The 115,343-nt window shown below is 62.1% G+C and carries 90 protein-coding genes, 1 pseudogene and 2 riboswitches (1 of these 93 running past the window's edge); of the genes and pseudogenes, 39 read left to right on the top strand and 52 right to left on the bottom strand.

Annotated features, from left to right (window positions below; translation table 11 throughout):
• The 11 genes from LJ738_RS01785 to LJ738_RS01735 all read right to left on the bottom strand — a co-directional run.
• On the bottom strand, positions 1–153 hold the 5' portion of the coding sequence (locus tag LJ738_RS01785) for a YceI family protein (protein ID WP_227784617.1). It extends 423 nt beyond the left edge of the window; only the first 153 of its 576 coding nucleotides appear in the window; it begins with the start codon at positions 151–153; the stop codon falls past the left edge of the window.
• A gap of 12 nt (positions 154–165) precedes the next feature.
• Positions 166–546 (bottom strand): c-type cytochrome, encoded by a 381-nt coding sequence (locus tag LJ738_RS01780; RefSeq protein ID WP_227784616.1) that lies wholly within the window; start codon positions 544–546, stop codon positions 166–168.
• 86 nt (positions 547–632) lie between these two features.
• Positions 633–2,288, bottom strand: a complete 1,656-nt coding sequence (locus LJ738_RS01775) for a PorT family protein (protein WP_227784615.1) — start codon at positions 2,286–2,288, stop codon at positions 633–635.
• Positions 2,275–2,889: an RNA polymerase sigma factor gene (locus LJ738_RS01770; protein WP_227784614.1), complete on the bottom strand. Its 615-nt coding sequence runs from the start codon at positions 2,887–2,889 to the stop codon at positions 2,275–2,277. Before LJ738_RS01770 ends, LJ738_RS01775 begins: the two co-directional genes overlap by 14 nt.
• Positions 2,890–3,140: 251 nt before the next feature.
• Positions 3,141–6,137 (bottom strand): protein translocase subunit SecDF, encoded by a 2,997-nt coding sequence (gene secDF, locus LJ738_RS01765; RefSeq protein ID WP_227784613.1) that lies wholly within the window; start codon positions 6,135–6,137, stop codon positions 3,141–3,143.
• Positions 6,138–6,349: 212 nt separating this feature from the next.
• On the bottom strand, positions 6,350–6,721 hold the full coding sequence (locus tag LJ738_RS01760) for a hypothetical protein (protein ID WP_227784612.1): 372 nt from the start codon (positions 6,719–6,721) through the stop codon (positions 6,350–6,352).
• Between the two features lie 88 nt (positions 6,722–6,809).
• Positions 6,810–7,271, bottom strand: a complete 462-nt coding sequence (locus LJ738_RS01755) for a DUF4268 domain-containing protein (protein ID WP_227784611.1) — start codon at positions 7,269–7,271, stop codon at positions 6,810–6,812.
• Between the two features lie 130 nt (positions 7,272–7,401).
• Complete coding sequence (locus tag LJ738_RS01750) at positions 7,402–7,809, bottom strand: hypothetical protein (RefSeq protein WP_227784610.1); 408 nt, start codon at positions 7,807–7,809, stop codon at positions 7,402–7,404.
• Between the two features lie 200 nt (positions 7,810–8,009).
• The gene (locus LJ738_RS01745; RefSeq protein ID WP_227784609.1) at positions 8,010–8,636 is read right to left on the bottom strand and encodes a uridine kinase family protein; all 627 of its coding nucleotides are present in this window, start codon (positions 8,634–8,636) and stop codon (positions 8,010–8,012) included.
• A 208-nt stretch (positions 8,637–8,844) separates the two neighbouring features.
• Positions 8,845–9,453: an RdgB/HAM1 family non-canonical purine NTP pyrophosphatase gene (rdgB, locus tag LJ738_RS01740; protein WP_227784608.1), complete on the bottom strand. Its 609-nt coding sequence runs from the start codon at positions 9,451–9,453 to the stop codon at positions 8,845–8,847.
• 77 nt (positions 9,454–9,530) lie between these two features.
• Positions 9,531–10,025, bottom strand: a complete 495-nt coding sequence (locus LJ738_RS01735; protein ID WP_227784607.1) for a hypothetical protein — start codon at positions 10,023–10,025, stop codon at positions 9,531–9,533.
• A 153-nt stretch (positions 10,026–10,178) separates the two neighbouring features.
• Between LJ738_RS01735 and LJ738_RS01730 the strand changes: the two genes are divergently transcribed.
• From LJ738_RS01730 to LJ738_RS01700, 7 genes are all read left to right on the top strand, one after another.
• Positions 10,179–10,448 carry a type B 50S ribosomal protein L31 gene (locus LJ738_RS01730; protein ID WP_068191230.1) on the top strand — a complete coding sequence of 90 codons (270 nt, stop codon included), beginning with the start codon at positions 10,179–10,181 and terminating at the stop codon, positions 10,446–10,448.
• 171 nt (positions 10,449–10,619) lie between these two features.
• The gene (locus tag LJ738_RS01725; protein ID WP_227784606.1) at positions 10,620–11,828 is read left to right on the top strand and encodes a GlmU family protein; all 1,209 of its coding nucleotides are present in this window, start codon (positions 10,620–10,622) and stop codon (positions 11,826–11,828) included.
• A gap of 38 nt (positions 11,829–11,866) precedes the next feature.
• Positions 11,867–12,160, top strand: a complete 294-nt coding sequence (locus tag LJ738_RS01720) for a hypothetical protein (RefSeq protein WP_227784605.1) — start codon at positions 11,867–11,869, stop codon at positions 12,158–12,160.
• A complete protein-coding gene (locus LJ738_RS01715; protein ID WP_227784604.1) occupies positions 12,160–13,305 on the top strand; it encodes a DNA polymerase III subunit in 1,146 nt (381 codons plus the stop codon). Before LJ738_RS01720 ends, LJ738_RS01715 begins: the two co-directional genes overlap by 1 nt.
• 37 nt (positions 13,306–13,342) lie before the next feature.
• Entirely contained in the window at positions 13,343–14,275 is a 933-nt protein-coding gene (hemC, locus tag LJ738_RS01710) for a hydroxymethylbilane synthase (RefSeq protein WP_227784603.1), read from the top strand.
• A 45-nt stretch (positions 14,276–14,320) separates the two neighbouring features.
• A complete protein-coding gene (locus tag LJ738_RS01705) occupies positions 14,321–14,977 on the top strand; it encodes a peptidylprolyl isomerase (RefSeq protein ID WP_227784602.1) in 657 nt (218 codons plus the stop codon).
• Between the two features lie 67 nt (positions 14,978–15,044).
• Positions 15,045–15,953, top strand: coding sequence for an SDR family oxidoreductase (locus LJ738_RS01700; RefSeq protein WP_227784601.1), 909 nt, complete (start codon positions 15,045–15,047; stop codon positions 15,951–15,953).
• Between the two features lie 723 nt (positions 15,954–16,676).
• Here LJ738_RS01700 and LJ738_RS01695 read toward each other — a convergent pair.
• From LJ738_RS01695 to LJ738_RS01680, 4 genes are all read right to left on the bottom strand, one after another.
• The gene (locus LJ738_RS01695; protein WP_227784600.1) at positions 16,677–17,660 is read right to left on the bottom strand and encodes an ABC transporter permease; all 984 of its coding nucleotides are present in this window, start codon (positions 17,658–17,660) and stop codon (positions 16,677–16,679) included.
• Positions 17,648–18,712 carry an ABC transporter permease subunit gene (locus tag LJ738_RS01690; RefSeq protein WP_227784599.1) on the bottom strand — a complete coding sequence of 355 codons (1,065 nt, stop codon included), beginning with the start codon at positions 18,710–18,712 and terminating at the stop codon, positions 17,648–17,650. Before LJ738_RS01690 ends, LJ738_RS01695 begins: the two co-directional genes overlap by 13 nt.
• Before the next feature lie 3 nt (positions 18,713–18,715).
• A complete protein-coding gene (locus LJ738_RS01685) occupies positions 18,716–20,335 on the bottom strand; it encodes an ABC transporter substrate-binding protein (protein WP_227784598.1) in 1,620 nt (539 codons plus the stop codon).
• Between the two features lie 203 nt (positions 20,336–20,538).
• Positions 20,539–20,841, bottom strand: a complete 303-nt coding sequence (locus LJ738_RS01680; protein ID WP_227784597.1) for a hypothetical protein — start codon at positions 20,839–20,841, stop codon at positions 20,539–20,541.
• Positions 20,842–21,627: 786 nt separating this feature from the next.
• On the opposite strand from LJ738_RS01680, the gene LJ738_RS01675 reads away from it, so the two are divergent.
• Entirely contained in the window at positions 21,628–22,734 is a 1,107-nt protein-coding gene (locus LJ738_RS01675; RefSeq protein ID WP_227784596.1) for a hypothetical protein, read from the top strand.
• Between the two features lie 25 nt (positions 22,735–22,759).
• Here LJ738_RS01675 and LJ738_RS01670 read toward each other — a convergent pair whose 3' ends face one another.
• The 5 genes from LJ738_RS01670 to LJ738_RS01650 form a co-directional block, all read right to left on the bottom strand.
• A complete protein-coding gene (locus LJ738_RS01670) occupies positions 22,760–23,509 on the bottom strand; it encodes a LytR/AlgR family response regulator transcription factor (protein WP_227784595.1) in 750 nt (249 codons plus the stop codon).
• A 63-nt stretch (positions 23,510–23,572) separates the two neighbouring features.
• The gene (locus LJ738_RS01665) at positions 23,573–27,190 is read right to left on the bottom strand and encodes a hybrid sensor histidine kinase/response regulator (protein ID WP_227784594.1); all 3,618 of its coding nucleotides are present in this window, start codon (positions 27,188–27,190) and stop codon (positions 23,573–23,575) included.
• A gap of 135 nt (positions 27,191–27,325) precedes the next feature.
• Positions 27,326–29,401: an OmpA family protein gene (locus tag LJ738_RS01660; protein ID WP_227784593.1), complete on the bottom strand. Its 2,076-nt coding sequence runs from the start codon at positions 29,399–29,401 to the stop codon at positions 27,326–27,328.
• A 151-nt stretch (positions 29,402–29,552) separates the two neighbouring features.
• Complete coding sequence (locus LJ738_RS01655; protein WP_227784592.1) at positions 29,553–30,623, bottom strand: tetratricopeptide repeat protein; 1,071 nt, start codon at positions 30,621–30,623, stop codon at positions 29,553–29,555.
• Positions 30,624–30,944: 321 nt separating this feature from the next.
• On the bottom strand, positions 30,945–32,003 hold the full coding sequence (locus tag LJ738_RS01650; protein ID WP_227784591.1) for an acetamidase/formamidase family protein: 1,059 nt from the start codon (positions 32,001–32,003) through the stop codon (positions 30,945–30,947).
• A 95-nt stretch (positions 32,004–32,098) separates the two neighbouring features.
• A riboswitch (TPP riboswitch) is annotated at positions 32,099–32,195 on the top strand.
• Positions 32,196–32,264: 69 nt separating this feature from the next.
• Here LJ738_RS01650 and thiS point away from each other — a divergent pair.
• The 7 genes from thiS (at position 32,265) to moeB (ending at position 39,303) form a co-directional block, all read left to right on the top strand.
• Entirely contained in the window at positions 32,265–32,468 is a 204-nt protein-coding gene (gene thiS / locus LJ738_RS01645; RefSeq protein WP_227784590.1) for a sulfur carrier protein ThiS, read from the top strand.
• 157 nt (positions 32,469–32,625) lie between these two features.
• The gene (gene thiC / locus LJ738_RS01640) at positions 32,626–34,503 is read left to right on the top strand and encodes a phosphomethylpyrimidine synthase ThiC (RefSeq protein WP_227784589.1); all 1,878 of its coding nucleotides are present in this window, start codon (positions 32,626–32,628) and stop codon (positions 34,501–34,503) included.
• Positions 34,504–34,615: 112 nt separating this feature from the next.
• Positions 34,616–35,416: a bifunctional hydroxymethylpyrimidine kinase/phosphomethylpyrimidine kinase gene (gene thiD / locus LJ738_RS01635; RefSeq protein WP_227784588.1), complete on the top strand. Its 801-nt coding sequence runs from the start codon at positions 34,616–34,618 to the stop codon at positions 35,414–35,416.
• A 54-nt stretch (positions 35,417–35,470) separates the two neighbouring features.
• Positions 35,471–36,094, top strand: a complete 624-nt coding sequence (locus LJ738_RS01630; protein WP_227784587.1) for a thiamine phosphate synthase — start codon at positions 35,471–35,473, stop codon at positions 36,092–36,094.
• A gap of 5 nt (positions 36,095–36,099) precedes the next feature.
• The gene (locus tag LJ738_RS01625; protein ID WP_227784586.1) at positions 36,100–36,879 is read left to right on the top strand and encodes a thiazole synthase; all 780 of its coding nucleotides are present in this window, start codon (positions 36,100–36,102) and stop codon (positions 36,877–36,879) included.
• Positions 36,880–37,081: 202 nt separating this feature from the next.
• Positions 37,082–38,203, top strand: a complete 1,122-nt coding sequence (thiH, locus tag LJ738_RS01620) for a 2-iminoacetate synthase ThiH (RefSeq protein WP_227784585.1) — start codon at positions 37,082–37,084, stop codon at positions 38,201–38,203.
• The gene (gene moeB, locus LJ738_RS01615) at positions 38,200–39,303 is read left to right on the top strand and encodes a molybdopterin-synthase adenylyltransferase MoeB (protein ID WP_227784584.1); all 1,104 of its coding nucleotides are present in this window, start codon (positions 38,200–38,202) and stop codon (positions 39,301–39,303) included. The genes thiH and moeB overlap by 4 nt, the downstream gene beginning before the upstream one ends.
• Here moeB and LJ738_RS01610 read toward each other — a convergent pair.
• On the bottom strand, positions 39,274–39,897 hold the full coding sequence (locus LJ738_RS01610) for a thiamine phosphate synthase (protein WP_227784583.1): 624 nt from the start codon (positions 39,895–39,897) through the stop codon (positions 39,274–39,276). The genes moeB and LJ738_RS01610 overlap by 30 nt on opposite strands.
• An 8-nt stretch (positions 39,898–39,905) precedes the next feature.
• Positions 39,906–40,514, bottom strand: a complete 609-nt coding sequence (locus tag LJ738_RS01605) for an HD domain-containing protein (RefSeq protein WP_227784582.1) — start codon at positions 40,512–40,514, stop codon at positions 39,906–39,908.
• Positions 40,515–41,226: 712 nt separating this feature from the next.
• Here LJ738_RS01605 and LJ738_RS01600 point away from each other — a divergent pair.
• The 6 genes from LJ738_RS01600 to LJ738_RS01575 all read left to right on the top strand — a co-directional run bounded on the left by LJ738_RS01600 (position 41,227) and on the right by LJ738_RS01575 (position 51,256).
• On the top strand, positions 41,227–43,476 hold the full coding sequence (locus tag LJ738_RS01600) for a sensor histidine kinase (protein ID WP_227784581.1): 2,250 nt from the start codon (positions 41,227–41,229) through the stop codon (positions 43,474–43,476).
• Between the two features lie 143 nt (positions 43,477–43,619).
• A complete protein-coding gene (locus LJ738_RS01595) occupies positions 43,620–45,737 on the top strand; it encodes an ATP-binding protein (RefSeq protein WP_227784580.1) in 2,118 nt (705 codons plus the stop codon).
• A gap of 192 nt (positions 45,738–45,929) precedes the next feature.
• Positions 45,930–47,324 carry a sensor histidine kinase gene (locus LJ738_RS01590; RefSeq protein WP_227784579.1) on the top strand — a complete coding sequence of 465 codons (1,395 nt, stop codon included), beginning with the start codon at positions 45,930–45,932 and terminating at the stop codon, positions 47,322–47,324.
• A 362-nt stretch (positions 47,325–47,686) separates the two neighbouring features.
• Positions 47,687–49,672, top strand: coding sequence for a tetratricopeptide repeat-containing sensor histidine kinase (locus tag LJ738_RS01585; RefSeq protein WP_227784578.1), 1,986 nt, complete (start codon positions 47,687–47,689; stop codon positions 49,670–49,672).
• A gap of 51 nt (positions 49,673–49,723) precedes the next feature.
• Positions 49,724–50,101, top strand: a complete 378-nt coding sequence (locus tag LJ738_RS01580) for a response regulator (RefSeq protein ID WP_068191278.1) — start codon at positions 49,724–49,726, stop codon at positions 50,099–50,101.
• Positions 50,102–50,209: 108 nt separating this feature from the next.
• Positions 50,210–51,256, top strand: coding sequence for an adenylate/guanylate cyclase domain-containing protein (locus LJ738_RS01575; RefSeq protein ID WP_068191280.1), 1,047 nt, complete (start codon positions 50,210–50,212; stop codon positions 51,254–51,256).
• 116 nt (positions 51,257–51,372) lie between these two features.
• Here LJ738_RS01575 and LJ738_RS01570 read toward each other — a convergent pair whose 3' ends face one another.
• The 19 genes from LJ738_RS01570 to metH form a co-directional block, all read right to left on the bottom strand.
• Positions 51,373–54,663: a cyclic nucleotide-binding domain-containing protein gene (locus tag LJ738_RS01570; protein WP_227784577.1), complete on the bottom strand. Its 3,291-nt coding sequence runs from the start codon at positions 54,661–54,663 to the stop codon at positions 51,373–51,375.
• 272 nt (positions 54,664–54,935) lie between these two features.
• Positions 54,936–57,386, bottom strand: coding sequence for a glycoside hydrolase family 3 C-terminal domain-containing protein (locus LJ738_RS01565; protein WP_227784576.1), 2,451 nt, complete (start codon positions 57,384–57,386; stop codon positions 54,936–54,938).
• 288 nt (positions 57,387–57,674) lie between these two features.
• A complete protein-coding gene (locus LJ738_RS01560; protein WP_227784575.1) occupies positions 57,675–58,553 on the bottom strand; it encodes a glycoside hydrolase family 16 protein in 879 nt (292 codons plus the stop codon).
• Between the two features lie 49 nt (positions 58,554–58,602).
• Positions 58,603–59,478: a glycoside hydrolase family 16 protein gene (locus LJ738_RS01555; RefSeq protein WP_227784574.1), complete on the bottom strand. Its 876-nt coding sequence runs from the start codon at positions 59,476–59,478 to the stop codon at positions 58,603–58,605.
• A gap of 36 nt (positions 59,479–59,514) precedes the next feature.
• The gene (locus LJ738_RS01550; RefSeq protein ID WP_227784573.1) at positions 59,515–60,324 is read right to left on the bottom strand and encodes a PKD domain-containing protein; all 810 of its coding nucleotides are present in this window, start codon (positions 60,322–60,324) and stop codon (positions 59,515–59,517) included.
• 81 nt (positions 60,325–60,405) lie between these two features.
• Positions 60,406–61,899 carry a RagB/SusD family nutrient uptake outer membrane protein gene (locus LJ738_RS01545; protein WP_227784572.1) on the bottom strand — a complete coding sequence of 498 codons (1,494 nt, stop codon included), beginning with the start codon at positions 61,897–61,899 and terminating at the stop codon, positions 60,406–60,408.
• 27 nt (positions 61,900–61,926) lie between these two features.
• Entirely contained in the window at positions 61,927–65,076 is a 3,150-nt protein-coding gene (locus LJ738_RS01540) for a SusC/RagA family TonB-linked outer membrane protein (protein ID WP_227784571.1), read from the bottom strand.
• 1,037 nt (positions 65,077–66,113) lie between these two features.
• On the bottom strand, positions 66,114–68,159 hold the full coding sequence (locus LJ738_RS01535) for a 7TM diverse intracellular signaling domain-containing protein (protein WP_227784570.1): 2,046 nt from the start codon (positions 68,157–68,159) through the stop codon (positions 66,114–66,116).
• Between the two features lie 74 nt (positions 68,160–68,233).
• Positions 68,234–70,807 carry a DUF5686 and carboxypeptidase-like regulatory domain-containing protein gene (locus LJ738_RS01530; protein ID WP_227784569.1) on the bottom strand — a complete coding sequence of 858 codons (2,574 nt, stop codon included), beginning with the start codon at positions 70,805–70,807 and terminating at the stop codon, positions 68,234–68,236.
• Positions 70,808–70,995: 188 nt separating this feature from the next.
• Entirely contained in the window at positions 70,996–71,346 is a 351-nt protein-coding gene (locus tag LJ738_RS01525) for a hypothetical protein (protein WP_227784568.1), read from the bottom strand.
• Positions 71,347–71,495: 149 nt separating this feature from the next.
• Complete coding sequence (locus tag LJ738_RS01520; protein WP_227784567.1) at positions 71,496–73,019, bottom strand: M20/M25/M40 family metallo-hydrolase; 1,524 nt, start codon at positions 73,017–73,019, stop codon at positions 71,496–71,498.
• Between the two features lie 143 nt (positions 73,020–73,162).
• Positions 73,163–73,309 (bottom strand): MFS transporter small subunit, encoded by a 147-nt coding sequence (locus tag LJ738_RS01515; RefSeq protein ID WP_227784566.1) that lies wholly within the window; start codon positions 73,307–73,309, stop codon positions 73,163–73,165.
• A 35-nt stretch (positions 73,310–73,344) separates the two neighbouring features.
• The gene (locus LJ738_RS01510) at positions 73,345–74,754 is read right to left on the bottom strand and encodes an OFA family MFS transporter (RefSeq protein WP_227784565.1); all 1,410 of its coding nucleotides are present in this window, start codon (positions 74,752–74,754) and stop codon (positions 73,345–73,347) included.
• A 350-nt stretch (positions 74,755–75,104) separates the two neighbouring features.
• The gene (locus LJ738_RS01505; protein ID WP_227784564.1) at positions 75,105–76,268 is read right to left on the bottom strand and encodes a PA14 domain-containing protein; all 1,164 of its coding nucleotides are present in this window, start codon (positions 76,266–76,268) and stop codon (positions 75,105–75,107) included.
• 61 nt (positions 76,269–76,329) lie between these two features.
• Complete coding sequence (locus tag LJ738_RS01500) at positions 76,330–76,770, bottom strand: putative signal transducing protein (RefSeq protein ID WP_227784563.1); 441 nt, start codon at positions 76,768–76,770, stop codon at positions 76,330–76,332.
• Positions 76,771–76,800: 30 nt separating this feature from the next.
• On the bottom strand, positions 76,801–77,370 hold the full coding sequence (locus LJ738_RS01495; RefSeq protein ID WP_227784562.1) for a hypothetical protein: 570 nt from the start codon (positions 77,368–77,370) through the stop codon (positions 76,801–76,803).
• Positions 77,371–77,508: 138 nt separating this feature from the next.
• The gene (locus tag LJ738_RS01490; protein WP_227784561.1) at positions 77,509–77,991 is read right to left on the bottom strand and encodes a tetratricopeptide repeat protein; all 483 of its coding nucleotides are present in this window, start codon (positions 77,989–77,991) and stop codon (positions 77,509–77,511) included.
• A gap of 127 nt (positions 77,992–78,118) precedes the next feature.
• Positions 78,119–79,075: a methylenetetrahydrofolate reductase [NAD(P)H] gene (metF, locus tag LJ738_RS01485; RefSeq protein ID WP_227784560.1), complete on the bottom strand. Its 957-nt coding sequence runs from the start codon at positions 79,073–79,075 to the stop codon at positions 78,119–78,121.
• 86 nt (positions 79,076–79,161) lie between these two features.
• The gene (metH, locus tag LJ738_RS01480) at positions 79,162–82,866 is read right to left on the bottom strand and encodes a methionine synthase (protein ID WP_227784559.1); all 3,705 of its coding nucleotides are present in this window, start codon (positions 82,864–82,866) and stop codon (positions 79,162–79,164) included.
• Between the two features lie 72 nt (positions 82,867–82,938).
• A riboswitch (SAM riboswitch) is annotated at positions 82,939–83,048 on the bottom strand.
• Between the two features lie 106 nt (positions 83,049–83,154).
• Between metH and LJ738_RS01475 the strand changes: the two genes are divergently transcribed.
• Positions 83,155–84,105 (top strand): NADP-dependent oxidoreductase, encoded by a 951-nt coding sequence (locus LJ738_RS01475; RefSeq protein WP_227784558.1) that lies wholly within the window; start codon positions 83,155–83,157, stop codon positions 84,103–84,105.
• A gap of 194 nt (positions 84,106–84,299) precedes the next feature.
• On the opposite strand, the gene LJ738_RS01470 is transcribed toward LJ738_RS01475, so the two are convergent.
• Positions 84,300–85,523: a molybdopterin molybdotransferase MoeA gene (locus LJ738_RS01470; protein WP_227784557.1), complete on the bottom strand. Its 1,224-nt coding sequence runs from the start codon at positions 85,521–85,523 to the stop codon at positions 84,300–84,302.
• A 166-nt stretch (positions 85,524–85,689) separates the two neighbouring features.
• On the opposite strand from LJ738_RS01470, the gene moaC reads away from it, so the two are divergent.
• The 4 genes from moaC (at position 85,690) to LJ738_RS01450 (ending at position 90,639) form a co-directional block, all read left to right on the top strand.
• The gene (gene moaC / locus LJ738_RS01465; RefSeq protein ID WP_227784556.1) at positions 85,690–86,181 is read left to right on the top strand and encodes a cyclic pyranopterin monophosphate synthase MoaC; all 492 of its coding nucleotides are present in this window, start codon (positions 85,690–85,692) and stop codon (positions 86,179–86,181) included.
• Positions 86,182–86,189: 8 nt separating this feature from the next.
• A complete protein-coding gene (locus tag LJ738_RS01460) occupies positions 86,190–87,392 on the top strand; it encodes an NTP transferase domain-containing protein (RefSeq protein WP_227784555.1) in 1,203 nt (400 codons plus the stop codon).
• Positions 87,393–87,462: 70 nt separating this feature from the next.
• The gene (locus LJ738_RS01455) at positions 87,463–89,712 is read left to right on the top strand and encodes a S41 family peptidase (protein WP_227784554.1); all 2,250 of its coding nucleotides are present in this window, start codon (positions 87,463–87,465) and stop codon (positions 89,710–89,712) included.
• A gap of 222 nt (positions 89,713–89,934) precedes the next feature.
• Positions 89,935–90,639 carry a porin family protein gene (locus tag LJ738_RS01450; RefSeq protein WP_227784553.1) on the top strand — a complete coding sequence of 235 codons (705 nt, stop codon included), beginning with the start codon at positions 89,935–89,937 and terminating at the stop codon, positions 90,637–90,639.
• 185 nt (positions 90,640–90,824) lie between these two features.
• Here the strand turns inward: LJ738_RS01450 and LJ738_RS01445 are convergent, their stop codons facing one another.
• Positions 90,825–91,247 (bottom strand): molybdenum cofactor biosynthesis protein MoaE, encoded by a 423-nt coding sequence (locus LJ738_RS01445; RefSeq protein WP_227784552.1) that lies wholly within the window; start codon positions 91,245–91,247, stop codon positions 90,825–90,827.
• A gap of 86 nt (positions 91,248–91,333) precedes the next feature.
• Positions 91,334–91,576 carry a MoaD/ThiS family protein gene (locus LJ738_RS01440; protein WP_227784551.1) on the bottom strand — a complete coding sequence of 81 codons (243 nt, stop codon included), beginning with the start codon at positions 91,574–91,576 and terminating at the stop codon, positions 91,334–91,336.
• Positions 91,577–91,721: 145 nt separating this feature from the next.
• Here LJ738_RS01440 and moaA point away from each other — a divergent pair, with 145 nt between their 5' ends.
• Positions 91,722–92,759 (top strand): GTP 3',8-cyclase MoaA, encoded by a 1,038-nt coding sequence (gene moaA / locus LJ738_RS01435; RefSeq protein WP_227784550.1) that lies wholly within the window; start codon positions 91,722–91,724, stop codon positions 92,757–92,759.
• A 181-nt stretch (positions 92,760–92,940) separates the two neighbouring features.
• Here moaA and LJ738_RS01430 read toward each other — a convergent pair whose 3' ends face one another.
• A complete protein-coding gene (locus LJ738_RS01430; protein WP_227784549.1) occupies positions 92,941–93,324 on the bottom strand; it encodes a nuclear transport factor 2 family protein in 384 nt (127 codons plus the stop codon).
• 154 nt (positions 93,325–93,478) lie between these two features.
• Between LJ738_RS01430 and LJ738_RS01425 the strand changes: the two genes are divergently transcribed.
• The 4 genes from LJ738_RS01425 (at position 93,479) to LJ738_RS01410 (ending at position 97,741) form a co-directional block, all read left to right on the top strand.
• Positions 93,479–94,639 carry an MFS transporter gene (locus tag LJ738_RS01425; protein WP_227784548.1) on the top strand — a complete coding sequence of 387 codons (1,161 nt, stop codon included), beginning with the start codon at positions 93,479–93,481 and terminating at the stop codon, positions 94,637–94,639.
• Positions 94,640–94,818: 179 nt separating this feature from the next.
• Positions 94,819–95,196, top strand: coding sequence for a cupin domain-containing protein (locus LJ738_RS01420; RefSeq protein WP_227784547.1), 378 nt, complete (start codon positions 94,819–94,821; stop codon positions 95,194–95,196).
• A 4-nt stretch (positions 95,197–95,200) separates the two neighbouring features.
• Positions 95,201–95,992 carry an SDR family oxidoreductase gene (locus tag LJ738_RS01415; protein ID WP_227784546.1) on the top strand — a complete coding sequence of 264 codons (792 nt, stop codon included), beginning with the start codon at positions 95,201–95,203 and terminating at the stop codon, positions 95,990–95,992.
• 174 nt (positions 95,993–96,166) lie between these two features.
• Positions 96,167–97,741 (top strand): MDR family MFS transporter, encoded by a 1,575-nt coding sequence (locus tag LJ738_RS01410; RefSeq protein WP_227784545.1) that lies wholly within the window; start codon positions 96,167–96,169, stop codon positions 97,739–97,741.
• Between the two features lie 157 nt (positions 97,742–97,898).
• Here LJ738_RS01410 and LJ738_RS01405 read toward each other — a convergent pair whose 3' ends face one another.
• Both LJ738_RS01405 and LJ738_RS01400 read right to left on the bottom strand, forming a co-directional pair.
• Positions 97,899–99,083 (bottom strand): putative sulfate/molybdate transporter, encoded by a 1,185-nt coding sequence (locus LJ738_RS01405; RefSeq protein ID WP_227784544.1) that lies wholly within the window; start codon positions 99,081–99,083, stop codon positions 97,899–97,901.
• A gap of 73 nt (positions 99,084–99,156) precedes the next feature.
• A complete protein-coding gene (locus LJ738_RS01400) occupies positions 99,157–100,470 on the bottom strand; it encodes a cation:dicarboxylate symporter family transporter (protein ID WP_227784543.1) in 1,314 nt (437 codons plus the stop codon).
• Between the two features lie 203 nt (positions 100,471–100,673).
• On the opposite strand from LJ738_RS01400, the gene fdhD reads away from it, so the two are divergent.
• The 3 genes from fdhD (at position 100,674) to LJ738_RS01385 (ending at position 105,026) form a co-directional block, all read left to right on the top strand.
• The gene (fdhD, locus tag LJ738_RS01395; protein WP_227784542.1) at positions 100,674–101,567 is read left to right on the top strand and encodes a formate dehydrogenase accessory sulfurtransferase FdhD; all 894 of its coding nucleotides are present in this window, start codon (positions 100,674–100,676) and stop codon (positions 101,565–101,567) included.
• Positions 101,568–101,645: 78 nt separating this feature from the next.
• The gene (locus LJ738_RS01390; protein ID WP_227784541.1) at positions 101,646–101,969 is read left to right on the top strand and encodes a DUF7009 family protein; all 324 of its coding nucleotides are present in this window, start codon (positions 101,646–101,648) and stop codon (positions 101,967–101,969) included.
• 504 nt (positions 101,970–102,473) lie between these two features.
• The gene (locus LJ738_RS01385) at positions 102,474–105,026 is read left to right on the top strand and encodes an FdhF/YdeP family oxidoreductase (RefSeq protein WP_227784540.1); all 2,553 of its coding nucleotides are present in this window, start codon (positions 102,474–102,476) and stop codon (positions 105,024–105,026) included.
• A 187-nt stretch (positions 105,027–105,213) separates the two neighbouring features.
• Here LJ738_RS01385 and hemA read toward each other — a convergent pair whose 3' ends face one another.
• A complete protein-coding gene (gene hemA, locus LJ738_RS01380; RefSeq protein WP_227784539.1) occupies positions 105,214–106,485 on the bottom strand; it encodes a glutamyl-tRNA reductase in 1,272 nt (423 codons plus the stop codon).
• A 269-nt stretch (positions 106,486–106,754) separates the two neighbouring features.
• On the opposite strand from hemA, the gene LJ738_RS01375 reads away from it, so the two are divergent.
• Entirely contained in the window at positions 106,755–107,660 is a 906-nt protein-coding gene (locus tag LJ738_RS01375) for a DMT family transporter (RefSeq protein ID WP_227784538.1), read from the top strand.
• 62 nt (positions 107,661–107,722) lie between these two features.
• On the opposite strand, the gene LJ738_RS01370 is transcribed toward LJ738_RS01375, so the two are convergent.
• Positions 107,723–108,289 (bottom strand): transposase, encoded by a 567-nt coding sequence (locus tag LJ738_RS01370; RefSeq protein WP_227784537.1) that lies wholly within the window; start codon positions 108,287–108,289, stop codon positions 107,723–107,725.
• Between the two features lie 98 nt (positions 108,290–108,387).
• Between LJ738_RS01370 and LJ738_RS01365 the strand changes: the two genes are divergently transcribed.
• The 3 genes from LJ738_RS01365 (at position 108,388) to LJ738_RS01355 (ending at position 111,203) form a co-directional block, all read left to right on the top strand.
• Positions 108,388–109,041, top strand: a complete 654-nt coding sequence (locus LJ738_RS01365) for a VOC family protein (RefSeq protein ID WP_227784536.1) — start codon at positions 108,388–108,390, stop codon at positions 109,039–109,041.
• Positions 109,042–109,330: 289 nt separating this feature from the next.
• Positions 109,331–110,758 carry a PAS domain-containing protein gene (locus tag LJ738_RS01360; RefSeq protein ID WP_227784535.1) on the top strand — a complete coding sequence of 476 codons (1,428 nt, stop codon included), beginning with the start codon at positions 109,331–109,333 and terminating at the stop codon, positions 110,756–110,758.
• A gap of 7 nt (positions 110,759–110,765) precedes the next feature.
• Positions 110,766–111,203, top strand: a complete 438-nt coding sequence (locus LJ738_RS01355) for a response regulator (protein ID WP_227784534.1) — start codon at positions 110,766–110,768, stop codon at positions 111,201–111,203.
• On the opposite strand, the gene LJ738_RS01350 is transcribed toward LJ738_RS01355, so the two are convergent.
• The 3 genes from LJ738_RS01350 to LJ738_RS01340 all read right to left on the bottom strand — a co-directional run bounded on the left by LJ738_RS01350 (position 111,200) and on the right by LJ738_RS01340 (position 114,899).
• Positions 111,200–112,285, bottom strand: coding sequence for a sensor histidine kinase (locus LJ738_RS01350; protein WP_227784533.1), 1,086 nt, complete (start codon positions 112,283–112,285; stop codon positions 111,200–111,202). The two genes, LJ738_RS01355 and LJ738_RS01350, sit on opposite strands and share 4 nt — an antisense overlap.
• 253 nt (positions 112,286–112,538) lie before the next feature.
• Positions 112,539–114,314 carry an amino acid permease gene (locus LJ738_RS01345; RefSeq protein ID WP_227784532.1) on the bottom strand — a complete coding sequence of 592 codons (1,776 nt, stop codon included), beginning with the start codon at positions 114,312–114,314 and terminating at the stop codon, positions 112,539–112,541.
• A gap of 81 nt (positions 114,315–114,395) precedes the next feature.
• Positions 114,396–114,899, bottom strand: coding sequence for a hypothetical protein (locus LJ738_RS01340; RefSeq protein ID WP_227784531.1), 504 nt, complete (start codon positions 114,897–114,899; stop codon positions 114,396–114,398).
• Positions 114,900–115,071: 172 nt separating this feature from the next.
• Here LJ738_RS01340 and LJ738_RS01335 point away from each other — a divergent pair.
• Positions 115,072–115,343: pseudogene (locus LJ738_RS01335) on the top strand (carboxypeptidase-like regulatory domain-containing protein); the annotation flags it as partial.

Here is a 115,343-nt window from a genome sequence, read left to right as displayed (position 1 = left end):
CGCCGCTACCTGCTGGTTTTTGGCCTCAATATCCTCTAGCGGGCTGGACGAAAAAAAGGATACCCGCCCGTTCTTGGTCATGTACTTATTCTGCGCCTGGGCATGGCCCAAGGCCGTGAGCAGCAAAAAGAGAAGAAGCAAGGAGCGTTTCATGGTAGTGAGAAGTTAATTGTTGGGTTGGCCCGCGTCTATCCACGCCTTGATGCGCAGGATGTCGCATTCCGGAATTTTGGCCCGGCCCTTGGGCATCTCGTCGTAGCCGGGCGTGTGCTGAATGGAGTTCAGGATGCTGGCAGCCGGGTAGCGTTTGATGGTTTGGTAGCTCCCGAAGTCGTTGCCGCCGCCGAGCACGGACGCCACGTTGCTGCCGTGGCACTCCCGGCAGTGGGCGTCGAAAATGGGTGAAATGACTCCTGCGTAGGTCACCGATTGGGGCGAAGCGTCGCAGGGGATGGGTGTGGCATCTGGGTCGCCGTGCGAGTAGGTGCAGCCGGCGGCGAGGCTTAGCAGCAGGGTTGCGGCACCCGCCACAAGCTGGCGGGACAAGGTCCAGTATGAGTGTTGGCTCAACATCTCGGGCATAATATGAGGCTTGTAATAAAAGGCAGGTAGTTGCCGTGGCGGGGCCGGGACTAGAACCCGTATTTGGCGCCAAAGAAGATGCCGCCGCTCACCAGCTGCACCTTGCCCACGCCCACGCCGCCCAAGGGCAGCTTGAGGTAAGGTTCTGCCTGCAGGCTCCAGCGGGTGCTCAGGCTGCGCTCGTAGCCGAACGACAGGTTGACAATGCTGAACAGGTGGCGGTTGGCATTCACCACTTCCCATTCGGCGTAGCGCGCCATGTTCTGGTACACGTAGGGGTAAGAATACCGCTCGCGCTGCATGAAGAAGGAGGAAAGACCCAAGCTGCCAAATACCTTGTATTGGGGCTGCGTGAGTAAGTCGTAGCGCAGGTTCAGGGGCACGTCCAGTACCTGGCAAGTGCCTTCTACGTCCTTGAAGTCGTACATTGCTACCTGCGTAGAAAATGCGCCCCAGTCGTAGTCTTCACGGCGGGCCGTGTATTGCTTGGTGGAGCGCAACAGCCCCGTAGTCAGCCGCAAACGGTTGGTCAGGCGATACTCCAGCGTCACCCCGAAGTTGAGCAGCGGGCTTTGCACACTGGCAAATTTTACGGTTGTCACATCGGGCGCCCCCACCACGCCCACGTAAAAGCGGGGCTGCTGAACAGGCACGGGCAATGGCGCATCGTTGGGCACGCTCACCATCGCGCCAGCCCCCAGCAGAACCGGAAACTCCGGCGCCGCACCGACCTCCAACGGCACCGGCCGCAAAGCCAGCGCGGTCAGGGTTGCAGCTTCACTAGAGCTTGTAGCTTCTATGCCCGGGCCTTCTGATGCCGCGGCGCTGGTAGCTGCTTGGCCAGCTGCAGGCTCTTCTGTGGTCTTGACTGCCGGAGTCATATTGCGCGGCTGCTCCGAAGGAACACCGGCGCGCCGGTTCGCAGAATTAGATGGCGCAGAATAAATTGAGCTGGATTCCGAAGCTGCTAATCTGGTCTTGGCGGAAGTAGCCTCAGCAGAAGTAGCGGCGGCTACCGCTGTTTGAGAAGAGCTAACTGGCACCGCAGCTTTGCGTGGCGAATTGAGCTGAATTTCTTCAGCTTTAAGCAGTGTTTTTCGGGATGCAGAAGAGGCTGCAGTACCTACTGCTAGCCCATGGTGTATAGCCAGGCTTTCGGCCTGCGAAGGGGCTTTGTGAACTGGTCTGCGAGGTGCGTCGGGAGCAACGGCAGCAATAAGCTGCGATGAATTGGGCTGAACTACATGAGCCGATGGTGCGGCCGTAGTGGCCGCCGCAGTAGCGGCCGCGGTAGTGGAATGCACGCTCGCCGCAGCTGGTGCGGGGAGCGCGGGGGCTACCGCAGCCGGGGTAGTGGTCGAAAGCGCGGGTTGAGGCGCGGCCGCATGGCCCAGCCGCTTAGCAACACTGCCGGAAGGCAGTACACGGGTGGCTTCTTTCATGGCCGAAGTGGCGGCGATGGGGCCGGCTCCGGCCGGAGCGGCCGTGCCAGTAGGCCAGAGCAGCCAGCCGGCCGCCACCAGGGCCACAATGGCCACTTCGGCTGCGAAGTACTGCCACAGCTTCCGCCGTACTGCTTGCTCGATTACCGTCTTGTCTAGCTCCTTTTCAAGGCGCAGCCAGGCATCCAGTGGGAAGGAGGCGGGCTCGGGGTCCGGTGGGTCCAGGCGTTGGAACGCCTTATCAATATCGTTATCCGACCACATAGCGCGCTTTTTCAGAAGTAGTACACTGGGCCAGCATCGTCCGCAAGTGGGCTCGGGCCTTAAATAAGTTTGATTTGGAAGTGCCCACGGAAATGTGGAGCTGCTCGGCAATTTCTTCGTGGCCGAAGCCGTCTATCACCGCCAGGTTGAACACCGCCCGGTAAGCCGGGGGCAGGCGCTGCACCAGGGCCAGCAGCTCGTCGTAGCTCAACGCGTCGAGGGGCGTGGGGCCGCTGTCGGCGTGGTTCAGGGTCACGTCGTCGAGCTCCTGCTGGTGCTGGTGGCGTTCGTTGGCGCGGTAGTGGTCGATGGCGGTGTGAATCATTATGCGCTTGAGCCAGCCGCGGAACGAGCCCAGCACATCTTCGGGATGGCGGGCCGCATCGAAGCGGGACACGTCGCGGAATACTTTCAGAAACCCGTCGTTGGCCGCTTCCATGGCTTGGTCGCGGTTGCGGGCGTAGCGCAGGCAAATGCTCATCGCATAGCCGTAGAACTGGCCGTACAGGCGGCGTTGGGCTACCCGCTCTTGCAGCCGGCAGGCAGCCAGCAGCTCCGCCAGTGCCGGAGGGCCAGAATCAGATGGGACGACGTGCAGCATAATGCAGCGGTAGACAGGCTTGTTTAAACCACTCGGAAGTTAAGCAAAAAGGGTTGCCTTAGCACGCTTTTAGGCGCACTATTTTGAATATGTCGATTCTCAAGCTGAGCTGTTAATCTGCAGTTTATAGCACAAGAGACGGGCTTGCGCATAAAAAAAGCCGCCCAGTGGGCGGCTTTTTTACCTTGAATATCAAGTGCTGAATCGGCTGGAGAATGCCGGAATTCGGGATAATCCGACGCCGTCTGTCATTACACGTTGGCCGTGCTCAGCTTGGGGGCGTCGCCGGGGAGGCCGGTTACGTCTTCGCCCGCGGCGAGGCGCTCACGCTCCTCTTTCTTGCCGTAGGTGTCGAGGATAATCGGGGTGGCGATGAACAGCGACGAGTACGTGCCGAAGATGATGCCCACAATCATGGTGAAGGAGAACGAACGCAGGGTTTCGCCGCCGAAGATGTACAGCACCAGCACCACCAAAAACACCGTCGTGAACGTAATCATCGTCCGCGAGAAGGTAGAGTTCAGGGCTGGGTTCACTACTTGGGCGAAGGTCAGCTTGGGATTCTCGCGCAGGTACTCCCGGATACGGTCGTAGATAACCACTGTGTCGTTCATCGAGAAGCCGATGATGGCCAGCACGGCCGCCACGAAAATCTGGTCCATTTCATAGTTCACGCCGAAGGCCCGCGCAATGGGGAAGGCTGCAATCACGAGCAAGGCATCGTGAAACAGAGCGATAACGGCGGCCATCGAGTACTGCCACTTCTCGAAGCGGAACAATACATAAACGAAGATGCCCAGCAGCGTGAGGCCCAGCGAGAGCACTGAAGTGCGCTTGATGTCGTCGGCGATAGTCGCGCCCACTTTCGAAGCGGAAGGTACCTGCGGACTGGCCGAAGCAAACTTTTGCAGGCCCTGGTCCAGCGCGGCGCGTACCTGCTTGTCGGCGGTTACGCTTTCGTCGTCGGCCAGGTAGCCGGTGGTCACGCGCAAGCGGTTGGGGGCACCGTACTGCTTCACTTCCAGGCCTGCGCCTTTGAAGGCCGGCCGGAGTTGGTCGGCCACGTCGGAGGCCACCATGGTCTTGTTGAAATCAACCACGTAAGCGCGGCCGCCCTGGAAGTCAACGCCCAGGTTGGGGCCGCCCTGCAGGTACATCAGCACGAAGCCGATGACGATAACCGAAGCCGAGAAAGCATAGGCGATTTTGCGCTTACCCACGATGTCGAAGTTCAGGTTCTTGAACAGGTTGCGCGAAATCACCGTGCTGAAGGTCATCGGGTGGTTTTCGTTGCCCTTAATCAGCCACTCGATGATGAGGCGCGACACAAACACAGCCGACAGGAACGAGGTGAGCACGCCAATGCCGAGGGTGATGGCAAAGTTTTGCACCGGGCCCGTGCCGAAGAAGCCGAGGATAACGGCAATCAGCATCGTTGTTACGTTGGAGTCGAAGATGGCCGAGAAGGCACGCGAGTATCCTTTGTTCACGGCGTCGGACAGGCCCAGGCCGTGGTTCAATTCTTCCCGTACCCGTTCGAAAATCAGTACGTTGGCATCAACCGACGAGGCGATTACCAGAATCAGACCGGCGATGCCGGGCAGCGTAAGGGCCGTGCCGAACTGCGCCAGCACGCCCAAAATCAGGAACATGTTGAAGAGCAGGGCCACGTCGGCCACGATACCGGCGCGGCCGTAGTACAGCGCCATGAAAATCATGATAATCAGCAAGCCAGCCAGCGACGAGTACAGGCCTTGGTTGATGGCTTCCTTGCCGAGCGAAGGGCCTACTACGGCTTCTTCCACAATGCGGGTAGGAGCGGGCAGTTTACCAGCCTTCAGCTGGTTGGCCAAATCCTGGGTGTCTTCGATGGAGAAGCTGCCCATGATGCTGGTGCCGCCGCCCGTAATCTCGCTCTGCACCACCGGGGCCGAGCACACGTAGTCGTCGAGAACCATGGCAACCTGGCGGCCGATGTTGGCGCCGGTCATTTTAGCCCACTTGCGCGAGCCAGCGGGGCTCATGTTCATCAGCACCTCGGGCTGGCCGGTAGCACCAATGTCGGCCCGGGCGTCGCTGATTACTTCGCCGCTCAGCATGGGCACGCCGTCGCGGGTTTTGCGCACCGGAATCAGCTCCAGGTACTCCTGCTTGTCGATGGTGGTGGGCTTCAGGCTCCAGAGCAGGGCCAGGGTGGGGGGCAGCACGGCTTTGGCCTCCGGCGAACGCAGGATGCTGTTCATGCGGGCGGTGTCGCGCAGGTTCACGCCCAGGCGGCCGGGCATGGTAAACAGGCTGGCCAGCACACCGCCTTTGGTAGACGTAGCGGCCGAGTCAGCGGCATTCTTAGCCGATTTTTTGGCCAGTTGAGCGGCCAGGGAAGAAGAGTCGCCCGCGGCGGCTTTGTTGCCAGCCAGGGCTTTGGAGGTATCGGCAGCAGCGGTGGTGGCACCGGCTTTCTGCGCGGCGGCTTTGGTGGCCAGCTGCTGGTCGAGCTGCACGAGGTAAGGAGCCACTTCGTTCTGGTTCCATACTTCCCAGAACTCCAGCTTGGCCTGGCCTTGCAGCAGCTTGCGCACGCGGTCGGGGTTGTCGACGCCGGGCAGCTCAATCTGGAGGCGGCCGGTGCCTTTCACGCGCTGAATACTGGGCTGGTTCACGCCGAACTTGTCGACGCGGGTACGCAGGATGTTGAACGAGCGGTCGATAGCTTCTTCAACTTCCTTGTCGATGGCCCCAATCACCTTCTCGTTCGACGAGTTGATGTCGATATTGCGGCTCTTGTTGGTGGTGTTGGCGAAGATGGTAGCCAGCGGCTTGCCATTCGAGTTTTGCTGCCATGCCTGGGCAAACAGTGCCGTGAACGGCGTGCCCGAGTTGGTTTTCTGAGCCTGCTGGGCTTGCTCCAGCGATTTGTTGAACGCGGCGTCTTTGCTGTTGCCGCTCATGGCCCGCACGATTTCTACCGGCGAAACCTCGAGCGTTACGTGCATGCCGCCTTTCAGGTCGAGGCCCAGGCCGAGCTCGCTCTGGCGTACTTCCCGGTATGTGAAGGGCCCAAATACGGGCGCGCGCCACACTGAGTCGAGGTAGTGCTGGCGGGCGGTTTCGTTGAGCTTGCCGTCGCGGGTGGCGTAGGCAACGGCTTTCTGCTGCACTCCACGCGAGACGTAGGTGAAGAACAGGAAGTACGCGCACAGCGCCGTCACCACGACGGTCAGGGCGATGATTAATCCTTTATTACGCATTGGTTATGGTTGGTTGATTGTTGCTGAGAAGAGGGGCAAGGCCAGGCCGCTAGCGGAATAGCCACCGCTAGCCGTTGGGCTAGCTATAGGAGCCGAATGCAGCCGACTGGCTGCCAAAGGCTTGCCCAAAATGGTAATGTGCGAGACGGGCAGTCAGTGCCCGTGGGGCAGCTTTAGGAACCTGATGTCCAAAGCCTAGCGCCCAGCCCAAGCTAGGGTGCTTGCGGCGACAAGGCCACGGCCAGCAGCCGCGCCCGAAAAAACTCGCCGGCCCGCACGCCTGCATGGAGGCGTGGCACCGCCAGCGCCCGCCGCAAAGCGGGCAGCCACAGCGTGGGCACTGCCGCCGGCAACCAGGCCACCACGGGCGGCGCCACAAAGTGCTCCAGCGTCGCGGTTGCTTCCAGCAATACTTTCTGTTTCACCACCGTTGCTTTGGGTGGGGCAAAACGGGTTTCTCCCTTGCCCACCGGCAGGCGCAGTACGCTCACGGCGCGCTGGTTCAGGCCCAGCACTAGCAGCACCGTAGCGGCGAGCAGTGCAAAGCGCAGCGAAAACCAAAAACGAGTGAGCAGAGCCAGCATGGGTATAAACGGGGACTGCAAAGGTAATATTTTGGCGGGGATGTTGGCAAGCAGCACTATAAAGCGGCTTCACATAGCCGTCAGGGCGCTATTTCAGGGCTTCGAAGGTGTATTGCGCGTCGGCCCAGAACGCATCGAGCGCCATAATTCGGGGCTTAAAAAAGGAAATGAGCGCGGGCCAGTCTTCCCGATTAAACAGGTTGGCGGGGCTCAATTCGATATAAATGCGGCTGTAGGGTAGCCCCACGGCGTCGGTAGCTTCCGCTTCCCAGCTCCATTCCTCGCCCAGCGCTTCATGGAGCAAGGCCTTTAGTTCAACAAACTGCTCATAAAACAGCTCCCGGATGCCCGCATCCGGATGCGTCAGCTCGATGGCGATGGTGGCGCGCCGGTTGTCGGCCTGCATCCGGAAGTACACGTGCTTAATGCCCGTCTTATAGTTTATCCAGTTGGTCGAATCGCCTTCGGCCGATGGCACCGGGGCCATGTACTGCCCAAAGGCCGTCCAGAAAGCCTGGCGTAGCTGGGTTACTTCTGCTTTGCTATACATTGGAGGTGGGGACCGTAAGCAGGACCAAGGATGCCCGGCTTCTGCATAAGGGGCCTCAAAGAAAAGGCCCCGGCTGCTTATCCGAAGAGCAAGCGCTGGCTCCGTTGCGCCACAGCCGACCCAAATTGAGCTAAAGCGGCGTGGCCCACCAGCCGGTTTCGTTGGCTTGAATGGCCACGGCGCCGGCGTTTTGGTAGTACTCGTCCACGCATTCCCGAAACATGGAATTGTTGGTGCTGGAAAAGCACACGGCGTGGTCGGCGGGCGGCAGCGGCCCCGTGTGTACCCTGAAAACGCTGCCCCGCTCGGCCTTCGTAATTATAAGGTAAGTGGTGTCGCTGAGCGACGTGGTAGTGGCCTCAAACATGGGCCCGTAGGAAGTGTCGGGGGTGACGTCTCCCTGCAAGTTCTTATTGTGGGCCGGGTGTTGCAGAATGCCGACCTGACTGTTTTTGTCGCATCCCATCAGCACGGCCAAGCCCAACGAGGCCAAAACAGCTTTCCGGTGGAGTGTGACCTTGAAGAACGTACCGCTCATGTTCAAAGCAAAAATAATTATCTCAGTAAAGCCAGATGCCGCGCGAGGCATTGCGGTGCTACTCGCCCGGCTTTTATAGGTCCAAGATAATATTGTTTTGCTTATACAATATGGAGAGGATAAAAAATTGTACGTTCACCCCTGTGTGAAGCGTGTGTGCTGTTGATAAGTAGAATCAATTGCCCTGAAGGGCTACTCGCTTAGGCTTCGTTGACCACCTTGGTTTGCAGAAAGCCGACCAGCACTTCCAGGCCTTTCTCGAAGTGGCGGTTGTTCGGGATTACGATATCGGCGTAGTGCTTATAAGGCGCGATAAACTGCTCGTAAGTGGGGGCTACGTGGTGGGTATAGCGGTAGAGCACATCGGCCAAATCATAGCCCCGCTCGTCCCGGTCGCGGATAATGCGGCGGTGCAGTTTCACGTGCTCCTGGGCATCGATGTACACCTTGAGGTCGAGCAGCTTCGCGATTTCCTCGAAGTGGAAGACGAAGATGCCCTCCACTACCACAATGGGGGCGGGCCGAAACACCAGCTCCTTGGGCGTGGCGGACGCATTATTAAAGGTGTATTCCGTCCGCCGTACTTCGTGGCCCTGGCTGATGCGCAGCACGTCGGCCGCATAGGCCGCGGCATCGATGCTGGCGGGCAAGTCAAAGTTTTCGACCCCCTGGTCGTCGCGCATTTGCTTTTCGCGGGGGTGATAATAATTATCCTGCGAGATGAGACAAATCTGGTCTTCGGGAAAAGCCGCCAATAGCCGCCGCAGAAACGTGGTTTTGCCAGAGGCGCTGCCGCCGGTGATGCCAATAAGATAAGGGGTGTGCATAGCAGGCAAAGGTAGCTTTTGTATGGCAATGATGAGCTGCCGGAGCCAGCGAGGCGAGGCTGGCTTGCGCGGAGAAGCGCCCGGTTTTCTGGCGCGGAAAGGCTGGCGCGTCAGTCAGGCGCTTGCCGTGTTTTGCTTATTTCCCACCTGAAAATCAATTATCTGAAGCAAGCCTCAGCCCTGGTTGCCAGTTTGCTTGGGCTAATTCTCAGCCTTCGCGCAGAAACTCGACCAGCCCGGCCACTGCCCGCGCCCGGTGGCTGATGAGGTTTTTCTCGGCGCCGCTCATTTCGGCGAAGGTGCGCCCGTTACCTTCCTCCGGCACAAACACGGGGTCGTAGCCGAAGCCACCGGCCCCCCGCAGGTCTTCCGAAATATAGCCCGCCACTTCGCCCGCAAACTCATGCATGGAGCCGTCGGCGCCGGCCAGGGCCACCACCGTGCGGAAACGAGCCGAGCGGTCGGGCACGCCGGCCAGCTCCTGCAGCAGCTTGGCCACGTTGTCTTCGGCCCGGCGCTGGGGCCCGGCGTAGCGGGCCGAGTACACGCCCGGCTCCCCATTGAGGGCAGTTACTTCCAGGCCGGTATCGTCGGCAAAGCAGGCCACGCCGTAGTGCTGGCGCACGTATTCGGCTTTTTGGCGGGCATTGCCTTCCAGGGTGTCCTGGGTTTCGGGCAGTTCTTCGTGGCAGCCGATGTCGGCCAGGCTCAGCAGCTTGAGGCCCGGGGGCAGCAGCGGGCGGATTTCGTCGAGCTTGTGTGCGTTGTTGGAAGCAAAGCACAGCTGAGCGGGGAGGTTACGGGTTGGGGTTGACATGCAGCTGTTAACGGACGAGGCATAAAAAAAGCCGGCGGAAGCCGACTCAAAGTTGAACAGCAATCCCGGAAAATGCCTTACCGGAACATCGACTTTATGGTGCCCCAGGAACGCTGCACGGCGCTGGGCGTGCCCGCCAGCACCGTGAGGTAACTTTGGTCGCCGCTGGTGCTGCGCACCGTGAGCCGGTACGTGAAGGGGCCACCGGTCGCAGTACCGATGTTGCCCGCCGCGGTCCGGTACACGTTGGTGTCGAGAAACTGGTAGCGGCGCTGGCCGGTGGGCCTGAGGCTGCTCACGGCCCGGTAGCTGGTTTCGGTGGCGGCTTTGCGGGAAATCTCAAAGCCGGTGACGTTGGTTTCTGAGCTTACTTGCCAGTCAAGGCGCACATTGGGGCCGTCGTAGCCCGCGGTAAAAAGCGTGAGGGAAGCGGCCATGGCCAGGCCCACACTCCAGAGCACCAGCAGCAAGGTGGTGGGGCCGAAACGGCGAAACAGACGGCGGATGAGGTGGGATTTCAGCACGCGCGACAGCCCGGCCCCAAATAGGGACGGATTCAAATGTACACTCATATCGGAACGCCAACAAGCTCATCAACACCTACTGGCAGCGCTTATCTGCCGTAAAATATTGGGGGCAGAGTTGGGTATTTACGAGCTAAGCTGTACTTTTGCAGTCCCTTCCGCAAAATCGGCAGGGTTCAACTGGTAAAACTGGCCCCCGATATGAAAAAAGAGACCCACCCCGAGTATCAGGAAGTCGTGTTTCAGGACACTTCCTCGGATTTTAAGTTCATCACCCGCTCCACGATGAAGCCGACCGACACCATCACGATGGAAGACGGCAAAACGTATCCGCTGGTGAAAATCGAAGTGAGCAGCGCCTCGCATCCTTTCTACACCGGCAAGAACATGTTCATTGACACGGCCGGTCGTGTGGAGAAATTCCGCAGCCGCTACGCCAAGAAAGAGCAGAACAGCGCCAACAAAGAATAGCTGATTTTCGCTGTTGGCCCCACGCTGACAGCGATTAGCTTTTTGAAAACTCCTTTCGGGAATACCGGAAGGAGTTTTTTTTGGTCCTTTGCCAAACCGCCCGCCGTAAATTTGGGCCTCTATCCCACAGAAGCTAAAAGCTAGGCGCTCTTAGCCAATAGCTTAGAAAATATGCATGTACTGCTTTTCGACGACCCGGCCATCCGGCCGCACTTGCTGCCGTTCACCTTCACGCGCCCCGTGGCGGCGCTGCGCTGCGGCATTCTGACGCTGGCCGAAAAATGGCAGCACCGGCTTGGCGTGGCGTCGGTGGGCTACCTCACGCAGCCTTACCTGCAGGAGAAGTTTCCGGCCGGCGACGTAAGCGGGCCCGCCCTCATCATCAACGGCGCCGTGTGCCCCGACGACCTGCTCGTCCGCCAGGTGCAAGCCCTGCACCCAGGCCAGGCCCTGTATTGCGACGAGCGCCTGGTGGCCGCCCACGTGGCCGACGCCTCGCTCGTGGCCGAGCTCATTCAGGATGGCCTGCCCGAATCCCGCCAGGTAGCCGAGCCGGTAACGGTGGTGACCCGGCCCTGGCATTTGTTTCTCTTCAACGGCGCCGAAATCCGCCGCGACTTTGCCCTCCTCACCCAGGGCCGCACGTCGCAGCCCATCACCGACCCGCACACCATCGTGTACGGGGCCGAAAACATCTTCATTGAGGAAGGCGTGAAAATCCGCGCCGCGATTCTCAACGCCGAGGACGGCCCCATTTACCTGGGCAAGAACTCGCAGGTGCACGAGGGCGCCATCATCAAAGGCCCGCTGGCCTTGTGCGAAGGCTCGCACATCAACGCCGGCGCTAAGATGCGCGGTGACAACACCGTGGGCCCGTACTCCAAAGTGGGCGGCGAAGTGGGCAACAGCATCCTGTTGGGCTACGCCAACAAAGGCCACGACGGCTACCTGGGCAACTCGGTCATCGGCGAATGGTGCAACCTCGGGGCCGACACCAACACTAGCAACCTTAAGAACAACTACGCCTCCGTTAAAATCTGGAGCCACAAGGCCCACCGCTTCGTGGATACCGGCCAGACCTTCTGCGGCCTGATGATGGGCGACCACAGCAAGTGCGGCATCAACACCATGTTCAACACCGGCACGGTGGTGGGCGTAGGCGCCAATATTTTTGGGGCAGGCTTCCCGCGCACGTTTATTCCAAGCTTCAGCTGGGGCGGTGCCGCCGGGTTCGAGACTTTCAAGCTGCCCAAGGTGGACGAAGTAGCCGAGCGAGTAATGGCCCGCCGCGCGCTGCCCTACACCAAAGTTGAGCGGGATATTATGAAGGTGGTTTTTGAAGCGACGGAAGCGGACAGGGTTTGGGAAAAAGCTAAATAACCCACGCACCTAATCCAACACATTTAACCTCAACGAATATGCAGGCAGCCCAAGTCAAGCACGATAGCATGAGATACCTTCTGGGCGGCGTCGCTCTGCTGGGCGTATTAAATGTGGCCATACCCGTGCTGTGGAGCATGGAGACTTCGGTGTTTCGCATCGTGCTAATGGTGCTGCTACTGGTAGTGATAAGTGCCCTTTGGTGGGCATTATACCACTTTGCCGGCTTAGCCGAAAGAGTGGTAGCGGTGGCTAGTATCCTGCTGGGCGCGTACTGGCTATGGAATTTGTCAATGGTTTTGAATATGCTTGTGGCGGTTAAGATTTTTTAATGCAGTTCGACGAAATCCCCAGCCAAGTTGCTGTAAAGCAGCTACTACGCCAGTCGGTGCAGCGGCAGCATGTGGCGCATGCTCAATTGTTTCGGGGGCAGGAGGGTGGCGCGGCGCTGGCCCTCGCCTTGGCCTACGCGCAGTATTTGAACTGCGAAGCGCGCGCTGCTGATGCCGAGGACAGCTGCGGCCACTGCCCGGCCTGCACCAAAACGGCCAAGCTGGCCCACCCCGACCTGAACTTCATTGTGCCCGTGACCACCACCAAAACGGTGACCAAAGACGCCGTAAGCAACAAGTTCATGGCCGAGTGGCGCACCTTCGTGCTCGATAACCCCTACCAGGGCCTCAACGACTGGATGCAGCACATTGGGGCCGAAAACAAGCAGGGCAACATCTCCAAGGACGAAGCCGTGCAAATCCTGAAGCTGGTGAGCCTGAAGGCTTTTGAGGCGCGCTTCAAAATCGTTATTCTCTGGCTGCCCGAGCTGATGCACCCCGCCGCGGCCAACGCCGTGCTCAAGCTGCTGGAAGAGCCGCCGCCCGCCACCATCTTCCTGCTGGTGAGCCACGCCCCCGAGCAGCTGCTGCCCACCATCATCAGCCGGGTGCAGCCGGTGGTGGTGCGCCCGTTTTCGGAAGACGACATCACCGCCTTTCTCCAGGAGCGCCACCACGTGCCCGAGGCAAAGGCCCGCCAGGTAGCCCAACTGGCCAATGGCAGCCTGGGCGCCGCCCTAGCCAGCCGCGACACCAACGCCGACCACGACTATTTCGAGTTTTTCCGCGACTGGATGCGGCTGTGCTTCAACTTTGGCAGCAAAGCCGGGGATATTCTGAAGAAAAGCGAAGAGTTCCAGAAGCTGGGCCGTGAAAACCAAAAGGAGCTGCTTGCCTACTCGTTGGGCTTGGTGCGCAAGGTCTTGCTGTTCGGTATCGACCCCAAGTTCGTACCGCATCTGGCCGGGGGCGAGCAGCAGTTTGTCATCGGCTTCGCCAAGTTTGTGACGCCGCGCAATGCCGATTTGCTGGCCAAGGAACTCACCGACGCCCACTACCACATCGAGCGCAACGCCAATCCCCGCATGGTGTTCGTCGACAGCTCGCTTCGGCTGGGCGGGCAGCTGCGCCTGGCCCAAGGCTAGGGCCGCCGGGAGTTAAATGTTAAACGATAACTGTGAAATGACCAGTCCCATTCGCCTCGCTACCCGCGGCAGCCGCCTCGCCCTCTGGCAGGCCGAACACGTAGCCAACCTGCTCAATAATGCGGGTTTCGCCACCGAAATCGTGCCCATGCAAACCACCGGCGACGCCGTGCAGGACCGCTCATTGGCCAAAATTGGCTCGAAAGGGGTCTTTACCGAAGAGTTGGAAGAAAGCCTCCGCCGGGGCGAAACCCACTTGGCTGTGCACTCGGCCAAAGACGTGCAAAGCAGCATTCCGCGCGACTTGGAACTGCTGGCTTTCCTGGAGCGCGAACAGGTAAACGACGTGGTATTGAGTTTTAACGAGCATTTTGAGCTCAATAAGTCCGGCATCGTCTTGGGCACGAGCAGCACCCGCCGCAAAGCCCAGCTGCGCCGGTTTTACCCCGGCGCCACTACGGCCGAGGCCCGCGGCAACCTCCAAACCCGCATCCGCAAGCTGGAAGAAGGCCAATACGATGGGCTGGTGCTGGCCTACGCCGGTGTGCACCGCATGGGCTACGACCACCTGGTGCGCCACACCCTGCCCACCTCCCAGTTTGTGCCCGCCACGGGCCAGGGCAGCATCGCCATCGAATGCCTGGCCGGGCTAGCCCAAGACCTGAAAACCCAACTCAAAGCTGCCCTCGACCACCCGGCCACCCATACTTGCCTAGCGGCCGAGCGGGCCTTCCTGCATACCATGGAAGGCGGGTGCAGCATCCCCTCTTTCGCGCTGGCCACCCTGGAAGGCGACGGCACGGTGCGCCTGCACGGCGGCCTCATCAGCCTCGATGGTGAGGAGTACGTGGAGGAGATTCAGCGGGCCGACGTAGCCGATGCCCGCGCGCTGGGCGTATCGGTAGCCGATGCGGTGCTGGCCCGGGGCGGCCGCGAAATCCTGGCCAGCATCCGGGAGCACCGAGGCTAGGTGATAATTTTCCGTAGTTCTTCTCGTTTCCCTTCTTTGTTTTCTATGAAGCTCAACATCAATTGCCTGGCGTGGGCGCTGCTGGCCCTGCTGTGGGTAGCCAGCCCCGCTTTTGCCGTCGATAAACCGGGTAAGCACGCCAAGAAAAGCGGCAAGGACGAAGTAGTTACCATCAGCACGTCGCAGGGCACCATCCGCGTTATCCTGTTTGACGATACCCCGCTGCACAAGGCCAATTTTCTGCAGAAAGCGAAAAGCGGCTTCTACAACGGCACCACCTTCCACCGCATCATCCCCGACTTTATGATACAGGGCGGCGATACGAACTCCAAAGACGCCGACCCGAGCAATGACGGCCTGGGCCAGGCCAACGAAGGCACGGTACCCGCTGAGTTTGCCGCCGGCCACCAGCACAACTACGGTGCACTAGCCGCTGCCCGCCAGGGCGACTTTGCCAACCCGCAGCGCGCCAGCAGCATATCGCAGTTTTATCTGGTGGAAAACCACGAGGGCACCCATTTTCTCGACGGCCAGTACACCGTTTTTGGCCAGACCATCCAGGGACTGGACGTCATCGATAAAATAGCCAAAATGCCCCGCGATGGTCGCAACCGGCCTACCGCCGACATCAAGATGACCATGAAAGTGGAGAAGCTGAAGCGGAAGAAAATCGCCAAGCTCTACGGCTATACCTACCCGTAGGTGCCAGACCTGCTTGCTGCAAGCACGTCATCCGGGCTCACCGCATTGGCAGCCTAATATGCTGAATATGAAAGTCCTCATAACAGGTTCTAACGGCTTGCTGGGCCAAAAGCTGGTGGCTCTGCTGCGGCAGCAGACCGGGGTGGAACTGGTGGCAACCACGCGTGGCGCCAACAAACTGGCGGGCCTCTATCCCGACCTGCACTTTGTGCCGCTTGACGTGACCGATGCCGGGCAAGTGCGGCAAGTGCTAGCTCAGGAGCGGCCCACCCACCTCATTCACACCGCGGCCATGACCAATGTGGATGAGTGCGAGCTGAACCGCGACGCCTGCTGGCTGCAAAACGTGACGGCCGTCGAAAATCTGGTAGATGCCTGCGCCGAGCTGGACATTCACCTCACCCACCTGAGTACTGATTTTATTTTCAGTGGCGAAGTGGGGCCATTATCCGAGGAGGCCCAGCCCGCGCCGGTTAATTTCTATGGCGAAAGCAAGCTGGCGGCCGAGCTTTTGGTGCAGGCCAGTCCCGGCCGTTGGGCCATTGCCCGCACGGTGCTGGTGTACGGCGTGGCCCACGAATACGGCCGCACCAACATTGTAACCTGGGTGCGGGATTCCCTGCGGGCCGGCAAGGCCATCAAAGTAGTAGCCGACCAGTGGCGCACGCCCACCCTGGCCGAAGACCTGGCGCAGGGCTGCTGGCTGCTGGCCCGGCATTCGGCCCAGGGCATTTACCACATCAGCAGCGACGAACTGCTCACCCCGTATGCCATGGCCGTGCGGGTAGCCGAATATTTTGGCCTCGACAAAAGCCTAATGGAAAAGGTCGATGCCAGCACGTTTTCGCAGCCGGCGCGGCGCCCTGCTCGTACCGGGTTCATTATCGATAAAATTCGCCGCGAATTCGGCTTCCGGCCGCACACCTTCGCCGAAGGAATTGCGCTGGTCGGCGCTCAAAGCGAACGGGCCGGATAAAAAAAACCCGCCGGGGTAGACGGCGGGTTTAAGCTCAACTGGGGTAGCCGGTGAGCAGTAATAACAGAGTGTGGGTAGAAATAGAGTAGCGTGTTATGCCAAATAGGGCAGGGTAAGCGTGGGTTGGAAAATAGAGGAAGTCAGGAAGTAGAAGTCAGAAGTAGACGCGGAATTAAGATTGGGGCCACACTCCTACGAGGAGCCCGCCGACCAGTACGGCGGTGCGGCCTTCCAGTGCCGCCTCGCCCTGGGCGCGGGGCACGACCGTGCCGTCAGGAGTTACAAAATCGATGCCAACAGAAATAGGGCGGTTCGTACGGTTTGCCACTTTGGCGCGCCTGGAAGTACTTAATGTGGGGTAGATAAGTAGATGCATAGAAAATTGGGTAGAGGAGGGAGGATAAGTAATACCTTATCGATAACGTGAACCGTCCATAAGGCAATACAATGTTACAGGCTCCTTTAACCCAAAAAAAGGACACTAGCGCTAGCAATGAGACATGGGTATTTGCCGACTCCTAGTAAAAAAGCACAACTATTTACTCGAAAAATCTTCGCTGTAATTCACTTAATTTTTATTTTTAGAGGTTATAATAATGAAAACCAAATATTTAATGGTTTGGGAATTTGGCTCAACTAGGAGGTTTGCTTTCCTAAAAAAGTACCCATTTGCGACATTGGGAATGCTTTGATTCCTGAATGCCAATCTGTAGAAAATAGGTACTAGGATGAAGCGGCCGACGGCCGGTATTGGCTTATTGAGCTAAGGCTTATCATGCTAATTATTAAGCACATGGTGGGGAATAAAAAGGTCCACCAGGCGCCGGGTTCGCTCCGTACGGTTGCCATGAGCCGACCCCAACTGGCTACGTCCGGCGGCAAGCCGATGCCCAAAAACGACAAGGTACTTTCCAGGCCCAATAAGCCCGCTATACTAAGCGGCAAGGCCGTTCTTAGCGGTTGTAGTGCATGAGGCAACGCGTGGTGCAGCCAGACTTTATAAGCCGGCGCCCCAACGGCTTGGGCTGCTTCTACAAAGGGCAGCGTGCGCACGCGCAGCATCTGGGCCCGCACTAATCGGGCCGAGTGTGGCCACGACGTTAGCGTAAGCAGAACCAACAGGCCCGACACTGAAACACCGGTCCCGGCGGTCACAGCTACCACCAGCACCAGCCGCGGGATGGTGTCGAGCGTGGTAGCCGCCCCCATCACAACCGAGTTGACTGGGACCGGCCAGGAGGCCAACTCGCGCTTACGCCACCACGACGTAAATAGCCAGCCCAAGCTAATAGCCGCTACTGCCAGCCCAACCCCAACTCCGGGGAAGCGCACCGCCCACCATGCTCCAGCGCCGGCCAGCAACCAGTAAGGCACGGCTAGCCGTGCTTTATTCCCCCAAAAACCTGCTGCGCCGCCTGCCAGGGCTCCCAGCAGGGTTGATAATACGGCCGCCGGCAGGGTGAGCAACACGGCGGTGCGAGCGCCAAATACGAGCATGCTCAATACGTCGCGCCCCAATGCGTCGGTGCCCAGCCAGTGGGCGCCCGCTCCAAACGGAGGCTCGGCCACATGGGCCAAATCGGGTACCCCGGGAGCGTAGGGCAGGGGCAAGGCTGCAGCCAGCAGCGCCGTGAGCCCCACTAGGCCCAGCCACAGCATGGCCAGCTTTTGCGACCAGGAACTAGAGGTGGGAGCTAGGATTGCCAACGGATGCGAGGGTCGGCCCAGAAATAGAAAAGGTCGGCGAGGAGCAGGGCCAGGAGGCGGGCGGCGCCCGTGAGCAAGATGCCCCCCACGAGCACGGGGTAATCGCGGGCAGCGGCGGCTTCGGCCAGCAGGCGGCCCATGCCGGGCAGCGCGAACACCACTTCTACCACTACCGCTCCGGCAACCAGCGCGGGTAGCAGCTCGGCAATTTGGGTAAGGGTGGGGAGCAGGGCATTGCGCAGGGCGTGGTGCCGGATTACGGCACCCTCGTCCAAGCCCTTGGCGCGGGCCGTGGTAGCATAGTCGGCGTGCAGTTCCTGCGTGAGGGCGGCGTCAAGCTGCAGCGTTAGCTCGGGTATTGCCGTGATGGTGAGAGCCGAAACTGGCAGGGCCATGTGCATCAGGTAGGTGGCGATTTGGCTCCACGTGCCCGAGCCGACGTCTGCGGGTTGGTCGAGGCCATACGCTGGAAACCAGGCAAACGCATCCGGATTGGCAAAGGCCAGCAGCAATACCAGCGCTACCACAAACAGGGGCAGGGCGTGCACCGTTACCAGCAGTGTGCGCACGGGGCGCTGCCACCAAGGGCTGGCCGCCAAGCGTTGGGCTAACGCCAGGGCTGCCAGGATGGCCAGCACAGCCGCTGTGCCCGTAAGCGGCAACGTGAAAGATAAGGCCGCACCCAGGCGGCTGGCGACGGGCTGGCCATTACGGTACGAAGTACCTAAATCGCCGTGGAGCAGCCCGGTAGCCCACTGGTGGTACTGGTTATGCAAGCCATTCCACTGCCACGTCGGCTCTTGTTGATTGGAGCCCTGGCTTATATAAAAAAGCGGCATGTTGAGACCGAGCCGCTCGCGCACGGCGGCTTGGGCTGCCAGTCGTTCGGCAGAGGTCGTGGCCGTGCGGTCGGTTTGCACGTCCGAAACCTCGGCCAGTGCCTCTTGCACTGCCGCGCCAGCGTCGCGGTGGCTCAACAGAAACACCACCGATGCCAGGGTCCATATGGCCAGCCCAGCCCGGGCCAGGCGCCAGAATACCAACCGGCTCATGGGTTATGGAGCGGCTGATGGCTTCGGAACGCGCTCTATGGTGGTGGCCATAAAGCCGGGCTTGAGGCTGCCCACGTGCAAGTTGGTCAGCTGCCGACTGGCCACAATCCGGTTGGGCAGAAAGAACAGCGGGACGATAGGCGCTTCCTGCTGCAGCAAGGCCTGGAAGCGGCGCAGGAGCTGGGAGCGGTGCGTTTTGCTATCGGCCGCGGCAATGGCTTCGATAAGTTGGTCGCTGGCTGGGCTGCTAAAGCCCGTGGTGTTGCCAGCGTCAATGCCCAGGGAATGGAACACCGGCGTGAAGTTGAACATGAACGGGTTGCCCTTCCGCACCCCCACGTACACGTCAAAGTCGCCCGCTTTCAGCGAGGAGCTAAACGCGCCAGATTCGGTGGGCTGCAGCGTGACCGGAATGTCGAGCCCCGCCGCCGCTGCCTGAAACTGCAGCGCAACGGTGGAAAACAACGACCCCTCGGCACGGTATCGCATCGCGAGGCGTAGCTGCTGGAGATCCCCGTTGGCGGACTTTCGGGTCCAGCCGGTGCCCGGCGCGGGGCCGCGCTGCCAGCCCGCCTGGCGCAGCAAGGCGGTGGCGCCCGCGGGGTCGAAAGGGATTAGGGCCAGACTGTCGTTGTAGTTCTCTTTTTCAATGGGGCTGATGACGCCCACCGTGCGCTGCCCGTCCCCCAGCTGCGTGGCTTTCAACAGGCCGGCGGCATCAAAAAAACGGCTCAGGGCCTGGCGGGTTAGCGCATCGTTCAGGTGCGCGCGCCGGGTGTTAAAGCCGGCCATCACCACATCATAGGAGGTAGTGGAGTAAAAATTCAGGGCCGCCGCGGCAGGAGATGCACGCAGCCGGGCAAATTCGCGGGCCGGTATCTGCGGATACACGTCGATGTCGCCGCGCCGCAGCGCGAGCGTCGCGGTCGCCGCATCGGGGATGATGACATAATCCAACTGCTTTGGCCGCGCCTGCAGCGCAATCGGGACGGGCTGCAGGCGGTCGGCCCACCACTGCGGCTTACGGCGAAAGGTGAGGTACCGGTCTTTTTCCCACTTTACCAGTTGGTAGGGGCCGCAGCCCGGCACCTGACCGGGGTGGCCTGCTTCTGCCGCCTGGTAGCGTTGCGCCAGGGATTGCAGCGCCGAATCGGGGGGAGCGGTGGTGGCTCGCTTTTGCAAATCAACCAGCGAGAAGCGGCGGAGTTGGCCGCGGGGGTCGAACGCGGCTTCTGGCAGGATGAAGAAGTCGCCCGACGCTTCCACGTACTCGAGCGCCTGCCCCCGGCACACCAGGGTAAAATGCTGCGGCGCCTTGAGGTCGGTAAGCACCGCCCGGATAAAACGATACCGGTTCCTGGCCACCTCGTTGGGTAGGCCCGGGCAGAACATCAGCTTTAGCGTGAACTCGACATCGCGGGCGGTTACGGGCCGCCCATTATCCCAGGCGGCGGTAGGCCTTATATCGTAAGCAAGCTTGGAAAGGGAGTCGCCCACCAGCTCTACCGCGGGCAGGGACGTGGCTAAAGCCGGGCCATACTTGCGGTTGGCAATGTCAGGCTGAAGCAGGCAGACATGCAGCAAATTATTTGCGTCAATGGCGGCCTGGTTAGGCTGCAGCATTGGGTCTAATGTCTCGGGGTCTTGGGCCCAGTGGATTCGGATTGCCTCCGATTTGCCGTGGGGGTCTCCGCAACTGCTTAATAGCAGTATTGTTGCGCAGTAAAGGAGGATTCCAAGCGGTAAATTGTGCTTCACACGGTACACCTATGCATCATAGCCACGCTACCATGGGTGCCAATATAGGCACGAAACCTCCGCTGTTTCTAAGCGGCGATGTCGCCACCCCAGCCGCCTACCCCACCGAGGGAGGCCATATCGCCACCCCAGCCACCAACACCACCCAAGGAAGCAATATCGCCGCCCCAACCGCCCACGCCACCAAGTGCGGCAATGTCACCGCCCCAGCCGCCTACACCGCCCAGAGCGGCGATGTCGCCGCCCCAGCCACCCACGCCACCAAGTGCGCTAATGGCAGGCGTTGCCGTCGTGGATTGGGGCTGTGAAGCAGGAGCACCGGAAGCGAAGCTAGCGAATTGAAACAGGGCGATGGCAAGGAGATTCAACACGGCGATAAGTGCTTAGAGAGTGTGTCAGATGTTTGAATGACACAAAGTTGGCGTGCTCACTTGCGGCAGAAAAGGAAACTCTTTGCTCGAATAAGACTAAAATTATGTTTATAATAAATATAATTTATTTGATAAAATATATTTTAAACGTCCATTTTGTGTAATTAATGGACTTCTAAGTATTGATGTCTAAAAAAAAAGAGTCAATTTGTGACATCAAACCGCAAAACCTTCCATAGGTATTCACAATACAAAGGTTGGGAGACGATGTGCCATAAAAAAGGAAAGAATGCCCGGTTTTAAGACATCGTTTTTCAAGGCGTATTTCTCCATAAAAAGCTAAAAGCGCATCTGTAGGGCATTTTCTTTATGAATGAAATCGCAAATTTGGTGCGAATTGTGACATCGCGCAGCTTGGCAACATTGCCAGTGCTAGACCTGCGAAGCCGACAGGGGAATAAAGAAAACCAACTTGTAGCTGCCTTAGCCAAAACGCCGGAGACTACCCAGTTGCAGGTCGTAAAGTCGTTGTATGGCAAGGCAACCGCGGCTAACGTACGTGCCCTTCAAAAGCTACAAGGCCGGGTAAGAAATAAACTGCTCAACCAGCTTTACTTCCTCGACCATTCGGACACCCGGCTTTTGGTGTCGCGCCGGTATGAGCTGGAATGCCTGGATTTGCTGCATAAGGTGAGTATTCTGTACGCCGAACGGGAGTACAAACTCTCCGAACGGTTGCTGCAGCGCTGCCTTAAAGAAGCAGAAAAGGGTGAGTTTACGCAATATATGGTGCAAAGTGCCCGGATGCTGCGGAACCTGTACGCCGAACAGCAGCAGCGCATTGCGTTCAAGCAACTGTCGAAAGTGCTGCTGCGGGCCCAGCAACTCTTGGCATGGGAAGACGAAGCCGAGCAGCTCTACTCCGAAACACAAATGGCGCTGAATGGCACCGTGGCGGCTCGCCGCGCGGTACTGGCCCTGATGCCCGACCGCATGGCACAGCTAGAGGCATTGTACCGCCGGGCCCGCAGCTTCACGACCTATAATGTATGGTACCGGCTACGGGTAGCTTACGAAGAGCTGCAAGGAAACTACCAGGAAATCATTCGGGTAACGGCCGCGGCATCGCGGCGCCTGCGTGATGGCAAGCTCAACGCGCGCCGCTTTGACATCCGCTTCAACCATTTTATGAGCATTTACGCCTACTTGCGTAGCCGGCAGCCCACCCAGGGGTTGCGGCTGGCTGAGGATTATGCCCGCGACTTTCATCCTTCGTCCAGCAACTGGTTTTATTTCCAGGAGCAGCACGTGTTGCTTGCCCTGCACGCGCAACAATACGAGCGCGCCCAACTGCTGCTGAATGTGATAATAAAAAACCCGGCGTATCTGATTCAGCGCGAGGCGGCGCTGCAGCGGTGGGATTTATACAAGGCGTATATCGAATTTGTGCTGCCGCCCCCGCGCACCACGGCCCGGCAGCGGCAAATGGCCCAATGGGCCCTGCAGCTGCCGGAGTACAGCCGCGACAAGCGCGGCCACAACGTGGCCATTCTGGTGCTGCAGCTGCTGCACTTTTTGCGGGAGCGCAACCTGGAGGCGGTGCTGCTGCGGCTGGAGCGGCTGCGCAAGTACCAGCAGCGGCACTTGTACGAGCCCACCACCCTGCGGAGCCGGCTGTTTTTGCGGCTGCTACAGCTGATTGTGGAAAAGAACTTCAATGCGCCGCAAGCTGCGGAGCGGGGCACGGCCATGCTGCAGCAGCTGCGCGAAACCCCGCCGCCCGGCAATGCCTTCGCCGAAGTGGAGATTATTCCCTACGAGCACCTGTGGGAGCTGGTGCTGGGCCTGCTGCGCGAAGGGGCACCCGTGGCCAACGAGCCGGTAGCTCAATAACCAGGGGCCGTAAAAAGCTGCGGCGTTAGAACTTATTGAGCCGTTGCAGGACTTCGCGCAGGTACGTCTGGCCCACCGGAATGTGCTTGCCTTCCACAATCATGGCGTTGTCTTCCAGCACCTGAATGCGGTTGATGTTGACGATGAAGGAGCGGTGGATGCGCACAAACCGGTTGCTGGGGAATTTTTCCTCCACCGCTTTCATGGTGCTGTACACGATGAGCTTGCTCTGGCCCGTGACGATGTGGACGTAGTCGCCGAGAGCCTCGACGTAGTGCACGTCGTCGAAGGCGACGCGCACCAGTTTGTTGTCGACCTTGATAAAGGTGAAGTTGGCATTGAGCCCCGGGGTTTCGATGGCTTCGGCCTCGGGCGCGGGGGCTGGCGCGGGCTGGCGCTGGGCCTTGTCGCGGGCCTTTTGAGCGGCCTGCAAAAAGCGCGGGTAGCTCAGGGGCTTCACCAGATAGTCGAGCACGGCTTGCTCGAACGCCTCCACGGCGTATTCCTTGCTGCTGGTGATGAGCACCACCATGGGCGGGTTCTGCAGCGTCCGCAACAGGTCAATGCCAGACATCAGGGGCATTTCCACGTCCAGAAACAGCAAGTCGACCGGCGCGGTACGCAGGGCTTCGGCTGCTTCTATGGGGTTGGTATAGCTTCCGACGGCGGTCAGAAACGGCGTATTGGCAATGCAGTTCAGCACTACCTGCACCGAGAGCGGGTCGTCGTCGACGACTAAACAGCGCAGAGGAGCAGGAGAAGCAGCAGCGGACATGATGATGTATTGAAAACGGAATATCCCAACGAAAGTAAGTTATAAACTGGCCAATGGGTCCTTCTACGCTCTGGCCTCCAGTTGCGGATATAACTCGGCGAGCTGCTGGCGGATGGTTGCCAGCAGCAGCTCGCCGCAAGGGCAACCGGGCTGCCGGGCGGCGCGTTCCAATTCGTCGAGCTGCATGTGCAGCCCGGATACCCCAAAATAGGCCACCTGGCCTTTCAGCTTATGGGCCGTGCTGGCCAGGGTGGTGGGGTCGTGGGGGCAGGCGGTTGCCAGAAGGGCTTCCAGCGCGGGCGCTTCGGTGAGGAACGTGTGTACTATCTGGCGCAGAAAGTCTTCGTTGCCGCCGGCCAGCTCTTCCAGCAACTGCCAGTCGGGCCGAATTGAGCTGAAATGAGGCGGGCCGGAGGGCCGGGCCGCTTCGGTACCCGCCGCCGGCGCAGCGGAAGAAGTGCCGGGGCTGCGGCCGGTGAAATGCGCCAGCCGGGCGTAGAGTACCGCCGGCTCAAAAGGTTTCGCCAGGGTGTCGTTCATGCCCGCGGCCAGGGCCAGCACCCGGTCTTCGGGCAGCACCGAGGCGGTGAGGCCGATGATGGGCAGGCGGGTGGCATCGGGAAAGCGCCGGCGCAGCTGGCGGGAGGCCTCGTAGCCATCCATCTCAGGCATTTGCACGTCCATGAGCACGGCGTCGAACGGCGGCGTGGCCCTACTGGCAGCTTCCACGGCCAGGCGGCCGTTTTCGGCGATGACGACCTGCACGTTCCAGGCTTCGAGGGTTTTGCGTGCTACAAGCTGGTTGAGGGCATTGTCTTCGGCCACCAGCACGCGCAACGAGGGCTCGAAGGGCGCCAGCACGCCCCGGTGCACTTCGGGCTGGGTGGCGCTGGCATCAGCCGTTTCGTAGACGAGCTCAAAGAAAAACTCCGAGCCCTTGCCTTCTTCGCTGCTCACGCTTAGCTGGCCGCCGTGGAGCTGCACGAGGTTGCGCGCGATGCTCAGGCCCAGGCCGGTGCCGCCAAACTCGCGGGTGGTAGAAGCATTGGCCTGGGAAAAGTCTTCGAAAATGGCTCCCAGCTTATCGGCCGGAATGCCAATGCCGGTATCGCGCACCGCAAAGCGAAGGCACGCCTGCGTGGCGTGGCCGAGTGGCTGAATGGCGGAATCACTCGGGGAATCGGGCAGGGGCACTGCCTGCACGGTGACCGTGACGCCGCCCTGGCGGGTGAACTTAATGGCGTTGCCCACCAGGTTCACCAATATTTGGTTGAGCCGCACCGGGTCGCCGAGTACGGCCGCGGGCACATCCGGCGCCACATCTATGATGAGAAACAGCCCTTTGCTCTCGGTGGCAAACTTGAACATGGCGCCCAGCCGCAGCACCGCCTCGGGCAGCCGGAACGGCACCTGCTCCAGCGAGAGCTTGCCGGCTTCCATTTTGGAGCTGTCGAGAATGTCGTTGATGATAACCAGCAGGTTTTGCGACGACGACTCGATGGCCGTGAGGTACTCCGCCTGCTCGGGGGTGGGCTGGGTAGCGTGCAGCAGGTTGGTCAGGCCCACCACGGCATTCATCGGGGTGCGAATTTCGTGGCTCATGTTGGCCAGAAACTGGGCTTTGGCCTGCCGGGAAGCCTCGGCCGCATCGCGCGCCACCACCAAGTCGGCGTTGATGGTTTCTATCTGGGCTTTCTGCTGCCGTAGCTCGGCGGTGCGCTCTGCCACGGTGCGCTCCAGTACCTGCTGGGTGCGGCGCAAGGCGAGTTCCCGGCCCCGCACCACGCCAAATATGGTGCCGGCAGCACCCACCAAAACCAGCGCTGCAAACCACCACGTGCGCCAAAACGGCGTGGCAATGCGGAACGAGGCCGTGGATACGTCGCTCCACTGCCCGGTGGGGCCCCGCCGCGTACGCACCTCCAGCGTGTAGCGCCCAGCATCGAGGCCCGGGAACTGGGCTTCGGGCGAGGTGCTGGGCCGGCTCCAAGCATCGGACAGGCCCAGCAGGCGATATTGGTATTCCAGGGGCTCGGCGCTGGCCGCCAAACTCAGGCCTTCGAAGCCAAAGCTCAGCCGGTGCTTGGTGGCGGATAGCTCGCCTAGTTCGGCCACGGGCTGCGGGTCGCCGTCTACTTCGGCGGCCGTCAACAGCAGCTTGGGGGGCAGCTCCTGAGCCCGGGCGAGGGCTTCGCGCAGGTCGAGCCGCACGAGGCCGCCGCGGGTGGCCGCCCAGGCGGCCGGCGGCCCACCGGCCGCGGCCAGAGCCAGCGGCCCGCGGCTGTCGCGCACCAGGGTGTCGCTGGCCGCGGCCAAGGGCGTAAATCGGCCCGTGCTCGCATCAAACAGCGTGAGCCCCTGTAGGTGCGAGAGCAGCAGCCAGTTGCCGGCATCGGTAGGGCGGGTGAGCGCGGGCAGAGCCAGCAGGCCGTACACGTAATTGGTGGAAAGGCTGTGGTCGGCGGCGAAGCGGCGCCAGGTGCTGCCCGTGAGGCAGTACAGTCCCTGGCCCTCGGTGCCCACCCACACGCGGCCCAGGCCATCTTCGGCAAAGCTGCTGATAGATACCCCACTGGAGTTGAGCTGGTGGCGGATGAAGCGGTGGGTATTGGGGTTGTAAGCCGCCAGGTCGGTGCCGTGCGTGCCCACCCACACGCGGCCCGAGCGGTCGGCAAGCAGGGCGTAAATGTTGTTTTTGAGCAGCCCTTGGGCGGTGGTGAAATGGCGCACGGGCCGGGCCGAATCGGCCGGCACCAAGTACAGGCCATCCGCCGCGGTGCCTACCCACAAGCCAGTGCGCGGCGAGTACGTGAGGGCGGTAACGTCGAGCGTAGTGGGCAGGCCGGCTACCCGGCGCGGCGCGCGCGGCGGAGCGTAGTGCCAGAGGCCGTCGCCCGCCGTGCCAGCCCAATAGCCCCGGCCGGAGCCGGGCAGCGGCAACAGCACCCGCACCGGCATGGCCAGGCTGTTGAGCTGTTTGCCCAGCTTGCCGGTGGGGGTGGCGGTTTGCAGGCCGGCGGCGGTGCCCAGCAGCAGCGAGCCCTGCGGCCCGGGGCACAAGGCCACCGGCGGGGAACTGCCAGCCGGCGTGGGGTAGCGGCGCAGGTACCGGTCGGCGTGCCGCCACAAGCCCTGGCCGGCCGTGCCCAGCCACATATTGCCTTCCCGGTCTTCGAGCAGGCAAATAGGCACCACGCCACGGGGCAGCCGCAGGTGGTAGCGGCGCAGGTAATGCCCAATGGCGGCCGTGTCAACTGGAGGCGGGCCGTGGCTTTGAAGGAGCAGGCCCGCGGGTGCCGCGTCTCGGCTGGAAGGCTCAAACGGCGCTCCCGGCGTGTTTCGGACCGAAACGCCGCCCAGGTAATGGCCCACCCAGAGCTCGCCGCTGGCGGTGGCTTCGCGCAGCGCCACCACAAAGTTCTCGGCCAGCCCGTCCTTTTTGCTGAAGGTGACAAACCGGGTGCCGTCGTAGCGCACCAGGCCGTCGGCGGTGCCCAGCCAGAGGTAGCCCTGCCGGTCCTGTAGCAGCGCATACACGAAAGGCGCACGCAAGCCGTCGGCCGGCCCAAACTGGCGCAGAAAGGCCTGCTGCGCGCTGGCGGGCTGCAGGAGTCCCAGCAGCAGGCCCAGCACCAGCAAGCCCACCCGCCGGGCGTACCTAAAAGAGAGCAGTAGTTTCAAGCAGGAAGAGCCGCCCGGTAGGACGGGCCGGTTGTTTGACGCTACAAGGTAGAACGCCATGCTTCGCCATCGTAAAATTGAGCTATTGCCAGCGCGTCTACCGTGGGGCTTACGGAGTTTCGAGCGTCCACGGTACTACTTAGCCGTCACCTTAAACTCGGTACGACGGTTGAGCTGGCGGCTGGCCTTGCTAGTGTTGGGCACCACGGGGCGGGTTTCGCCGTAGCCGGCGGCCGTGAGGCGTGCGGCCGCAATGCCGTGCTGAGTCAGGTAGGCGACCACGGCTTGGGCGCGGCGCTGGCTCAGGTCCTGGTTTTTGGCGGCCTCGCCCACGTCGTCGGTGTGGCCGGACATTTCCAGCTTGAGGGCCGGGGTTTCGGTGAGCAGCTTTTGCAGGCGCTCCAGCTCGGCGGTGCTTTCGGGGCGCAGGGCGGCCTTGCCAGTGTCGAAGAAAATGTTGCGCAACACGATGGTAGTACCCACTTCCAGGCGCTTCAGCGGAATGTCCTTCACCACTTCGGCGTAGGCAGCGCCAGCAGGCAGGTCGAAGTTTTCAGAGTGAAACAGGTAGCCGTCCTGCCGCACCACGATGCCGTAGTTGGTGCCCGAAGGCAAGCTCACCAGATAGCGGCCGGAGGTGGAGTTGCTGCGGAAGTTGGCAATGGTCTGGCCGCTGGTGTTGTCGATGAGGTCGATGCTGGCTTCGAGCGGCTGCTTGGTGGCGTCGTCGGTCACGGTGCCCTTCAGGATGGTGACCTGGGCCGTGGCCACTGCCACAGCGGGCGCCAGCACGGTTTGCTTCATGGGGGCGAGGCGGGAGGCCAGCAGCTGGTCTTCCTCGCTGAGCACGGGCTGCTTTTCGGGCCCCAGAAAGGTGATGCGGTAAATGTCTTTGGCCCCGAGCCCACCGGGTCGGTCGCTGGAGTAGTAGCCGTGGCGCCCCGAGGCCGAGGTTACGAAAAACACGTCGTCGTCGGGGGTGTTGATGGGCCAGCCCAGGTTTTCGGGCGTGCTCCACTTCCCGTTTTCAAACACCGATTTGAAGATGTCGTAGCCGCCCATGGAGTTGTGGCCTTCCGAGGAGAAGAACATCGTCTTGCCATCGGGCGCCATAAATACGCCCTCTTCGCCATAAGCCGTGTTGATGGCCGAGCCCAGGTTCACCGGCGGGTTGCGGCTTTCCAGCTCAACTTTATAAATATCAGAGCCGCCCAACCCACCTTCGGCGCGGTCGCTCACGAAGTACAGAAACCGGCCATCGGGCGAGTAGCTGGCCGAGGTTTCGTGGCTGCGCGAGTTGATGCGCGAGCCCAACTGCTTGGGTTTGCCCCAGGCGCTGCCGCCGAGGTTGGCTTCGAGCAAGTCGCCGCCGTTGGTGCCCACGTACACGAGCATGCGCTGGCCATCGGGCGCCAGGCCCACGGTGGCGTTGTGGTCGTCGGTATTCACGGGGGCGCCCAGGTTGGTGGCGCGGCTCCATTTTTTGCCCTGCCAGTTGGCCTGGTAGATGTCTTCGAAGTAGCCGTTCCCTTCGGGGTCGGCCTTGCCGCCGGTGGAGCCGGCCCGGCGCGAGGTGATGAGAATCGTCGATTCGTCGGCCGAGACCACCGGCCCGTAGTCCGAGTCCGATGAGTTGAGCTCGGGCCCGGCGTTGTCGATGAACACGCGCGTGGGGTGGGCCATCAGCTGCTGGCCGTTGCGGCACTGCTGGATGTAACGCTGCAAGTCGTTTGCGGTCAGGGCTTCGGCGCTGCCGTTGCGGGTGTTGCCGCCCACAGGGTGGGCCAGCTGGTATTCGGCAATGGCTTCGCGCCACTTGGCGTTCAGGTGCAGGGCGCGGGCCAGCAGGTAGTGGGTGCGGGCATCGGCGGTGGCGTCGAGCTTGGCGGCTTTTTGCAGGTAGGGCAGGGCGGCGGTTTTGCTGGTCGAGTGCAGGTAGCAGTCGCCAATTTTTACGTTTAGGCCCGCATTGTTGGGGTTGAACTGCTGGGCCGCCAGGTAATGCGGCAGGGCTTGGGCGTAGCGAGCGGGGTCGGCGCCGTATTCGGTTTCGCCGTCCTTCAGCTCGCGCATGGCTTCGCGCAGCCCCTCTTTGTTATCCGAGAAGTTGTCTTTGGTAAAGGCCACGCTTTGGGCCACGGCCCGGGAGCCGGTAGCAGCCAGCACTAGCAGCAGAAACAGGCGGAAGAACAGGCGGAAGAAGAAAGACATTATAGTGTATTACTAAGTAAGATGCCCGTCATGCTGAGCTTGTCGAAGCATCTCTCCCGCTTCGTTGAGCTATCAATGATTTTACTACTGAGGTAGAGATGCTTCGACAGGCTCAGCATGACGGACTAATGAATAACGTTCTGATGCAATCCTACTCCGCTGCTTCGCCTGCGCAGCCGGCGGCCGCCGCATAATTATCCCCCACGGTCAGGCCCAATTCGGCGGCTTTGCGCCAGTCCTGGCAGGCTTCGTCGGCCTGTCGCAGCATCTCGCGGGCGTGGCCCCGGTTCAGGAAGGCTTCGGCGTAGTCGGGCTTCAGCTTGATGGCCTCGCTGGCATCAGCCGCGGCCTGAGCGTATTTCTCCAGCTTGAGCTGAGCGGCGGCGCGGTTATTCCAAGCGAAAGCGTAGGTGGCGTCGAGCTTGATAGCCTGGCTGAAATCGGCGATGGCGCCGGCGTAGTCTTTGTTTTCGAAGCGGGCGCTGCCGCGGTTGCTGAAGGCCAGGGCATTGTCGGCCTTCTTAGCGAGGTAGGTGTCGTAGTCGCGCAGGGCCTGGGGCAGCTGGCCGGTGCGGCGCTCGGCGGTGGCCCGGTTGAGCAGGGCCGGCAGCAACTCGGGCTGCAGCGCCAGGGCCTTGGTATAGTCCTGGGTGGCAGCGGCGTAGTTGTTGAGTTTCTGGTTGGCGCTGCCGCGGTCGTGGTAGGCGTAAGCCAGCTGCGGGTCGGCCTTGATGGCGCCGTCAAAATCGTTGCGGGCGGCCTGGTAGTCGCCTTTCTCGAAGCGTAGCACGCCGCGGTTGTACCAGGCCGGGGCGTAGTCGGGCTTGGCCTTCAGCGCTTCGGAATAGTCCTGGTCGGCTTCGTTGAGCTGATTTTGGGCTTCCCGCACCCGTGCCCGGCCGAAGTAGCCGGCGTAGTTACCGGGCTCCAGCTTCAGGGCCTGGTCGTAGTCGGCCAGGGCTTGCGGGTACTCTTTGAGCTCGTAGCGCGTGGCGGCGCGGTTGGTGTACGCGGCCGCAAAATCGGGCTTAGCGGCAATGGCCTGGTCGAAGCTGCGGAGGGCGGCCGGGTAGCTCTGGGCATTGAAGCTAGCCAGGCCGCTGTTGTAGGCCTTTTCGGCCAACTGCGGGCCCGGGAGGGTGCTGGCCCGCACCGAATCGACCTGGGCATGGGCCAGAACCGGGGTGCTCAGCAACAAGAGTAATAGTAGAGCTTTTTGCATGAAAGCCAGAAGGTGGGTTGAATGCGGCGCGTATGTAGCGAAGGTATTGGATTTTTTGGTTTTGATGCAAAGGTGATAGTAAAATATGACGTCCTGCAGTGCGGAACGTCCGTCCGGCGGAACCTCACCCCCGGCCCCTCTCCATGGGGAGAGGGGAGCCGAACAGTAATTGATTGAAAGTAAAAAGGCCCAACTCACTTGAGCTGGGCCTTTTCATTTAAAATTGAGCTAAAACTTGAGCCGTGGCTCCCCTCTCTTTTGGCTTCGCGCCTCAAGCGAACCGGGGCCGGGGGTGAGGTTCCACGCAGCAGGACGGGCTTATTACTTTTTCTTTTCCTTTGCCGCCTTCCCGAAAATGCTTTTCGGCATAATCATGTGCGCCCCGCGGGTACCATCCACCACTTGCGTCACGTCGAGGTCGCCGGCTACGCTGCAGAGCATGTAAGCCTCATCGCGCGTCAGGTGCTTCTCAGCTACCAGAAAGGCTATCATTTCTCGCACGGCGTCTTTGGCGGCCAGGGTCAGGTCTTCGTTCAAGCCCATGCTGATGTAGGCCGTGGGCGTTTCGGCGCGGGGCCAGGTTTGGTGCAGGTCCTTGCGCACGATGAACTGCAGCGTGCCACTGAGCGAGGTTTCCAGGGCCGTGATGTCGACTTCGCCGTTGCCTTGGCCGGCGTGGCCGTCGCCCACGAAAAACAGCGCGCCTGCTGCATGCACCGGCAGGTACAGCGTGGTGCCGGCCACCAGTTCTTTGTTGTCGAGGTTGCCGCCGTGAATGCCGGGCGGCGCGCTGTTGATGCGGCCCGAGGCAGCGGGTGGCGCAACGCCCATGCTCCCAAAAAACGGCCGTAGCGGCACGTCGATGCCCGGGGCAAAGTGCGCTACCATCTTCTTCTCATCCAGCGGAATGATTTTCATCTTGGCGTAGCCAAAATCCTCTGGAATGAAGCCGCTCTTGGGCCCAAAAGCATTGTAGGCGTAAGGAATGGCCAGCTTCACGGACTGAATTCGCACCTCAAGCACGTCGCCGGGCTCGGCGCCCTCCACGAAAATGGGGCCGGTGAGGATGTGGCCGCCCGGCCCTTTGTTAGTCACATGCTCCGTGATGTCGCGCAGGGCCGGCTCCACTTGGGCCGGGGGCAGGCCGGCGCCTTCCAGCCGGGCGGGGGTGGACGTAATGAGGGTGTGCACCTCCACCGATTCGCCGGATTTTATACGCAGCACTGGCGCCGCGGCGGCATCGTAGTAGCCCCAGGCCGCCGTGGCCGGGGTGATGGGCAATTGGTGCGTGGCTTTCTGGGCTTGCGCGCACAGCGTCAGCCCCATGCTGAGGACCAGGCCCCAGGCAGCCCGGCCGACGAACGGTTTGCGGTGTTTCATGCCAGCAAGTACGCACCCGCCCGGCAATGTTGGGCCAGGAAAATCCTGGGCCGGCGGCCGTGGCCGTTATGTGGTGGGCATTGCGTAGATTTGGGTATAAACTTTAGGGGTGTCCGGGCTGGCCGGACTGAGATAATACCCTTTGAACCTGCTCCGGCTGATACCGGCGAAGGGAAAAGTATCGGTGCGCAGCGGGCCTCATTGGGCCGGCGACACCCGCTATTGTTTATCGTTCGATTCGTTGCCAACTCATCAGTTGCCATGGTCTGCTACGTTAACAATTCGCCCCAGGAAACCGCCGATACCCAGACTCTTACGCAACTGCTCACCAGCCTGGCTCTGGCCGAGCAGCGCGGCCTCGCCGTGGCCGTGAACGATACCGTGGTGCCCCGGGTCGAATGGCCTGCCCACGCCCTGCACGAGCACGACCGGGTCACCATTATCCGGGCCACGCAGGGCGGCTGATGCGTCTGTCATCCTGAGCGCAGCGAAGGACCTTATCACGGCTGCAACTTTCAGGATTACTTACTACACTAATTGAGCGGCGCGGACGTGATAAGGTCCTTCGCTGCGCTCAGGAAGACAGCCAATTATTGACATTCACCGTCACAACCTTCCATAGATGAAGAAAAAAGACCAGGCTCCGCACCAGACGCTGGTGGAGCGCCAGCCGCTCACCGGCTCCCGCAAAATCTACGTGTCCGGCAAGCTCCACCCCGGCATCCGGGTGGCCATGCGCGAAATCGTGCTGGCCGATACCGAGCGCAAGTTCGACTTTGTGAACCCCACCGAGCAGAACGCCCCCGTGACGGTGTATGACACCAGCGGCCCCTACACGGACCCCAACGTCGAAATTGACCTGAAAAAAGGCCTGCCCCGCCTGCGCGAAAGCTGGATTGTGGAGCGCGGCGACGTGGAGCGCCTCGCCGGCACCACCTCCGACTATGGCCAGCAGCGCGCCGCCGACACCAGCCTCGACCACCTGCGCTTCGAGCACATTGCGGCCCCCCTTCGCGCCAAGCCGGGCTACAACGTGTCGCAGATGCACTACGCTAAGAAGGGCATCATCACGCCCGAGATGGAGTACATCGCCATCCGCGAAAACCAGCGCTTCGACGAGCTGCCCGCCGACGACCCGCTGCGCACCCAGCACCGCGGCCACAGCTTCGGCGCCAACACGCCCGAAGGCCATATCACGGCCGAATTTGTGCGCCAGGAAGTGGCCGCTGGCCGCGCCGTTATCCCTTCCAACATCAACCACCCCGAGAGCGAGCCGATGATTATAGGCCGCAACTTCCTGGTGAAAATCAACACCAACATCGGCAACTCGGCCGTTACGTCCTCAATTGAGGAAGAGGTAGATAAGGCTGTGTGGAGCTGCCGCTGGGGCGGCGATACGCTGATGGATTTGAGCACCGGCAAAAACATCCACGAAACCCGCGAGTGGATTATCCGCAACTGCCCCGTGCCGGTAGGCACCGTGCCCATTTACCAAGCCCTGGAAAAGGTAAACGGCAAGGCCGAGGACCTGACCTGGGAGCTGTTCCGCGACACACTGATTGAGCAGGCCGAGCAGGGGGTGGACTACTTCACCATCCACGCGGGCGTGCTGCTGCGCTACGTGCCGATGACCGCCAAGCGCGTGACCGGTATCGTGTCGCGCGGTGGCTCCATTATGGCTAAATGGTGCCTGGCGCACCATAAAGAGAGCTTCCTCTACACGCACTTCGAGGAAATCTGCGAAATCATGAAGGCCTACGACGTGGCCTTCTCCTTGGGCGACGGCCTGCGCCCCGGCTCCATTGCCGATGCCAACGACGAAGCCCAGTTCGCTGAGCTGGAAACACTGGGCGAACTCACCAAAATTGCCTGGAAGCACGACGTGCAGGTGATGATTGAGGGCCCCGGTCACGTGCCTATGCACCTCATCAAGGAGAACATGGACAAGCAGCTGAAGGAGTGCCACGAGGCGCCCTTCTACACGCTGGGCCCGCTCACAACGGACATTGCGCCCGGCTACGACCACATTACCTCGGCCATCGGGGCCGCCATGATTGGCTGGTTTGGCACGGCCATGCTGTGCTACGTGACGCCCAAGGAGCACCTCGGCCTGCCCAACAAGCAGGACGTGAAAGACGGTGTGATTGCCTACAAAATCGCGGCCCACGCCGCCGATTTGGCCAAAGGCCACCCCGGTGCGCAGTACCGCGACAACGCCCTGAGCAAGGCCCGCTTCGAGTTCCGCTGGGAAGACCAGTTCAACCTCAGCCTCGACCCCGATACGGCCCGCGAATACCACGACGAAACCCTGCCCGCCGAAGGCGCCAAAGTGGCCCACTTCTGCTCGATGTGCGGCCCGCATTTCTGCTCGATGAAAATCACGCAGGAAGTGCGCGACTACGCCGCCAAGCAAGACCTGACCGCTAGCGAGGTGCTGGCCAGTGGCATGGCCGAAAAGTCGCGCGAGTTTGTGAACAAGGGCAGCGAGATTTACCTGTAGGGCTTTTAAAATCTAGAGTCTGTCATGCTGAGCGAAGCCGAAGCATCTCTACCGCTTCGTTGCATTAGCATTTGATTACTGCTGCACGCGAGATGCTTCGGCTACGCTCAGCATGACGGACTCAATTCTAATTGAAATTCCCCACATCATGCCCAACAAGCGCCCCCTTGCCCTGAGCATTGCCGGCTTCGACCCCAGCGCGGGGGCGGGCTTGCTGGCGGATATTAAGACCTTGGAAACCAACGGGGTGTACGGCCTGGGCGTGTGTACGGCCCTCACGGTGCAAAACGACGTGTCGTTTGAGCGAGTGCACTGGGTGCCGGCCGCCGAAATCCGCGAGCAGATTCGCATTTTGTTGGCCCGCTTCAAAGTTGATTTCGTGAAAATTGGGCTGGTGGAAAGCCTGCCCCAGCTCCTGGAGCTAGTGGGCTGGCTGAAGGTGCAAAACCCGCGCCTGCAACTGATATGGGACCCCGTGCTCAAGGCCTCCGCGGGCTATGAGTTTCACCGCAAAACCGACCGTGAGCTGCTGCAGGCGTTGTGCGTCGAAATGGCCCTCATCACCCCCAACCAGCCCGAAATGCTGCGGCTGTGGCCCGGCGAAGAAGCCGCCGACGTTGCGGCTCAGGTCGTGAGCGCCTTTTGCCCCGTGCTGCTCAAGGGCGGGCACCAGGACGGAGCCGTTTCGACCGACGTGCTGTTTGCCAATGGCAAGTGGCATAGCTTCTCGGCGCCGCGCCTGCCGCACGGCGAGAAGCACGGAAGCGGCTGCGTGCTGTCGGCCGCGGTGCTGGCGCAACTGGCGAAAGGGGAGAAGCTGGTAGAAGCCTGCCGCCTTGGCAAGGACTACACCACGGCGTTTTTGGCCAGCAACGACACGCTGCTGGGGTACCACAGCAGCAGTAAAAAATAGCGCCGCGCACCCGCCGGGCTACTCAGTGGCCCCGGCATTTTAGCAACTGAAATCATGAAAATTAACACGCTGCATTACATCACCACCAACGCGGCGGCGGCCGAACTGGCCTGCCAGGGCGGCGTGCGCTGGGTGCAGCTGCGGGTGAAAAACCAGCCGCCCGCCATCTGGAAGCAGCTGGCGCTGGACACGCAGGCCGTGTGCCGCCGCTACGGGGCCACGGTGCTCATCAACGACAACCCGCGCTTGGCCCAGGAAATCGGGGCCGAGGGCGTGCACGTGGGCAAGGCCGACATGCCGGCCGCCGAAGCCCGCGAAATGCTTGGCTCAAAATTCATCATCGGCGGCACGGCTAACACCTTTGCCGACGTGCAGCGTCTGGCCGAAGCCGGCGTGGACTACGTGGGCCTAGGGCCGTTCCGCTTCACGCCCACCAAGGAAAACCTCAGCCCAATTCTGGGCCTGAGCGGCTACACCGAAATCCTGCGCCAATGCCAGGCAGCGGGGCTGACGGTGCCCATCATCGGCATCGGGGGCATCACGCTGGCCGACGTGGAAGCGCTGGCCACCACCGGCCTGCACGGAGTGGCGGTCTCGAGCGCCATTGGAAAGGCGAGCAATCCAGCCGAAACGGCGGGTCTGTTTGTCAAGGAGTTAGCGGCTGTAAATCCTATTTAATTATTATGTTAAATAAAGAATTGGTCATTGCTGGCCGTACTTTTAATTCCCGGCTGTTTACCGGAACGGGCAAATTTAGCTCGTCGGTGCTGATGGAAGAAGCCCTTTTGGCGTCCGGCTCCGAATTAGTGACCGTGGCCCTGAAGCGGGTGGACGTGGCCGATGCCGAAGACGACATTCTCCGGCACTTGTCGCACCCGCAGTTCAGTTTGCTGCCGAATACCTCGGGCGTGCGGACCGCCAAGGAGGCGGTATTTGCCGCCCAGTTGGCCCGCGAGGCGCTGGAAACCAACTGGCTCAAGCTCGAAATTCACCCCGACCCCAAGTACCTGCTTCCCGACCCCATCGAAACGCTGAAAGCCGCCGAGGAGCTGGTGAAGCTGGGCTTCGTGGTACTGCCCTACATCCACGCCGACCCAGTGCTGTGCAAGCGCCTGGAGGAAGTGGGCGTGGCGGCCGTAATGCCCCTGGGCGCGCCCATTGGCTCCAATAAAGGTCTGCTCACGCGCGAATTCCTTGAAATCATCATCGGCCAGAGCAAGGTGCCGGTGGTGGTGGACGCGGGCATCGGCGCGCCTTCGCACGCAGCCGCGGCCATGGAAATGGGCGCCGATGCGGTGCTGGTGAACACTGCCATTGCGGTGGCCGGGAAGCCGGTGGCCATGGCCACGGCGTTTAGAATGGCCGTGGAAGCCGGGCGCATGGCCTACGAGGCGCGGCTGGCCGCGCCGGTGGCCCACGAGGCCGTGGCCAGCTCGCCGCTCACGGCGTTTTTGGATATGTAGCACATGGACAACCCCGTCATGCAGAGCGAAGCATCTCGCCCGCGCCATCTGTCATGCAGAGCGCAGCGAAGCATCTTATCACCGTTGAACGAGTCGTGCTAACCTGATAAGATGCTTCCTGCGTCAGCATGACAATAGGCGCGGTAAAGATGCTTCGCTACGCTCTGCATGACGTTCGGGAATCCTTTATTGAAAACAAACAATGAGCTTTCAACCCATTTTTGAAGCCCAGCCCTGGGACGACGTCAAGGCCAGCATCTACGCCAAGACGGCGGCCGATGTGGAGCGGGCCCTGGCTGCGCCGCGCCGCATGCTGGAAGACTTCAAGGCCTTGATTTCGCCGGCAGCCGCGCCGTACCTGGAGCAAATGGCTCAACTCAGCCACCAGCTCACGCGCAAGCGCTTCGGCAACACCGTGCAGCTCTACGTGCCCATGTACCTGAGCAACGAGTGCCAGAACATCTGCACCTACTGCGGCTTCAGCCTGGATAATAAAATCCGGCGCCGCACGCTGAGCAGCGTGGAAATGCTGCAGGAAGCCGCCGTGCTCAAGGACTGGGGCTACGACCACGTGCTGCTCGTGACCGGCGAAGCCAACCAGACCGTGGGCGTCGATTACCTGGAAAAAGCTCTGCGCACGCTGCGGCCGCACTTCGCGCACCTCTCCATGGAGGTGCAGCCGCTGGACCAAGAAGACTACGAGCGCCTGATTCCCGAAGGCCTGAACACCGTGCTGGTGTACCAGGAAACCTATCACCGCGACGACTACAAAAAGCACCACCCCAAGGGCAAGAAGTCGAACTTCAACTACCGCCTCGACACGCCCGACCGGCTGGGCCGCGCCGGCATCCACAAAATGGGGCTGGGCGTGCTTATTGGGCTGGAAGACTGGCGCACCGACTGCTTCTACACGGCCCTGCACCTCGATTACCTCGAAAAAACCTACTGGCAGACCAAGTACAGCCTGTCGTTTCCGCGGCTGCGGCCGGCCGAAGGACTGCTGCAGCCCAAGGTGGAAATGAGCGACCGGGAGCTGGTGCAGCTCATTTGTGCATACCGCCTGCTGAACGAAGAAGTGGAGCTGTCGATTTCGACCCGCGAAAGCCCCACCTTCCGCGACCACGTGGTGAAGCTTGGCATCACCAGCATCAGCGCCGGCTCCAAGACCAACCCCGGCGGCTACGTGGTAGCGCCAGAGTCGCTGGAGCAGTTTGAGATATCCGACGAGCGCAGTCCGGCCGAAATAGCGGCCATGCTGCGCCGCCAGGGCTACGAGCCCGTGTGGAAAGACTGGGATGCCACGCTCACTGCCCTCGCCCGATGAGCCCTGCCGAAGCTTCCTTCTCCGCCGCCGAAACCAACCGCTACAGCCGCCACCTGCTGCTGCCCGAAATTGGGCTGGCCGGCCAGCTCAAGCTGAAGGCCGCCAAGGTGTTGGTGGTGGGCTGCGGCGGCTTGGGCTGCCCCGTGCTCCAGTACCTGGCCGCCGCCGGCGTGGGCACCCTAGGCTTGCTGGACTTTGATACCGTGGACGACAGCAACTTGCAGCGCCAGGTGCTGTACGCCACCGCCGACGTGGGCCGGCCCAAGGCTGTGGTGGCCGCCGAAAAGCTGGCCGCGCAAAACCCCTTTATTGAGCTGCGCACGCACCAGCTGCACCTCTCGGCAGATAATGCCCTGGGGCTGTTTGCCGATTACGACCTGGTGGTGGATTGCTCCGATAATTTTGCCACCCGCTACCTCGTGAACGATGCCTGCGTCATCCTGGGCAAGCCGTTGGTGTTTGGGGCCATCTTTAAATTTGAGGGACAGGTATCGGTCTTCAACTACGAAAATGGCCCCACGTACCGCTGCCTATACCCCGAGCCGCCCGCTCCCGGCGACGCGCCCAGCTGCGCCGAAATCGGGGTGCTGGGCGTGCTGCCGGGTCTCGTAGGCACCCTGCAGGCCGCTGAGGCCCTGAAGATTATCCTGGAGCTGGGCGAGGTGCTGAGCGGGCGCCTGCTGATGGTGGACGCCCTGGGCATGCAGTTCCAAACCATTCGCTTCCGGGCAGTGGCGGCCAACCAGCAGCTCACCGCGCTGGCCCCCGACTACGCCGCTTTCTGTGGGGAAGCCCCGATGGTAGCGGCGCCCGGGCGCGCCCCAGAAATCAGCGCCGACGAGCTGAAGGCGTGGCAGCAGAGCGGCCGGTCGCTGCAATTGCTCGATGTGCGCGAGCCGCACGAGCATGCTCAGCGCAATATTGGCGGGCAACTGCTGCCTTTGGGACAGCTGGCCGATAAGCTCGCGGAAATAGCAGCCGACACGCCCGTGGTGGTGCATTGCGCCAGCGGCATCCGCAGTCAGAAAGCAGCTCAACTGCTGCTGGCCCATGGTTTTGCCGAGGTCTATTCACTGCGCAACGGGCTGGCCGACTATTGATTGCAGGCCGCGGAACGCGGCCACTGGGTCGGAGCTTTGCCACACGGCGCCCAGCACGGCGGCTCCTGCAAAGCCCGCCTGCTGCACGGTGGCCAGCCGGTGCGCTTCGATGCCGCCCAGGGCCACTACTTGCGGCGCGTACGTGGTGCGGCGCGGCAGCTGCCGGAGCACGGCGGCCACTGCCTGCAGGTCGAAGGCCGCGGGGTACTGCTCCTTGCTCAGGCTGTCGAAAATTGGGCTGAGAAACACGTAGTCGTAGCGGCGCCGGTGCTGGCTGATTTCGGCCAGCGTGTGGAAAGAGGTGGATAACGTTTGGCCGGGGCGCAACGGCGGGCGCGTGGCTAGGGCGGCCCGGGCGGCCGCCGTGAGGTGCACGCCGCCCAGGCCTAATTCTGAGACCAGCGCATGGTGCGAGTGCAGCACCAGCCGGGCGTGGTACCGGGCCGGGATGCCGGCCACGTACGCCGCTATTTCGTCTTGGCTCCAGCCTGGCTTGCGCACGTGAAACCGCGCCAGGCCCAGCCCCAGCATCTCGCTCACCAGCGGCACTTCGTCGGCCACCGAGTGGGACGGCGAGAGGAGGATAAGCTTCATGAATTGCCTTACGCGGGTTGTACTGGCGTGGGCCAGTTGGCCAGCAGGCCCTGGATGTGCTTGAGCCGGGCTTGCTTGGGCGCTGCCCGCCGGGCCACGGCAGTGGCCGTCCAGAAGTGATGATGGGACAGAAAGTCGGCCTGAAGCTGAAACCACGCGCGCTCGTCGGCGAGCAGCTGGCGGGCCATCAGCTCATGGAACAGGCTGGTGGAAATGGGCTCGAAATCGGGCCGGCCCAGGTAGTCGAGGTCGGCATCGCAGAGAATCTGGGCCAGGAGGCTGCGGGGATGCTGGGGGTATTCGGTGGCCATTATCATGGCGCAAACCCGCTCTACCTGCCCGGGGGCGTAGCCGAAACCCGGCAGGGTGGCGCGGGCCAGCTCGCAGCCCTGCGCCTCGTGGCCCTTATAGGTGCTCAAAAAGCCGGTATCGTGGTAGAGGGAAGCCGTGCGCAGCAGCGCCAGGTCTTCGCTATCGGTAATGCCTTCGGCGGCTGCCAGCTCCATGGCCACGGCCGTCACGTCGAGGGTGTGGTGCAGGCCGTGGTAGTAGAGCGTCGGCGCGAGGCCGTGCTTCAATTCTTTCAGGATAAAATCTTCGGCAGCTTGGGCGTGCATGCGAGTGAAACTATTGCCGATGGCTCGGCGCATGGTAAAGCAAGTGATGAAAATCTGAAGTCGGGGAAACTCCCGGGCCCCAGAGCCTAAAACGTGCCAATCCAGCTTTAAAACAGCTGCCGACCGGTGAAAGATTTATTGCTAAAAGTGCGCCAAGGCAATGTACAGAAGAGCTTTTTATTGAACTGACGTTCCGGGCGGACCGGCCTTCTACCGGATAAAGCTGCGCCTAAGCAGGCGCCGTTGGGCTGGCATTCCGGAATCTTATCTAGCCGCGGAAACCACCTGACTTAAAATGGCAAATGCTAATACTTGCATGTCGGAATGTGAGAAACTACTTACCTTAGCATCCTTATAAGTAAAGGTGTCTTCGCATTGAAAAATAATAGCGTTCGGTTTGAAACAGGTCGTTTGCTCAAGCTACCGCATTATTCAGCCTAAGCAGCTCCTGTGCAGCGCTGTGTATTCTCCATATGAACCGCACCACAGGAACGCCTTCGACGCTACACGCTGAACAATCAGGTTTTTATGTTCCCGGTCTGGAATCCTGCGCGTAGCCATATTCACCCCGAGCTTTTAATAAATTTACTACATTTCTATTCGCGATGATAATTATAAGCGACCGGGTCTTGTCTGAGTTGCCGGGGCCTCTCCCGCAACGCTTGGGCTGCCGGCGCGTCGCGGCTATTTATTTTATGCCGCTGCTGTGCCTATGAAATGGATTCTTACGGCACTAGCAGTTTGGGCAATGAGCGGGCCCTTGCTGGCCCAACGGCGCTATTGGGACGCTGACTATGATTCGCTAACCCGCGTGCTGGCCAGGCAGCGCGCCGATTCCGCCCGGCTGCGCACGGTGGTGCACCTGCTCGACCTGCATCCCACCAACCCGCAAGCCCTGCCTTTGCTCGACCAACTCCTGGCCCTGAACCAGCGGCTGCAGGTGCTGGACGATGCCCCTTACCGCCGCCTGCGCACTGGCCTCACGCTCTGGAAGCAGGGCCACCCCGCCGCGCTGGATTCCATGAAAACCGCCGTGGCGGACTTTGACCGGCTGGGCCGCCCCATTCCCTGGCTGCTCATCGACCTGGTGACGTTCTACAACCGCTCCAATGCCATGGCGGCGCGCAAGCAGTACTACGACGAGAAGCTGGCGTTTTACCGGCTGCGCGATGCCACCGAAAACACTGCCGCCTGCTACCTCTCGCAGGGAGCCTACTACCGGCGCACGGGCGACTACAACCGGGCCATCAACAGCAGCTTGCGCGCCGCCGACATGGCGCAGCAGTTCAGCCGGAAACTGTACATCAACGAGCTGCTGGTGACCGGGGCCATCTATGCCGACTGGGGCAATACCGACAAGGCCGTGCAGTACCTGAGCATGGCCCGCGCCCTGCCCGAATTCCGCCAAGTACAGGGCCAAAACCGCGTTTTTACCTTCCTGGCCCTGTCGAAGCTCTTCCTGCTGGAGCACCAGTACGCGGCGGCCTTGCAAGCCTCCGATTCGGCCCTGGCCGCCCGGATAAGCGATGCCGCCGACCGGGGCTTGTCGCAGGCCCACGGGCTGGTGCAAAAAGCCGCCGTGCTGCTGCAAATGAAGCAAATAGAGCCCGCCGGCCAGCTCCTCGAGCGGGCCCAGCGGCTCGGCGATTCGCTGCACCTGCCCCTGTCCGACAAGCCGGGCGAATTTGAGCTTGACGCCGTTTGGGCCCGATACTACACCGCCCGGCATGATTTTGCCCGCGCCGAAGCCCATTGGCTTTTGGCTTACCAGAAAGCCACGGCCGCCAAGCTCGACCGGCTGCGCCCCAGGTACTTGCAGCAGCTGGCCGCGTTTTACGACGCCCAGGGCCGGCCCGCCGCAGCCCAGCGCTATTCCCGTGCCTACATCGCCCTGGCCGATACCTTCAACGCCGCGCAGAATACTTTTCACGTTGCGCAGTACGAGAACGAGCGGGTGGAGCAAGCCCAGAACGCGCAGATAAACGACCTGCGCCAGGCCCAGGCCGTGCAGGCCGTGCGCCTGCGGCTCGGCAACTGGCTGCTGCTCGGGGCGCTGCTGGCCATAGTGCTGGTATCGGGCCTGGGCGTATTCATCTACCGGCAGCTGCGCGTGAACCGGCGCACGCTGGCCCAGCTCCGCCAAGCGCAGTCGCAGCTGGTGCAGGCCGAGAAGATGGCCTTTCTGGGGGAGCTCACGGCGGGCATTGCCCACGAGCTGCAGAACCCGCTCAACTTCATGAAGAACTTCGCCGAGGTGAGCACCGACTTAGTCGAAGACATGCACGGCGGAGCCGATGGCGCCGTAAGCAGTGCCGGGCTCGAGGGCGAGATACTGGTAGGGCTGAAGCAGAACCTGCAGCAAATCAGCCAGCACGGGCAGCGGGCCTCGGCCATCATCAAGGGCATGCTCGAGCACAGCCGCGCGGGCACCGGGCGGCGCGAACCAACCGACCTCAACGCCCTGGCCACGGAACAGCTCACGCTGGCTTACCAGGGCATGCGCGCGCACGACAAGACTTTCCAAGCGCACCTGGCCACCGAACTGGACCCGGGCCTGGACCTGGTGTCCGTGGTGACCCAGGATCTAGGCCGGGTGCTGCTCAACTTGTGCACCAACGCCCTGTATGCCGTGCGCCAGCGCCAGCAGCAGGAAGCCCTGGCTTCTGCGGGCCAAGCACCCGACGAGGAGGCGTATAAGCCCACCGTGGCCGTGAGCACCGCGCGCGGAGCCGGAAGGGCGGTAGAAATCCGGGTGAAAGACAACGGCCCGGGCATGCCGCCCGAAGTGCAGGAAAAGGTCTTCCAGCCTTTCTTCACAACCAAGCCGGCGGGCGAAGGCACCGGCCTGGGCCTTTCGCTCAGCTACGACATTGTGACCAAGGGCCACGGCGGCACGCTCACGGTGCACAGCCAGGAAGGCTACGGCACCGAGTTTCTCATCCGATTGCCTCTGGGCCGATAGCGCGTGTTTAGAGCTTGGACGGACGAACACGTGGGGAAACAGCCGAATGCCCGGGGCATTCGGCTCGGGCGTAGTGGTTGCCCGACCATTTGGCAGTTTCTTTACGTCGCATGAGAAGGGCTTTTATTTTATGGCTGCTTGCCTTGCTGGCACCATTTGGCTTGCGGGCCCAGGCTCCGGGCGCAGATAGTCTGCGGGGCCTGGTGCAGGCTCATCCCCAAGTCGATACCGTTCGGATTAAGTACCTCAATGCGTTGGCCCTGGCCCTGCGCAACAACGCGGCTGAGGAGTCGGCGGCCTTGTTTCAGGAGTCGTTGCGCCTGTCCACGCAATTGGGCTACACGGCGGGCGCGGCCGAAGCGCAGCTGGGCCTGGGCTTCTACTACCGCCACCGCAGCGAGTACGATTTGGCCCAAACGTATTCCCAGCAAGCCCGCGAGGCCTTCCGGCAGGTGGGCAACCGCGTGGGCCAGACCCGCAGCCTATACAACCTGTCCTGCGTTTACTCGGAGCAGGGCATGTACGCCAAATCCCTGACGGCTAACCTGGAGGGCTTGAAACTGGCCGAAGCCCAGCACGACCAGAAATGGCTGGCCTTTCTCAACACGCAGCTCGGCATTACCAGTACCTTTCTGGGCGAGTATGCCCATGCGAAGACTTACCTTATCCACGGTCTGCAGTGGGCCAACGAATCAGGCGACCCCCTGAGCATTGGCCATGCCTATTCTGGCCTCGGCGACCTGTACAAGATACAGGGCCAGTGGGCGCTGGCCCAACGCAACTACGAGCAGGAGGCCAGCATTGCCCAACGCTTGGGCGACGAGGCTACCATCGTATTCGAAGACATCAACATCGGCGACATGCAGGAGCGCCAAGGCTACTTCCCGCAGGCTTTTAGCTACGGCTTTCGGGGCCTGAAGCGGGCCCGGCGCATCAAAGCGCTGGGGGAGATTCCGCGTGCCCAGCTGCTACTGGCCCGGGCTTATCTGCATACCGGGCAGCTGGATAGCGCCGTGGCCTACGGGCGGCAGAGCCTGCAGGCCTCGCAGCACAGCGGCGCCAAAACCCTGAGCCGCGATGCCAGCGAAATCCTGGCCCAGGCCTCCTTCCGAAAAGGGCGGTATGCCGATGCTTACCGCTACGAGCAGCTATTCAGCTCCTACAAAGATGCCCTGAACAGCAGTGACTTGCAGCGGCGGGCGTCGGTGCTGGAGTACCGCGCCGACTTGGCCAAAAAACAGGCCCAAATTGGGCTGCTTACCAAAAACAGCCAGCTGATTCAAGAGCAAAATCGCGAGCAGCGCTTGTTTCTGCTGGGGGCCTTGCTGAGCCTGGGCGCCGTGGGGCTACTGAGCGCGGTGCTCTGGCGCAACAACCGCCAAAAGCGCCGGGCCTATGCCTTGCTCAAGCGCCAGCAAGACGAGCTGCGCGCCGCCCAGGGCCAGCTGGTGCAGGCCGAAAAGTGGGCCTTCGTGGGCGAACTGTCGGCGGGCATTGCCCACGAGCTGCAAAACCCGCTCAACTTCATGAAGAACTTCGCCGAAGTGAGCGTGGCCATGCTCTCGGACGAGCCCGCCGCCGGCGCCAACGGCCGCCCCGGCCACGCCGACTTGGAGCAAGAGATAATAGCGGGCTTAAAGCAAAACCTGCTGAAAATCAGCCAGCACGGGCAGCGGGCGTCGTCCATTATCAGCGACATGCTGCAGCATGCCCGCAGCGGCACTGGCGAGCGCCAGCCCACCGACCTCAACCAACTGGCCGAGGAGTCCTTGATGCTGGCTTACCAGGGCCTGTGCGCCAACGACCACGCCTTCTGGGCCGAGCTCGAAAAAGACTTTGACCCGGAATTGGGCCTGGTATCCGTGGTGCCGCAGGACCTGGGCCGGGCGTTGCTCAACCTGTGCTCCAATGCCTTGTACGCCGTGCGCCAGCGCCACACCGCCGCGGACCCCGGCGCCGCCAGCGCCTACGTGCCGGCCGTCACCATCAGCACCCGCCGCACGGCCGACCAGGCCGTGGAAATCCGGGTGCGGGATAATGGCATCGGCATGCCGGAGGAGGTGCGGGAAAAGGTCTTTCAATCCTTCTTCACCACCAAGCCGGTGGGGGAGGGCACGGGCCTGGGCCTGTCGCTCAGCTACGACATCGTGACCAAGGGCCACGGCGGCACCCTCACCGTGGAAAGCCAGGAAGGCCGCGGCACCGAGTTCCTAATTGTTTTGCCAGCCGAAACCGGTCGGGCCGACGGCCTGGCCAGCTAAGGACGGCCGTTTGCGTCGCCTATTATTCACAAGTGGCTATATTTAGCCCAATTCTGGCTTATTCTTGGCTCAAGTTGCAATAGACCAATAGGTTCTTGGTGTTGTGGGGTGGTCGTTTCGACTGGCCTTCCTTCTATTAATATTGTGCTTATCCTCTCTCACTGAGCCCTCTGCCACTGCTTCTTTTGTGAAATGAAACACTCGCCTGGTTACGGTGAACTTCTGATGCTGGCACCGCTGGCGGTGCTGATGGTGCGGGGCCTGCGCCGGTTTCTGGACTTGCCCAGCCGGCTGGCCCGCTGGAACAAGCTGCTTGGCTACATATGGGTGCCGGCGGTGGTGTTGTTTGTAGTAGCCCAGCTTTTTAAGATAAGAAGCCCGCTGCTGTCCGATTCCTACTGGCTGTTTGTGCTGCTCACCATGGGGGTGGTGCTGGTAGCTGTGCGCGACTATCGGCCGGCGCGCACGCTGCTGCTGGCGCTCACGCCGTTTCTGCTGCATCACCTGGTAGAATTTATTGTGTCGGGTTCCGATGGGCAGCTGTCCAAGCGCTACGACGACGCCCTGGACACCACCCAGGGCTTTGCCATTATCTGGCTCATTACGTTCGTCATCATTGCCCGCAACCAGAAAAAAACGCTCGAAAAGGAACGCCTGCAGCGCGAGGAAGAAGAAAAAGCCAAGCGTCTCATCGAGGCCCAAAACGTAGAGCTTGAACGCCTGGTAACCGAGCGCACCCTGGCTCTCACACACCAGGCTGAGGAACTGCGCTCGGCCCTCACGGAGCTGCGCACCACGCAGGCCCAGCTGGTGCAGTCCGAAAAAATGGCCAGCCTCGGTGAGCTCACCGCAGGCATTGCCCACGAGATTCAGAACCCGCTCAACTTCGTCAATAATTTCGCCGACGTGACCGTGGAAATTCTCGGCGAGCTGCGCGAAGAGCAATGCCGCTCGGAGCGCGACCCCACACTGGAGGGCGAGCTGCTCGACGACATCGACCAGAACCTGCAAAAGATTCATCACCACGGGCAGCGGGCGGCCAGTATTGTGAAGGCCATGCTGGAGCACAGCCGCGCCACCACCGGCGAGCGCCAGCCCACCGACATCAACCAGCTGGCCGACGAGTACCTGCGCCTGGCCTACCAGGGCCTGCGGGCCAAAGACAAGACCTTCAACGCCACCCTCGACACGGATTTTTCGCCCCTACTGCCCAAGGTCGAAGCCATTGGGCCGGACCTCGGGCGGGTGATGCTAAACTTGTTCAGCAATGCCTTTTATGCCGTGCGCCAGCGCCAGCTGCAAGGCGAAGCCGGGTATGCGCCCACGGTCTCGGTGCGCACCACGCAGCGGGGTGAACATGTCGAAATCCGGGTGCGGGACAACGGGCTGGGCATTCCTGAGGCGGTGCGGCAAAAAATCTTCCAGCCCTTCTTCACCACCAAGCCCTCGGGCGAGGGCACCGGCCTGGGCCTCTCGTTGAGCTACGACATTGTAACCCAGGGCCACAGCGGCACGCTCACCGTCGAATCGCGGGAAGGGGAGTTCACTGAGTTTCTGATTAGCTTGCCTATTAACCAGGGTGGTTAGCCGCCGGTTTTCTGCCGGCCAGCTCTTCTCGGGCACTTCTGGCCGGCTACGCACGCATCGTATTCTTGCCCAATTAGCAAGTAGGCAGCTACCGTACCGACGTATTTTTCAACCCCTAGTTTTCTGCCTGATTACGCCCCTTTTGCCCGCCTGCTTCCAGCACTTCTCCGCCTTTATTCTACCCTGAACATACTGGTCAGCCAATGGGTTTGGGCTTAGCGACGAGCTTAATCAGCTCAACCAAACCAACGGCGGCCCGCTCCCGGTGAAGCGCACCGAGAGCACAAACACCAAGTTTATTGTTTGCTTTCTTCAGGTTTAGCATATTGAGCATAATTTTTACTCCGATTCTTGGTTTTCGCGTGTTTGTCCGGCTTAGTTGGCTGCTGATTGCGGTGCTGCTGCTCGGGCCGCTTTCGGCGCGGGCGGATGCCTTGGCAGCCCCGGCCCAAAGCCTGGCCATCGACAGCCTCCGGCACCTGCTGGCCCAGCCCCAGGCCGATACCAACCGCGTGATGCTGCTCTGCCAAGTCAGCGACCAGCTCTGGACCCAGCACACCGATTCGGCCGCCGTGTATGCCCTCAAGGCCCTCTCGCTCGCCCGCCGCATTGGCTACCACCGCGGCGAAGGCGAGGCGCTGAACCGGCTAGGGGCGGCCCTGCGCGAAAGCAACCTGGCGCGCGCCCTGGAAGTGTTCCAGCAGTCGCTGCGCATTGCCAAGGCCACCCACGACCCGGCCCTGGAGGCCCAGAACCTGCGCAGCATTGGCATTATCTACGTGTACTTGCGCGACCAGCGGCAGGGCTTGGCGTACTACTTCCGCGCCCTCAAGCTGGGCGAGCAGCTCCACGATGAGCGCCGCGTGGTAATTGAGCTAAGCAACATCGGTCTGGCCTACGACCTGTTCAACCAGCTCGATTCGGCCCGCATTTTTCAGGAGCGGGCCTACGCCCTGGCGCGCCGCCTGGGCACGCCCACCAACTACATTTTGTACGGCCTGGGCAACGTGGCCCGCAAGCAGGGCCAGCTCAACCAGGCCCGGGCCTTCTACCGCGGTAGCATCGCCGAGTCGAAAAAGGTGCAGCATTTGCGCAGCCTCAACTTTGCCTACGTGGGCATGGCCACGCTCTACCAGCAGATTGGCCGCACCGATTCGAGCATTTACTACGCCCGCCTCGGCTGCCAGGCCGCCCAAACCAACGGCTTTCTGCGCGGCGTGCTCAATGCCAGCACCCTGCTTACCCACGATTTTAAAGCCCGCGGCCAGGCCGACAGCGCCCTCAAATACCAAAGCCTGATGCTGGTGATGAAGGACACCCTCTTCGGCCAGGAGAAGGTGATGCGCCTGCAAAGCCTGAACTACCGCGAGCAGCAGCGGGCCCAGGAGGCGGCGGCCAGCCAGGCTTCCCTCAAGGCCCGCTACCGCACCTACGGGCTGGTGGCCGGCCTGGTGGGGCTGCTGGCGCTGGCGCTGCTGCTGGGCCGCCACGGCCGCCAGCAGCAGCGCGCCAAAGAAGCACTGCAGCAGTCGCTGGCCGAGCTGAAAACCGCCCAGGACCAGCTGGTGCAGCGCGAGAAGATGGCCTTTCTGGGGGAGCTGACGGCGGGCATTGCCCACGAGCTGCAAAACCCGCTCAACTTCGTGAAGAACTTTGCCGAAGTGAGCACCGACCTCGTCGATGAAATATCCGGCGACCACCGCGACCCCACCCGCAACTCGGTGCTGGAACAGGAAATCCTGGCCGGCCTCAAGCAGAACCTCCAGAAAATCAGCCAGCACGGCCAAAGGGCCACGTCCATTATCAAGGGCATGCTCGAGCACTCGCGCACGGGCACCGGCCAGCGCGAAGCCACCGACCTCAACGCCCTCGTCGACGAAAGCCTGCGCCTGGCCTACCAGGGCCTGCGCACTAAGGAAAAGGACTTCTCGGCCCGCCTCACTACTTCTTTCGACCCCACGCTGCCTGCCGTGGCCGTGGTATCGCAGGACCTGAGCCGGGTATTGATTAACCTGTTTACCAACGCTTTTCATGCCCTGCAGGCCCGCCAGCGGCAAAATGCCGGCCCCGAAGGCCCCGGCGCGGACTACCAGCCCGAAGTCACGGTGACCACCCACGCGCTGCCCGGCAAAGTTGAAATCCGCATCCGCGACAACGGCACCGGCATGTCGGAGCAGGTGAAGGCCCGGATTTTCCACCCGTTTTTCACCACCAAGCCCGTGGGTGAAGGCACGGGCCTGGGCCTGTCGCTCAGCCACGACATTGTGACCACCGGCCACGGCGGCACGCTCGCCGTGGAGAGCGAGGAGGGCCGAGGTACCGAATTTGTGGTTACCCTGCCAGCTTAACTGTTATCCCGACCTACCTTTGGTACAGAAATATCCATGAAAAATCTACCCATGCAAATCCTGGTCGTTGACGATGAAACCGATGTGCGTGATTTGTTTCTGCAGCGCTTCCGGCGCGAAATCCGCAGCGGCGAGTTTAACTTCAGCTTTGCGTTTTCGGGCGAAGAAGCCATGCAGTTCATGCGGAAGCACCATTCCGAAGTCCTGATTATTCTTTCCGACATCAACATGCCTGGCATGAGCGGGCTGGAGCTGCTGGGCCACGTAAAGGAGGAATTTGACATGCCCCCCACTACTATGATGATGATTACGGCGTACGGAGATAATGACATCTTTAAACAGGCCATGGAGCTCGGCGCTAACGACCTCTTAACCAAGCCAGTGGATTTTGTCGTGCTCAAAGAAAAATTGTTGCAACTGCTACCCTAATTCGGTTGTCGATATTGATTGGCTAGTAGCGAACCCCTGGCGACCACCCCAAGCGCCTGTGCTGCCGGCCGGCTTCTGATAACTGAATACCGAGTACTACCTACTGATATGAAGACGAAAATCCTGGTGGTCGACGACGAAGCCGACCTCGAACTGCTCATCAAGCAAAAGTTCCGGCGCAAAATCCGTGAGAATGCCTATGAGTTCGTTTTCGCCAACAACGGACAAGAGGCCCTCGAGCGCATTCTGCAAAACCCGGATACTGACATCATCCTCAGCGACATCAACATGCCCGTGATGGACGGGCTGACCCTGCTCACCCGCACCCACACCGAGCACCCGACCATGAAAACGGTGATAGTGTCGGCCTACGGCGACCTGGGCAACCTGCGCACCGCCATGAACCGCGGCGCCTTCGACTTTGTGGTGAAGCCCGTCGATTTCCACGACCTGGAAGTCACCATCGAAAAGACCGCCGACGAGGTGCGCCAGCTGCGCGACACGCTCCGCGCCATCCAGGAAAACAACATCCTGAAGATGTACGTCGATGAAACGGTGCTCAAGTTCATGACCCGGCCCGACTTTGAAAACCGCCTCATGGCCAGCGAAACCGTGGAAGCCACGGTGGTTTTCCTCGACATCTGCGGCTTTACCTCATTGGCCGAACAGCTCCAGCCGGCCGACGTGGTGACCTTGCTCAACACTTACTTCGACCTGATGGTGAAGGAAGTAATTGCGCAGGGCGGCTACGTCGACAAGTTTATGGGCGACGCCGTGATGGCCGTATTCCGCGGCGAGCACCACCTGGACCGCGCCATCGACGCGGCCCTGTCGGCCCGCACCGCCTTGCACCAAAGCGACGCCCCACTGCCCCCGGGCTTCGAGTACCGCCCCGAGGTGAGCATTGGCGTGAACACCGGCGAAGTGGTGTCGGGCAACATCGGCTCGGCTTCGCTCAAGCGGCTGGATTACACCATTATCGGCGACGTGGTGAACACATGCCAGCGCCTGCAGGCCTCCGGCAAGCCCGGCCAGGTCATCATCAGCGAAGCCGTTTACCTCAAGGTAAAAGAATCCTTCAAGTGCCAGTACGTGAGCGAGGTGAAGCTGAAAAACAAAGCCCAGCCCGTGAAAATCTACGAAGTAGTGGAGTAACGCTCCTGCGCCATAAACTGAAAAACGCCTGATGCACAAGCACCAGGCGTTTTTTGTGTTTAAGCCAGGAAACGGGATAGGTTGAGCTGAAATTCCAGCCGGTACTGCCCGCCGCGCTAATGCGCCAGCTCGCGCATTTTCTCGTTTTGCAGCCGGATGCGCTGGCACAGCATGCGCAGGATGTTGCGCAGCACTTCGCCGCGCTCTTCCATGAGGTCGTAAAAATCTTCCTGGTCGAGGCGGAAGGCCAGCACCTGGCTGAGCGCTGCCGCCGAGGCCGAGCGGGGCTCCGCATCGAGCAGGGCCAGCTCGCCGAAGAAGTCGCCGGGCCCGAAGGTGGCCAACTGCTGGTTGCCGTTGAAGATGCCCACTTGGCCGTCGTGCAGGATAAACAGCGAGGTGCCGATGTCGCCTTTGGCAAAGATTTCCTCGCCCTCGTTGAAGGTTACCTCCTTCATGATGGGCACGATGCTGCTCAGCACGTTTTCGGGCGTTTGGGCAAACAGGGCGGTGCTTTTGAGCACCACGACCCGCTCCAGGGCGGAAATGCGGGCTTCGGCGGTGGCAGGAGAGTGGCTCATAGCGGTGGAATGGGATGGGGCGGGTAAGGGCTGGCCGGTGTGGGCCGCAAGGGCTGCCGCGGCCAGCTGCGCACTTTCGGCCAGCAGCTCATTGCGCGATTGCAGGTAGGGCTGCAGCAACGCCGGCGCATCGGCTTCGGTGGGCTGCCAGTGGCGCAAGGCCAGGCTCAACGTCCAGGAGGAGAAAGCAGTAGGGCCTTGCCGAAGCAGGAAAACCGGCAAGGGTTCGGCAGTAAGAGTAGGGGGCTCTGGCGCTGATACCGCACCATAGCCGGCCGGCATCAGTCGGGTACGGGCTGGCTGAGCAGGTGCCGTAAGCGTGGCGAAAAGCCGCGCTTTTTCCGCTATTGGCGTGTCGTCGAGCAGGGCCTGCAGGCCCTGGTAAATGGGCCGCGGAATCAGGTTGTCGAGGATTTCCAAGGCGTTGGCCTGCCGCTCGCGGGCGGCGTGGGCCACGTTGCGCTGGGCCGTGGCCACCAGGTCGGCGTCGTAGAGCTGGGCCAGGATGCCGAACACGCGCTGGTGCAGCTGCATCAGCTCATAGTCTACGGTGGCGTGCAGGGCGGGGCGGCGGTCGGCCACGAGGCCGCGCAGCAGCTGGGCCGCCAGGTTGAATTCCTCGCGCAGCAGGTGTTCAAACACGGGCGCATCGGCGGGCACAGCCGGGGCGTGGCGCAAAGCGCGCAAAGCCACAGCCCGGCAAAACAGGTTGCTGCCCTGGGCCAGCTCTACCAGCGCGGCGCGGCTGGCGGGCCCGGGCAGGCGCTCGAGCACCGTGGCCAGGCGGTGCATGGCGGCCGCACCGGGCTTGCGGTGCAAGGCATCGCGCACCAAGGGCACCACGGCGGGGCCTAGCTCCACCAGGCTGTCGGCGGCGGGCTGCCAGCGCTGCTTGTCGCTCAGCGCCCGCAAGAGGTAGTGCGTGAGCTTGGTATGGCCCACCGTGCCAATGGCTTTCAGGGCCGTTTCTGCTACCTGGGGCTCGCCGCTGGCTAAGCTACTTTCAACAAGCTGTTCCTGCGTATCGAAGGGGAAGAAGCCCAGCAGCGCCAGGGCGGCGTCGCTGGTCGCGGCCGACGGGTGTTGCAACAAGTCGTGCAGGCTGGTTTGGGCCAGCGGGTTCAGGGGCGCCGCCTCGAGGCTGCCCCGGATGGCGCCCTGCCGTGCGGCCATGTCGCTGCCGGTCAGCAGCGCCGCCACCATGGAGGCCGCCGCTTCGGGAGCAGTGGCAGCCAATTGCTGGGCGGCGGCTTCGCGCACGGCGGGGGCGGGGTCGCGCAGCGCCAGGGCGTGCAGGGCTTCGGCGGGCAAGGGCCGCACTTCGGCAATGGCCAGCACCGCCAGGCGCACCCGCTCGTCGGGGTGTTCGAGCAGGGTGGGTGCGTGGCCGGCCAGAGCCGCCGGCTGGCGCTGGCGCAGCCAGGCCACGGCGTTCAATACCTCGGTGGGGCGGGGGCTATGCAGGTGGGCCAGCACCACTTGCAGCGCGGCATCGGGCAGGGCCAGCTCGGCGGTTTCGGCAAAGCGGCGGCTCAGGCCTTCCTTCAGCTCGGCCAGGTAGCTACGGTAGGTGCGGGCCAAAAACAGCAGGGCCAGCACCAGCAGTCCGCCCATCCAGGCAAAGGGCACCCAGCCATCGAGCAGGCCCGCGTAGCGCAGCCCAAAGAACAGCAGGCCGGTTAGGCCCATGCCCAGCGGCTCATAAAAGCCCTTGGCCAGTGTGTGGGCCGCCAGCCGCTGCGGCGGCGCCAGGGGCTGGAACAACACCAGAAAAACGGGGTCGAACACGGTGCGGCGCAGCACCTCCAGCAGCAGGTACAGCCCGCAGAAGTATATCAGCAACCCCGATTGGGTGTAGGTGCCCACCAGCTGCACGCCCCCAAACCCGGCCAGTGCCACCAGCGCCACCGCCGGCAGCAGCCGCAGCGACCACTGCACGCCGTAGCGCTCCAGGGCCTGCCGGCTTACCAGCAGCTTGAAAAACATGGCCGCGAGATAAGTCAGCCCCAGTATCCAGCCCACCGAGCGGGTGATGTCCTCCGACTCGTGAAACTTGTGCTTCACGTTGATAAAAAACATGTACTCCACGCCGGTGAGCACGGCCGCAATGGCCACCAAACTCAGGCACATGGCCAGCACGAGCTCGCTGCCACCAAACAGCTGCCGGACAATGTTGCCCGGGGCCCGCTGCACCCGTCGCACGGGCCGGGCCACGGCTTCTACGGTGTGCGAGCGCAGGGTGGAGCGCAGGGCAAAAAGTGCCCCCACGTAGGCTGCGAAGGATACGCCCAGCAGCACCGGCAGCTGCGCATCGCCGTGAATGAGGGCCGCCAGCAACGCTCCAAGGGCCTTGGCCGGCATGTCGCCGGAACTAATGATGCTGAACAGCCGCTTGCTTTGCCGCACGTCGAACACCACCGCCGACACCCCCCAGAACTCCAGGTTAGTGAGCAGGTAGATGATGCGGTAGCCCACCATAATGGCCACGGCCGCCACCACCGAGTGGCCCACCGCTACCAGCGTGCCCATGGCCCCGGTCAGGGCCACCACGGCCAGCAGCACGCGCACGGCCAGCTTCTTGAGCAGGTAGTGGTGCTCGAAATACGTGTACACCTTGCCCACGGCCATCATGCCCAGCGCGCCGGCGATGTAGCCCAGCGGCAGGCTGTGCTCGGGGTTGTGCTCGAGCAGCAGCACGTTGGCCGCTACGTACACCAGCACCGAGCCGATGCCGAGGAGAAAATTGTGCAGCAAAAATAGCCCCACCGTACGGGTTTCGCTGGTTTTGATGCCGAACAGGCGCTGTAGGGAGGTGGCAGAAATCATTGAAAAAATTGGGCTGGCACCACCGGGCGCAGCTGTAGCCAAATATACGGCTTCTGTGTTCCTATGCTGAATTTCGGGCTTGGGCAGAGAAATTCCAAGCTCTACCGGCGGCGTTCACCCGTCGGCCAGCCTCCTGCGCATTGCGGCGGCCAGCTCAACAAAAGAGGCCCTTGGCGCAATGCCAAGGGCCTCTTTATCGTCTTAGTGCCGTCCATTGCCCAGCTCGGAATTAGCCCAGGAAATAGAGCCTTGAAGTTGAGCTGACCAGTCGCTTAGGGGGCGGGCTGCACGGCGGGCCCGGCCGGGTACACCTTGAGGGAGCGGCTGAAGGTGTTGTTCGTTTCCAGCCATTCGCTCACGGTTTTGCCGGCGTCGACTACGGCGCCGAGCGAGAAGTTGCCACTGGCGGTGGGTTTCCAGTTATTGGAGGTGGCGGGCAGCAGGCAGGCCTGGCCGGGCAGCAGCGGCTTGCCCATGCCTTGCAGGCTGGCTACTTTGGCGTTGTTCACGGTGAAGGCTACGTCGACCTTGCTGCTGGTGGGCAGCGGCGCCGTGCCCATGTTCTTCACCATGGCGTAGAACGTGACGGGCTGGCCGGGTTTCGGGAAGCGGGGCACGGTGAACACCTGGGTTATCTTCAAATCGGGCTTGGCTGTAGCTGCTTTGAGGGTGAAGGCACCCCCCAGCGGTAGTTTGTCCGACGCGCTGCCCACGCGGAAGCTGTAAGCCCCGGGGTGCACCTGGTAGCCTTTGGCCTGCTCGTCCCAGAAGTAAAAATCCTCGGCCGAAAGCGTGAAGCTGACCGTTTTCTTTTGCTTGGGTGCCAAGCTGATGCGCTCGAAGCCCTTGAGCTGTTTCTCCGGCATGGTCAGCTTGGAAGACTTGTCGGTGAGGTAGAGCTGCACCACTTCGTCGCCGGCGCGGGTGCCGGTGTTCTGCACATCCACGCTGATGGTAACGGGCGCACCGGCCAGAACCGGCGCGGTGGGCTGTTTCAGGTTGCTGTACTGGAAGGTGGTGTAGCTCAAGCCGGCGCCGAAGGCAAACTCGGGCTTCATGTTCTTCCGGTCGTAGAGGCGGTAGCCCACGCCGTTGGCGTCGGTGAGGTCGTCGCCCCAGGCAGGCAGCTGGGCGTCGCCGGTGGGCATGGTCACGGGCATGCGGCCGGCGGGGTTGTAGTCGCCCACCAGCACGTCGGCCAGCGCGGTGCCGGCTTCCTGACCCGCGTAGAAGGAGTAAAGCAGCGCCTTGGTGCGGGGCAGGCTCTCGTGCAGGGCGCACACGCCGCCGCTTTGCACCACCACCACCATCTTGGGGTTGGCGCGGGCCAGGGCGTTGATAAGGGCCTGCTGCTGGCCGGGCAGCGTCACCGATTTGTTGGCGCGGTCGTGGCCGGAGTTGTATTGCTCGCCTTCCTGGGTGCTGTCGAGGCCGGCGGCGAAGATGACCACATCGGCCCCGCGGGCCAGCTCGCGGGCCAGCTTGAAGCCGGTGGTGTCGGTGCTGTTCATGTCGCAGCCTTTAGCGAAGGCGATTTTGGCCACGCCCAGCTTGGTTTCCAGGCCTTGCTTGAGGCTGACGGAGTACGGTGGGCTGGTTTCGCTGCTGCCATAGCAGTTCAGGTTGCCCTTATCAGCGTTGGGGCCGATGAGGGCGATGTGCTTCACGGTGGCCTTGTTCAGGGGCAAAAGCTGGTCGGCGTTCTTGAGCAGCACGATGGATTCACGCGCTGCCTGCTGGTTGAGCTTGGTGTGCGCCGGGGTGTTGGCGTCGGCCTTGCTGCCTTTGGGGTAAAAGTCGAGCAAGCCGGCCATGATTTTGGTGCGCAGCACGTTGCGCACGGCCGCGTCGATAGCCGTCATGGGCACGGCGCCGCTTTTCACAAGGCCGGGCAGGTCTTTGGTGTAGTCGTCGCTGCCCATGCACACGTCGTTGCCGGCCAGGATGGCCTTCTTCGTGTCGTGCACCGCGTCCCAGTCCGACACCACGTAGAACGGGAAGCCCCAGCGCTCGCGCAGCACGGTGTTCAGCAGGTAGGGGCTCTCGGCCGCGTGCTCGCCGTTGATGAGGTTGTAGGCCGACATCACGCTCAGCACGGCGCCTTCCTGTATCACGGTGCGGAAGTGGTAGCCGTAGTGCTCCATCACGCCGCGGTCGGTAAACAGCTCGTTGCGGGTGTGGCGGGTGGCCTGCTTGCCCTCAATCATGAAGTGCTTCACGGTGGCTATCACCGGCGTGGTCTGGATGCCCTTGGCCACATGGGACGTAATCTGGCCAATCAGAAACGGGTCTTCGCCGCCGCTCTCGGCGCTGCGGCCGCCGCGCGGGTCCTGGGCCAGGTCGATGCACGGGCCCAATTGCTGGTGCTTGCCAAAGGCCCAGAACTCTTCGCCCATGGCCTGGCCTACTTGCTGGGCCAGGCTGCGGTGCCAGGTCGAAACCATGCCCATGCCGGTGGGCCAGGCAATGGCTTTCTGGAAGCGCACGCCGTGGGGGCCGTCGTCCATCACAAAGCCCGGGATTTTGAGCCGGTCGTTGGTGGGCGTGGTCATGAAGCTGTTGTTGGTTAGTTGAGCCAGCTTTTCTTCGGTGCTCATGGCTTTCAGCAGCGAATCGATGCGGGGCTCCAGGCCCAGGCGCTGGGCCTGGGCGGCGGGCTGGGCGCCGGCCACCAGCAGGGCCCCAAAGGCCAGGCGGAGGAAGAAGGGGAGTTGTTTTTTCATACAGGACTGAAAAAGTTGTGAGAATGCACCGCCGCCGGAAAGCGCAAAAACGAGGGGCGCCGAAGAAGGAACAGGCCCGGCCCGGGGCGAAAGAGGGGTAGCTCCTTGCCTGGCAGGGGCACCCATTAGGCGGCGCTGCCGAGCGGCCCGGGCGGGCCTGTTCTTTCCCTAGGGCGCGGCAGTCCACAGGCTGCCACGCCGGCACCACCCCGAGGAAGTCTCACCAAACCTTCGGCGTGATTAAAGCGAAAAATTGAGCTGAATAAGCCAGCGGCCGGGCCGGCGGGCTTAGCGCTTTTTCATTTGGTAGATGCGCACGTAGTCCACCAGCATCTGCTGGGGAAAGGCGGCTTCGTCGATGCCCTTCTGGCCGCCCCACTCGCCGCCCACGGCCACGTTCAGCAGCACGTGAAAGGGCTTGTCCCAGGGCCAGGCCTGCCAGCCGGTGCCCTCGTTGCGGGCCGCGAAGTAGAGCTGCCCGTCGATTTCGGCTGTGATGGTTTCGGGCGTCCACTCGATGGCGTAGACGTGGAAGGCCGTGGTGGCGTCGGGCAGGAGCGTGACGCCGGTTTTCTGGTTGTTGGTGCGGAAGTAGTAGCTCTTGCAGTGCGTGGAGGCGTGAATCACGTTGGGGTCGTAGCCCACGTGCTCCATGATGTCGATTTCGCCGTTGTCGGGCCAGCTGTGGTTGCCGTAGGGGTTTTCGTCGGGCAGCATCCAGATGGCGGGCCAGGTGCCGCGCCCGCCCGGAATGCGGGCCCGCACCTCGAAGCGGCCGTAGGTCTGGCTGCCGCCGCGGCCCTTGCCGCGCGATACCAGCCGGGCCGAGGTGTAGTCGTTGCCGGGCTGCAGCGCTTCCTTTCGGGCCTCGATAACGAGGTTGCCGCCCTCGACGCGGGCATTCTCGCGGCGGTTTTTGGTGTAGTACTGCAGTTCCTTGTTGCCCCAGCCGGAGCCGCCCACGTCGTAGCTCCACTTGGTGGAGTCGGGCAGGCCGGGGGCGTTAAACTCGTCGCTCCACACCAGCTTCTTGAAGGTGTAGCGGGGAGTGGGGCTAGCAGGCGCCTTGGCGCCCGCCGGTGGCCCAACGGGGGCAGCAGCACTCAGCAGCACGCTGCCAAGCACCGCCACCACCCGGGCCAGCGTGGCTCTGCCACGACTGCGCACACCCACCAACTTAAGTTTCCCACCTTTTCTGGCTGGCATGCGCACTGGGTTATTTGTATTGATAATACCGGACATAGTCCACCTGCATTTGCTGGGGGAAGGTGGTGCTGGCGTCGGGGTTGCCGTCGAAGTCGCCGCCAATGGCCACGTTCAGCACCACAAAAAACGGGTTGTTAAACGGGTTGGGGCTGGCGCCCCCGGTTCCGAAGGTGTAATACTGCTGCCCATCCACGTAAAAGCGGGTTTGGTCTTTGCTGCGCACCGCCGAGTAGGTGTGGAAGCCGTCGGACAGGTCGGCGGGCTGCATCTGCGTGGTGCCTTGTTGGCCGTGCACGCCCTGGGTGTTCTGGAAGTGCATGGTGGTGAGCAGCTCGCGGGGCTTGCTGCCGCGCAGCTCCATGATGTCGATTTCGCCGCACTTGGGCCAGTTGTTCTGGTCAATGTCGGAGCCCAGCATCCAGATGGCGGGCCACACGCCCTTGCCCTTGGGCACCTGCGCCCGCACATCGATGCGGCCGAACACGAAATCCTTTTTGCTCTTGGTGAGGATGCGGCCCGAGGTGTAGCTGCCCGTGCCGGAGCGGATGGCCTTGATGGTGAGGTTGCCACCGCTCAGAAACACGTTGTCGGTCGAGTTGGTGTAGGTTTCGAGCTCGTTGTTGCCCCAGCCGCCACCGCCCAGGTCGTACTTCCATTTGGTGGCGTCGAGGGTGCCCGCGTCGAACTCATCGCTCCACACCAGGTCGGTGTAGTCGGCGTAGTTGCGGGCGTCCTCGTTCGCCACCGGCGCAGGCGGCGTCGGCGGCGTTATGGGGCCGGGCGTGAAGGTGGTGCCTTTGTCGGTGCAGGCCGGCAGGCTCAGGGCCAGCAGCAGGCCGGCCCCGAGGAGCTCAGTAGTCAGGCCGCGAAAGGGAAGTAGCCGCATAATAGTGGTAAGAAATAAGCTGAAGTGGCCGGTGGGCTATTTGGCTACCAGCTTCATGTCGAACACCACGCCGGCGGCCGTGCTGCCGGCCCGCAGCACCATGTTCGTGGTGGTGATGGAAAGGATGCGGTACGTAAGGCCCGGCGCATCCGTCACGCCGATAAACGGCGACGGGGTGGCGCTGGCCAGCGTGAGTTGGGCCAAGCCGGCGCCCGTAGCGTTGCCAAACGTAAAGGAGGTGGTCACGTTGCGCGGGGCATCGCAGGCACCGCCGGCCACAAAGGTCTGGCCCTTGGCGTCGTAAGTGAAGGAATTGGCCGCGGTGAAAGTGTATTCGTCGTCGGCTTGGCAGGCGGGCAGGGCGCCCGCGCTGGGGTTGCCGGCGTAGTAGCTGGTGGGGTCGGCATCGGAGGGGCCCACGGTGATGGGGGCAACCACGGTATTGTCCAGCTTCCAGGTTTTGGAGCTGCCGCCGGTGAGGAGCTGGTTCACGATGGCCGACACTGAGGGCAGCACCAGGTCTTTGGTAGTCGATACGCTGGTGCCGCCCCGGTAGGCCGTAATGAGCTTGGTTTTGAGGGTGCCGCCGCTGCTGTACACGTGGGTGGCGGTTTTGCCGGAGCCCACGGTGCCATCGCCGAAGTCCCACTGGTAGAGGAAGCCGTCGGTGTTGGTGGCCGTGAACGTGGCCGTGGTGGTGAGGCCGGTCGTGACCTTGGTCACGGTGAAGTCGGAGGCGGGCACGGCGCCCTCCAGGCTGTATTTGTCGACGTCCTTTTTGCAGGAAGCCAACAGGAGCGGAGCCATCAAAAGACCCAGGGCTGTGGCACGTACTATGTTTTTCATGGAATTGAGTCAGGAATGAGTGGGGAGCAAAACGGCCCGCCCGCTGGGCCCAACGGGCCGGGGAACGAGCGGGCCGGCGGCTTAGTAGCCAGGGTTTTGCTTCAGGTTGGGGTTAACGTCGAGCTCGGTTTGGGGCAAGGGCAGCACCACGTTGGTGGGCTTCACGCCTTTGGCTAGCAGCTGGGGCGACGTCAGCAGCTCGCCCGTGCGCTTCATGTCGAACCACCGGTCGTTTTCGAACGCCAGCTCGTACTTGCGCTCCCGCCACACGGCCGTTTTAAACGCGGCGGCGCTGGTTCCGGCCGCAACGTCGTGCGCGGCCGAAGGCGTGGTGAGGGGCAGGCCAAAGGAGCGGCGGCGCACAATGTTGAGGGCTTCGAGGCCGGCCGGCGTGGGGCCGCTGGCTTCGGCCAGAATCAGGTACATCTCGGCCAGGCGCAGCACCTTGATGTTGAGGCCGGAGTCCCACACGCGGGTATCGGTTTTGCCAATAAACCACTTCTTGCAGGCGTAGCCGCTGGGCGAGCCGGGCAGCGAGGCCGGCTGCTTGCGGCCGTCGGGGTACACGTCGCCGGGCTTCCAGATGGTCACGTCGCGGCGCTGGTCGCCGGCCTCGTAGCCATTCACGAAGTCGTTTTCGGGAATGTTGAAGCCGTAGCCGCCCTGGGGCACGATGCCCTGGCCGCGGGGGCCGAAGAACTCATTGCCCACAAAGCCCAGACCGTCGAAGGTGTACTCGTTGCGGCCCGACACGTACTGCACTTCAAACAGGCTCTCCTTGCCGTTGTCGTTGGCAATCTTAAAGATGTCGCCGTAGTTGGGGTACAGGCTGTACTGGCCCGAGTTGATGACCTCACTGGCGCGTTGGGCGGCGCCGGTCATGTTGCCCTGGGTGAGGTACACCTTGGCCAGCAGGCCGGCGGCGGCCCACTTGGTGGCCCGCCCGATGTCGTCGCCGCTGTAGGTGGCCGGCAGCTTGGTGATGGCGTCGGTCAGGTCGTTTACAATCTGGGTGTAAACCTGGGCTGCGGGGGTGCGCGCAATGTTCACCTCGGCCGGCGTAAGGGGCGGCACCGTGAGCAGCGGCACGTCGCCGTACACCCGCACCAGGTCGAAGTAGTACTTGGCCCGCAGGAACTCGGCCTCGCCCAGGCACCGGTTCTTGATGGCCGGGTTGATGTTGGTGATAAGCGGCACCTTCTGTAGCACAATGTTGGCCCGCCCGATGCCAATGTAGCTGCCCCCCCACAAGCGGTTGATGATGGGGTTGGTGCTCGGGATGTTGAAGTTGTCGAGCTGCTGTTGCTCAATGCCGTCGCCTCCGCCGCCACCGCCGGTGTAGGAAATATCGGAGCCGATGTCGCCGATGCCCCACAGGGCGTAGTTGTACTGGCCACCTTTGGCGAGCTCGCTGTAGGCCGCCGTGGTGGCCTGAATGGCGTCTTGCTCGCTCTTGTAGAAGTTGGCGTCGGTAATCTGGTCGTTGGGCGTTTCTTCGAGGAACTTCTTGCCGCAGCCGCTGAGCAGGCTCAGGCCCAGCAGGGCGCCACAGGCGTATTTATGAAGGATAGTCATCGTCTGAAATGAAGGAAAGGGGGAGGATTAAAACCCGATGTTGAGGCCAGCCAACAGCACGCGCGACTGCGGATAGACGCCGCGGTCGACGCCGCTGGGGCTTACCTCCGGGTCGAAACCGGTGTATTTGGTGAAGGTGGCCAGGTTCTGGGCACTCACGTACACCCGAATCTGCTGGGCACCCATGCGGCTCATCAGGGCGGTGGGCAGGGTGTAGCCCAGGGTCAGGTTCTTGATGCGCATGTAGGAGCCGTCTTCCATGTAGTAGGTGCTCACGCGCAGGTTGTTGTTGGGGTCGCCGGCAATGGCGCGGGGTACCTCGGTGCTGGTGCCCGGGCCGGTCCAGCGGGCCAGCACGCGGGTGCCGCCGCTGGCGTTACCGTAAAGCGGGGCTTCTTCCAGGTAGCGGTTCAGGTTGTACACCTTATTGCCCTGCACGCCCTGCAGAAACACGCTCAAATCGAAGCCCATAAAGCTCACGGTGTTGGTCAGGCCGTAGGTGAACTTGGGGTTGGGGCTGCCGATGAAGGTGCGGTCCTTGGCGTCAATCTTGCCGTCGCCGTTCAGGTCCTTGAAGCGGATGTCGCCGGGGCCGGTGGCCTTGGTGGGGTCGGCATTCACGGTTTGCGTGGCGTGGTTTTTCACGTCCTCGAGCGTCTGGAACAAGCCGTCGGCCACGTAGCCATAGAAGGAGCCAAACGCATAGCCCGGCTCGTAGCGCACGATGTCGCCGCTCAGCGAGCCCTGGCCGTTGTAAGGCAGGCCCGCGCCGAGGGATTCCAGCTTGGTGGTATAGGTCGAGAAATTGAGCGTGGTGTTCCAGTTGAAGCCGCGGGCCGCATTGCGGAAGTTGTGCGACGTCACCGAGAGGTCGAGGCCGCGGTTGTAAGCCGAAGCGGCGTTGCGGTTCACCGACTCGTAGGTGCCCGACACCAGCGACACCGGCACCGAGGCAATCAGGTTGGGCGAGTTGCGGCTGTAGATGTCAACGGTGGCCTCCACCCGGTTGTCGAACAGGCCCAGGTCCAGGCCGAGGTTGGTTTGGTTGTTGGTTTCCCAGCGCAGCTCGCCGTTGGACTGCCGCGTGGGCGCCGCCCCGTTGAAGATGGTGCCGTTGGGCCCGAAGGGGTAGGTAATCTGCGAGTTAATGGAGTAGAGGTAGGCGAAGCGGCCGGCGTTGTTGGGGTTGCCCACTTTGCCGTAGCCCGCGCGCAGCTTCAGGTTGCTCACCACGCGGTTGTCCTTCATGAAGTTCTCCTCCGAAATGCGCCAGCCCGCCGAAATGCCGGGGAAGAAGCCAAACTGCGAGCCGGGCTGGAAGGCGCTGGACCCGTCGTAGCGGGCAATGGCCGAGAGCAGGTACTTGCCGGCAAACTCGTAGTTGGCGCGGGCAAAGTAGCTGGCCAGGTGCGAAGGCACCCCGAGGTAGCCAAAGTTTCCGAGCTGCGGGTTGATGGGCCCGTTGTTGAGGTTCTGTAGGTCGTTGCTGAGGTAGCCGCTGCGCGAGGCGCCCAGCTCCTGGCTGTTGAATAATTGAGCCGACTGGCCCAACAGCAGCGTCACCTGGTGCTTGCCGGCAAAAAGGTGGTCGTAGGCGGCGGTGTTCTCAATCAGGTAGCTGTAGTTGGTGTTGGCCTGCGAGAAATCGCCCGCCGTGGAGTAGCGGGTGGTGTAGGTCTCGGTGCCCACCTGCAGCTCGGGTATTTTGGGGCCGAAGCTGTTGTTGTTCGTAAAGTTGAAATCGATGCCCACGTTGGTGCGGAGGCGCAGCCCCTTTACCGGCTCAAGCTCGGCAAACAGCGTGGTGAGGGCCCGGTTGCGCACGTACTTGCGGTTGGCGTACAGGATGTTGGCCAGCGGGTTTTCCTCCACGAAGTTGTCTTGCTGCCCGCGCGGCTCGTAGTAGTAGCCGTCGGGGCGGTACACGGGCACAATCGGAATCATGCGAATGAGCTGCTGCACCGTGCCGTACTCGCCGTTGTTGGTGGTCACCTGGCGGTCTTCCTGGTGGGTGAGCTGCAGGCTGTTGCCGATTTTCAGGATTTTGTTTACCTGCACATCGCCATTGGCCCGCAGCGTAAACCGCTCGAAGTTTGAGCCGATGATGATGCCGTCCTGCTTGAAATAGCTGGCCGACACCGCGTAGCGGGCCTTGTCGCTGCCGCCGGTAGCGCCCAGCGAGTAGTTCTGCATGGCGGCCGTGCGGAAGACCTGGTCTTCCCAGTTGGTGCCTTCGCCCAGCGCTTTGGGGTCGCGCAGGCGGTCCACCACGATGGGCTGGCCCGCCGCTATGCGGTTTTCGTTGTTGATAACGGCGTATTCTTCGGCGTTCAGCAAGCCAATTTTGCGCCAGGCCTGCTGCGTGCCCCGGTAGGCATCCACGTTGATGGTAGACCGGCCGGCCTTGCCGCGCTTGGTAGTAATGATAACCACGCCGTTGGCGGCGCGCACGCCGTAGATGGCGGTGGCCGAAGCGTCCTTCAGGATGTCGATGCTCTCAATGTCGTTGGGACTGATGACGTTGAGCTGGTCCTCGCCCGAGTCGGGCAGCGGAAAGCCATCCACCACAAACAGCGGGTGGTTGTTGCCCGCCGACGTGATGCCCCGGACGCGGATGGATGTACCAGCCGCCCCGCCGGGGGCGCCCCCGTTGGATGTGATGGTTACGCCCGCGGCTTTGCCTTGCAGGGCCTGGGCGGCATCTGCCACGGGCAGAGCGGCAATCTCGGCGCCGGACACCGATGCCACCGAGCCCGTCACGCTACCGCGCTGCTGGGTGCCGTAGCCTACTACCACTACTTCGTTCAGTTTCTGGGTGTCTTCCTTGAGGGAGATGTTGACGGCCCCGCCGTTGGCCGCCGATACCAGCGCCGTTTGGGTGGTGAAGCCAACAAAGCTGAATACCAGCGTGCTGCCCTCGGGCGCGGTCAGGCTAAACGCACCGTCGGAGCCGGTGCTGGTACCGAGGCTGGTGCCGCGCACCAGCACCGTGACGCCGGGCAGGCCGACGCCGTCGGGCCCGGTTACGCGGCCCGACACGGGCACATCGGCCGCCGGCCGCACGTGCGCAACCGGTGCCGCGCCGACCGGCGCGGCGGCTGCCCATGTGGGCAGCGCACAGGCCAGTAGAACTGCGGTGCAGCGTACCGGCGCAAAAAGGTAAAAGTTTCGCTTCATGGTGGGAGTTGTGAGAGTGATAAGCGAATGGTGAAGGTTTGAAAATCAGAGTGAAGGGCTGAGGTACGGCCGGCCGCTGGCGGCGCGCAGCTTCAGCAGTAGCGGCCCCGGGCTGCGTAGCCCAGCAGCCAGCGTGGCGCCGGAGCGCTTACCTAATGGTACCCATACTTATGCTGTGGGGGAATCCAATTGGGCTAACTAAGTAGCCGGGGGCAATGCATCGCGAGTGCCCACCTAGAGCAGAATGGGCATGTAAGCTTATCGGACAGGCTGCCACCGGATGGCTGATAGACTCTACCCGTTTAGGTGAACCGTAAATATGAAAATCCCGGACCGTCGCCACCGCATGGGCTGCACCTGGTGCCACTAACTGTTGGCTTGCCGTAGGATTTGTAGCCAGTAAATTGAGCTGATTCGACTGCCCGGTTTTTCTCTTCCGTGAGTTTTGCGCTACCCCTGGCTGCTTACATGGGATACTAGAAAGAGCCAGTAGTTCGGCCGGCGCTACGGCGGCGTGGTAGGCGGAGGCAGTGGCGAGCGTAGCGGCCCGTTGGGCAACTGCTACTGGCTCCCGCGCGAAACGCGCCTTGCGTCTCCAAGTCAAAGCTTCGCTCACGACCAATGCCGTGGGGAAAGGAGCAGAAGAGAAGCTGGTGAATACGGTGGGAAATACTCGCATTGGGCAGGTGGGAATGCCCAAATGTAGAGGGGTGTGTCTGGCAAATGCAACTCAGAAAATGCCCTGGAATAGCTGATTTGGCCTTTTTTCAGCGTTGTACGCTTACGGGTTATACGCTTGATGCACACGCAAAATCTCGTCTTTATGCCTAATTCAGGCAATGGTGGCCTTGTGGTGATTTTCGGGCTTTGGCTAAAAAACAATGAAAAAAAATGCCTCTCAACGAAAAAAAATGGCGACAATCATCAGCAAATGAGCGAACCCTCTAAAAAACCAATAGAATGCTCGCCAAGGCCAATTGACTAAGCAAGACAGTCTCCCAAACGTTTCCGGAAAATGCGGGCCCGGAAAGCGGCGATTATTCCTGCCCGGTTTCAGCAAATTCTACTTCGGCGGTCGCATCCAGGAGCACGTGGGTCCAGGGCTCGCTGTCTTCGTAATCGGGCGCGAGGCGCCGGCGCTGCAGAGCGGCCAGTACCTTCTGGGCAAATGCCCAACTGGTGGCCTGGCGCAATTCCAGCACCCGCGCCAGCTCCGAGGGCGAGTAACTGCCTTTGTGGGCGTGCAGCAGGAATACAGCGTACAGCGCTTTCACAATAGAGAATTTGCATTTCTGCAATAACGTGCCGGCCGTGGCCGACTCTACGTAGCGGCACCGGGTGCAGCGGCGGGCGTAGGGCTCGCGGGCTTCGCAGCTCTTCTCGTGGCCGCATTTGCGGCAGCGGTACCCGCCGTTGGCCCACTTCAGGTCGGCGAGGTAGCGCAGGCATGCGTCTTTGTCGGGGTAAATCTGGCTGAATTCGCCAAAGTCCACTTCCCGCGCTTCGATGCGCGCGGCCTTCTCGGCGTGGAGGTCGCGGCTGAGGTCGCCGTTGAGCTTTTCGATGGCCGCCGATTGCAGCGCCAGCAACCCGTTGGCTTCGAGCAGCTCCCGGTTTTGGGTGGCTACGGTTTCGTTTTGGCGGCGCAGCTCGGCCGTGCGTTGCGCCACCAGCGACTCCAGTTCGGAGTTGAGCTGGTCCTTTAGCTCCTGGTTTTCGCGCATCTGCTCCACCAGCCGGTCCTGGGCCTGGTGCTTCTTGCGGAGCTGCTTCAGCAGCCGGTGCTGGGTGAGGAGCGTGGTGTCCATCATGCCCTTGATTTTCTCGCCCAGGGCATAGCTCAACGTCACGACTTCCAGCACAAACGCCACGTACAGGCTGTAAACGGTGTAGGCGTTGTTATAAAAATCGATGCCCAGCTTGCGCATGATGAGGAACGTGAGGCTGGTAGCCACCAGGCCCTGGCCCAGCAGCAGGTAGCGGGCTGGCTGCAGCCCGCTGCGGTAAGCCCGCCAGCCAGCGTAGTACAGCAGCCCGTACGGCAGCAGGTACAGCCAGAAGCTAAGGCCCGAGTGCACCACGGCGGCATCGAGCACCAGCAGGGCCGCGCTCCCGCCCACCACCCAGCGCCCGAGCCGGTGCAAGGCCGGCAGGCGCGAGGCAGTATCCAGAAAGCCGCTGGCGTAGGTGGCAAACGTGAGCAGCAGCAGCACCGGCGCCGCCGCCCCAATGAAGTGGTTCAGCCCTGGCCCACCAGGCCACAGGTACTGGAACCCCAGCCCGTCTTCCGTCAGAAACAGCAGCCCGCCGCTCAGCACGTAAAGGACGTAGTAGAGGTAAGTTTTCTCCTTTAGAAATAGGAAGAGAATGAGGTTGTAAAGCACCATGATAAACAGGATGCCATAGAAGCCGCCCAGCAGCCAGTATTGCACCGACAGCTCCGGAATGAGCCCCGCGCTGCTGTGGAGCATGGCCCGGAAGCTGGTGCGCGTGTCGGAGCGCAGGCGCAGGTAGTACGTGGCCGTTTGCCCAGGCCGGGGGGGCAGGTCAAAGAGGAAGTTTTTGTAGGGATGCGGGCGGGTGGCAAAGGGCAGGCTGGCCCCCGTGGCCACGCTGTCGTAGGCCAGGGCCTGGCCGGGTTGGGCTGGGCCGGGCGCGGGGCGGAAGAACACGGCCCCGCCAATGTGGGAGTCGTAGAGCTCCAGGTACCAGGCGGCGGTTTCGGTGGGTGCGTGGCGCACCGTGAGGCGCAGCCAGTAGGTACTGCTGAGGTGCTGGCTGTTGGGCGGGTGCCCCGAGCCGCGCAACATCTGAAACCGGCGGCTCCAGGCCGGTGCCTGCAAGTCGGCGATGGTGAGCCGGCCGGTGGGGTCTACCAGCATGCTGTAGTAGTTCTCCTCCAGGTAGAACTCGCTCAGGGCCGGGTTGATGGCCAGGGTGTCTTCGGGGGTGGCGGCGGCGCTGCGGTGCGCACTCAGTAAGCTCAGCAGGACCAGGCTCGTGCCCAGCAGCAGCTGCCGCAGTTGGCTGCCAATCCCACCGTGCGGGCGCAGGAGCCAGCCCCGATTGCGTGAATGTTGCATACGGTAAGCAAAGTACAAAAAGCCCACCGGCTTTAGATCGGTGGGCTCTTGCGCAAGCGAAACTAGGAGCTATTCTACAGCCGGAATTGGGCGCTTACTTTAACGCCAAAATTCTGGTGCTCGGGGGTGTTGGGCGTGTTGCGGGCCGGCTCCTGCCGGTAGGTGACGCGGTGTAAAAAGTCGACCCGGATGAATTTGAAAATGTTCTCGACGCCATAGCCCACTTCCACATAGGGCAGCTTGTCCAGGGTAGGAATGGGCATCAGCTCGTGGCCCTCGCGGTCTTTGCGGGGCTGCACGGTATTGGCGGCCGACAAGCTGCCGTAGAGCAGGTTGGCCGTGCCCACCAGGCGCCAGTTTAGGGCCCGAATGCCGGGGATGCTGTTGAGAAACAAGCCTTCGAAGTGCTGGTCGAGCCGCACCGATACAGACCGGTCCGTCACGAACTCGAAGTAGTTCATCAGGTTGAAGGCGTTGGCGTTGTAGAAGGGCGTCTGGTTGCCCAGCGGCGTTTTGAGGATGAGGTAGGGCACCGCATCGGGGATGTAGCTGCCTTCCACGCGGTAGTTCAGGCGGCCCAGGTGGCCCACCGACACGCTTTGCGTCACGAGCAGATTAAACTTTTGGTAGCGCCGCGGCGAGTTGTCTTCCAGCAGGTTGCGGAAGCCCAGCGTGTAGCGGAACGTGAGCACGGGCAGGCGCCGGAGCCCCACGGCGCGGCGGCGGTTTTCGCTCTGCACCAGGTTCTCATCGGGCGCAAAGCGCGATTCCAGCACCAGCTCCGACAGCGTGAGGTTGCGGGCGATGGGGGCGGTGGGGCTGTGGTCGCCGGTAGAGTAGTAAGCGAAGTCGTGCAGCGGGGTAATGTCCTGGTGGCGCACCGTGAGGGTTTCGGTGAAGCCGTGGAACAGGTCGCGCTGGCCGCTCACCGCGTATAGGTCGCGCAGGATGGGGCGGCCCTGAATGAAGCGCCCCCAGCGCGAGGCCGCCGCAAACAAGTTGTTGTCGGACTGAAAATCGTTGTCGAGCAGGGCCACCTGCTCCACGTCGTGGCGGTATTCGGCGCCAAATACGGTCCAGTGGCGGCGCTCAGCAATAAAGCTGGTTTTGAGGCCGTACTTCAGGCGGTCATCCATCGTGCCGTAGGCCACGTAGCCCTGGGTGAGCCAGTCGCGGCTGATGTCGGGCGTGGTGCGGAAGCCGAAGCGCAGCCGGCTGCCCTCGTAGTCGTTGTGGGAATAGCTGGTGAGAATGGGGCCCAAATCCCAGCGGCCCACGCGCTTGTAGCCGTTCACAAACAAGTCAATCCAGTCGAGCACGTTGCGCACCGAAGGCAGCTCCTTAGCCGAGTCGAGGACAGCAAACGACTGGCGCTCCGACAGGCTCAGCGTGTCGGGGCGGTGCTGGTCGAAGTAGCCGGTGCCCGGGGTATGCCCGGCGAGCAGGCTGCTGGTGGCGTCCTTGTCGGTGGGCTCCATCAAAGACGACACGATGGGTTGGTCGTAGAAGCCGGGCTCGGTGTGCTCCTGGTTGCGCACGAAGTTGCTGCTCACCGTGGTGAAGCGCACCAGCATGGCCGCCTGCTTCTCGTAGGGGCGCACGCTCAGTACCAGCTTGGTCCGAATCGGCAGGCCCGGCCCGTCGCCGGGCGAGGTGAGCTCCTGGGAAATCCGCAGGTCGCTCACGAAGTTGATGTTGGCTTCTGGGCTGGCCACCAGCTCGGCGCGGCGCAGGGCGTAGTCCTCAGCCGTAATCCAGATGGTGCCTTTGAAAGCCAAATCGTGGGCCCGCTTCGGCGTGACGGCGATTTTGTAGCACCAGTCCTTGCCCACAAACACGGAGTCCTGCAGCTCGTAATCGTAGGCCAGGCGGCCGCCTTCGGCAATGGGCGAGATGAAGTCCTTGCCCAGCACGTTTTGCCAGTTGGGGTAGAAATCAAAGTTCTGGAAGTTGGAGCCCAGCATTTGCGAAAGCACGGAGCCCTCGCGGGGGCCTACGCCCCGCATCTGCTTGTGCAGCAGGTCTTCGCGCCGCCGCACGGGGGAGTACTTCTGGTACACGCGGGAGCCTACCTCAGAGGCAAAAATGGGCAGGGGCGCATCGGCGTCGGAGGCCGCGGCCGCGCCCTGGCGCACGGCCAGTGCCCGAATGTCTTTGATAACCCGGCGCTTGGCCATCTTGGCCGGCAGCTCAATCAGGCTGGTTTCAATGCGGTTATAAGAATCGTATTCGGCGGCCTGCAGGGCGTTGCGCTCGTTTTCGTGCTTGTGCTTCTGTACTTCGCGCAGGATGCGAAAGGCCGGGTTTTCAGGCTGCCGCGACGTGACTACCACCTCGGCCAGGGCCACGCCCCCGGTTTTCATTCGAAACAACACGGTTTGCACCGGCTCGCTGCTGAGCTTGCGCCGCTGGGTAGCAAAGCCCATGGCCGAGGCCGCAATGGAATCGGGCGTGCCCGTCACGGCCAGCTTGAATTTGCCGTCGGCATCGGCGGTGGCGCCGACACTGGTTTTTGGAATAAATATGGACGCGAACGGCACCGGCTCACCGTTGGAGGCCTCCACCACTTGACCGCTAATCACTATACGCTGGGCCGCGGCTGGCAATACCCACAGGCACGCCAGGAGCAGCGGAGCAAAAAATCTCATAGAAAGCAGTAAGTAGCCAAATGCGAAAACCGATAGTAGCCCCGCAATTTACGCAAAGGCCGCTTGGCTCCCAACTAGTTCAATGCCTTAAATTAGTTTTTTAGACGAAGTAGCAAACCCGCCATGCGGAAGGCTGTCGCAGCTGGATAAAGGATATTTTACAGCTCGAAAATAACCTAATACACGAATTATATAATTAGACTGTTCCCAAGTGATGCCGCCCGACCGTCCGGGCTGCTATCGGTTTGCTGAGCCCCGGCGAGGAGCCAGATTTCGGTGCCAGGCGGCAGCGTCGTGCCCTCCGGGCCTAAGTCGAGGAGAAGCCCGCGCTCGGTAGTTTCTCCCCGGGTAATTTCTTCCACAGTGCCGGTGCCTGCTAGGCGCCCGCCTGCGGGCAGCACGGCTTCCACTGCCAGGGCCGTGTGCAGCGGGTGAGCCGCCAGGTGCGGGGTGGCGGCGTCGGCCAGCGCCAGCAGGCCCAGCCCCGGCAGCGACCAGGTGGCGGCGACCCGCAGCAGAAGTAAGTCAGGAGCCGGCATACTTGCTGCTTAGAAGATTTCGGAGTGAGTGTACGGCTGGGCAGTAGCGCGGACTTTTAGTCCGCGAAGCAGTGGGTGGGCCGTAGCGCGGACTAAAAGTCCGCGCTACGGCCCGCAATTTTGGGGCACAAGTTGGGCTGGCCCGGGCGCTACTTGAGCAGCATGATGGCGGCCATGGTTTCTAGGCCCTCCCAGAGGTTGCCGAGGCGGATGTTTTCGTTTTCGGCGTGCTGGTTGTTGTCGTAGTTGGCCACGGGCACCGTGATGGTGTGGGCGTTGAGCTGCTGCTCAAACACGTATAGCGGCAGGCTGCCGCCCATGGTGGGTAGCACCACTACGGGGGCGGGCGTGGTGGTTTGCACGGCCTTTATCACTTGCTGGGCAATAGGCAAATCGAGCGGGGTACGCTGGGCATTATAGCCGGTCTCGGGCTGCACGCGCACCAGCAGGGGGTATTGGGCCCGCTCGGCATCGGTGGGCTCGGCCGTGGTGACGTGGTAGCCCTGGGCCTCGATGTGGCGGATGACTTTCTGCACCTGGCGCTGGGCGTCGTTGCCGGGCACGAGGCGCAGGTCGAGCACGGCCGTGGCCACGGTGGGAATGACGTTGGCCGCCTGTGCGCCCACGTTGGCGCTCTGCATGCCGTTGATGTTGAGCGAGGGCTGGTTGAGCAGCTCCACCAGCGACTGTCCCGTGCCGTAGGGGCGCGCAAAGCCCAGCTCCTGCCGGATGGTCTGGTCCAGGTTGGGCACCCGCGCGATGGCGGCTTTTTCGGCCGGAGTCAGCGGCGTCACGTCGTCGTAGAAGCCAGCCACGCGCACCCGGCCGGTGCTGTCTTCCATCGAGGCCAGCAGGCGCGCCAGCGCCAGGGCCGGGTTGGGCGCCCAGTTGCCGTAGTGCCCACTGTGCAGGGGCCGGCGGGGGCCGTACACTTTCAGGCTCATGTTCACGTCGCCGCGCGCCCCAAACACCACCTGCTTGCGGCCCGACTGGTGCACCGGCCCGTCGCAAATCACCCACAAATCCGACGCCAGCAACGCCTTGTGCCGGCTCAATATTTCGGCCAGGTGCGGCGAGCCGCGTTCTTCCTCACCTTCAAAAAAGAACTTGATGTTGACTTTCGGCTTGAGCTTGCCGGCCACCAGCGCCTGGTAGCCGGTCAGGATGGTCATCACGCCGGCCTTGTCGTCGGAGGCGCTGCGGGCGTAAAGGCGCCAGTCGGGGTTGAGGGGCTGGCCCGGGGCCGGGCGGACGGCCAGTTGCCCGCCGCGGTCGAGGGGCCCGTTGGCCAGGGTGGGCTGAAACGGGGCCAAGCCCTCGCGCCACTGCGCGGGGTTCACGGGCTGGCCATCGTAGTGGGCGTAGAAAATGATGGTGCGGGTGGCGCCGGGCGTGCGCACCTCGCCAAACACCACCGGCGGCACGCCAGCGGTGGGAGCCGCCAGCAGCTGAGTTTTGATGCCGCGGCGGCGCATCATGTCCTGCACAAACAGGGCCGTGCGGCGCAGGTTGGCCGTGTCGGCCGCCACGTTGGGAATGGCCACCAGCTGCTCAAACTCGCTGAGCAGCTCCTGCTCGTGCGCCTGCCGAAACTGCCGGACTTTTTGCAGCGGGTCGGTGGCTTGGCCGGAACCCAACAGAGTCAGCAAGGCCAGCGCGTATAGCTTTTTCATGGCAGCAAAGTAATGTGACGGCGGGGCAGTAACCAGTAGCATCCCCGTTGAGCTGGGTTGAGCCATTAAACTTGGCTTGGGCCAATAAAAAAAGCAGCCGGCGCGGGGCCGGCTGCTTTCCAAAGAATCGAATGCGAAGCTGCTTATTTGAACAGCGTGAGGGCTTTGATAAAGGTCTGCGATACACCCCAGAGCAGGGGAATGCCAACGAACAGCCAGGCAATGGCCAGCGACAGCCCCGAGCTGGCGCCGTCGGCGGTGGGGGCAGGAGAATTAGGTTGTGGATTCATGTCGTAATTTAGATAAGGGGGTGAAAGACTGGAGCCTAGTGGCCGCCGGCGGCTACCGCTACGGGTCCTTTCTCAAAATACCGTTGGTTTACCGCCGTCACGGCCAGGTTGGCCAAGAAGCCCACCACCAGCAAGCCTGCCATGGTGTAGAACACCGATTGGTAGGCCGCCGCGCCGGTGAAGCCTTCGGCTTTGCGGCTCTCGTGCAGGTAGTTTACAATCACCGGCCCGAGCACGCCGGCCGTAGACCACGCCGTGAGCAAGCGCCCGTGGATGGCTCCCACCTGGTACTTGCCAAAGAGGTCGGACAGATACGCCGGCACCGTGGCGAAGCCCCCGCCGTACATGCTAATAATCACGCAGGCCGCCGCCACGAACAAGCCCAGCTGCAGGTTGTGCCCCAGTGTGGGAATGAGGGCGTAAAGCAACACGCCCAGCCCGAAGTAAATCATGTAGGTGGGTTTGCGGCCCAACTTATCGGAAGCCGACGACCAGAAGAAGCGGCCCAGCAGGTTAAACAAGCTGAGCAGCCCCACGAAGCCAGCCGCCGCCGCCGCCGTTACGCCCCGGCCCGGGCCCATGGCTTTGTCCGAGAACGTGTCCTGAATAAGCGGCGAGGCCGTTTCGAGCACGCCGATGCCGGCGGTCACGTTCATGAGGAGCACCACCCACAGCAGCCAGAACTGCGGCGTTTTGATGGCATTGTCGGCCGATACGTTGCCGGAAGTAATCAGGGCGCTGTGCTCGGTGTTGGGCACGTAGCCCGCCGGCGTCCAGTCGTCGGCCGGCACCCGAATGGTCCAGACGCCGAACTGCATGAAGATGAAGTAGATAATGCCCAGCGTGATAAACGTGGGTGCCACGCCCATGGGCGCCGTGTCTTTGAAGTGCGCCATGAGGGCCACCGACAGCGGCGAGGCAATCATAGCGCCGCCGCCAAAGCCCATGATGGCCATGCCCGTGGCCACGCCCTTGCGGTCGGGAAACCACTTAATGAGCGTGCTCACCGGCGAAATGTAGCCGATTCCCAGCCCAATGCCGCCCATAAAGCCGTAGCCGAAATACAGCAGCGCCAGGCTGTGCAGCTTCACGCCCAGAGCGCCCACAAAGAAGCCGCCCGAAAAGCACAGGGCGGCCGCCATCATGGCCTTGCGCGGGCCCACCCGCTCTAGCCACTTCCCAAAAATGGCCGCCGACAAACCCAGCAGCACAATGGCAATGGAGAAAATCCAGCCGATTTGGCCGGGCGTCCAGTCGCCGGCGGCGGGGTGGTCCACATCGCCGCTTAGCAGGGCGCCCAGCGGCTTCTTGAACACACTAAAGGCATACGCCTGCCCAATGGCCAGGTGAATGGCCAGGGCCGCTGGCGGAATCAGCCAGCGGTTGTAGCCGGGGCCCGCCACGGTGCGGCTGCGGTCGAGCAGGGAAGTGGAATTGTCAGCCATGTAAGGTGTGGGAATTGAAGTGGAAGAAAAACGGGAAAAAGGCTGCCCTCGCACCCAACGACTACCGTGGATTGCAGCGAGCAGAAAGGTAACCGCCTTTTTAACAGATTGATTGTTTGCGATTCGAAAAGTTTGCTAAATAGCTATAGGCGGTTAAGCTCAACCAATGCCAGTGCCAATCCTTTGCTTACGGCCGGGAGTTATGCGCTGCGGTTGGGCTTGCCGCCGGCCAGGGAATCGAGGCGCTGGGGTACTGCCGAGCCTTATTGCTAGCCTGGCGTGCATAGAAAATTCCGGTGGCCAGGTCCTTTTTGGCGGATACGCCGCCACTCAAGCGGGTGGCAGTTGACCTACAGCCGCCGCAGCACCACCCGGCGGTTGCGGGGGCGTTGGGCCGGGTCGGCATTGTCGGCTACGGGTTGGGTGCCGCCGTAGCCCACGGGCCGCAGCTGGCCGGCCGCCACGCCGTGGGCCGTGAGGTAGAGGCACACGGCTTCGGCGCGCTGCTGCGAGAGCTGGCGGTTTAGCTCAGCATTGCCCACGTTGTCGGTGTGGCCTTGCACTTCAAGGCGCAGGTCCGGACGGCTGCTCAGCACGGCGGCCAGCCCGTCCAGGGCCGTGCGGGCGGCCGGCAACAGCCGAGCCTGCCCCTGGTTGAAATAGAGGTCGGGCAAGGTTACGCTTTCACCCACGCTCAGCCGGGCCAGCTGCGCAGGGCGGCTCGAGTCGGGTACTGTCCGAACGGCCGGGGCCGGCACTGGTGCGACTACCCGAAGCTGGGGCGCGGGGGCGGGCTTCACTGCCGGCCGGCGAGGCTTCACCGCGGCAGGCCTGGCAGCGGGCGCTGGGGGCGTCTGGGGCTGCGTCTTTGCCACAGCGGTCGGCTTGGGCGGCAAATTGGGCTGCACCGGCTGGGCCACCGGGGGCTTGGGGTTGTGGCTAAAGAGGTAGCGTTTGGGAATGGGCGCGGGCTTCGGCTTGGAGTCCATGAGCCCCCATAGGTTGTGCCAGGAGGAGGGCGGCGGGGACGCGTCGGGCCTATCCCAGGTAACCACGGCACGGGTGTCCATGCTGTATTGGCAATAGTCTATGCGCAAGCGGTATGGTTCGTTCGCCTTTAGCGCAACGGCCGCGGTGTAATTGCTCACAGGTTGGCCCCGCCATTCGTTGAGAATGAGCTTATCGTTGACCCATATGCGAATACCATCGTCTACGGTAACGTAAAAGACGTAGCGCCCGCTGGTAGGCGGCACCAGCCAACCCGTCCACCGCACCGAGAAATTTTCCGAGGGCATCCCGGCCGCGGGAGGTTGCTGCCCCCAGTTGAAATTCAGGCTTGCATCGTGACGGCTTAGTACAAACCGTTCGAAGTCGGTGCCCTCGTAGTAGTCTCCCTTAAGGCCATCACCGCCCGTCGGGGCCGTTTGTGCTATGCTGGGAACCGAGAGCAGCGCTACTAACAGCCGGCATCCCAATAGCGTTTGCCCGAACCAACGAATATTATTTTTGGCCATGCCACAACAACGATAGTTTGGCAAATCGTAGTATTCAATTCCCGCAATGTAACTGGTCGCGCTACTTAAACTCTTTGCCGCAGTGAAAGCAATGGTAGCGCTTGTCGCGTACCGGAAACCGCAGCAGCACCGAAAGCAGCGCCGACCAGAACCCGTAGGTATTGCGCGTGGCCGGGCCGTAGGCCACATCCGAAGAGCCGCAGCGCGGGCAGCGGGGCGTGACCGGGTCGGGAGCGTCGGCGGCGAAGGAGGCTTCGTCGGGGGTGGTGGCCAGCGGTACCGGTACCGTGCGCAGGATTTCCACGGCGGCCTCCGCATCGCGCTGCCGCACGTGCAGCCGCACGCCGCCCGTAATTGGGCTGTAGAGCGGCATCAGCGACACCAGGTGCTCATTGCTGAGAAAACACGGAATGCCCGCCGCCTCCAGCCGGGTACGGGCCAGGTTGGCCGCCATCGGCTCGTAATACGATTCGAGAAAGACGACGGAATCGGGGGTGGGCATGACCGGGGAGAAAAAAGCGAGTTCGGCAGATTACCGGGCCTGGGCCGCCTGCTTGCTTTCTGCGCTGATGCCTTTGGCCGTGTGGCCGGCCTGTAGGGTCACGAATTCGGCTTGCCGGGCCCGGATGGCAAGCTCATAGCGCGCCGGCATGTCCATGCGCACTTGCTTGAGCTGGTCGTTCAGGCGCTGGTACACGGCGCGGGCGTAGTCCCAGTCGCGGTCAGTCCAGGTGGCGCGCTGGGTGCGCACGGCGCCCACAAACTGAGCGTAGGCGTTGGGCAGGTCGGCGGGTGTCAGGGCGTTGATTTGGCCCGAATACGGCCCCATCAGCTTGGTTTCCATGGCCAGCTCCTGGCGTGGGTCGAGGGGGCGCGAGCGGCGGGCACGGTTGGAGGCGTCGTATCGGGCGGTGGCTTTGCCCACATTGGCCACCTTTTGGGCGGCTGTGCGCGCCAGCGTATCCAGTTCGCGGGCGCCCTTGCGCGCCACTTCCTGCCGCTCGCGCGGCGTCGAGTCGCAGCCGGTGAGCAGCATGGCAGCCACCAGCACGCCCGTAAACGCCTTGAATTCCATTCTAAAACCTTCCATCATTCGTTTCATAGTGCCGTGCAATAGGGGGGAGTAAAAGCTTCGCCCGGCCTTCTACGGCTGGGCTCGGCGAAAGGTAAGCGCCAGGAATACTCTGTGCGCCCAGCCCAGCGGGGCCGCTATGCCGGGCACCAGGCAGGGAGCGCGGCGCTATTGCCCGAGTAGGCCGCCTTCTTCCATTTGTTCGCGCAGGCTGAGCTGCTGCTCTTGTAGTCCCGGCAGGTGCGGACAAATAACGGCAAGCCGGCCCAATACCTTCAGGGCCAGGCGGTATTCGCCCAGCTGCTGCAAAATGCTGGCCTGGCCCCACAAGGCCCCAAAATGGCGCGGCTCGCGTCGCAGCGTTTCGGCAATATCATCCAGTGAAGCCCGGTATTCGCCCCGCAGATAGTAGGCCGTCGCCCGCTTGTTCCACGCTTCGGTGAAGTCGGGGTTGAGCTGAATCAGGTGGGAGAAATGCCGGATGGCCACGGTGTGGTCGCCGGCCTTGAGGGCGCGCATGCCGGTTTCCAGTTCCTTATCAAGGGCCGCGTCGCCAGTGGTCAGCCACAGCTGCCAAATTCCATTTTGCAGGGCCTCAATCTCGGCCGGCACCTTGGCCAGCCGCAAGCAGGCAAATAGGTCATCTAACATGTAACGACTATCATTTATCTGTTAACAAGCAGCTGGCCAATTACTCCGAGCCGGGCGCGGAGTAATTGGCCAGCCGTACCCCAAGGCATTACGAGGGTTAACTGCTAAATGATAATTGTTACAGGACTTAAAACAGCTCCTTGGCCACGCGGCGGATGCTTTCCGACTTGCCCATGGAGTAGTAGTGCAGGCAGGGCACGCCGTGGGCCATGAGCTCGCGGCTCTGGTTGAGGCACCACTCGATGCCCACGGCGCGCACGGCCTCGTTGTCGCGGCACTGGCTCACGGCTTCCACCAACGGCTCGGGCAGGTTGAGGTAAAATGCCCGCGGCAGCATGGAAAGCTGCGATTTGGTGGTGAGCGGCTTCAGGCCGGGAATGATGGGCACGTCGATGCCGGCCGCGCGGCATAGCTTTTCGAAGCGGAAAAACTCCTCGTTGTCGAAAAACATCTGCGTCACGATGTAGTCGGCGCCGCGGTCCACTTTGTGGCGCAGGTAGCGGATGTCGGCGTTGTAGTTGGGCGCTTCGAAGTGCTTTTCGGGGTAGCCGGCCGTGCCGATGCAGAAGTCGGTGGCCCACACATCGTCCTGCTCCTGGTCGAGGTATTCGCCTTTGTTGAGGTTGGCCACCTGTCCGATGAGGTCGCAGGCGTAGGCGTGGCCGTCGGGCTCGGGCTTGAACACGCCTTCGCTCTTGATGGGGTCGCCGCGCAGGGCCAGGATGGAATCGATGCCCAGGAAGTGCAAGTCAATCAGCGCGTTCTCGGTTTCTTCTTTGGTAAAGCCGCCGCAGATGAGGTGGGGCACGGTGTCCACGTCGAAGCGGTTTTTGATGGCCGCGCAAATGCCCACCGTACCCGGCCGGCGGCGCACGGTTTTCTTCTCCAGCAGGCCGTTGGGGTGCTGGCGGTACACGTACTCCTCGCGGTGGTAGGTCACGTCGATAAACGGCGGCTTGAACTCCATCAGCGGCTCAATATTAGAAAAGAGCGTGTGGATGTTCTCGCCCTTTTTCGGCGGCAGCACCTCGAAGGAAAAGAGCGTTTTGCCGTTGGCGCGCTCCAGGTGTTCGGTAACTTTCATATAGTAGCGCGGACTTTGTAGTCCGCGTCTGGAAATAGGTGTAGCTCGGCCGATAGCAGCCGCTTCGGGTCGGTGCAATACGAGGACTACAAAGTCCGCGCTACAGGTTCATAATTTAAATTCGGCATCAACCAGCGCTCCAGCTCGGCCAGTTCCATGCCTTTGCGATGGGCTATGTCGGCCACTTGGTCCTTGCCAATCTTGCCAAGGCCGAAGTAGCGCGAATCGGGGTGCGCGTAGTACATGCCGCTTACCGACGAGGCCGGGTACATAGCCAGGTTTTCGGTGAGCGTAATGCCGGTTTTCTCACCCGCGTCGAGCAGCTGGAACAGGGTGATTTTCTCGGTGTGGTCGGGGCAGCCGGGGTAGCCGGGGGCCGGGCGCACGCCGCGGTATTTCTCCTGAATGAGGTCGTCGCCGGTGAGGTGCTCATCGGGAGCGTAGCCCCAGAACTCGCGGCGCACCCGCTCGTGCAGACGCTCGGCAAACGCCTCGGCCAGGCGGTCGGCCAGGGCCTTCACCATGATGCTGGAGTAGTCGTCGTGGTCGGCGGCAAACTGGTCGAGCAGCTTTTCGATGCCGATGCCAGCCGTAACGGCAAAACCACCCATGTAGTCCTGGCGGCCGGATTCTTTTGGGGCCAGGAAGTCGGAGAAGGCAATGTTGCGGATGCCGGGGCCTTTCTCGCCCTGCTGCCGCAAGGTGAAAAACTCGGTGGCCACCGTCTCGCGGCTGTCGTCGGCGTAGATTTCGATGGTATCGTAATCGACGGTGTTGGCTGGCCAAAAACCGAGTACGGCCCGGGCCGTGAGCAGCTTGCCATCGATGATGCGCTTGAGCATGGCCTGCGCGTCTTCAAAGAGTTTGGTGGCCGCTTCGCCAAGGTTCTCGTCGGTGAGGATGCGCGGGTAGCGGCCTTTCAGCTCCCAGGTGTGGAAGAAGGGCGTCCAGTCGATGTACTCGGCCAGTTCGGCGAGGTCGTAGTCTTCCAGCACTTTCGTGCCGAGGAAGCTCGGTTTGGTGATACTGGTGGTAGCCCAATCCGACTTGAAGCCGTTTTCACGGGCGGCCTCGATGGTCAGGTAGTTCTTGTCGCGCTGGCGGCTGGCGTAGTCGGCGCGCAGGGCGGCATAGTCGGCAGCAACGGTTTCGGCATAGGCCGCTTCGCCGGAGCCGAGCAGGCCCGCGGCCACGCCCACGCTGCGCGAGGCATCGTTCACGTGCACCACGGGTCCGCTGTAAGCGGGCGCGATTTTCACGGCGGTGTGCAGGCGTGAGGTGGTAGCGCCGCCGATGAGCAGGGGCACTTTCATGCCGCGCTTTTGCATGGCCTGGGCCACGTACACCATCTCATCGAGCGAAGGCGTGATGAGGCCGGAGAGGCCGATGACGTCCACGTTCTGGGCCTGGGCTTCGTCGAGAATCTTCTCGAGTGGCACCATTACGCCGAGGTCCACGATGTCAAAGTTGTTGCAGGCCAGCACCACGCCCACGATGTTCTTGCCGATGTCGTGCACGTCGCCTTTCACCGTGGCCATCAGGATTTTGCCGGCCGTCTGGCGGTCCGAGCCCTGCTTATCGGCCAGCAAATACGGTTCGAGGTAGGCCACCGCTTTCTTCATCACGCGGGCCGACTTCACTACTTGCGGCAGGAACATTTTGCCGGCGCCAAACAGGTCGCCCACCACGTTCATGCCGGCCATCAGCGGGCCTTCAATTACGTCGAGCGGGCGGGCCAGTTCCTGGCGGGCGGCCTCGGTGTCTTCATCAATGAATTCGGTGATGCCCTTTACCAGCGCGTGCGCCAGGCGCTCCTGCACCGGCAGGCTGCGCCAGGCATCGGCCACTACTTCGACTTTGCCTTTTTGCTTCACGGTTTCGGCAAATTCCAGCAGGCGCTCGGTGGCGTCGGGGCGGCGGTTGAGCAGCACGTCTTCCACCAGCTCCAGCAGGTCCTTGGGCACTTCGTCGTACACCGCCAGCTGGTTGGGGTTTACGATGCCCATGTCCAGCCCCGCCCGGATGGCGTGGTAAAGGAAGGCCGCGTGCATGGCCTCCCGCACCACCTCATTGCCGCGGAAGGAGAACGAGATGTTTGATACACCGCCGCTGGTGAGGGCGCCGGGCAGGTTCTGCTTAATCCACCGCACGGCCTCGATGAAGTCGATGGCGTAGTTGCGGTGCTCCTCCATGCCGGTGCCGACAATGAGGATGTTGGGGTCGAAAATGATGTCCGAGGCCGGGAAATCGATGCTCATCAGCAGGTCGTAGCTGCGCTGGCAGATTTCCTTGCGGCGCTCCAGCGTGTCGGCCTGGCCGTCCTCATCGAAGGCCATCACGACCATAGCCGCGCCGTACTGGCGCACGGTGCGGGCCCGCTGCAAAAACACTTCCGGCCCTTCCTTGAGCGAAATGGAGTTGACAATGCTCTTGCCCTGCACGCACTTCAGGCCGGCTTCCAGCACGCTCCATTTCGAGGAGTCTATCATCACCGGCACCCGCGCAATGTCGGGTTCCGACGCGATGAGGTGCAGGAAGGTCGTCATGGCCTGCTCCGAGTCGAGCATGCCTTCGTCCATGTTGATGTCGAGGACTTGGGCGCCTTCTTCTACTTGCACGCGGGCCACGGCCAGAGCTTCCTCGTAAGCACCCGTGCGAATGAGGCGGGCGAAGGCGCGTGAGCCCGTCACGTTGCAGCGCTCACCCACGTTCACAAACAGGCTTTCGGGCTTGATGGCGAACGGCTCCAAGCCGCTCAGGTGGGTAGCGGGCGGGATTTCGGTGGGCAGCGGGCGGGGCTTGTACTGTTCGGCCAGCTTGCTCAATTCGGCAATGTGCTGCGGCGTGGTGCCACAACAGCCGCCCACCACCGTCACGATGCCGTCCTTCAAATAGTCTTCAACTAAGGCCGCAAATTCCTGAGCTGACTCATCATAGCCGCCAAACGCGTTGGGCAGGCCGGCGTTGGGATAGGCCGAGATGTGCACGTTGGAAATGCGGCTCAATTCCTCCACGTACTGCTTGAGCTGGTGGGCGCCGAGGGCGCAGTTCAGGCCCACGCTTAGCAGCGGCAGGTGGCTGATGCTGTTCCAGAATGCCTCTACCGTCTGGCCCGAAAGCGTGCGGCCCGAAGCGTCGGTGATGGTGCCCGAAATCATCAGCGGCACCTGCCGGCCGCCTTCGTCGAAGAACTTCTGCACGGCGTAGAGCGCCGCTTTGGCGTTCAGTGTGTCGAAGATGGTTTCGATGAGCAGTGTGTCCACGCCGCCGTCCACGAGGCCGCGCACCTGTTCCAGGTAGGCCGTGGCCAGCTCGTCAAACGTCACGGCGCGGAAGCCGGGGCGGTTCACGTCGGGCGAGAGCGAGGCAGTGCGGTTGGTGGGGCCCACGGCGCCGGCCACGAAGCGCGGCTTGTCGGGCGTGGAGTATTCATCGGCCGCTTCGCGCGCCAGGCGGGCCGATTCGTAGTTGAGCTCGTACACCACGTGCTCGAGGCCATAGTCGGCCTGGGCGATGGTGGTGCCGGAGAAGGTGTTGGTTTCCACCATGTCGGCGCCGGCCGCGAAGTACTCAGTATGGATGCCCTTGATGATGTCCGGCCGGGTGAGGCTCAGCAGGTCATTGTTTCCGCGCAGGGGCTTGGGGTGGTCGGCAAAGCGAGCGCCGCGAAAGTCTTCCTCGGTCAGCGGATGGCGCTGAATCATGGTGCCCATGGCGCCGTCGAGAATCAGCAGGCGCTGGCGGAGCAGGTCGGGAAGAGGGGAGGGAGCGGCGAGGGTGGCGGTGGGCATTTCTTTCGGATTGAAGTACGGGCAAGCAGCGCGTATCCAGAAAGAAACCCGAACAGTATGGTTCGGTTCCGGCTGTCATCTTCTTTCACCTAAAAAACGCGGTGAAACGGGAGTTGGCACCTACTCGCGGTAGGTTGCCAAGACGTCATCGGGCCCGGTCCCTCGGTCTTTCTGGATAGCAGCGTAGGGCGAAGATACAGCCGGAAACGGGAAGTCGTTACGGGTGCCTGCACAACCTAAGGCGGCCCGGCCCAGTTAAGCTGTGCACTAATTACACAACTTCGAACCATGGCAAAACAGATGAAAGCCGCCTTCTTTACCGAATTCGGTGGGCTCGACAAAATTCAAGTGGGCACCCTCGACGTCCCCGCCGTGGGGGAAGGCGAAGTGCTGGTTCGGGTGAAGGCGGTCGGCGTCAACCCCGTCGACTCGGCCATTCGGGCGGGATACCTGCAGCAGGCCCTGCCACACGTGTTCCCCATCATTCCCGGCTGGGACGTGGCCGGGGTGGTGGTAGAGCGCGGCTACAGCGCCCGCCGCTTTGCTGTGGGCGACGAAGTGTACGCCTACGCCCGGCGCCCCACGGTGCAGCACGGCACCTTTGCCGAATACATCGTGCTGCCCGAAAGCTACCTGGCGCGGCGGCCCCACAGCTTGAGCTGGGAGCAGGCCGGCGGCATCCCGCTGGCGGGCCTCACCGCTTATCAGTCGCTGTTCGATGCTGCCAATCTGCAAGCCGGCCAGACCGTGCTGATACTCGGTGCCTCGGGCGGCGTGGGTAGCTTCGCTATCCAACTGGCCAAGGACAAAGGCGCGACGGTAGTGGCCGTAGCCAGCGAGAAAAACTTCGCCTACATGAAGGAGCTGGGGGCTGATTTCACCGTCGATTACAAGCAGGGCAACGTGGGCGAAGCCGTGAAAGCCATCGTGCCGGCGGGAGTGGACCTGATTTACGACTGCATCAGCGGCGAAACGCTCCCGCAGAGCTTGTCTGCCCTGAAGCCGGGCGGCACGCTGGTTTCCATCCTGCACAATGGCCAGGGGCTGGGCCCCAGCATCAACTTTCGTTACGTTTTCGTGGAACCCAATGCGGTGCAACTGGAGACGCTGCAGCAACTAGCCGATGCCGGCAAGCTGAAAGTGAAAGTGAGCAAGACCTTTCCACTGGATGAAACTGCTGAGGCGCTGAATGAGATTGATTCCCATCACACTACTGGCAAAATTGTCATTGTGCCTTAACCAACTGCTCAAAAAACAGAACGTCATGCTGAGCGCAGCCGAAGCATCTCGCTCGCTTCGTTGAGCTGATTTGAATACTGCTGCACGCGAGATGCTTCGGCTACGCTCAGCATGACGTTCTTTTAAAGCGATTTTTGTGCTATTATCCTAGTTAGCTGCGTGTATTTATTGCCCTCTGTTCATAATCAGCCATTCTATAATGCCCACGCGGGCCACACGCTGCCCGCCGGAAACACCGCTGGCTCCGGGGGCAGCTCCAGAAACGCAGTAGCCCCAAGCAAGCCCGCTAAGTCGCCGGAGCCGCCCACGCGCAGCGGCGTAGCCAAGCGACGGCCTTCCGCATCCACAGTCAGACGCACGGGTACGAAGTGAGCCAGCTGAGGCTTAAAATTGATGTCGATGGTAAGCACAGCAGGAGCAAGCGCTTCGTCAGTAGCTGTCTTTTCGGAAGCTTCGGCGGGCTGCATGCAGGCGCGTAGCCAGGGCCGTACGTAGCGGCAGGCCGTGAGAAAGGTCGAAACCGGATTGCCCGGCAGGCCGAACACAACCGGCCCCTCGGCGCGCGCGCCAAACCACATGGGCTTGCCGGGGCGCTGGTTCACCTCGTGGAAAATTTCCTTCACGCCCAACTCGCGCAGCAGGCCGGGCAGGTGGTCGGCGCGGCCCTTGCTCACGGCGCCGCTCAGCACCACGGCATCGAAGCCCGCGCCGAGGATGTTGGTCAGGCCCAGGCTTAGCTCTTCCCGGTCGTCGGGCAGGTGAAACAGCGACACGTCGGCCCCGACTTGGGTGAACAGGGCTTGCAGCGCATACGCATTGGAACGCCGAATCTGGTGGGGAAGGGGCGTTTCGCTGATGCCCACCAGCTCGTCGCCGGTGCTGATAACGGCAAGGCGCGGGGCGCGGGTTACGGCTATTTCAGCGGCACCTACGGTGGCAGCTACGGCGAGCTCGGCGGGGCCCAGGCGGGTGCCGGGCTTGAGCAGCACGTCGCCCCGGCGGCGGTCGGCGGCTTGGCCGTGGATGTTGACGCCGGGCGCGGGGGGCGGCGGGATTTGGATGGTGGCGCGGTTGCCATCCAGCAAAATGTCTTCGTAGCGCACCACCACATCGGTGCCGGGCGGCAGGACGGCGCCAGTCATTACCTCCACAGCGGCTTGCGGGTTTTGCAGGGGCTGGGGCGGGGCGCCGGCGTACTGCGTGTGCTCAATTTCAAACTCGGTCTGGCCCGCAGCCCAGGCGGCGTGCGCCACGGCAATGCCGTCCATGGCCACCCGGTTGAAGGGCGGAAAGTCGCGGTCGGCCACCAGGTTTTCGGCCAGCACGCGGCCGGCAGCGTGGGGCAGGGGCACGGTTTCGGTGGGGAGCGGACGGGCGGTGGCCAGCACGCGGGCAAAAGCTTCGGCAACGGAGAGCATAGGCAGCGCCGCGCGCGGCGGCCGGAAAAGTAGGGCAAGCGCCCGGTTGCGAAACGGCCAATGCGCATTTTTGTTGAACGAAGCGCCCGGCCGCCGGTTGAGCAAACCTAGGCCAAGAAGTCCTAGCGGCGGTCACCAACCATTTTAATCCGTTGAATCCTTGCCCATGCTATCCGATAAATTCACCCACGTGAACGCCGCCAACCAGCCCACCATGGTCGATGTGGGGGCCAAAGCACCGACCCGCCGTGTGGCGCGCGCCCGCTGCCGCGTGGTGCTGGGCGCCGAATTATTGAGCCGGGTGCAGGCCGGCGAAATGCCCTCGCACAAGGGCCCGGTGCTGCACACGGCCATTCTGGCTGGCATCATGGGGGCCAAGCGCACCTCGGAGCTCATCCCGCTGTGCCACCCGCTGGGCCTCGACGATTGCAAGGTCAGCATCGAGCCCGATGGGCCCGACGCCCTGCGCGTGGAGTGCACCGCCGTGGTCACCGGCCGCACCGGCGTGGAGATGGAAGCCCTGACCGGCGTCACCGTGGCGGCCCTCACCATCTACGACATGTGCAAGGCGTTTTCGCACGATATTACCATTGATAGCGTGCAGCTTGTGGAGAAAACCGGCGGCAAGCACGACTTCCATCGCGCCGAAAATTTGTAAATTCCACCATGGACAGTCATTCAAGCACAACCGCAAAACGTACCAAACACGCCGCCCTGGCCCGTCCCGATATGGGCGAATTTGGCCGCCACGAACTGGCCATTCTGGGGGCACCCTGCGGCGATATTCAAGCCCTGGTAGCTCAACTGCTGCCGCACCTGGCGCCGGCCCTGCGCGTAGCTTATGTGGATGCCGACCACGCCGCCGGCGATACGGCTGCCGCTGAAGCAACTTCAGGCACGGCCGCCCGCCCCACTCCCTACGTGGCCGAAAATGGCCTGTCGGCTGAGTTGGTTGATAAAATCACGTATCGCCAGCTCAACCTGACCCGCGCGCTCGACAGGTTCTCGCAGCCTGAGCTGCTGGCCCACGAAAGCGTGGTGCTGGTGAACGGCAACCACTTCCGCGCCCGCCAGCAAGTTGTCATCGTGGACCCTCGTAAGCCGCTGGACAAAAAGCTCGACCGCCTTACCGACGTGCGGCTCATCCTGCTGGCCGACGGCCAAACGGACCTGCCCGCGGTGCTGGCCGAGCACCTGGCCAGCGCGCCGCTGCCGCCCGTGCTACGCCTGGCCGACACGGCTGGCATCGCCGCCTTCATCCGGCAGTGGTACCTCGTGGCCGTGCCGGTGTTGCGGGGCCTCGTGCTGGCCGGCGGCCGCAGCGAGCGAATGCAAACCGACAAGGGCAAGCTGCACTACCACGCTCTCGACCAACGCCAGCACACGGCCGCGCTGCTCGGCGAGTTTTGCCCCGACGTGCGCGTGTCCGTGCGCCCCGACCAGGCCGCCGAATTGCCCACCGGGCTCAAGCCGCTGCCCGATACCTTCCTGAACCTGGGCCCACTGGGCGGGCTGCTGTCGGCGTTCCAAGCCGACCCCAACGCGGCGTGGCTGGTGCTGGCCTGCGACCTGCCCTTCCTCACCCGCCACACCCTGGAGTTTCTGGTAACCCACCGGCAGCCCGCGCGGGCGGCCACGGCCCTGAAAAGCCCCTGGAACGACTTCCCCGAGCCGCTCGTGACCATCTGGGAGCCGCGCAGCTACGGCCAGCTGCTGCGCTTCTTGAGTCTGGGCTACTCCTGCCCGCGCAAGGCCCTGATTAACTCCGATATAGAGCTGCTGGAGCCGCCCGTTCCCGCCGAGCTGCGCAACGTGAACACGCCTGAAGAACGCGAAGCGGCCAACCAGGAACTTAAAATTGCCCAATAAATCAGAAGTACTATACTAATGGGCTGCGGTAACGAGTTACCTTGGCCTATTCTGTGGACTTTCCTGATTTATGAAATCTTTCTATTTGACGGTTTGGCTGCTGCTGGCCTTTTGTACAGCGGCTTTAGCCCAAGTGCCTGCTACTCGTTTAAACCTCGACTTTGAGCAGGTAAATCAACCGGCGAAGCAGCCCCGGGGGTGGGTATCGCCCGGCACTGATGGATACTGGATGGCCGCCGATTCGGTGGTGCGCCACGGCGGGCGCTATGCCTTGCGCCTGCAATCCCAGGGGCCGCGCCCTGATAAGTCGTTTGGGGTAGCCAGGGTGACTGTTCCAGTCAATTTTCAGGGTAAAGCCATTAAACTGACTGGCTTTATGAAGACCCAAAACGTGCAGGACGGATACGCCGGCCTGTGGCTGCGGGTAGACGGCGAGGCCAGCACGTTGGCCTTTGACAACATGAGCAAGCAGAATGTGCACGGCACCACGGACTGGCAAGCCTACACCATCACGCTGCCGCTGGGCGAGCAGGCGGAAACCCTCGTGCTGGGCGGGATTTTGCCTGGCTCCGGCACCATGTGGCTAGACGACCTGGTGCTGACCGTAGACGACCAGCCCCTGGCGCAGGCCCGGCCCAAAGTAGCTCAACTTTTCAAAGCCGATTTGGATACGGCCTTCCGGGCCGGCTCGCGCATCAAACTGGATAATCTCACCCAGCAGCAGGTGGAAAACCTCGCGGTATTGGGCCGGGTCTGGGGTTTTGTGAAGTACTACCACCCCGCCGTGGCCCGGGGCGAATACAACATGGACGCCGCCATGCTGCGGGTGCTGCCCCAGGTGCTCAAGAGCGAAAACGCTGCCAAGCGCAACCAGGTCCTGAGCACTTGGCTCACCGGTTTTGGCCCGGTGCCCGCGTGTGCTTCGTGCCGGGAGCCGGCCCCGGACAGCCTCCGCCTACAGGCGGACCTGGCGTGGCTGCAAGACAAAAAGCAGCTTGGCGATGCCCTGAGCAAACAGCTGGAGTACCTGCGCCAGAACCGCAACCAGGGCAAGCACTACTACGTGCGGAGTGCGCCAGGAACGGGCAACCCGCTTTTTGAGCATGAGTACGCCTACGCCACGCCCGAAACGCCCGACGCCGGCCTGCGCCTGCTGTCCCTGTACCGCTACTGGAACATGATTGCCTATTTCTTCCCGTACCGCTACGCCAATGGGGAAGACTGGCAACGCGTGCTGCCGGAATTTATCCCGCAGTTTGCCTCGGCTGGCACCCCGGAGCAGTACCGCCTGCGGGCCCTGGCCCTGATTGCGCGCATCCACGACACCCACGCCAATATTTACGGCAACGACAAGGTGCTGGGCAACTACCTGGGCCGGTACTATGCGCCCGTGCAAGTCCGTTTTGTGGAAGGCCAGGCCGTGGTTACCGACTATTATAACGCCGCCCTGGGCGCTGCGACTACGCTGCAAAAAGGCGACGTAGTACTGGCCGTGGCCGGGGTGAAGGTGTCCGATATGGTAAAAGCCCGCCAGCCGCTCACGCCCGCCTCGAACGAACCCACGCAGCTGCGCAACATTTCCAAAAACTTGCTGCGCGGCGCGACCGAGCAAGTGGAACTGCTGGTGCGCCGCGACGGCCGCGATTTTCCGGTCACCATAAGCCGCTACCTCCCCAAAGAGCTAAACCTCGCCGTGGACACCGGCACGCCGTCGCCCATCGCGCCGGCGTGGCAACTGCTGCCCAACAACATCGGCCATCTCAAACTGGGGACCATTCACCAGGCGCAGCTTCCTGAGATAATGGAAGCGGCCAAAAACACCAAAGGCCTGGTAATTGACATTCGCAACTACCCTTCGGAGTTCATGGTGTTTGCGCTGTCGCAGTACCTGCTGGCCCAACCCACTAAGTTTGTCCGCTTTAGCCGGCCGGTCATTACGTACCCGGGCATGTTCGAGCGCATACCTGGGCCCACCTTGGCGGCGGGCAAAGGGACGGCGTACGCGGGCAAAGTGGTTATCCTCGTCAACGAGCTGTCGCAGAGCCAGGCCGAATACACTACTATGGCGTTCCGCACCGTGCCGGGGGCGAAGGTGGTGGGCAGCACCACGGCCGGGGCCGACGGCAACGTGTCGTTCATCACCCTGCCCGGCAATATCTCTACCGCCATTAGCGGACTGGGCGTGTACTACCCCGACGGCCGCGAAACCCAGCGCGTGGGCATCGTGCCCGATGTGGCGGTGGCGCCCACCATCCGGGGCATCCGCGAGGGGCGCGACGAGGTGCTGGAAAAAGCCGTGCAGCTCATCGAGCAGCCCTGATGCCGCTTGGCCCAGGGCCGAAGTTGAGCCAACGGCGGAAGGATTTCCTGCGCGCCCAACCACAAAAGGTAACTCCCTGAAAACCTGCCCGGCCATGTTATGGTCGGGCTTTTTTTTAGCTCAACGTACATCTGTTGAAGCCAAAAGGGCGTTTATGGCGCAGGTTGGCACACTTTTCGAAGCACGCCTTCCCGAGTATATTTTTCACTCTCTATAATCCACATGAAAAAATCTGCATTTTTAGTAGCGTCCCTTCTCGCTACAGCGGCCGTTTCATCGGCTCAGGCCCAGGACGGTATTCGTTTGGGATTCCGCGCGGGTGCCAACTATTCTAACTTGGCCGGCAACATCAACCACGAGGATACTTATAATAACAAAGTCGGCTTTTTGGGCGGCGTGATGCTCAACGTGCCGGTTACCAGCGACGGCTTCTTCTCGGTGCAGCCGGAGGTGCTGTATTCGCAGAAGGGCTTCGAGAACAAGCCTACCGAGTACACCACCACCATTGCCGGCATCGGCAACACCCAGAAGCGCGAGGGTAAAGTAAACTACAACTACCTGGACGTGCCAATACTGCTGAAAATTAACGCCGGCGGCTTCGTAGCCGAAGCCGGCCCGCAGTATTCCTACCTGCTCTCGGCCAACAACGAGACCAAGGTGACCAACACGCCGCAGCCCAACGGCACGCCCCGCGTAACCGAAGACCAGAACAAAACCGACGTAAGCGGCTTCAATCGCAACGAGCTGGGCTACGTGGCCGGCGTGGGCTACCAGGCCGAAAACGGCCTGAGCCTGAACCTGCGCTACAACGGCGCCCTGAGCGACTTCGTGAAGAGCGACAACAGCACCTACTTCAACGGCGACCTCAAAAACGCCCGCCACTCGGCCTTCCAGCTCTCGTTGGGCTACTTGATTCCGAGCAAGTAAGCAGTATTTGTCATTAATCAGCATTTGTCATGCTGACGAAGGAAGCATCTTGTCCCCGCTGAACTAGTCATCCGACGGTGATAAGATGCTTCACTCCGCTCTGCATGACAGATGGGGTTTAAGTTTCCATAAAAAAGCCCGGCATCTACAAAGATGCCGGGCTTTTTTGTGTGCAAATAATTGAGCTACGGATGCGCGGCTACCCACTCGGTACCGTCTTCGTATTCCTCACGCTTCCAGATAGTCACGACTTGCTTGAGCGTGTCGATGATGTACTGGCAGGCGGCGAAGCTTTCGGCGCGGTGCGGCGTGGCCACGGCCACCACCACAGCCACGTCGCCGAGTTCTAACGTGCCTTTGCGGTGCACCACGGCTACTTCCTGCAGCATTGGCCACTTTTCGTAAGCCTGAGTTACCACGTGACCCAGCTGGGTCAGGGCCATGCTGTCGTAGGACTCATAGTGCAGGCGGCGCACGGGGCGCCCGCCCGACTGGTTGCGCACTGTGCCAATGAAGGCGTTCACGGCCCCGGCGGCGTCGGTTTGCACGGCGGCCATGGCAGCGGCTACGTCAATGGGCTGGTCGGTAATGGCGAGGTAGGGCGTCATACGTAGCGCGGACTTTTAGTCCGCGAGTGGATGCTATAAAATCGTGCAGAGGTAATTGCCCGCGCGGACTAAAAGTCCGCGCTACATCACCCCCCGGCGACGGGCGGAATGAGGGCAATTTCGTCGACGGTGTGGAGCGGTTGGTCGTTGTCGGCGTATTCGTGGTTCACGGCCACGGCGCAGCTGCGCAGCTCGCCCAGCGCGGGGTATTGCTTGCGCATTTCTTCCAGCAGCTCGCCCACTGTAGCGGGCGCCGGCGCCGGCAGCTCAATAACGGACGTGCCCACGATGTCGCGGGTGATGCCGTATAGGGTGACTTTTAAAGACATATCTTCGACATAAATTTTCGACAATCCCCGATTGCCGGCGGGCACTGGCCCAACCCGCGTAATAGGCCTTGAACACCTTCCGCGCGCCGGGGGTTTAGCGCTAGTCGGCCGTCTTACGTACAGCCGCACAAATTTGGTGATAAACGTGCAGCCTACTCTCTCCCTTCCGGCCACTCCCGTGGTTTCACCCCTCTACGACCAGCACGGCCGGCCGCTGGAATACCTGCGTCTGGCCGTGACGGACCGCTGCAACCTGCGCTGCTTCTACTGCATGCCCGAAGAAGGCATCAAGTACATGCCCAAGCACGAGCTGCTGAGCTACGAAGAGATGCTGCGCCTGTCCGGCCTGCTGGCCACGCTGGGCGTGCGCAAAGTGCGCCTGACCGGCGGCGAGCCCTTCGTCCGGCGTGACCTGGTGCCCTTCATGGAGCGCTTGGCCCAGCTGCCCGGCATCGACGACATCAGCCTGACCACCAACGGCGTGCTCACCGCACCCCACGTGCCCGCCCTGGCCCGCCTGGGCGTAAAAGCCGTGAACCTCAGCCTCGACACCCTGGACCGCGCCCGCTTCGCCAGCATCACCCGGCGCGACGAACTGCCCAAGGTGATGGAAACGTTCTACGCCCTGCTCGATGCCGGCATTCAGGTGAAAATCAACGCCGTGGTGATGGACGGGCAGAACATCGACGACCTGGTTCCGCTTGCTGACCTCAGCCGCAGCCTGCCCGTCGACGTGCGCTTCATCGAGGAAATGCCCTTCAATGGCGGCAGCCACGAGGCCGGCCCAGCGTCGCTGCCGTGGAACCACGTGCGCATCCGCCAGCACCTCGAAGCGCATTTCGGGGAGCTCACGCCGGTGCCCATGCCCGCCGGGGCCACCGCTTCCGACTATTCCATTGCCTGCCACCAGGGCCGCGTGGGCATCATTGCGGCGTATTCGCGCACCTTCTGCGGCACCTGCAACCGCCTGCGCCTAACGGCCGAAGGCGGCATCAAAACCTGCCTCTACGACCAAGGCGTGCTCGACGTGCGGGCCCTGCTGCGCGGCGGCAAAGACGACGAGCAGATTGTGGCCGCCCTGGCCGCCGCCTTCCGCTTCCGGGCCGCCAATGGCTTCGAAGCCGAGCGCCAGCGGCCACTGCACCAGCTCAGTTTCGAGAGCATGGCCACCATTGGCGGGTAGCGAAGCATTTTTCCCGCGCCTTCTGTCATGCAGAGCGAAGCGAAGCATCTTATCCCCGTTGCACGAGTCGTGCTGGCTTGAGAAGATGCTTCGCTGCGCTCTGCATGACAGAAGGCTTGGGCAAGCGGTTGTACGCACTACAGAATGTTCGGCAGGCCATGACGCTAAGCTGGATAAACGTCTAAAACATGCCATTTTCGTTCTGAGCTATTTCGGGTACTTCCTGCAGCACGTCCCAATGCTCCACGATTTTGCCATTGGCATCGAACCGAAAAATGTCCATGCCGGCGTAGTCGTGGCCACCGGGCCAGGTCTGGTGGCAGTGCAGCACCACGAGGTCGCCCTCAGCCACGGCCCGAACCACGCGCATGTGCTTGCCGGGGTACTCGGCCTGCATGCGCAGGAAATACGTGAGGAAGCCCAGCTTGCCATCCTTCACGTGCGGGTTGTGCTGAATGTACTCGTCGCCGACGTAGCGTTCCAGCGCCTCGGCCGGCTGGCAGTCGTTGAACATCAGCTCGTAGAAGGCAATGGCGTTCTGCTTATTTCGGTCCTGTTGGGTCATGGTTTCGGAGCGGGAACGTTTGTTGGAAACGGGCCGCAGCTTTTGCTGAAAAAGCAACTACTGCGCGCCGGCCGGCGTTGGGGGAGCTTGTAATTTGCTAAAAAATAGTGTGAGACGGCCCCAGCCCAGCGCTCGGGACGAGAAGGTATACGTTATGATTTCATTGACTACAACGGCCCCGCCCATTTCCCGAAAAGCCCACCGGTTGGCGGTGGGCGCTTTGTTTTTTCTGTTGGGCCTGTGTTTTGCCAGTTGGGCCTCGCGCATTCCGAGCGTGCAGCAGCGCATGGGCATTTCGGAAGCGCAGCTGGGCCTGCTGCTGCTGGCGCTGCCCATTGGGCAGCTGCTTTCGTTGCCCGTCACCGGGTGGCTGGTGGCCAAGGAGGGCAGCCGCAAGGTTGTGCTGTGGGGCGTGGTGCTGTATGCCACCGCACTGCTGGGCCTAGGCTGGGCCAGCAACCTCTACCAGCTGCTACCGTGCCTGGTGCTATTTGGCGTGGGCGGCAACCTGACCAATATTTCGGTGAATACCCAGGCCGTGGGCGTGGAGCGGCTCTACAAGCACAAGCCCATCATGGCCTCGTTTCACGGGCTGTGGAGTTTGGCAGGGTTTGCCGCCGCCGCGGTGGGCTCGTTTATGATTGGCCACGCCATCACGCCGGGCTGGCATTTCGTGCTCATTGCCTTGTTCATTATGGCCGGCCTGGCGGTGAGCGCCGGCTACACCGTGCGCGAGGATACCGGCGTCGACCCCAACCAGCCCATTTTCGTGAAGCCCGACAAGGAACTGCTGGGTTTGGGCGCCATTGCCTTTTGCGCGCTTATCTGCGAGGGGGCCATGTTCGACTGGAGCGGGGTGTATTTCAAAAAGGTCATTCAGGCCGATAAGGACTGGGTGGGCGCGGGCTACACGGCCTTCATGAGCACCATGGCCCTGGGTCGCTTTGGAGCCGACTGGCTGGCCGCGCGCCTGGGGGCTAAGCGCGTGATTCAGCTCAGCGGCCTGCTCACGGCCACGGGCCTGCTGATTGCGGTGTTGCTGCCCACGCTGGTCACGGCCATGCTGGGCTTTCTGCTGGTAGGCTTTGGCACGTCGTCGGTGGTGCCGCTGGTGTACAGCGCGGCCGGCCGCTCCAAGCACATGTCGGCGGGAATGGCGCTGGCCTCGGTCTCAACTATTGGTTTCCTGGGCTTTTTGCTGGGGCCGCCAGTTATTGGCCTGGTGGCCGGGGCCACGAGCCTGCGGGTTTCGTTTGCGTTGATTGCCTTTATGGGACTGTGCGTGTCGGCGGTAGCCACGCGGGTGCGGGTGTAGCTTGCTGCCCGAAAAAAGAACGTCATGCTGAGCTTGCCGAAGCATCTCGACCGCGAACTAATCCCAACAATTGAGTTAGTATTGAGGTAAAGATGCTTGGCTACGCCGACCTTCGGTTCGCTGTGCTTGGCATGACGTTCTACTCAAAGTTCTAACCCAAAACCCATCCAACCCATCACATGGAAATAACCCAATCCGTCACCAAATACACCTGGGACGACATGCCGAAAGAGCAGTTGTCGGACCAATTATCCCGCCGCCTCATCACTGGCAATGACATGATGCTGGCCCACGTTTACCTCAAAAAAGGCTGCGTTGTGCCCCTGCATCAGCATATTAACGAGCAGATAACCTACATCCTGGAAGGCGCATTGCGTTTTCATATTGGGTCCGAAAACGGGGAGGAAGTCATCGTGCGTGCGGGCGAGGTGCTGCACATTCCGTCTAACGTGCCGCACACGGCCGAGGCGCTGGAAGACACGCTCGACGTGGATATTTTCAGCCCCCCGCGCCAGGACTGGTTGGATAAATCCGACGATTACCTGCGCCAGAAGTAACCTTATGGACCTCGGATTGCAAGGAAAAGTAGCCCTGGTGGCGGCAGCCAGCAAGGGCCTGGGCCGCGCCGTGGCTGAAGAACTGGCCGCCGAAGGGGCCTCGCTGGTGCTGTGCGCCCGCGGCGAAGAAGCCCTCCAGGAAACGTGCGCCGCCATCACGGCTGCCACGGGCGTGCCCGTGTTGGGGGTAGCCGCCGACGTATCCAACCCGGCCGATGTCGCCCGCGTGGTGCAAGCCGCAATGGAACGGTTTGGGCGCGTCGATATCTTGGTAACGAACGCCGGCGGACCGCCCGCCGGCACCTTCGACACGCTGAGCCGCGAAATGTGGGAATCGGCCACGCACCTGCTGCTCACGAGCGTGGTGGAGCTCACGCGCGCCGTGCTGCCCGGCATGAAAGAGCGCGGCTGGGGCCGCATTCTCAACGTGACGTCCATCGCCGCGAAGCAGCCAGTGGATAACCTGCTGCTGTCGAACAGCCTGCGGGCCGCCGTAACCGGCATGGCCCGCACCCTGGCCAACGAAGTCGCCCCGTTCGGCGTCACGGTCAACAACATTCTGCCCGGCTACACCCGCACCGAGCGGGTGGTGAACCTGGCCGATGCCGTGGCCGCGCGGGATGGCATTTCGGCCGCCGACGCCACCGCCCGCTGGGAAGCTGAAATCCCCATGCGGCGCCTGGGCGAGCCCCGTGAATTCGCGGCGCTGGCGGCTTTCCTGTGTTCGGAGCGGGCCAGCTACATCACCGGCAGCTCTATTGCCGTAGACGGCGGCTGGATTCGCTCGCTGCTGTAGCAGCTGGCTTTCCTTCCTCACCCGTCTGTCATGCTGACGCAGGAAGCATCTTATCACGTTTGGACGACTCGTTCGACTTTGATAGGATGCTTCCTGCGTCAGCATGACAGACGGGTGAGTTAGTGCCCTACGTATCCCGTTCTTCCTTTCCCACTACCCATCCCACCCACCGCTTTGACTGAAAATCTGACCCACCGGCAGAAGATGCTCACGTTTGCCGGCGTGTTGCTGGCCATGTTCCTGGGCTCGCTCGACCAGACCATCGTGTCCACGGCGCTGCCGCGCATTGTGGCCGATTTGCACGGGCTCGACCGGTTTACGTGGGTGGCCACGGCTTATTTGGTGGCCAGCACGGCGCTGGTGCCCATTTATGGCAAACTGGCCGATATGTACTCGCGGCGCAAGATTGAGGTGACAGCCGTGCTCATTTTCCTGACGGGCTCCATGCTGTGTGGGCTGGCCGGCGAGTTTGGTCCGTTGCCGCTGCTGGGTGATGGCATGAACCAGCTGGTGTTCTTCCGGGCCATTCAGGGCTTTGGCGGGGCGGGGCTGTTTGCCATGGCCTTTATCATCATTGCCGACCTGTTTCCGCCCGCCGAGCGCGGCCGGTACCAAGGGTTTACGGGGGCGGTATTTGGCACCTCGTCGGTGCTGGGGCCGCTGCTCGGGGGCTTTCTCACTGACCGGGGCAGCGGCCTGATTCCGGGCGTAGCGGGCTGGCGGCTGGTGTTCTACGTGAACTTGCCGCTTGGCCTGCTGGCGCTTTGGTTTATTCTGACCCAAATGCCGGCATTGCGCCCACGTACCCAGCCCAAGCCGCTCGACTACCTATCGGCCGCGTTGCTCATGGCCGGGCTGGTGCCGTTGGTAATGGCCTTGCAGCTCAACAAAGCGGTGTATGGTTGGGCGTCGCCGCTCACGCTAGGCCTGCTGGTGGTGGCGGTGGGCTCGTTGGCGGCGTTTGTGTTCCGCAGCTTGCGCCACGAAAATCCCATTCTGGACTTTGGCCTGTTTCGCAACCCCGTTTTTCGCACCGCCAATGGCGCGCTGTTTCTGCTGGGCGGGGCGTTTCTGGGCATCATCATTTTCGAGCCCCTGTTCATGGTCAACGTCCTGGGCGTATCGGCCACCCGCGCCGGCGTTAGCCTGATTCCGCTCTCCATGGGCGTGGTGCTGGGGTCGCTGCTGGCCGGCCAAATGGTCTCGCGCTTCGGCCACTACAAGCGCTGGATGCTGGCCGGGCTAGTGGTGCTGCTCGGCGGCCTCTCCCTGCTGGCCAGCATGCCCGAAACCGTGGGCTATTACCAAGTACTGGGCTATTTGCTGCTGTGCGGCATTGGGCTGGGCCCCACCATGCCGCTCTACACGCTGGCTATTCAAAACGCCATCGAGCCGCACTTATTGGGCCAGGCTACTTCGGCCAGCCAGTTTTTTCGGCAGATTGGCGGGGCCATTACGGCCTCGGTGCTGGGCGCCGTGCTCACATTCACGCTGGCCCAAAACCTGCCTGCCGCGGCCGTGCCCATCCGGCCGGTTGTGGAGCATACCGAAGTGGCCGAAGGGCCGGCACTGCCCCCGGGCGTGGCCACTGGCCCGGCCTCGCCGGCCGCCCGCGCCGCCTTCTCCAAAGCCATTTCCCGGGTATACCTCGTCAATATCTGTCTGGTGCTGGGCGGGCTGCTGATGACGCTCTTTGTGCCGGAGCTGCCGCTGCGCAAGAGCAACATCGCGCCGCCCGCGACGGAATAAGGCTCGTAGAACTGAGCGGAAGCTAACAAATCAGCTCAACCTCGTACCCGCTTAGGTGCGCCAGAAACTACCCTTTGCCCGATAGGCAGGCTAAGCGCACAAATTTCTATTACATCACTAACCGCTGTAGTACAGTTTCTTGGGCTGTGGGCACGCCTTACTTCCCCAGCCCAACCCAGCCGCGCTGCACGGAATAATACAGCGCCGTGCCCACCACCAGCCCCACCAGGTAACCATAGGGGAGCCCGGCACAAAGCAGCCCCACCAGCAGCGCCACTAGCAAATCGGTCCGGCTGGTGCTGATGTCGCGCAGCAAGGCGGCCAGCGTCAGGGCTTCGAACAGCAGCAGCACGCCCAGAATCGGAAGCGGGAATATCTGCACCACCTGCTGAAAGCCCTGGCTGAAAAACAGCCCAAGAATCAGAAACAGGCACCCGTACAGCACCACCGAGCCGCCCGTGCGGGCCCCAAACGCGTAGTGCCCCACCATGCCGCCCGAGCCGTGGCACACCGGAAAGCCGCCCAGAAACGGATTCACTAGGTTCATCAGCGAGTAGGTGAAGCTAATTTGCCGCACGGTGAGGCCCCGCTCCGGGAAATAGTCGGCTGCAATCTGGCGGGTGGCCAGCACCGAGTTGCCCAACGACAGCGGAATCTGAGGCAGCGCTAGCAGCAAGGCCCCTGTGATGATGTCGGCCCGCTCGGGCAGGTGCCAGGTGGGCAGGTGCAAGCCAATGGCCCGTTGGGCGGTGGCCAGGTCCAGCTTGAAAACCAGGGCGTAGGCCACGCCCAGGGCAATGACGAGCAGCGCGGCCGGCCAGCGGCGGTTGCCCAGCAAGGCCACTATGATGAGGAAGGCCGCGGCCGCCAGCGCGTAGCCCGGCAGGCCATCGGCCGCCACATATTGCTTCAGGGCCAGCGTGGCCAGCTGCAGGGCCAGCCCAAACTGAATGCCGCGCACCACCGGCTTGGGCACCAGCCGCGCCAGCGCATCAATCAGCCCGGTTATCGACAAAAAAAACATGCTGACCCCAATGGCCAGCCCCCCGCCGAAAATGACCCGGCCGGGAATCTTTTGGGCAATAACCAGCGCCGCAAACGCCTTGAGCGGCTGCACGGGCATGGGCATGCGGTACCACAGGCCGGAGAAAACCTGCATCAGCCCAAAGAGAATGAGCACCCCGGCGCTGTCGACGCCCGAGGCGGCAATGACGCCGATGAGCAGCGGCAAGTCCGTGCCCAGGTCGCCAAACGCGCCGGCCAGCTCGTTGCGGTCGAACCGGATGGACGGGCGGGCAGGAGCGGGGCAGGGCTCGGTTTGGGTCAGGGTTGAAGGTTCCACGGAGGCAAAGGTCGGGAGGCGGCGGGCTTGCAGCACTGGGCAAAGCAGGGCGCTGCAAGCCCCAACAAATTCTTTAGCGTTTGTTCTTCAGCAGGCGGGCCGTTTCGCTGGCTTGCTCGGCTACCTGGCCCAGGTACTCGCCGCTGGTGTAGCCTTTGCGGAAGCGCAGCGGCTTCAGGCGTTTGCCTAGGGCATCCACGGCCATTTCGTGGTCGAGGGCGCCTTCGGTATGGGCCAGGAAGATGGTGGCCACGCCGTTGCCGATGAAGTTGGTGATGGAACGCGCCTCCGACATAAATCTATCCACGCCCAGCAGCAGGGCCAAGCCTTCTACCGGAATCACCTTGAGGGCGGTGAGTGTGCTGGCCAGCACCACAAAGCCGCTGCCCGCCACGCCGGCCGCGCCCTTGCTCGTCACCATGAGAATGCCCATCATGGTGAGCACCTGCGCCCCCGACAGCTCCACGTGAAATACTTGAGCCAGAAACAGCGTGGAGAGCGACAGGTAAATGGTGGTGCCGTCGAGGTTGAAGGAATAGCCCGTGGGCACCACCAGCCCCACCACCGGCTGGGCACAGCCCATGCGCTCCAGCTTTTCCATGAGCCCCGGCAGGCCGGCTTCGGACGAGGACGTGCCGAGCACAATCAGCAGCTCGGCCTTGATGTACTTGAGAAACGACCACATGCCGATGCCCGCGTAGCGCAGAATGGCGCCCAGTATCAGGAAGATGAACACGGCCATGGTCAGGTACACCGTGGCCATGAGCTTGCCCAGCGGCAGCAGCGTGGCAATGCCGTACTTGCCGATGGTGAACGCCATGCCGCCAAACGCCCCGATGGGCGCCAGCCGCATCACCCAGTGCAGCCCCCGAAACACATACTTGGAGGCTTCTTTCAGGAAGTGAATAATGGGCTTGCGGCCGGCGTATTTGCTCAGGGCTATGCCCAGCGCAATGGACAGCAGCAGCACTTGCAGCGTCAGGTTATCAGCCAGAAAGTGCAGCCACGAAAACTCGCCGGCCCGCTTGGTGTACTCGCCCACGGCCGCCCCGCTGAGCTTTCCCACGGCCACGCTGGCGCCGGGCCGCACCAGCGCCGCCACGCCCACCCCGATGGCCAGCGCCAGCGTGGTCACGATTTCAAAGTACAGCAAGGCCTTGCCCCCGATGCGCCCCACCTTCTTCAAATCGCCCATGGTGCTGATGCCGAGCGTAATGGTAAGGAAAATAATGGGGTTGATGAACAGCTTGACGACGTCGATAAAGCGCTTGCCCAGAAATTCCATCTTCACGGCCGTAGCCGGCTGGAAGTGCCCCAGCAGCGCCCCGGCCACAATGGCCAGCAGCACCCAAAGCGTGAGATTGTGCGTCAGCTTTTTTAATTTCATTTAGGATAGAATCGAGAGGGAGCAGAATGGCGGATCGGGCTGCAAGAACGTCAGACTGGAAAGAACGTCATGCTGAGCGCAGCCGAAGCATCTCGCGTGCTGCAGCAATCCTTTTTCTTAGCGATTGGTTTAGTGGAACCACGCGAGATGCTTCGGCTGCGCTCAGCATGACGTTCTTAATTAATTCACTTCTTTCGTGCCCCATGGAGCCCGCCATACTCTTACCCGCCGCCAGCTACGAATTTGCCACCATCCAGAAGGTGACCGGCGCCGGCCCGCCCGTACCGGCCTCCGACCAGCTCGCGGCCGAGGAACCGCTGGAAATTCGCGTGGGCTACGAGGTAGCGGGCCAGCGCGAGCACCGCACCCTCTCCGTAACCATGCGCACGCCCGGGCACGACGAAGAGCTGGCCGCAGGCTTTCTGCTCACCGAAGGCATCATTCATCAAAAAGCCGACCTGCTGGGCATCATTCCCTGTCCTGACGTGCAGAAGGCCGAAGAGGCCGGCAACGTGACCCGCGCCGAGCTGGCCGCGCACGTGCAAGTCGATTTCTCGGCCATGGAGCGGCATTTCTACACCAGCTCCAGCTGCGGCGTATGCGGCAAAACCAGCATCGATGCCGTGCGCACCGCCTCCTGCCCCGTGCTGCCCACCAACGGCCCTTACCTGACCTACGACACCGTGCACCAGCTGCCCGAGCGCCTGCGCGCCGCCCAGGCCGGCTTCGAGCAAACCGGCGGCCAGCACGCCTCGGCGCTGTTTAGCCCGGCCGGCGAGCTGCTGTTGCTGCGCGAAGACGTGGGCCGGCACAACGCGCTGGACAAGGTCATCGGGGCGGCGCTGCTGGCCGATTGGCTGCCGCTGCACCAGCACGTGCTGCTGGTGAGCGGGCGCGTGAGCTTCGAGCTGGTGCAAAAAGCCGCCGCCGCCGGCATTGGCATTTTGGCGGCCGTGGGCGCCCCCAGTAGCTTAGCCGTACAGGCGGCCGAAAGCTTTGGTATGACCGTACTTGGCTTCGTGCGCCAGCAGCGCTACAACATCTATTGCGGGGCCTGGCGCTTGGTGAGCGACACGAGTAAAATGACTGAACATTAATAATTTATACGAAAAAAGACTTTATCTTTTGCTGATTGCCTGCGTAATAATGCCAGCTCCCGCCTATTTCTTTGCCCAATGAAACTCCGCTTCGAAGACAACTCCATTCGCCTCCGCCTCTCCGAAGCCGAAGTAGCCCGTTTTGCCGAAACCGGGCGGGTGTCCGTGGTGGTGCCCCTGGGGCCCACGGAGCGCGAGAGCCTCACGTATGCGCTGGAGCGGTCCGAAACGGAAGAATTCCGCATCACCCACGGCGCGGGGGCCATCACCATCAAGGTGCCGGCCGCCCTGGCTACCAAGTGGACCAGCACCGACCAAAACGGCCTCAGCGCCACGCTCATGATGGCTCAGCGCCAACCCCTCAAAGTGTTGGTTGAAAAGGATTTGGAGTGCCGCCACTAGCAGCGGGCAGCTATGGCATTTGCAGCCACGAGTACGCTGATTTACAGAAATATTGCTAACCCGATGCCTCAGCCCAACCCGGCAGGCCATTGGCCAAAACGCGTGCCTGCTGGAGGCTGGCCCGCCGGGTCACAAGTTGAGCTGAATCGGTCCGAGAATACCCACTTCCTCATGGATTCCAGCCGCGGCCGTAACCTCTGCCAGTACTTCCGCGTCTGACAACCAGAATAGAATTCGGGTGCCTGTTCGGCCCGGCGGAAAAATTGAGCTAGCTACGTAAATTCGAAGTGGATAGCCTACTGTTTACCACCGCATTGGGGCTGCGCCGCGCCAGCACGAGCAGGGCGGCCGCAATGCTCGCCAGGATTGGTCCGCATCTATTTCGCCCCTTGCTATGTTGTCTGAAAATCAGGGAGCTAAAGCGGCGGCTAAAACAAAATTGGGCTGCCGGCATTACGTTGTTTGGTTGAGCTGTATTCCTCTTTCTAATTAGTTCTGCTTGTCATGGAAAAATCCCCCGCCGAAGACCCCCGCCAAGCTGGCAAAACCGAACAGCAAGGAGCCCAGGCCAATGCCCCCAAAAGCGGCGAGCGGCCCGACCAGGGCGAAGCGCCCGCTCCCGACCACTACCGCTCCGACCCCAACCGGACCCACGTGCACGCCCACATTCCGGCTCCCGACGTGGCCAATGCCAAGTACCTGAACCCCGTGCTGGCCCAACCACCCGAAGCCCTCACCGGCCTCAAGCTGGAGGGCCGCGCAAAAATTGCCGCCGGGGTCACGGCCGTTATCAAGTCCATGCAGTTCAGCTGGACGGAGGGCGGCGTGGGACGCGGCAGCAAGGCCTTGCTCGGGCTCAACCAAAAAGATGGATTTGACTGCTCCAGCTGCGCCTGGCCCGACCCCGACGAGCACCGCTCGGTGGCCGAGTTCTGCGAGAACGGCGCCAAAGCCACCGCTTCCGATGCCGACGATAAAGCGGCCGGCCCCGAGTTTTTTGCCAAGCACAGCCTGGCCGAACTCTCGCGCATGACCGACCGCGACCAGAACAACGCCGGCCGCCTCACGCACCCGATGGTGAAGCGTCCCGGCGACAACCACTACTCGCGCATTGCCTGGCCCGATGCCTTCCAAATCATCGCCGATAACCTGAACGCGCTGGATTCGCCCGATGAGGCCGTGTTCTACACCTCGGGCAAGGTGCCCAACGAGCCGGCCTTCCTGTTCCAGCTGTTTGCGCGCGAGTTTGGCACCAACAACCTGCCCGACTGCTCCAACATGTGCCACGAGAGCAGCGGCTCGGCCCTCAGCCCCACCTTGGGGCTGGGCAAAGGCTCCGTCACGCTCAACGACATTCACGACGCCGAAGTCATCCTCGTCATCGGTCAGAACCCGGGCACCAACCACCCGCGCATGCTCACGGCCCTGCAAAAGGCCAAGCGCAACGGCGCCAAAATCATCAGCGTGAACCCGCTGATTGAAGCCGGCCTCAACCACTTCAAGAACCCCCAGGATTTCATGAACCCGCTGCGGGCCCTGGGCGCGCTGATGGGCGACGGCACCCAGATTACCGACGTGTTCCTGCAAGTGCGCGTGGACGGCGACATGGCCCTGCTCCGCGGCATCATGAAGCACCTGTTCGAAGCCGAGGACCTGAACCCCGGCCAGGTAGTGGACCGCAAATTCATCGACGAATTCACTGTCGGCTTCGACTCGTTTGAGCAGAACATCCGCAACACGAGCTGGGAAGAAATCGAGGAAATCAGCGGCATTTCGCGGGCCCAGCTCCTCGAAGCGGCCAACCTCATTGCCCACAAGCAGAAAATCATCACCTGCTGGGCCATGGGTGTCACACAGCAGCGCCAGGGCGTGCAGACCATTCAGGAAATCGTGAACCTGCATCTAATGAAGGGCGCCATTGGCAAGCCCGGCGCGGGCACCTGCCCGGTGCGGGGCCACTCCAACGTGCAGGGCGACCGCACCATGGGCATTTGGGAGCGCATGCCGAAACCCTTTATGCAGGCGCTGGAAAAGGAATTCCACTTCATGCCCCCCACCAAGGACGGCTTCGACGTGGTGGAGGCCATCAAGGCCATGCGCTTGGGCCACACCAAGGTGTACTTCAGCCTGGGCGGCAACCTGCTGGCCGCTGGCCCCGACACCGAGATGATAGCCGAGGCCATGCGCCGCCAGAAGCTCACCGTGTTCGTGGGCACCAAGCTCAACCGCGGCCACCTCACCACCGGCGAAACCAGCCTGCTGCTGCCCACCTTCGCGCACGTCGACATCGACATGCAAAAATCTGGACACCAGATGACCAGCTGCGAAAACTCCATGGGCATCGTCAGCCAGAACAAGGGCATCCTGGTGCCGCTGGCCGGCGACCAGCTCAGCGAAGTGGCCATCATCTGCGGCATGGCCATTACCACTTTGGGCGACAAGACCAAGACCGATTGGGTGGCCATGACGGAGAATTACGACGTCATCCGCGACCACATTTCGCGCGTGATTCCCGGCTTCGAGGACTTCAACGAAAAGCTGCGCAAGCCCGGCGGCTTCTACCTGCCCAATGGCCCCCGCGAGCGCAAGTTCACCACGCCCGACGGCAAGGCCCACTTCACCACCACCACGCTGGAGAAGTACCAGATTGAGCCAGACCAACTCATTCTGATGACGGTGCGGAGCCACGACCAGTTCAACACCACCATCTACGAGTACAACGACCGGTACCGCGGCATCCACGGCGAGCGCCGCGTGCTGTTCATGAACCAGGCCGATATGGACGAGCGCGGCATCAAAGCCAAGGACCTCATCGACATCACCAGCCACTTCCAGGGCGAGGAGCGCCGGGTCGAGAAGTTCGTGGCCGTGCCGTACGACATCCCCAAAGGCAACGTATCGGCCTACTTCCCCGAAGCCAACCCGCTGGTGCCCATCTCCAGCGTGGCCAAAATCAGCAATACGCCCACCTCGAAATACGTGGTGGTAACGGTGGTGCCCACCGCCGTGAACAACGACGTGCGCATCAAGGACCGCGAGAAAATGATGGCCGAGTAGGCGGGGAACCTCACCCCCAACCCCTCTCCATAAGAGAGGGGAGCCTGACGGTAATCCAATGAAAAAGCCCCAACTCAATATTGAGCTGGGGCTTTTTTGTTTTTAGAAGTTGAGCTAACGCTTGAGCTGCCGTGGCTCCCCTCTCTTTTGGAGAGGGGCTGGGGGTAAGGGTCCCCGCCAGAGAGGTCTAAGCCGGCAGCCCCGTCTTCTCCAAGTCGAAAAGCTCGGCCAGCAGCTCTACCATTTGCCCATCGTCGTCGCGCTTGCAGGCGGCTTTGAGCTGCAGCACGTGCTGCTTCAGAATCTTCTGCATCAGCGAGCGGGTGGCTTCGTCGAGGAGCTTGCTTTCGGCGGGAGTGGCTTTTTTCTGGTAGCGCTCCAGCTCCTCTTGGCGCAGGGCTTCGAGGCTGGCCTTCATCTTTTGGATGACAGGCGAAACCATCATTTCTTTAGCCCAATCCTGCAGGCCGGCGATGCTTTCGGCGATGATGGCGCGCACCTGGGGCACGGCCGCCAGGCGGGTTTGCAGCACGGCCGAGGCCTTGCTCTGGATGGCGTCGATGTTGTAGACCAGCACGCCGGGCACCAGCTCCACATCAGCGGCAATGCTGCGGGGCACGCTCAGGTCCACGAAGAACTTGAAGCTGAGCACGTCGAGGTTATCTACCAGCTCGCGGGTGAAGAACGGCTCGGCGCGGTTGATGGACGAAATGATGACGTCGGCTTCCTTGAGCGCGGGCACCAGGTCTTCGAAATCAACCAGGCGCATGCCGCATTCGGCAGCCAGCTCCTCGGCTTTGCCGCGCGTGCGGTTGCAGATGGTGATGTCGCTGAAGGACTTGCTGGCAGCCAGGTGGCGGCACACGTCGGCGCCGATTTCGCCCAGCCCCACTACCAGCACGCGCGGGTTGGCCACGTCGGCGGTCAGCTCTTCTACCAGCTCTAGGGCAGCGTAGCTCACCGAAGCGGCCCCGTCGCGGAAGCTGGTTTCGGTCTGCACGCGCTTGTTGGTGAAGAACACCGTGTGGAGCAGGCGGTGCAGGAAGGGCCCTGCGGCGTCGGCGTCGGCAGCCCACTGGTAGGCCAGCTTCACCTGGTTGCTGATTTGCAGGTCGCCCACTACCTGCGCGTCGAGGCCCATGGCCACTTCAAAAAGGTGCTGGGTGGCGGCATCGGCCTCGAGCAGCAAATCGAAATACGGGAGAAACGAACCGACATCGGAGCGGCCTTTCAGGTCGCCCAGGGCGAGGATAATTTCGCGGCTGCGGTCGTCTTCGGCCGCGTAATACACCTCGGTGCGGTTGCAGGTACTCAGCACCAGCAGGTCGGACAGACCCAAATCGTGGTGCAAGGTGTGCAGGAAACGGCGGCATGCAGCTTCGTCCAGCGAAAGCAACTCGCGAATGGCGAGGGGGGCTTTCTTGAAGGAGAGGCTAACGGCCTTGAACGGATGCGACATAGACTGAATCGGCACGAAACCGGACCACAAAATTACGGCAGGAATCGGCAAGAATGAAACAGGCAGCACAAGACTAGGGTTCGGAGCAAATTGTATTTCCCCGGAAGCCCCACCGGGGCCGCCCGTACCTTTGTGCCATGCTGCCTACAAACCCACCCGTTGCTGATACTTCACTCGTTGCCGATACCGCCGCAGTTGCCCCTGGCACAGTCGCCCCGACCGGTAAGGTGCCCACTGCCAGTCCCAAGCCATCGGAATTGCCTAAAAACTTGCCCACTGCACCCGGGGTGACCACGCCGCTGGCGTGGGCGCTGCTGCTCATTCTGGCCACTATCTGGGGCACGTCTTTTATTTTAATGAAAAAAGGGCTGGTCGTGTTTTCGGCCATGGAGCTGGGCGCTACTCGCGTAAGCGTGGCAGCGCTGCTGCTGCTGCCATTTGCCCTGCGCCACGTGGGCACCGTAGAGCGCAGCCGTTTCAAGTGGCTGGCTTTGAGCGGGGTGGTGGGCACGCTGATACCGGCCTTCCTCTTTGCATATGCCGAAACCAAGCTGGCCTCGGGGCTGGCCGGCGTGCTCAATGCCCTCACGGTGGTGTTTACGCTGCTGGTAGGCGCTCTGCTGTTTGGGCAGCGCCTCACGGGCCTGCGGGTGCTGGGCATCACGCTGGGGCTAATGGGCACGGTGGTGATGCTGCTGCTCGGTGGCAGCGGCGGCACCGATACGCCCACCGGCGAAGGCAATGCTTGGTACGGCATCTACATCCTGGTGGCTACCATGGGCTACGGCCTGAGCGTGAACGTGATAAAGCACCGCCTGGGCGGCATGACGCCCATGGCCGTCACGGCCGTGCTGCTGCTGCTCATCGGCGGGCCCGCGCTGGCGTACCTGCTGGTAGGCACCGGCTTTTTGCACAAGCTGGCCACCGTGCCGGGGGCCTGGGCGGCGTTTGGCTACATCGCGCTGCTGGCTACCATGAGCACGGCGGTGGCCATGGTGCTCTTCAACCGGCTGATTCAGCAGTCGACGGCGCTCTTTGCCTCGTCCAGCACTTACCTCATTCCCATCGTGGCCCTGGCCTGGGGCGCCCTCGACGGCGAGGCCTTCAACATCTGGCACTTCCTGGGCATGCTGATAATTCTGGCCGGGGTGCTGATTATTCACCGGGCGCGGTAGGTAACGCTTCGCTTAATGAAGAATGAAGAATTATAAGCGGGTAATTCTTCATTCCTAATTCCTCATTCTTCATTAAAAACATAAGGCCATTCCTGGAAGCGCGCGGGCAGGCCCGCCTGCCGGGCATTGCCGCGCACGTAGGCCAGCAGGCGAGTCAGCTCGGCCTGGTCGTGTACGGCGTAGTCGAACCAGCCGGCCTGCCAGAACTCGGCTTCGGGCGGCAGTTTGGGGCGCACTAGGCGGCGGCAGTGGGTGGCGGTGCGCAGGTGCAGCAAGTCGATGGCTTTGGCAAAGGACAGCGGGCTGCTGGCGGGCAGGTGCAGCACCAGGTGCAGGTGGTTGGGCAGCAGCGCAAAGCCGTGGACGACGAAGCCGGTTTCCTCGAGCATCATGATTTCGCCGGCCAGCAGCTCGGCCATTTTCTCCTGGTCGAAGTACGCCGGGCCAATGGGCGCCCGGTCTAGTACGGCGTCGAATTGGGCGAAAAACTGCTTCTGGGCTCGGCGGTGGTCGGTGCCGGCTTCCTGGGCCGCGCGCAGCTCGGCTTTTAGCCGGCGGCCCTCGGCGGCCGGGATGGTGCCGTGCAGGCGGAAGGTGATAAAAGCGGTTTCACCGGGCGGGAGGGGCATGGTAGGGAATGGAAGGGTAGAAATTGGGCACCAACGCGTATTTTCGGAAAGCTACTTTGCCGGTAGCACAATTTTGCTGCCCCCAGCCAGCCGAGGCCATGCGGATAACAGACTTGTACCTGCTCACCGCCGATTTGGCGGGCACGGAAGCCTTTTACGGCGGCGAGCTGCAGCTGCCCTTGCTTGAGCGCACGCCTACGGCCGTGGGCTTCCGGGTGGGGCACTCCAGGCTGACTTTTCACGCGGCTCCTGGCCCAACCCGGCCCTTTTACCACGTGGCGTTTGCCATTGCCTTCGGCCAGGTAGACGCCGCCCAGGCCTGGGTGGCCGCCCGCGCCGAGAGCCTGCCGTACTCGGCTACCCAAGCCATTGCCGACTTTCCCAACTGGCGGGCGCGGGCCTTCTACTTCCTCGACAACAACGGCACCATCCTCGAGTGCATTGGCCGGGTGGGTGGGCCGGCGGGGCCCGCGGAGTTTGAGGCCGCAACGGGGCTGCTGGGCGTGCACGAAATTGGGCTGGTGCTGCCCGATGTACCGCGCGATTGCGAGGCGCTGGCGGCCACTTACCACGTGCCGTTTTACGCCCGCGGGCCCCGGCTGGCCGATTTTGCGGCCCTGGGCGACGACGACGGCCTGTTCATCGCCTCGGCCGTTGGCCGGGGCTGGCTGCCCACGCTGCGCCCCGCCGAACGGCACTGGCTGAAGGTGGCCTTTGAGCAGGACGGCCAGCCCCACGAGCTCGAACTTTAGGCAACCAAAGAAAATAGGCCGAAAACCAGAACAGGGCCAGTGCAAAGCAGCCAAGGGGTAAGCACAAGCACACAGCAAGAAACCAACAGACTCACAGCAGATAATGCCTGAAGGCAATAACTAGGGCTTGGCCGTGGCCGTTTTTCGCGCTGCTGCTGCGGGAAAGTAATTAACACAAAAAGAGACTTTTTGAATGTTAGCAGCCGACCAAACCCTGGGATTCCCGTAAAAAGTTGGCAACACCCTACCCAAAGCTCCGAAGGAGCGCAGTGCTCCAGCAAAGCGGTTTATGAGCGACATCTTGCAGTTAAAGGAAAGCGAACAACGATTCCGCGCCCTGTTTGAGAATAACCCCGATTTGGTGTTGTTTCAGGACGCCACCGGCGTTATCCTCGATGCCAACCCGGCGTACCTGCAGGCGGTGGAAAAACCCCGGGAAGAGGTGGTGGGCCGGACGTTCAACAGCTTTCTGCCCGAGGACCTGCGGGCCCTGTTTGCCCAGAAGCTGCGCGAAGCCTTTGAGGGCCACAAAGTGCATTTCGATGTGGAAGTGCAGTTCCTGGGCGCCCCGCAGCCGCTCATCTACGCCGTGACCAAGGTGCCGCTGGTGGCGGACGGGGCCATTACCGGGGTGCACGCCGTGTTTCGCGACATGACCGAGACGTACAACTCGAACCGCGTGATTCGGGAGCAGGCCGATAAGCTCAACACCATTTTCGAGAGCATCACCGATGCCTTCTTCCTGCTGGACCGCGAGTGGCGTTTCGGGTTCGTAAACAGCGAGGTGGAGCGCCTGCTCAACGTGAAACGGGAGCAGATTCTGGGGCGCACGCTGCAGGATGTCTTTCCCGAAGAAAGCCAGGGCGTGCTGCACGAGCAATTCGAAAACGCCTTCCGGACCAATCAGGTCATGCATTTCCAGGCCTACTTCGGGCGCATGCAGCTCTGGCTGGAAGTAAAGGCGTTTCCATCCAAAGAAGGCCTGTCGATTTACTTTTCCGATGTCACGGAGAAAGTCCGCTCGCAGGAGGAGCTGTACCGACAAAACAAAGACCTGCAGCAGTTTACTTACATCGTGTCGCACAACCTGCGCGCGCCCGTGGCCAACGCCCTGGGGCTGGTGGACCTGCTGGGCACGCTGGATAAGGATTCACCCGATTACAAGCCCGCGCTCGACAACCTGCGCGCCAGCACCCAACAGGTCGACATGGTGCTGCGGGACATGAACACCATCCTTTCCATTCGGGACAAGCAGGGCGTGGAAGAGCCCGAGCAGGTGCTCCTCGGCGACATTGTGGAGCAGGCCCGGCTCAACCTCGCCGAGCTGACCACGCAGTGCGGCGGCGAGGTGCTAACCGACATTCCGGCCGACCTCTACGTGCTCGGGAACCGGGCGTACCTGTACAGCATTTTCTTCAACCTGCTGTCCAACTCCCTGAAGTACCGCTCCGACGAGCGGCCGCTGCGCGTCAGCATCACGGCCCGGGCCCAGCCCGGGCAGGGCGCGGAGGTGGTAGTGGCCGATAATGGGTCGGGCTTTGATATGGAAAAGGCTGGGCTCGACGTTTTCCGGCTTTACAAGCGCTTTCACAGCAGCCAGCCGGGCCGGGGCATGGGCCTCTACCTCGTAAAAACCCACGTCGAAACCATGGGCGGCCAGATTGAGGTGAGCAGCGCCGTGAACGTGGGCACCCAATTTATTTTGCACTTACGCTGAAGCAAGCATGGACGTATTATTGATTGACGACGACACTATCGGGGTATTCCTGACGGAGCGCTTACTAAAACGAGAAGGTTTTACCGATAGCATTGCTTCTATCCCCTCTGCCGAAGAAGCCCTGGCGTTTTTGCAAAATGCCGAGCCCCACCAGCTGCCCCACGTGATTTTTCTGGACCTGAACATGCCCCTCATGGACGGCTGGGAGTTCCTGGAGGCCTTGAGGCCGCTGGAGAACCGCTTGCTCGGGCGCTGCCACATCTACATCCTCACTTCGTCGCTGGCCCATACCGACCTAGCCCGCATCGAGCAATTTCCCCTGGTAGATGGCTTGATTAATAAGCCCTTGGATGCCGCTCAAATCCAGGCCGTGCGGGCGCAGGTAGAAGCCGCGCTGAGTGCCGGGCAGGAGGTGCCCGCTAGCCCCGCCGACCAGCGCCCTTAGTTGGGCAGCTTGATGTAGAAGGTGGTGCCTACGTTTTCCTGGCTTTCAAACCAGATGGTGCCGTCGTGGAGCCGCACCAGCGACCGGATGATGGACATGCCCAGGCCCGTGGTTTTCTCGCCGCGCAGGCCCGGCCGGCGGGCCTTGGTAAACCGGTCGAACAGCAGGGGCTGCAGCTTTTCGGGAATGCCGATGCCGTCGTCAGCCACCGTCACCAGCACGTGGTCGGGGTGCTGTTCCAGCCGCACGTCGATGTGGCCGCCTTCGCGGGTAAACTTGATGGCGTTGGACAGCAGGTTGTTCATCACCTGCAGGAACTTGTTGTTGTCCAGCTCAATATAAACATGCTCGGGGGTGCTGCTGAAGCTGAAATGCTTGGCCACCAGGCGCTCCGACTGCTGGTAGGTGTCCATCACCTGCCGCAGGCTGGCCGATAGGTCCACGCGCGTACGCTTGAGCTGCACATTGGACGACTCCAAAAACTCGCTGTCCACAAACTCGCGGATGAGGTTCACGCTGTCGCGGCACGTGTCCTGCATCACCTGCACCAGCTTTTCGAGCTGCGGGTCGTGCAGCATCTCGGTCTTCTCCCGGAAGTACACGGCCAGCTGGTGCAGCATGTTGAAGGGCCCCGCCAAGTCGTGCGACAGAATCTCCAGCGTAGTGTTCTTCTTGGCCATGAACTTGTCGGCGTTGCGGATGTATTCCTGCTCCACGGTCACGTCCTGCACGCTACCGCACAGCAGCACCTGGCCGTCGGAGGCCACGGCGCGGTAGGCCCGCACGCACAGCCACCGCAGCGGGGCGTCGGGGGTGGGCTGCATCCGCAGCAGCAGGTCGTCGTGCAGCTCGCCGTTGGCCAGCTCCGCAAAGCAGGTGAGGGCATACTTCTGGTCTTCGGCGGGCAGGCAGCTCAGGAGCCAGGGCAGGTCGGCGGTGGCGGTTTCGCGCCGGCGCGGGGCAAATAGCTGCTCGTAGGCCTCATTCACGTACACTACCTGGCTAGTGCTCACGCTATAGGCAAAAAAGAGCAGTGGGTTCCCCTCCAGCAGGTGGCGAAACACTTCAATTTGTTCTAGCATAACACAGGGGTGGCAAGAGTGGTACTGCCCAGCTTACTTCTCTTGCCTGAAGGTAGAATAATGTCTGCCGAAGGTAGGCGGAACGCGCTAATTTTTATGCGCTGAATCAGCCCCCCCCGTACTTTTTAGTAGCCCAACCCGCGCCGGGCTTTTCGCAACGGCGCCTGGCCCAACGGCTTCGGCCGGCTGCCCCAAACAGAAAGCGGCGGCCACCCCGTGGGGCAGCCGCCGCTTTCTACCGCCGCCGGTGCGGCTAAGCCGCCTGCAGGGTGCGGCTCAACTTCGAGTTTTTGTAGCCATAGCCAAAGTACACGGCCAGCCCAATCAGCAGCCACACGAAGAACAGCGTCCAGTTGCTGATGCCGAGCTGGGTCATCAAGTACAGGTTGATGAGCAGGCCCAATACGGGCAGCGTGGAAAGCCGCTTGCGGAACGAGAGCACCGCCAGCGCCACGCAAAACAGCAGGAACACCATGGTGGGAATCTGGTGGGCAAAGCCGCCCACGATGGCGCCGGTCACGGCGTCTTTGGCCAGCCAGCCGCGCTGCCCCGTCACGTCCTGCCAGAATTCGGCGTTGCCGGCCCCGTTGTAGCGCGAAATCAGGAACGCGCCCAGCACCAGCACCAGCGGCACCAGCCACTGCCCGTTGATGTACGGCACCTTGAAGCGGGCCTCCGACTGGCCGTAGGGGTCGATGATGAGGATGCCGCCGCACACCAGCGCAAACGCGAACAGCGTGCCGATGCTGGTGAGGTCCACCACCAAATCCATGTTGAGAATCAGCGCCGGCACGGCCACGAAAAAGCCCGTGACGATGGTGGCAAACGACGGCGTATGGAAGCGCGGGTGAATGCTGGCAAACACCTGGGGCAGAAGGCCGTCGCGGGCCATGGTCAGCCAGATGCGGGGCTGGCCCAACTGAAATACCAGCAGCACCGACGCCATGGCAAACACCGCACTCACGGCCACCAGGCCCGACAGCCGCGGCATGCCGATGCGCGCAAACACAAACGAGAGCGGGTCGCCCACGCCGAGCTCCTTGTACGACACCATACCCGTGAGAATGAGCGTAATAATGACGTACAGCACCGTGCAAATGATAAGGGCGTACATCATGGCCTTGGGCAGGTCGCGCTGGGGGTTTTTGCACTCCTCAGCAGTGGTCGAAATGGCATCGAAGCCGATGTAGGCGAAGAATACCGCCGATACGCCCTTGAGCACGCCGCCCACGCCGTTGGGGGCGAAGGGGTGCCAGTTGGCCGGCTTCACGTAGAACGCGCCCACGGCAATCACCACGGCCACGATTATCAACTTCAACAATACGAGGATATTGGAGGCCGTTTTGCTTTCCTTAATGCCCACGTACACCAGCGCCGTGATGAGCACCGTGATGGTGAAAGCCGGCAAGTCGGCCACTAGGTGGAAGTTGCCGAAGAGGGCGGGGGCCGACGTCCAGATTTTGTAGCCCTCCAGCTGGGCCGCCGTGGCTTGCGAAAGAGGCTGGTGGGCCTGCATCAGGGCCATCACGGCGTTATAGCCCTGGTAAGCGCTTTGAGTGCCGGTGCTCAGGTAAGTAGGAATGTGCAGCCCCACGCCATCGAGCAGGCCGGTGAAGTAGTCGGACCAGGAAATGGCCACCACGATGTTGCCCACCGCGTATTCCATGATAAGGGCCCAGCCGATTATCCAGGCCGCCAGCTCGCCAAACGAGGCGTAGGCGTAGGTGTAGGCCGAGCCGCTAACCGGGATGGTGGCCGCAAACTGCGCGTAGCACAAAGCCGAAAACGCACACGCCACGGCCGTAAACACAAACAGCAGCGACACGGCCGGCCCACCGTCGAGGCTGGCCTTGCCGATGGTGCTGAAAATGCCGGCCCCGATGATGGCCGCAATGCCCAGGGCCGTGAGGTCGCGCACGGTGAGGTGGCGGGCCAGGCCGCCGGGCGAGTGGCCCTCGGCATCGGCAGGCGGGTTTTGGAGGATGGCCGCAATGGATTTGCGGCGGAATAGAGACTTTTCGGAACGCATGAAAGGTGGGAGGGACGGGTTTGAAGGGCAAAAGATAGCGCCCCGGCGCGGCTTAGCGCCCACCTTGCCCCTGTTGCTGCCTCAGCGCAGCAGCCCTCCCAGCACAGTGCCAGCTATATGCAGCGTGGCCGACCCATTGCCGAGCCGCACCGGCACGCCCACCGAAAGGGCCCCCACGCTCCTGCCATAGCCGTTGTAATAGCCATTGGAGTAGCCGTTGCGCAGCGGCAGCGGGGCATAGCTAGGGTTGGGCGGCAGCGCTTCGCCGCCGGGCCCATACAGCGGGTTGGCGCCGTAGGCTTGCAGCTGGTAGGGCGAAAAGCTGTATTGCACAAATGCCCCGGCGCGGCCCTTCGCACTGCTGAGCTGGTAGCGCAGGTAGGGCTGCACGGCGTAGCCGAAACCCGGCACCGCGGCCGAGAGCGGCGTGTAGCTGCCCACCACATAGGCCCCCGTGAGAAAATGCCCCTGGGTGGGAGCCGCCGGCGAAGGAATTTCCAGGGCCACAGCGCCGGTAGGCTTCGTTTGGGCCTGTCCCAGCAGCGGGAGTAGCGCCAGCGGCGCCATGCAAAACAGGGTTTTCATAGCGAAGGGAAAAAGTCTGTGGAAAACACCAGTGGCCGGCGCCCACTAAGGTACAAGGTTTTACACTGCGGCCAAGCCAGCTCAAGCCACTGTTTCCGGCTCAACGTCCGCTCGGCGTGTGCACTTGTCGGCACTGCGGCATCGGAAAGATTGAACCCCTTTTTGTTACCGGATGAAGCCCTCACTTGTACTCACCATTCCGCAGCCCTGCCACGAAAGTTGGGCTGGCATGACGCCCGCCGCTACCGGCCGCCACTGCGCCGCCTGCCAGCAAACCGTGGTTGATTTCACCTCCCAGTCCGACGCCGAAATCCTGGCCTTTTTTGCCAGGGCCGCGGGCACCCGCACCTGCGGGCGCTTTGCGGCCGGGCAGCTGGAGCGGCCGTTGCAGCGCGCCGTCCCGGTTGCTCCAACGCGCTGGCGGGCCTGGCTCGCAGCGGCCGT

Origin of the sequence: Hymenobacter plasmatis (assembly GCF_020711255.1) — a bacterium.
Lineage (GTDB): Bacteria > Bacteroidota > Bacteroidia > Cytophagales > Hymenobacteraceae > Hymenobacter.
The sequence above is the reverse complement of the archived record's forward strand: the minus strand, read 5'-3'. Positions and strand labels throughout refer to the sequence as shown.

Coding starts and splice junctions, on each gene's coding strand:
- LJ738_RS01610 (WP_227784583.1), bottom strand. CDS start 39,897: ATGAAGCTTATCCTCCTCTCGCCGTCCCACTCGGTGGCCGACGAAGTG.
- LJ738_RS01350 (WP_227784533.1), bottom strand. CDS start 112,285: ATGCTAGAACAAATTGAAGTGTTTCGCCACCTGCTGGAGGGGAACCCA.
- LJ738_RS01755 (WP_227784611.1), bottom strand. CDS start 7,271: ATGTATAGCAAAGCAGAAGTAACCCAGCTACGCCAGGCTTTCTGGACG.
- LJ738_RS01470 (WP_227784557.1), bottom strand. CDS start 85,523: ATGCTCTCCGTTGCCGAAGCTTTTGCCCGCGTGCTGGCCACCGCCCGT.
- LJ738_RS01490 (WP_227784561.1), bottom strand. CDS start 77,991: ATGTTAGATGACCTATTTGCCTGCTTGCGGCTGGCCAAGGTGCCGGCC.
- LJ738_RS01655 (WP_227784592.1), bottom strand. CDS start 30,623: ATGCAAAAAGCTCTACTATTACTCTTGTTGCTGAGCACCCCGGTTCTG.
- LJ738_RS01570 (WP_227784577.1), bottom strand. CDS start 54,663: ATGATTTCTGCCACCTCCCTACAGCGCCTGTTCGGCATCAAAACCAGC.
- LJ738_RS01515 (WP_227784566.1), bottom strand. CDS start 73,309: ATGAATCCACAACCTAATTCTCCTGCCCCCACCGCCGACGGCGCCAGC.
- LJ738_RS01575 (WP_068191280.1), top strand. CDS start 50,210: ATGAAGACGAAAATCCTGGTGGTCGACGACGAAGCCGACCTCGAACTG.
- thiH (WP_227784585.1), top strand. CDS start 37,082: ATGAGCTTTCAACCCATTTTTGAAGCCCAGCCCTGGGACGACGTCAAG.
- LJ738_RS01345 (WP_227784532.1), bottom strand. CDS start 114,314: ATGCGTTCCGAAAAGTCTCTATTCCGCCGCAAATCCATTGCGGCCATC.
- thiC (WP_227784589.1), top strand. CDS start 32,626: ATGAAGAAAAAAGACCAGGCTCCGCACCAGACGCTGGTGGAGCGCCAG.
- LJ738_RS01650 (WP_227784591.1), bottom strand. CDS start 32,003: ATGAAACACCGCAAACCGTTCGTCGGCCGGGCTGCCTGGGGCCTGGTC.
- LJ738_RS01520 (WP_227784567.1), bottom strand. CDS start 73,019: ATGAAAAAGCTATACGCGCTGGCCTTGCTGACTCTGTTGGGTTCCGGC.
- LJ738_RS01760 (WP_227784612.1), bottom strand. CDS start 6,721: ATGCTGGCTCTGCTCACTCGTTTTTGGTTTTCGCTGCGCTTTGCACTG.
- LJ738_RS01450 (WP_227784553.1), top strand. CDS start 89,935: ATGAAAAAATCTGCATTTTTAGTAGCGTCCCTTCTCGCTACAGCGGCC.
- LJ738_RS01705 (WP_227784602.1), top strand. CDS start 14,321: ATGAAGCTCAACATCAATTGCCTGGCGTGGGCGCTGCTGGCCCTGCTG.
- LJ738_RS01530 (WP_227784569.1), bottom strand. CDS start 70,807: ATGAGATTTTTTGCTCCGCTGCTCCTGGCGTGCCTGTGGGTATTGCCA.
- LJ738_RS01415 (WP_227784546.1), top strand. CDS start 95,201: ATGGACCTCGGATTGCAAGGAAAAGTAGCCCTGGTGGCGGCAGCCAGC.
- LJ738_RS01425 (WP_227784548.1), top strand. CDS start 93,479: ATGATTTCATTGACTACAACGGCCCCGCCCATTTCCCGAAAAGCCCAC.
- LJ738_RS01390 (WP_227784541.1), top strand. CDS start 101,646: ATGAAACTCCGCTTCGAAGACAACTCCATTCGCCTCCGCCTCTCCGAA.
- LJ738_RS01730 (WP_068191230.1), top strand. CDS start 10,179: ATGAAAAAAGAGACCCACCCCGAGTATCAGGAAGTCGTGTTTCAGGAC.
- LJ738_RS01580 (WP_068191278.1), top strand. CDS start 49,724: ATGCAAATCCTGGTCGTTGACGATGAAACCGATGTGCGTGATTTGTTT.
- LJ738_RS01510 (WP_227784565.1), bottom strand. CDS start 74,754: ATGGCTGACAATTCCACTTCCCTGCTCGACCGCAGCCGCACCGTGGCG.
- LJ738_RS01475 (WP_227784558.1), top strand. CDS start 83,155: ATGGCAAAACAGATGAAAGCCGCCTTCTTTACCGAATTCGGTGGGCTC.
- LJ738_RS01445 (WP_227784552.1), bottom strand. CDS start 91,247: ATGACGCCCTACCTCGCCATTACCGACCAGCCCATTGACGTAGCCGCT.
- LJ738_RS01590 (WP_227784579.1), top strand. CDS start 45,930: ATGAAACACTCGCCTGGTTACGGTGAACTTCTGATGCTGGCACCGCTG.
- fdhD (WP_227784542.1), top strand. CDS start 100,674: ATGGAGCCCGCCATACTCTTACCCGCCGCCAGCTACGAATTTGCCACC.
- hemA (WP_227784539.1), bottom strand. CDS start 106,485: ATGTCGCATCCGTTCAAGGCCGTTAGCCTCTCCTTCAAGAAAGCCCCC.
- LJ738_RS01775 (WP_227784615.1), bottom strand. CDS start 2,288: ATGTGGTCGGATAACGATATTGATAAGGCGTTCCAACGCCTGGACCCA.
- LJ738_RS01370 (WP_227784537.1), bottom strand. CDS start 108,289: ATGCCCCTCCCGCCCGGTGAAACCGCTTTTATCACCTTCCGCCTGCAC.
- LJ738_RS01700 (WP_227784601.1), top strand. CDS start 15,045: ATGAAAGTCCTCATAACAGGTTCTAACGGCTTGCTGGGCCAAAAGCTG.
- LJ738_RS01715 (WP_227784604.1), top strand. CDS start 12,160: ATGCAGTTCGACGAAATCCCCAGCCAAGTTGCTGTAAAGCAGCTACTA.
- LJ738_RS01675 (WP_227784596.1), top strand. CDS start 21,628: ATGGTGCAAAGTGCCCGGATGCTGCGGAACCTGTACGCCGAACAGCAG.
- LJ738_RS01725 (WP_227784606.1), top strand. CDS start 10,620: ATGCATGTACTGCTTTTCGACGACCCGGCCATCCGGCCGCACTTGCTG.
- LJ738_RS01720 (WP_227784605.1), top strand. CDS start 11,867: ATGCAGGCAGCCCAAGTCAAGCACGATAGCATGAGATACCTTCTGGGC.
- LJ738_RS01495 (WP_227784562.1), bottom strand. CDS start 77,370: ATGAAACGAATGATGGAAGGTTTTAGAATGGAATTCAAGGCGTTTACG.
- secDF (WP_227784613.1), bottom strand. CDS start 6,137: ATGCGTAATAAAGGATTAATCATCGCCCTGACCGTCGTGGTGACGGCG.
- LJ738_RS01340 (WP_227784531.1), bottom strand. CDS start 114,899: ATGAAAACCCTGTTTTGCATGGCGCCGCTGGCGCTACTCCCGCTGCTG.
- LJ738_RS01500 (WP_227784563.1), bottom strand. CDS start 76,770: ATGCCCACCCCCGATTCCGTCGTCTTTCTCGAATCGTATTACGAGCCG.
- LJ738_RS01545 (WP_227784572.1), bottom strand. CDS start 61,899: ATGACTATCCTTCATAAATACGCCTGTGGCGCCCTGCTGGGCCTGAGC.
- thiS (WP_227784590.1), top strand. CDS start 32,265: ATGGTCTGCTACGTTAACAATTCGCCCCAGGAAACCGCCGATACCCAG.
- LJ738_RS01385 (WP_227784540.1), top strand. CDS start 102,474: ATGGAAAAATCCCCCGCCGAAGACCCCCGCCAAGCTGGCAAAACCGAA.
- LJ738_RS01355 (WP_227784534.1), top strand. CDS start 110,766: ATGGACGTATTATTGATTGACGACGACACTATCGGGGTATTCCTGACG.
- LJ738_RS01630 (WP_227784587.1), top strand. CDS start 35,471: ATGAAAATTAACACGCTGCATTACATCACCACCAACGCGGCGGCGGCC.
- LJ738_RS01550 (WP_227784573.1), bottom strand. CDS start 60,324: ATGAAAAACATAGTACGTGCCACAGCCCTGGGTCTTTTGATGGCTCCG.
- LJ738_RS01690 (WP_227784599.1), bottom strand. CDS start 18,712: ATGAGCCGGTTGGTATTCTGGCGCCTGGCCCGGGCTGGGCTGGCCATA.
- LJ738_RS01420 (WP_227784547.1), top strand. CDS start 94,819: ATGGAAATAACCCAATCCGTCACCAAATACACCTGGGACGACATGCCG.
- LJ738_RS01455 (WP_227784554.1), top strand. CDS start 87,463: ATGAAATCTTTCTATTTGACGGTTTGGCTGCTGCTGGCCTTTTGTACA.
- LJ738_RS01565 (WP_227784576.1), bottom strand. CDS start 57,386: ATGAAAAAACAACTCCCCTTCTTCCTCCGCCTGGCCTTTGGGGCCCTG.
- rdgB (WP_227784608.1), bottom strand. CDS start 9,453: ATGTCAACCCCAACCCGTAACCTCCCCGCTCAGCTGTGCTTTGCTTCC.
- LJ738_RS01735 (WP_227784607.1), bottom strand. CDS start 10,025: ATGAGTGTACATTTGAATCCGTCCCTATTTGGGGCCGGGCTGTCGCGC.
- LJ738_RS01540 (WP_227784571.1), bottom strand. CDS start 65,076: ATGAAGCGAAACTTTTACCTTTTTGCGCCGGTACGCTGCACCGCAGTT.
- LJ738_RS01625 (WP_227784586.1), top strand. CDS start 36,100: ATGTTAAATAAAGAATTGGTCATTGCTGGCCGTACTTTTAATTCCCGG.
- LJ738_RS01360 (WP_227784535.1), top strand. CDS start 109,331: ATGAGCGACATCTTGCAGTTAAAGGAAAGCGAACAACGATTCCGCGCC.
- LJ738_RS01440 (WP_227784551.1), bottom strand. CDS start 91,576: ATGTCTTTAAAAGTCACCCTATACGGCATCACCCGCGACATCGTGGGC.
- LJ738_RS01400 (WP_227784543.1), bottom strand. CDS start 100,470: ATGAAATTAAAAAAGCTGACGCACAATCTCACGCTTTGGGTGCTGCTG.
- LJ738_RS01670 (WP_227784595.1), bottom strand. CDS start 23,509: ATGTCCGCTGCTGCTTCTCCTGCTCCTCTGCGCTGTTTAGTCGTCGAC.
- metF (WP_227784560.1), bottom strand. CDS start 79,075: ATGAAAGTTACCGAACACCTGGAGCGCGCCAACGGCAAAACGCTCTTT.
- LJ738_RS01770 (WP_227784614.1), bottom strand. CDS start 2,889: ATGCTGCACGTCGTCCCATCTGATTCTGGCCCTCCGGCACTGGCGGAG.
- LJ738_RS01685 (WP_227784598.1), bottom strand. CDS start 20,335: ATGCTGCAGCCTAACCAGGCCGCCATTGACGCAAATAATTTGCTGCAT.
- moeB (WP_227784584.1), top strand. CDS start 38,200: ATGAGCCCTGCCGAAGCTTCCTTCTCCGCCGCCGAAACCAACCGCTAC.
- LJ738_RS01745 (WP_227784609.1), bottom strand. CDS start 8,636: ATGCACACCCCTTATCTTATTGGCATCACCGGCGGCAGCGCCTCTGGC.
- LJ738_RS01365 (WP_227784536.1), top strand. CDS start 108,388: ATGCGGATAACAGACTTGTACCTGCTCACCGCCGATTTGGCGGGCACG.
- hemC (WP_227784603.1), top strand. CDS start 13,343: ATGACCAGTCCCATTCGCCTCGCTACCCGCGGCAGCCGCCTCGCCCTC.
- LJ738_RS01605 (WP_227784582.1), bottom strand. CDS start 40,514: ATGCACGCCCAAGCTGCCGAAGATTTTATCCTGAAAGAATTGAAGCAC.
- moaC (WP_227784556.1), top strand. CDS start 85,690: ATGCTATCCGATAAATTCACCCACGTGAACGCCGCCAACCAGCCCACC.
- LJ738_RS01460 (WP_227784555.1), top strand. CDS start 86,190: ATGGACAGTCATTCAAGCACAACCGCAAAACGTACCAAACACGCCGCC.
- LJ738_RS01535 (WP_227784570.1), bottom strand. CDS start 68,159: ATGCAACATTCACGCAATCGGGGCTGGCTCCTGCGCCCGCACGGTGGG.
- thiD (WP_227784588.1), top strand. CDS start 34,616: ATGACGGACTCAATTCTAATTGAAATTCCCCACATCATGCCCAACAAG.
- LJ738_RS01430 (WP_227784549.1), bottom strand. CDS start 93,324: ATGACCCAACAGGACCGAAATAAGCAGAACGCCATTGCCTTCTACGAG.
- LJ738_RS01750 (WP_227784610.1), bottom strand. CDS start 7,809: ATGAGCGGTACGTTCTTCAAGGTCACACTCCACCGGAAAGCTGTTTTG.
- LJ738_RS01660 (WP_227784593.1), bottom strand. CDS start 29,401: ATGTCTTTCTTCTTCCGCCTGTTCTTCCGCCTGTTTCTGCTGCTAGTG.
- metH (WP_227784559.1), bottom strand. CDS start 82,866: ATGCCCACCGCCACCCTCGCCGCTCCCTCCCCTCTTCCCGACCTGCTC.
- LJ738_RS01525 (WP_227784568.1), bottom strand. CDS start 71,346: ATGCCGGCTCCTGACTTACTTCTGCTGCGGGTCGCCGCCACCTGGTCG.
- LJ738_RS01600 (WP_227784581.1), top strand. CDS start 41,227: ATGAAATGGATTCTTACGGCACTAGCAGTTTGGGCAATGAGCGGGCCC.
- LJ738_RS01555 (WP_227784574.1), bottom strand. CDS start 59,478: ATGCGGCTACTTCCCTTTCGCGGCCTGACTACTGAGCTCCTCGGGGCC.
- LJ738_RS01505 (WP_227784564.1), bottom strand. CDS start 76,268: ATGGCCAAAAATAATATTCGTTGGTTCGGGCAAACGCTATTGGGATGC.